Below are 83,881 nucleotides of genomic sequence, written 5' to 3'. Positions count from 1 at the left end.
CATTAGCAGCTTCGCTGCTACCCGCTTTCACCCACGGGCTTACGCCCGTGGTCCTCAGCGGGGTTCTGATAGCCATATTATCGAAATAGAAAATGCGTCAACGATCATTCAAAACAATAACATAACTTACCGCGCAAATGATGATGCCGCCCCTCAACCACAAAGTACAGTGGCCATTGCATTCACCTACAATACCAACATTGAACATTTCATCACGATCAAGGACAACCGCCTGTCATTTATAGCATCCTTAATTCTTCAAGAGCAGGGACAACCCGACCGGCAACCTCTGCCACTTCCCGAAAACATAGAGGGCATTGCGGGGCAGATCAATTCCAAACAGATCAACATAGATATTATTCAAAACTCTTTTACTTCACTTCCCGTTCAAGGGAAAACGACCGGTATAGACATCTTCAACCAGTCGGAAACCATTCCCGCACCCAAGATTTTGTCCAACGAACTCTTTATCATGCAAGCCCAAACAGTCGTTGGCATCCAGATAAAAAAGGCCAATCCCATTATTGATTCAAATGCGATTGGCATAGGAAGTTCCAACAGAAACATTCCAAACATGGCAGGTATCTTCATTGACAAGAGTACGGATACCGTCATCCAAAACAATTTGGTCTACATTTTATCCACCATGGGGAATAGCGTTTTTGCATCCCCCCTGGCTCTTACAGACACAGCCAAAGCCAAAATTTATTCCAACACCCTTTCCGTTGGAATTAACATGGGATTGCCTGTGGGCCTGACATTAAAAAATTCAAACAATCTGGACCTTAAAAGCAATATTTTTCATTCATCTTACAGGAATATGTTTGGATTCCCCTTTAGACGTTATGCCATTTTAACGCATGAGGATAATTTCCCCATCAAGTACCTTCACAATAATCTTTTTGATGGGCGGCTTAATATTCTGTATGCCAAACAAGGTGATCCTGCTTCAGAAGTTTACGAGCTTGAGGACCTTGAAAATTTGTTCCCACAACAGGCTCTTGATCCTGCCCACCCTGTTTTGCCTTTTGGAGAAAACATCAGGGATCTTCCCGCCCTGACCATAAAAAACTATCTTCCCGATAGAAACAGTCCGGCCATTGATCATGGCTATGATTTCTCCCAAAACCTCGTACCAGGGGGACCCACGGTGGATATTAAGGGAAATAAACGTGGACACCATCCCGATATTGGATGTTGGGAAAGAATTGAAAGAGTCCAAGTAGATCTCCCACAATAAATTCAAAAAATAAAATTATGAATGGATGGTCCCGCTTCCAAGCCCAAGTGCCCCTTCTTTAAGAGCCTCAGAAAGTGTGGGATGGGCATGGATGGTACGAGCTACATCTTCAGTGGAGGCCGAATATTCAAGAGCTAAAACCATCTCAGCAATAAGATCGGAAGCATGGGGGGCCAAAATATGCACGCCCAATAGTCGATCGGTTTTTACATCAGCAAGCATTTTCACAAAACCTTCTTTAAATCCCATGCTCAAGGCACGCCCATTGGCTGCAAAAGGAAATTTCGATTTTTTATATTGCACACCCTTGGCTTTGAGTTCCTCTTCATCAAAACCAACGCTTGCCACCTCGGGGTTGGTATATACCACACTGGGGATGGCAAAATAATTCACATGGCCAGCATGCCCGGAAAGAGTCTCAACAAGGGCCACCCCTTCTTCAGAGGCCTTGTGGGCAAGCATGGCCCCGCCAATCACATCGCCAATGGCATAGATATTGGGAAGACTGGTTTGATAATGGTCATCCACGACAATAAATCCCTTGGCATCTTTTTGGATGCCAGCTTCTTCACAGCCCAATCCTTCGGTATTTGGTTTGCGACCAATTGAAATAAGAACAGCTTCTGCTTCCATTTTTTCCTCTTTACCGGCTGTTTCATAAATTACTTCAACCCTTCGACTCCGCTCAGGGTCCCCGAGCAGAGTGGTTCCCGAGCGAAGTCGAGGGATCGAGGGGACAAGAGTAAGTTCTTTAATTTTTGTGTCGAGTTTAAACTTCATCCCCTGCTTTTGCAAAGCACTCATCAATCCACGGCTTAAGTCGGCATCCATCGTAGGAATGATGCGATCTGTGGCTTCAATCACCGTCACCTGGCTTCCCAGGCGGGCATACACAGAACCCATTTCCAAACCAATGGCACCCCCGCCCACAACCACAAATTTTTCCGGAATGCTTTGAAGGGCCAAAGCCCCGGTCGAATCCAGAATTGTTTTTTGGTCGATGGGTAAATGAGGAAGACTTGTCGGAACACTTCCCGTGGCAATGATGATATTTTTGGCCTGAACAGTTTCTTTGGAATTTCCTGAAGTGATGGTCACCGACTTGTCTTTATTGATGCACGCTGTCCCTGTTTTTGATTCAACCTTATTTTTTTTGAGTAACATGCGAATGCCACCTGTAAGCTGGGTGACAATTTTATTTTTTCGGGCCTGCATGACATCAAAACCAAGTGTTACTTCTGAAGCATTAATCCCATGCTCCTTCCATTCATTTTTTATTTTAAAAAAATGGTCGCTTGATTCAAGAAGCGCCTTACTGGGAATGCACCCCACATTCAAACAAGTACCTCCAAAACTCGCCTCTTTTTCAACACACAAAACCTTCATTCCCAATTGGGCCGCACGAATACTGGCCACATATCCCCCAGGGCCTGAACCAATGACAACTAGATCGTAACTCACAAAATCTCCTTCCATGAAACAAGGGTTTCCACATTTTCAATGGCTTCTTTAACGGCCACTAAAAACAAAACGGCATCGCGCCCGTCAATAATGCGGTGGTCATAGGAAAGGGCGACATACATCATGTCCCGAATCACAATCTGATCGTCTTTGACCACTGGACGTTTTTCGGTTTTGTGTAATCCCAAAATACCTGACTGAGGCATGTTTAAAATGGGAGTTGAAACTAGTGAGCCAAAAACTCCCCCGTTGGTAATGGTGAATGTGCCTCCCGTCATTTCTGGAATGGAAAGTTTGCCGTCCTTGGCTTTTTGGGAAAGTTCGGCAAGCTTTAACTCAAATTGAGCCAGATTCATTTTGTCAACATCACGCATCACGGGCACAACCAAACCACGTTCGGTGCTTACGGCAATGGACAAATCAAAATAGGGCCTTGTGATAATAGAGTCACCCGTGAACATGGCATTGACCAATGGATATTTTTTGAGCGCTTGGGCACAGGCCATGGCAAAAAAACCAACCATTCCCAAGCCCGTGCCATACTTCTTTTTGAAATCCTCCTTGTATTTATGACGAAGGGATAACAAGGAAGTCATGTCTATTTCGTTAAAGGTGGTAAGAATGGCGGCCGTATGCTGGGCTCGCACCAGGTTTTCGGCAATTTGCAAACGGATGCGCGTGGCTTTTTCTACCTTATCCCCTCGTACGGTGTCAGGGCGATAAGCATAGGCTATGGGTTTGGCTTGGGGCACCGCGGATGTAGTGACAATCCTAGGATTGTCACTACCTGTTGAAACCAGAGATTTTACAGGGGCCGCCAAAGAGTTTAAAACATCACTTTTAAGTAATCTCCCTCCCTTGCCAGTCCCCTGTATGCCGGAAGAATCAATTCCTTTCTCAGCAACCATTTTTCTTACAGCGGGACTTAAAGCTGTGTCGTTTTGCGCAGGGGCCGATGATTTTGAAGAAGAAGGGACCGCACTTTCAACTTTGGCATCTTTTACTGAAACCGAATCATCGATATAAGCAATGGTTTCCCCCACCGGCACTTTTTTACCGGCCTCGGCATGGATGATTTCCAAACGTCCGGAAGCATCAGCTTCGAGCTCAAAATTGGATTTCTGAGTTTCAATTTCTAAGAGGACGTCTCCTTTTGATACCATGTCACCAGATTTCTTTTTCCAGGTTCCCAAAAAAACTTCGGTAATGGATTCTCCAACAGTGGGTATTTGGACTGAATGTTTCATAAAAAATTTCCCTCATGTAGTAGTGACAATCCTAGGATTGTCACTACATTCCCAACGCTTCCCTCACAATCCGAAGCTGTTCTTTTTGGTGTAAATGGACATGTCCATCTGCTGGCGATGCCCTCTCTGAACGCCCGACATATTTTAGTTCGGAAGATCCAAGCAGAGGTTCCAAAACATTCTTCATGAAATAAAATCCCCCCATGTTTTTGGGTTCTTCCTGGCACCAAATAATTTTTTTTGTTTTTTTGTACCGTTTTAAAATGCCTTTCATTTTTAATTCATGAAAGGGATAAAACTGTTCCACCCGGATGATCGCGGTCTTGTTCTTTGGATGATTTTTTCTTTCTGCCATCAACTCATAATAAATTTTTCCACTGCACAAGATGACTCTTTGGGCTTTAAGTTCATTATCAGCCTCGTCAATAATCTCCTCAAAACTTCCCTTTTCCAAATCAGAAAGCGGTGAGGAAGCCTGGGAATGTCTTAACAAACTTTTGGGAGTCATGATGATCAGGGGCAGTCTGAATTTACGCTTTATCTGAAGCCTGAGCACATGAAAATACTGGGCCGGGGTTGTCAGATTGCACACTTGAATATTATTCTGGGCACAGGCCTGTAAAAATCTTTCCAGGCGCCCTGAGGAATGTTCGGACCCCTGCCCTTCATAACCATGGGGAAGGAGCATGACCAGCCCACTATAACGTTGCCACTTGATGGCCGAACTGGTCACAAACTGGTCAATAATGATTTGCGCCCCATTGGCAAAATCGCCAAATTGGGCTTCCCATAGGGTGAGCTTGTTCGGGTTGGCCAGGCTTTGTCCAAATTCAAAACCCAACGCAGCATATTCTGACAAAAGGCTATTGATGATTTCAACGTCAGCCCTTCGAGCTTTCAAATGATTCAATGGAGTATATTCATGCCCGTCGTTGATATCATGAAAAACGGCATGACGATGTGAAAAGGTGCCTCGCTGGGTATCCTGCCCCACCAAACGGACAGGAATTCCTTCGGTTAACAAAGTAGCAAAAGCAAGGCTTTCGGCAAAACCAAAATCCAGGCCTTTCTTGGCCTCCAACATCTCACGGCGGCCCTGATTAAAGCGCTCAAATTTTTTGTGAAGATGAAAACGGGCCGGAATTTGAATCAACTGCCCTCCCAATTGAATCAAGTTTTCTATGGGAAGTCCTGTTTTTAAAGGCTTGAAAAATTTTTCTCCCAAGGGGGGTGAATTTAAATGCGTCCATCGTTTGCCAAAAGCCTGCTTGGGTGGGGGAACCTTGGCTTTTTTGGAAGCAAGGTGCGCTTCTTCACAAGCCTTCCAGGAAGTTTGAAATAGAGCGTCAACCTCTTCCTGACTTACCACTTTTTCCCGAATCAATTTTTCAGCATAAATTTGTCGAACACGTGGATGCTGGTTAATGGCCTTGTATACAACGGGCTGGGTAAACTCGGGTTCATCCGATTCGTTATGTCCGTAACGACGATACCCCAACAGATCAATGACAACATCGCGTTTAAACGTGTAACGGTAATCAAGCGCCAGGGAAATGCATTTCAAGGCTAGCTCGGGTTCGTCCGCATTAACCCTGAAAATAGGGATTTCAAGCATCTTGGCTACATCGGTTGCCTGGGGTTGCGAACGATATTCAGCAGGTGTTGTCGTAAAACCAATCTGGTTATTGACAATAATATGAACCGCTCCACCAATGGTGTAACCGGGCAGCTCCGACATGGTCAACAGTTCATAAACACTTCCCTGCCCCGAAAAAGCTGCATCACCGTGGATCATCACCGCAATTGTCCTTGTTTTGTTGATATCGTTTTTCAATTTCTGTTTGGAACGGGTGGCCCCCATGGCCACTGCATTAACGGCCTCCAAATGGCTTGGATTATGGGAAAGGGACAAATGAACCTTACGCCCCCTTGAGGTGGCCACCTCAGAGGAATAACCCATGTGGTATTTCACATCCCCATCACCGGAAATAATGTTTGTTTGCAAAAGCTGGCCGGCAAATTCGGCAAACATCACTTTTAAGTCTTTTAAAAAAATATTCGCCAAGACATTCAGACGCCCTCGATGGCTCATGCACAAAATAATTTCATCCGCCCCCCGGTTGGCCGCATACTCAATCAAATAGTCAAGCATGGGAATGAGGGCATCGGTTCCCTCAATGGAAAATCTTTTTTGACCAATGAAGTTTTTGTGAATAAAATTTTCAAAGACCTCGGCTTCCGTTAGCTTTTTCAACACCTTCTTCTGCAAATCGGGAAGGATGGGTTGAAGCAGGATTTTTGATTCAACCTTTTTTTGGATCCACTCACGGCAATAAGGATCATCGATATGACTTAATTCTACGGTAACCGGAGAACAATAGGCCTGTTTAAGTAGGTATAAAATTTCATCCAAACGACGAACGCCAAGCCCAAAATAAGCCCCCACCCGGCATTCACGATCAAAATCAGATTCATTTAACCCGAATGCACCCAAATGGAGCAGCGGATGGGTCCGCGGATTACGTTCAAGCGGGTTGATATCGGCAATGACATAACCAAAATCGCGATAGGCCTGGATGAGTTTGAGAACCTTCACTTCAAATTCAAGGCGGTCATGAAGTTCACCTTCGGTATGAATAACCTCGGGCTTGTCTTCGCAAAAGGAAAGCCCGTCAAAAAATGATTTCCAGGTGGGATCGAGTTGTTCGGGATTATTTTGATATTCATCAAAGAGAGTGTCGATATAAGCGGCATTGGCTGAATTTAAATAATCTTGCATAGGAAGTTTGGATTATTACCTTAGATGAATTCCGGTGACAATAAGGATTAACCAATAATTTCTTGTAGGGACAATCCTAGGATTGTCCCTACAGCCATACCATATTTTAATACCATCATATAATACCATTGACTTATGGCATTAAGTCATTTAAACTTTTTCCCATGAATACTGCCACTCTAAAAATTCCCATGGATTCCGCAGGGAGGGTTGTTATTCCGCAAGAGATCCGTAAGCATTTTGGACTTCGGGGAGGGGCTCAGTTTAAAATTGTGGAAACAAAAAACACCATTGTCCTGGAACCTCTCGATGAAAACCCCAAAATAAAAAATAAGAAGGGCTTTTTGGTTGTTTGCCCTGAGGGGAACCAAGCACCGTCTGATGAAACCGAAATCATCAACAAAATAAGGGAAGAAAGGATCTATAAACTTGTCCATCCTTCTTGACACTTCCGTCCTGGTAGCCAGCTTCATCGAGAATCATGTTCATCATGGGCCCTCCCTTAAATTTCTCGAAAGAATGCGCGATAAAAAAGAAGAAGGGTATGTGTCATGCCATGGCTTGGCCGAATGCTATGCCGCCCTCACCGCTTACCCCATCAAACCTTCCATCTCTCCAGCGCTGGCTGTCGATTTGATCCAAAAAAATATCAAAGCCCATTTCAAAACAGTGGCTTTATCCTCGACAGACTACTTAAAGGCAATTTGGAAAGTAAAAAGACTTAATTTAAGAAGTGGCGCCATTTACGATGCGCTCATCTTTCAAGCCGGGCTTAAAAAGAAAGTCCAAAAATTGGCGACCTGGAATTTTGAACATTTTAAAAGATTAATAGAAAACGAGAAAATGGAAATTGTAAGGCCTGCTTAAAAAAAAGATCCACAAAAAGAATGAAAAACTCGGGGGCAAGCCCCCGAGTTTTGATCTATTTTTTGTTTCGGCCCCAAGGGGCCGAGTTTGAGTCGAAGGATCAATTCTTCCTCATCAAGACATAATCAGCCAATGCGCAAAGACTGTCTTTCTCTAAGGAAGGGCGGAAAGGATCGAGACTTTTCTTGGCTCGTTCCACATAATTTTGGGCCAGGCTCAGAGTGTCACGCACCCCTTCATATTTGTGGATAATGCCAAAAATGGTTTTGAAAACGTCGGCATTGATTGATTCGGCCACCAGGGCATTTTTAACCAAAATGGTTTCTTCTTCATTGCAGCGTTTCAAAGCCAATAATAAGGGAAGCGTTAGTTTCCCCTCTTTTAAATCGGTGCCGTTTATCTTTCCGAATTCTTCTTCCTGCGCTGTATAGTCCAAAACATCATCGACGAGTTGGAAGGCAATCCCCAAACAAAGCCCATACTGGCGCAGGGCTTGCTCAAATTCTCCGGAAAGTTTCCCCATAATAGCCCCGGCTTGACAGGCAGCTGCGATAAGTTCAGCTGTTTTCCCTGTGATAATTTTTAAATATTCTTCTTCTTTAAGGGTGGGGTCATTGGTTTTGATAATTTCTAAAATTTCGCCTTCAGTCAAACTGGTCACCGCATCGGTCACCACACGTAAAATGCGCAAATCGCCATGTTTCACCAAAATATCCATGGCGCGACAATAAAAAAAATCGCCCACCAAAACACTTACATGATTTCCCCATTTCTTATTGATGGTGGCCCGGCCCCGGCGAAGAGTGGCATTGTCCAATACATCATCGTGCAACAAAGAAGCCGTGTGCATAAATTCAATGGCCGCTCCAATCGATAAGGATTCACTCCCTTGATAACTTGAAAGTCGTGCCGAAATAAGGGTAAGCACCGGACGCAAACGTTTCCCCCCATTTTGAATAACGTATTCCACCACACTTCCGACAAAGGGGACGTTTGAATTCAAATGGCTGCGAATCACCTTTTCAAGGCGTTCAATTTCGTGCCCAAAAGGAAGAACGATTTCTCTTAAGTCCATAAGACTGCCCTCCTATCACCCCTGACCCATGATCTGTCAAAGGAAATTATCCTTGTCGAGTCAATCCAAAATTTGATAACCATCCCCCCACATGTCGCAGAATCCACAAATTGACCCCATCTTTAAAAAAGGAACCAACAAAGCCGCCGTCCTCCTCTTGCATGGTTTTACAGGGACTCCGGACAGCATACGTCCCCTGGCCAACACTTTACACAGCCATGGTTTTACCGTGATGGCCCCTCTTTTGGCCGGGCATGGAACAACCCCGGAACAATTGGCACAAACAGATTGGAAACACTGGTACACATCCGCTCAAGCGGCGCTTAAAACTTTAAACAAAAATCATGAAAAAATATTTGTGGCCGGTCTTTCCATGGGAGGGCTTTTAAGTCTGAAGCTGGCCATCGATTACCCAAAAATAATTTCCGCCATCAGCTGTCTGGCAACCCCGCTCTATTTGCAATTATGGATCAGGCTTGCCCTGCCCCTTGTCCGGCTTTCTCCTGCCCGTATTTTTTGGAAATATCAAAAAAAATACACCATTGATGTCAAAGACGAGGAAGCCAAATCCAATTTTTGGTCCTATCACCTCATGCCCCTTTCTTGCGTTTCAAGCTTGATGGATCTGCAGGACAAACTACGTTCCGAACTTTCAAGATTAAAACACCCTCTTTTGCTGATGCATTCACGACACGATCATACAGCCCCTTATGGATCGATGGGGCTTATGGCATCCCTTGTTTCTTCACCGATATGTGAAATGGTCACGCTGGAAAATTCGTATCACATTATCACCATTGACACTGAAAGAGAGCTGGTGGCAAAAAAAGTTGCCGATTTTTTTGGAAGATTTGTTTGAAATAGAAGATGAGTTATGAGTTAGGAGTTATGAGAAAAACGGGGAATGTTGTCTCCTAACTCATAACTCATAACCCATAACTCATAACTAACCATGAACGACCTCATCCTATCCATCGACCAAGGCACCACAGGAACCACTGTCTTGATTTTGGACAAGCATCTTAACTTGCTGGCCAAAAAGAATAATGAGTTTACCCAACACTATCCACAACCGGGTTGGGTGGAACACGATGCCGAAGAAATATGGGCCTCAACCACCAAAACGATCGGGGAAGCCCTGCAATTGGCCAGCATTGACGGAAACCGCATCGCCTGCATCGGCATTACCAACCAACGAGAAACCACCACCATTTGGAACAGGCATACACACACCCCCATCCATCGCTCCATTGTATGGCAGGACCGGCGTACAGCCCCGTTTTGCGAAAAACTTAAAAAACAGGGCAAGGCCCCCAAAGTGCGTTCCAAAACAGGTTTGGTGCTTGATCCTTATTTTTCAGGCACAAAAATCCGGTGGCTTTTAGATAATGTCCCCGGCGCCAAAAAAGAAGCTCTTGAGGGCCATCTTGCCTTTGGCACCATTGACACCTGGCTTTTATGGAAACTAACCAACGGGGCTTCCCATGCCACCGATCCATCCAATGCCTGTCGTACTCTTTTATTAAATTTAAAAACTCTCAAATGGGATGAAGAATTGTTAAAACTCTTTGGGATTCCTTCCTCCCTTCTTCCTGAAATAAAACCCAATGCCTCCCCTTTTGGAGTTACCAAAAATGTTCCCGGGCTTCCGGATGGCATCCCCATTTCAGGCATGGCCGGCGATCAACAATCAGCCCTTTTTGGCCAGGCCTGTTTTGATGTGGGCGAAGCCAAATGCACCTATGGCACCGGCTCCTTTTTATTAATGAATGTGGGGACCAAACCCGTTTATTCAAAAAAAGGTTTATTGACCAGTGTGGCCTGGCAACTGGGGAACAAAATTACCTATGCCTTGGAAGGCTCTTCATTTATTGCCGGAGCCGCTGTTCAATGGCTGCGTGACGGGCTTAAGATCATTAATAGTTCTTCCGAAATTGAAAACCTGGCCGCCTCCGTCCCTGATAATGGCGGCGTCTATTTTGTCCCCGCCCTGGCAGGTTTGGGAGCGCCTTACTGGAACCCCCATGCACGAGGGATGATTTGCGGGCTTACCCGGGGGGCCACCAAGGCCCATTTGGCCAGAGCCACATTGGAAGGCATTGCCTTTCAGCAACTCGATATTCTGGAGATTATGCAAAAAGATTCCGGCAAAAAATGCAAAGCCCTCAAAGTAGACGGGGGAGCCTGTGCAAACAACTTGATGATGCAGTTTCAGGCTGATATCTTGGGCACCAAAATTGTCCGCCCGCAAACCATTGAAACAACAGCATTGGGTGCCGCCTTTCTCGCCGGCTTGGGCGTTGGCCTATGGAAATCACAGGAAGAAATCAGACAATCATGGAAACAGGACCATATTTTTGAACCACAAATCCCCAAAGCCAAACGAGAAAGTTTAAAGAAGAAATGGCAGGAAGTGGTGAAGAAAGCGTAAATAGGGTAAGGGCGATTCATGAATCGCCCCTACACAATCTTATGAACCAAGACCGTCTCGTTATTAATACAAATATCTCCGGATTTGAGCCCATCCCTACGCCGGCTGAAGTCAAAAAACTCCTCCCTGCCACAAAGAAGGTGCTCGACCATGTTTTAAAAAGCCGCACGGCCATTCAGGACATTCTGGATGGAAAAGACAAACGCCATTTCATTGTGGTGGGCCCCTGCTCCATTCACGACACAAAGGCCGCCATTGAATATGCCGAAAAATTAAAAGAGCTCGCAAAAAAAGTGGAAAACACCTTTTTGTTGGCCATGCGTGTTTACTTTGAAAAACCGCGCACCACTGTGGGCTGGAAAGGCCTTATTAATGACCCTTATCTGGATGATTCCTTTCATCTTGAAAAAGGGATCAAAATTGCCCGCAAACTTTTACTAAAACTAAACAGCATGGGGCTGGCCACCGCCACCGAAGCCCTCGACCCCATCACACCTCAGTATTTGGCCGAGCTTATCAGCTGGTCGGCCATTGGGGCCCGCACGACAGAATCCCAAACCCATCGCGAAATGGCCAGCGGGCTCTCCATGCCCGTGGGCATTAAAAACGGAACGGATGGCAGCATTAAAATTGCCATCAATGCCTTAAAATCGGTACGCATGCCCCATCATTTTTTGGGAATTAACCAGGCCGGGAAAATTTCCAAATTCTCAACCAAGGGGAATAAGTATGCCCACATTGTTTTGCGCGGCGGAAACGGCAAGCCCAATTATGATGCGGCCAGCATTGCCGCTTGCGAAAAGGAGTTGGAAGCCAACGGCCTGCGTAAAAACATAGTGGTTGATTGCTCCCACGACAATTCAAACAAGGACCACACTTTGCAACCCAGGGTTTTGGAGGACTGTATCGCCCAAATCAAGAACGGCAACCAGTCCATTGTGGGTTTTATGATGGAAAGCTTTCTTTTTGAAGGAACCCAGAACATTCCGGAAGACTTATCCCAGCTTAAATATGGTGTTTCAGTCACCGACAAATGCATGGGTTGGGAAAGCACAGAAAAATGCCTACTGGAAGCGGCTCAAAAGTTAAAAAGATAAGACAGATAAAGTAATAGTGTTCCTATTTGACAAAACAGGAACCTCAGGATAGGAAGCCAAGTTCCTAAAACCTCTATTTTCTATTAACTCATGCCATTTTCTAATTTTTGCGCACTGGAAAATAGCATGGAAAAATAGAGGGAAATTTTCGCTGCGCAAAAATTTCGGGGACGTAGCTCAGCGACCGAGGAGCATGGCGTAAGCGGCGCACGAGGAAGTGGTTGGCGCGTCAAGCGACAACCATTTGGGGGTACAAATTGTTTTTTTTATCGGGGACGTAGCTCAGTTTGGGAGAGCGCTTGAATGGCATTCAAGAGGTCGGCGGTTCGATCCCGCTCGTCTCCACCAGCCTTCGCCCGTTGGGCTATGGCTCGGCGGGCCAATCCAGATTGAAGGCAACCGTATCTATTTTCTAACGCTCTGCATCATTCTAGAACCTTGCAAAAAGGTTTTTCTTATGTCATCTCCCCTCTATGAGAACAAAAAAAGAAATTCTCATCGTCGATGACGATCCGGCGCTTCAAAGCATGCTCACCAAGCGACTTCACGCCAATGGATATTCTTGTCGTCTGGCTTCTTCTGTAGAAGAAGCTTTGGAAACGTTCAAAAAAAATCGACCGGATCTTGTCATTTTAGACCTGGCCTTTCAAAAAACAGACGGAACGGCATTTTTAAAATATGCCAGAGATTTAGATACAGAACCCAACACGCCCCCGGTCATTGTCTTAAGTGGAGTGAGTAACAGGGAAGTTGTCGATTATGTGAAATATCTTGGAGCCAAGGAATTCATGACAAAACCCTACGAATCATCCGAACTTCTCTCCCTTGTCGAATCACACATCTGAACCTTTCTCAACAGCCTGAAAAATATTTAACTGTTTGGAATGATGGGCAAACGAACAGTAAATTCGCTGCCCTGATCAGAGATACTTTCAACTTCAATAAATCCCTTGTGCTTTAAAAGAATTTGTCGGCAAAGGGCCAAGCCCAAACCGGACCCTCCTGTTTTCCAAAGTCCTTCATGATGCACCTGCTCATACATTTCAAAAATACGATCTTGATGCTCCAAGGGAATCCCAACGCCATCATCTTTTACACGAACAAGAACCCAGTCCGGATCCTCTTCAAGTTTGATAATGATGGAACCTTTTTCAAAGCTAAACCGAATGGCATTATCAATAAGATTAACGATAACCTGTTTTATCTTATCTTCATCGCAACTAAGCTTTACCACATTTTGGGGAATTTCAAGTTTCATGCTGATATTTTTCTTTTTTGCCGCAGGTAACATCGATTTATAAACCGAAGTGACAAGATCATTCATGACAAGTTCTTTGAAAAACAACTCCATTTTTCCCGCTTCGAACTTTGAATAATCCAGCACATGGTTAATAAGCCGGGTCAGCCTTTCCACACTTTCCTTGGTAATGGTGAGTGTTTCCCGTTGCAGGGTGTTGATGGGGCCGTCAATTTCATCAAGGACAATATTAATGCCCTCTTTAATGGCGCTGAGTGGCGTCCGCAGCTCATGGGAGACCATCGATGTGAACTCTGTTTTCACTTTTGAAAGACGTTCCAGGTTTTGATTGTCTTCTTTAAGCCGTTTTTCACCGCGATTTTTATAAAGGGCAATTTCAATGGTGGCAAAGAGTTCCCTTTGATCATAGGGCTTTAAAATATAACCGAAGGGTTCGGTTTCTTTAGCCCGATCCATCGTGGTTTGGTCGGAATAAGAGGTAAGAAACACAACGGGGATGTTAAATTCGGCACGGATAATCCTTGCGGCATTAATTCCGTCCATCACCCCTTTAAGCTTGATATCGAGTAAAACAAGGTCGGGTTTAAGCTCGGCGACTTTACTTAGGGCATCTTCTGCTGTGGAGCAAACACCCACGACATTATAGGCCAGCTTGACAAGATTTTGGGACAAGTCCATGGCCACAATACCCTCATCTTCCACAACCAATATCTTGGGCTTTTCCTGAAGGGCCATAGAACCAAAGAGTTAGGCCTAAAGAAAATGAATGTCAAGAATGGCCTGTTTAAGGCTTTGCAAAAAGCCGGGGCATAGCACGCCATGTATGGGGAGTAAAATGAGGGGCCCGAAGAGAATACCCTCTCATGGAACGAGCCCCAAGAACAGGGCGAGCACTTCTTACGGCATATTTCGAAAGAGCATGAGGTTTTTTTGGCGTTTCTGCAACTGTGTTTTCTGCCAGGGCTTGCGCTCCAAGGGAAAGAGGTTCTAATAAAGGCAAAGAAGCTAAGAAAGCCATAGAAGATGTCTTTCCTCCGGAACCCACCAAAGGCGCCCCCGCTTCAGGAGCTGCAACTTGAGTGGCTCGAACAGGCTCGGGGGGCTCCAAACCCGAAGGCCCTTCATTGGGTGGGATAAGTTCAATCACTTGCGATAAAAGGTCACTCAAATATGTTTCAACGGGAGTCAGTCTTTGGGCCATATTTATTTTTTTAATTTCTGACAGGTATCTCCTTATGAAGGATGCGTAAGCTTTCAGTTGTTCTGGCGTTGCCTGTGCCAAACCCATGCCCGCGGTATTTAAATTTGTTTCCAATTCATCCCATTTTCTGGAAATGAAAAGATCACGCCTTTGATCCATGGCCCATTTTATGGCAAGCCCGTCCTGCACCTCACGAGTCTGGCCTTCAAGGGAAGATGCCATCACAGGATCAGTGTTTGCTAATTCAAATAAGCGATCAACCCCAACAATATATTCCAAATGCAAGGGAACCCAACTGCGTCTGAACACATCCAGAACTTCATGGTCTTGAATTTCTTGTAAATCAAACAGGATTTCCCGTGCCGCTAAAACACCGGGGGTAAAATCACCATTGGCAAAGAGACGATCCCAGGCATGGTCCAAATCATAAGCTTCTTCATGGAGGGATGTTGCAACCAAAACATGTTTGGAAGCCTCATACAAATGATGCCAGGCAAAGAGAATGGGAGGAATTTCTCCGTCATAAGGGGCATTCCCCAAAAATTTATCCTTGCAAGGAAGCCCCACGGGATGGGCACGAGTTAAGCGCAGCAATTGGGCAAGCTCACGACCAACTGCATTACAGCCATAAACAAAGAAATCTGAATGCTTCTCATTGAGAACCTTCCATGCTGCATTGACAAAACTTAAAGAAATAAATCGGAAAATTGTTTTCGATCCCGCTTCCTGAACAAGTTGCACGCGAGTCCCTAAACTTTTTTCGATTTGAGCAAATAAACTTTTAAGCAAATCAAACTTCTGTTGGCCTTCAACAGAAAGGTGGGATGTGTCTACTTCAAACTCATAAACCTGCAGTCCCAAATCACCTTGCTGACGTTGCTGCATTTGTGGGACTACTTGGTCATAAAGGTCAGAAATCATCTCTCTTCTGTCTGAAAGTAAGGAAGCCACCACAAATTTGGCTTCCGGCATCCAACGAGAAAGACCCATCACCATCTGCTGCATCCACATATCGGCCAGCACATTCAATGGCAACTCACCCGATTCAACTCTAGAAACAATATCCAAGAATTGGGTTTGTTCACTCCCATGAAGAGACTCCTCAGCAAAAGTAGCCGCTTCAAACGCAAAACCACCTTGTCTAAACTGCTTGGCTACAGGAAGAATACTCACCAGAATCTGGTCCAAATTTCGTGGCTTCAGAGTGGCCAGTCTTAACGCGTTCAAAGTACAATGTAGAGCGTCTTCGGCTTCATCTACAAATCCCAAATGAAAATATATTTCAGTCAATTTTGAAAACTCTTCAACCTCTCTATTGGGAGATAGATTACTAAGACTTTCCTTATGGGCATCCAAAAGCGGTTTCAAACTTTCTTTAACGCTCTCCTTACGATCCGCTTTGTTGCTTTCATTAAAAAGCTGCCAAGCCTGCCACAAACATTCCATTTGCAAATCTTCCCTTTCTGCACGTTCAAAGCATTTGGCCGCACGCACATACTCTTCGGCGGCATAAACAGGGCTTTCTTCCCGTTTAAAATCAGCAAGTTTTCTACGTGAAATGGCTTCTCCTTCAGGAAGGCCCAATCTTTGTTCGATTCTAAGGGCCTCTCCAATCAATTTAGCAGCGTCGCGCTTTGTTCCTTCCAGCTCTGCGGCCAGGGCGGCGTCTTTATAGGTTCTGGCGGCCAATTGACTTTGCTTGCCCGCCACATAATATTCTGCCAATTGTTTATAAACCATTATCATCTCATCAAACTTTGCCGCTTCCTCCAGGGCTTTAATCTGCCTTTTCATGGCCCGTATTTTTTTCGGGTTATCTTTTAAAGTATCCGCCAATTGGGCCGCTTGTGCATAGACGGTGGAAGCTTTCCAAAAATAAAAGAGTCCGTCATCCTGAAGAGCTTGCCCCATACGTTTAAAATTACTTTGCATCTGGAAATAAATATCTCCTATCGCCAGCAAATCATCATAGGATTGGGGGGCTGTTTCTGAACGGTCCGCAGCAAGGCTTGCTAGGGTATCATCAAGGATGGAGACAAGTTCATGGGATCGTGCTTCCTGACCGTCGCGGCTTAAAACCTCTTGCTGAAAAATTGAGGCACGTACCATCTCAAGCACAGCCCTGTTTTTTTGAGCCAACTGATAGGCCATGGCCAGCCATTGGAAAGCTTCTTTCCAATTCCCGTTTTTCATGGAATCAAGGGCCGCATTTTCATAAATGCGTCTTTGCTCCTGCCAGGGAATGTTTTGTATCCATGGTTCTCCATGCGCCACCATCAGCGTTGCTTGTTGTTGAATGCGTCTTAATCGGCCCAGTTTTTCAAATAACGAGAAATATAGACCCCCCTTAGCTTCCTGCTTGTTCGCTTTAAATTGATCAATATAAAGACGAGTCAGATTTTCCCGTTCGGGAATGGGAGGAGGAGTTTTATCAGCAACCAAGTGCGGTAATTCCAAATCTTCTAAGCTACCCAAATCAACCACTTCAACTTCTTCTCCGTCTTCCCCAACAGTTTGCTCTTCATCAGTCCATCTGGAAACTTCACCACCATCAATAATTTCTATCGCTTCATCCTCTTCAGGAAAATCCGCAGCTTCGGATACTCCATCAAAATCACTTTCAGGCCATAAAGGGCTAGACATTCGAAAAAGAGGGAGGTTGGGTTCCACTTCCAAACCATGACTGGCCAATTCCCTTTCAACTGCCAGAGGCAAATCGGATTGAAAATGATTCTGGAAAAAATTCCAGAATCCACAAGCACGCACATCACTTTCTAGTTCTTCCGGGTGACTTAGCAAATGACGGATTTGTTCATCTGATTTTGTTTTAATAAGATGCCCTGCCACGTATCCAGCCACCATGGCCATGTTAAAACTGAGCACTGTCGAGCTCTGCCGACGATCAAATGCCACATCAACACCATGTTCCCTAAAACTGGCAAATAACCCCCGCGTACCAATCATGGTGCCAAGGGCATGAACAAGAACCGATTTCGGATTAACTTCCTGAGTGGAATTGGGCGTGCCGGCAGGTCTGGGCGAAACGATGGACCGCCTAAACTCAGCTAAAATCGCTGCGCGATCCGGGAAATTAGTGGGAATGTATTTATTCAACACTTCCTCGGGCCAACGCCTGCCAACTTCGCGAATATTTGCTAATTCCGCCAGGCAAGCTTTGAATTCAGTAGGAGTATCGGTTTTGTGTTTATCAACAAATATCTGGATTAAATTTTCCCTATCGGCCCTTACAGAGGTCACATTTCCTGAAAATAGGCCACAGTTAATCATGGCCTGGATGAAATAAGGATCATCCATTAAAAAACCGCTGGCGTGCCTCATCAGGAATTCATTGCTTTCCTGATCTCTTTGCTCTGGAGAAACAAGCTCCCGCACCATTAAATCGACTAATTCCTGTCGTTTGAAAAAATCGTCCGGAACATGGTCCGCTATAAAAGAGTTTACAGTTATTTGTGTGCTTTGGGTTAAGGCGTCAATGTGCTTTACTAAATGGGCTATGGTGGAAGGAGCCATCACTTTAAGCCGGGTCACCCTGGCTTCAATCCATGCAGATCGCTTTTGTTCATCCAATAAATCGGCCACGGTGGAAGGGCTTAAGTCCAAGTCTTGCAAAACATCCGCGCGCTTCATGGCAGCGGCCTTTACGGCTGCAGCAGAATAAGGTGTCGCAAATAAAACATCCAAAACAGTATAGAGCCGGGCTTCCCTTTTATCTTCTTCTGTCACAACCACCTCCGGCGGAGGGACCGCAAAAGCCAGAAAGTTTTCCGCCGCCGCTCTGGGTCGCCACGAAACTTCATCAGGAATATATTCCCTCATCGCCTCACCTTCTGCGTCCCAATCCGCCTGCAAATAGTGCATGGGATCATCCATGGCACGCTTGAAATTTTCAGGGATAACCACTTCTCCCATGCGATATAATAAACGATGGGTTAACGAGCTTTTTCTGAAACGCCCTGTGTGTTCATCCGGGAAATGGGTGAGTGATTCTCCCAAAGGCTCGGGCAATTTGGCCAAGAAATCGGGTGTGCCTGCAAGATGCAAAAGAATAAGCCCCAAGGTCAGCATGGGAATATCGAGATCTTGACAATGGGCTTCTAGAAAAGTTTCCCGAATCAAATTGTCAGCAATGGTTACAGCACGGTACTTTAAATGGGGAGCGAACTGATCAAAAACCTGACCTACAATGCCTTCGACATGCCTACGATGAACATGTTTAACATAATAGTTCCCGTTCTCTTCCCATGGCTTCACATCCAATCCAGTTTGCTGACAAGAGGAAGACACCATGCTTTCAAACTCCCTCCATTTTGCTTCATTGGGTCGGGGATAAAAAACAACAACGTGCCCATAGGAAAGAAATTTGATTTCAGCACGCAATGTTCTGCCCGACTTTCCTTCTTCATAAACTTTAAACGCACGGGTTGGAGTTTTTTGAAGTAGGGTGGAAACAAGAAATTCACGGGGAATGGCTCGCATAGATCCAACAAGAGTCATGGAAACAGCGTCTGAATCAACCACACGGCTGTAAGCCTCAAAAAATACTTTTTCTTCTGGTTTTATTTTAAGTTTCGGGCCTTGCGCCGGTTGAACACCACCAACTTCCGCTCCTAAACGAGCCGCTAAGGCTCGATCTAAAATAGGCGATGTTAGAGGTAATCCTGGAAGTGCCCCTATAAAAAGATCCTGAGGATCCGAAGCAACTGGCCCTGATAATGCCTCAGCCACAGGGCCTATAGGAAGGGCCTTTCCCCCACCTGCTGGAGGGGAGCCTTTACCACCTTTGATCTTTTTAACCATGCCCCTTTTTCGCAAAAATTTCCCAAAAGTTGCCTGAAAACTTCAAAAAAAACATTTGCTAAATCCCCGGAATCCCATTAATTGAAGGCCCTCTATGCTATTTCAAATTCTCAAATCAAAAATCCACCGGGCCTTGGTGACTGACGCCAATGTCGACTATGAAGGGTCTGTCACCCTCGATCTAGACCTTATGGAAGCCGCCGGCCTCATGACCCACGAAATGGTCCATATTTGGGATGTCACGACAGGCGACAGGCTTTATACCTATGTCATGCTCCCCGCCCCAAGGGGTTCAGGCACGGTATGCATTAATGGCTCTGCCGCCCATCGCATCAAAAAAGGGCACATCGTTATTTTAACCAGCTTTGTCAACCTCACCCTGGAAGAATACAAAACACACAAGGCCAAAAAAGTGCTCGTCGATAAAAACAATAAAATTGTTAAAGTGAAGGAAGAATAAGCCTTCAGGAGGGCGGTAATAAACTTTCGATCTTCTTAAGGAAGTCAGGGTTCATCCAGTTTTGGGGGCCCACAAGTTTTTTAACGATTTTTCCGGAAGGATCAATTAAGTAGGACTCAGGCAAACCAAAAGTGCCATAAGTGTCTGTGAGATTTTCGCTGGGGTCAAAATAAATCGGGAAATCCAGTTTCATTTTTCCTTTAAAAGCATCGACATCCTTCTTGTTCTCATCAACGGATACGGCCACCAGTTCAAAAGGACGGTCTTTCATGGCGTTATAAAGGGCGTTTACTTTTGGCATTTCTTGCGTACAAGGGGGGCACCACGTGGCCCAAAAATGAAGGAGCACGACTTTGCCTTGAGCCGCAGCCAGTTTGAACTTTTCCCCATTATCCGTACTTACTGTAAAGTCTGGGGCGGCCTTCCCTTCAAGGGGATCATGCCGATGCCATTCTTTTTGCATGTAGGCCCAGTACAAAAAGGAACCTACGACCAAAACAACAAGAAGAAGTCTCTTATTCATGCCACCTTTCTTTCAACAATTTTGGGGCGAGAGTCAACTTTAAATTATCCCCCTTTAAAAAAGGGGGACCAAGGGGGATTTGGGCCCGATTTTATCCCCGTTTCCGTATTTTTTTCTCAGTAAATTCTTTCCCAACGCATAAGAGATATTTGAATCGGGTACGGGAGCTGGAACGGGCTCAAATCCCCCTACCCCCCTTTTTTAAAGGGGGATGAGCTAATCGGAAAAAGAAATGGAGTGAAGATGATCGGCCAAACGAGTGGCAAAACTCATAATGGTAATCTGGGGATTCACACCCAACGAAGTGGGAAAAACAGAACCATCGGCAATATAGGCATTATCCAAATCATGAATCTTTAAATTTTCATCCACGACAGAATTACGTGCATCCTGTCCCATGCGACAAGTGCCCAGGGGATGAAAGGCCGCCGACTCAAAATCACTGGCTTTCCATTTTCGTTTGGAAAAAACATCCAGTTGTTTGGGGCTGGTAAGTTCATGCACACATCTGGTCGCACAATAAATCTTTTTGGCCCCGGCCTTAAAAAAGATTGCCCCCAAAATGGCCAACCCCTTTTGAAAAAGTGCCACCTCTTTTTTGGACAAGGAATAAAAAACAAGGGGATTGCCGTCCCATCCTTTGACAACACGTCCGTGCCCTTGGTCATGAACCAAAAAACCAAAAATGGCACAATGCCTGTAGGAAAAAAGAATCTCCCTTAAAACTTCGGGGGGCTGATACAAACTGGCCGCCAACAGCCACGGTGGAAAAAAAACGCTTTCAAACATCACCCCTTCTTTTTCCAGGGCCGTAATGGCTGAACCTTGGGGCACCCCTCTGAAACCATCGACCACTTCATCAAACATTCCCACCATTTTGCACGTGGGATGAATGGTTAAATTTCGACCTAAAGCTTTTGAAAAACGAGCCATACGACTTTTTTTAAGAAGAAGGGGTGTGTTTAAAGTGCCACAGGAGACAATCACGTTTTTGGGATAAATGATGACAGAGGATTCTTTCTTTCGTGTTGCAGGATTTAGCCAATGGGCCTCAATGCGAATAACGCGGCTGCCTTCAACAACCAAACGATTGACCTTACACAAGGAGTAGATCTTGGCGCCGTTGCTTAAAGCGCTGGGCAGATAACTGCGTTCCATGCTGAGCTTGGCGCCTGTGGGGCATCCAAAAATACAGACCCCCTTCCCTTCACAAGCCCCCACATTTCTCTGCAAAGGAAAACCCTCATAGCCAAGCCGGGCAGCTCCCTTTTGCAAAATCTTGTCGTTTTCAGAAAAAACTTCAGGGGCCACCGGTTTTACCTGCAACATGGCTTCAACACGTTCAAAATAGGGATTTAATTTTTCCTGGGTCAGATTTTTCAAACCATAATCATCTTGCCATTGGCTCAAGACATCAGCCGGAGTACGAAAACATGTCCCGGAATTAATCACCGTGGTGCCTCCCACACATCTTCCTGTAGGAAGTAAAATGGGTGGCAGCCCCATCGTCGAAAACATTCCGCCGTCCCTATAAAGAAGCCGATTGCGTTCAATGGTTGGCAAGTTTTGAAACTGTTCTATGGAAACAAAAGGCCCTTCTTCCAAAATAACCACCTGATGCCCCAAAAGCGCCAACTCACGAGCCACCACGGCCCCCCCGGCCCCCGATCCAAGCACACAAAAGTCAGCATGGATTTCGGAGGGCTGTTCGTTGTTTCGTGGAGGCTGATTATTTGTGAAAAAATCGGGGTTCTTGTTCTGGTCTTCTTCAAACCCCAATTCTTTGGCCAATTTTGGATGGGAATAAAACGAGGTATAAACAAGAACCATCAAAGGACGCAAAAGCGCATACAACAAAAAAGTGGGTTGATAAAACCACCATTGATAAACCCGTTTCTTTTCTTCAAAAGAAGATTTTTTCAAACATTTAAAATAACGGATTAACAAAAAAAGATTAAACCCTAGCAAACCAAAAAGAACACCCACACGTAATTGAAGGGAAAGGGCTGAATACGAATTCTGGATTCTTTTGCGAAAACCAATTTCTTCCAATGAAAATTTTCCAAGCGCTTGGGGGGTTAATAGAACAGGGGCCGCCAATTCTAGATGATCGGCCGCCCATCGGGGTAAAACCCTAAAAAAATCCATGGCAGAAGTGTAGATATTCTGAACTCTGGGGTCAATCCAATTTCAGGCAAGGCCTTACTTTCCTCTTTTCTAAAAAAACATCGCCATGGCCTGGTTGGAAAAAATAAGGCCTTCGCTGGTAAGGCGATAACCGTCTTTTTCCATCCATTGTTTTTCTCTTAAGCGAGAAAGAATCTGTGGATATTGTTCGGACAATGATTTTCCAAAAAACTTTTCAAAATTTTCGGCATTCACCCCGTTAGAAAGCCTTAAAGCCATCATCATGAATTCGGCCATGGCCGTTTTTTGGGAAATAAATTCCGTATCAAAACAAATATCCCCGCTTGCCAGGGCTTTCAAATAAACTTGGGGGCTTTTGAAATTGGTCGTTCGATAACCAAAATTTGCCCCCCGTAATTGGTGAAAAAAGCCGCACGCCCCTGCTCCCAAAGCCAGATAAGGCTCGTAGTTCCAGTAAGCAAGATTATGCCGGCATTCAAAGCCGGGATGGGCAAAATTGGAAATTTCGTATTTGGCAAGGTTCGTTTTCAAAATTCTTAGCTGGGTGGTTTTAAACATGCGGGCCTGATCCTCTTCATGGGGCATGGCCGCCTTTTTTTCATGAACCAACTTGGCATAGGGCGCCCCTTCTTCCACCGTGAACGAATAACAAGAAAGATGGGGCGATTGATAATCGAGCAACTCATTTAAATCGGCCTTCCATTCCTCCATGCTCTGCCCCGGAAACCCGAACATGAGATCGGCATTCCAGTTCGAAAACGTTTCTGCGGCCCACCCCAAAGCCTGCCGGGCCTCCTCAGCTGTGTGAATGCGACCAAAAGCCCCCAAATATTTGTCATGCAAACTTTGGATGCCCAACGACAAGCGATTAATACCGGCCATTTTGAATTCGTTCAGATTTTTTTTGTCTATTGTTTTAGGGTTGGCTTCCAAACTTATTTCCGTCTGGAAAGACATTTCAAAATAGCCGGACAACGCATTTAAAATGCGTTCTACTTGGGCCGCCCCCATTAAAGAAGGAGTGCCTCCCCCAAAGAAAATAGTTTTTAACTTTGTTTTTTTGGGAAAGAAAAACTGCCCCGTTTGATCAAACAAAGAACACCTAAAAGACAATTCTTTGATAAGGCCGTCAACATATTCTGAATAAAGAGTGGGATCATTTTTTACGGCATAGGAATTAAAATCACAGTACTGACATTTATAGAGGCAATAAGGAAAATGGATGTAAAGCGATAGGGGCTGGAGATGCATAACCTGCATTCATCCCCCTTAAAAAAAGGGGGACTAAGGGGGATTTTATCCGTATACTATTTTTTCTTTTTCTTCTTGGCAGCTTTTTTGAGAGATTTATGGGCTTTTGCTTTTTTGACCGTTTTTTTCGGGCGTTTCTTGACGGCCTTCTTTTTTGCCTTGGCAGGCTTGGTCCTCTTGGTGGATTTTTTGGCCGATTTCTTGGATACCAGTTTTTTCTTGGCTGGTTTTTCCGTAAGAATGGCCGGGGCCTTATCCGCAATGGGATATTTGTTCCTGCCTAAAACAAGGTAATATTTGGAACCTATTTGCTGCAAATCTTTGGCAATTTCATAATAAGAGGCTCTTGAAAACTTGGCTCCAAATTGTCCCCCTTTCACCAAACAATAAAGGGCATCTTGTTTTCCCCTCCATAAAAAATCACCGTTTAAGAGTTCGATACTTCCATCCGTTAAAGTAAGTAAATACCCCACGATGGTTCGTTCAATCTTAACAATCCAATAAGGGATATCTTCCACATCAAAATAAATGGGCTTATCTTCACCGGTGAGAAAATAATTTCCTTCTTCATTACGGGCAATGTTTTTGTAAAGAAATTGAACGGTACGTTCATGCAAGATGGGATATTCCCCCTGAAACCAGTTTCCTTCTCCATCCAACCGAATTTTTTCTTGAGCTTGTCGCTTCACTCGTTGATCCATCATCTTTTCGATTATAATGAGCTCCAAAGAAAAGACAAGAAAAGTCTTATAGTTACCCTATTGACCTCAAACGTTTTTCTAAGCCTTGTGGGACTTTCTTCTCAAAATAAATATAAATAAATAGATTATATATTAATATTTAAATTACTAATAATTAACAATATTTTATACTTTCAAACCATTCGATAGCGTCTTTGATTGCGGGGTCTAAAGGAGAAATGGAATACCCAAGCGTATGGATGGCTTTCTGGCTATTTAAGTGTTGGCCATATTGGATGAAACGAATTCCCAATAGGGACATGGGAGAAGGTTTTTGGAATCCATAATAGCTTATCGCTTCCACTATTTTGGCCAATTGGGCAGCTAAAGGAGTGGGTATCTTAAATTTGGGGGGAGCCACCTTCCCTATTTTACATATCAAGCGAATCAAATCTCCTCCTGTAATGTTATGCCCTCCCAGAATATAGCGCTCTCCACTCCTTCCCTTTTGGGAAGCCAACCAATGCCCCCTGGCCACATCATAAATACTCACCGCATTGATTTTACCTTCAATAGAAGCCGGCAATTTTTTATTCATAAGCTGGGGGATCAAACATAATTGGGGTGGTTTTAATTCGAAAGGCCCAAAACAGCCGGTGGGATTTACAATAACGATGGGAAATCCCTTTCCAGCCTCGGATCTGACTTCTTCTTCCATCAGATGCTTCACCCAAAAATAAGGATGGGGAATTTCTTTTAAATGATAGGAACAAGTTTCATCGGCCATTTCCCCTTCTTTTGCAGGTCTGCCAATGGTTGTAAGGGTGCTGGTATAAACCAATTTATTGATGGAACTCCCTTTAAGAACTTCAAGCACCGTTCTTAAACCAGAAAGGGCCTTTTCTTCGTGCTGTTTTAAATGGAAAGGATGGAGCGGATAATAAGGCGCCGTATGAAAAACAAGGGAGCAATCGCGTACCGCCTTTTTCAAAAAAGAGGCCTCATGAATATCCCCCTGACTATATTCAATATCCAAACCCTTTAAATTGAGTGAGGGGGTAACCCCACGCGAGACGGCCCGAACCTCCACCCCTTCCTTCAACAAATATCGAATGAGGTTATTTCCAATAATTCCTGTGGCTCCCAAAACGAGGGCTTTCATGGTTAAACATTTAACTAAAATCTTGCGCTCTCACAAGGGCTCATGTTAGCAAGTTTTCTCATGACCCCCAAGACCCTCTTTCAAAAAGTATGGGACAACCATGCGGTATGCGACCTTCCCGATGGCAGCACCCTTTTGTACATCGACCGTCATCTTGTGCACGAAGTGACCTCTCCCCAGGCTTTTGATGGTTTGCGTTTAAACAAGCGCAAACTTCGCCATCCGGAACTGACTTTTGCCACCATGGACCACAATGTCCCCACCGAAAATAAAAAAGACATTCGCGACCTGATTGCCAAAACGCAAATTGAAACCCTTCAAAAAAATTGTAACGAGTTTGGCATCACCCTCTATGACCTCGATTCTGACAAACAGGGCATTGTCCATGTCATTGGGCCCGAATTAGGGCTGACCCTTCCGGGAACAACCATTGTATGCGGGGACAGCCACACTTCAACCCATGGGGCTTTTGGAGCGCTGGCTTTTGGCATTGGCACTTCTGAAGTGGAACACGTCCTTGCCACCCAGTGCCTGGTTCAACAAAAAGCAAAATCCTTCAAGGCCAATTTCGTCGGCAAACCCCACGCCCATGTCACGGCAAAGGATTTCATCCTTAAACTGATTGGTTCCATTGGAACCGCGGGCGGTACGGGTTATGTTCTGGAATACACGGGCGAAGCCATTAAAGCCCTTTCTATGGAAGCGCGCATGACCATTTGCAACATGAGCATTGAGGCCGGTGCCAAGGCGGGGATGATTGCACCCGATGACATCACCTTTCAATACATAGCATCCGGTAAAAGACCCTTTGCCCCCAAAGGCAAAGCCTTGGAAGCAGCCATCGTCAACTGGAAGAAATTGGTCACCGACACCCAGGCCCCCTATGACCGCGAAATCACCATTGACGTAAGCCAAATGGCGCCCCAGGTGACCTGGGGAACAAACCCCGGCATGGTGGTCGATGTTTCAGGAGTGGTCCCCAAACCCAGCGAAGTCAAAAACTGTGCTCCGGCGGATGTTGAAAAAGCCCTGGAGTATATGGGTTTGAAACCGGGAACCAAAATAACCGACATCCCCATTAATGTCGTTTTCATCGGAAGCTGCACTAATTCGCGCATTGAAGACTTGCGGGCGGCTGCCAAAATTTTCAAAGGGAAAAAAGTATCAAAGAAAGTGAAAACTCTCATTGTTCCAGGAAGCGAGCAGGTACGTCTTCAGGCTGAACGCGAAGGGTTACACAAAATATTTATTGAAGCAGGAGCCCAGTGGCGCAATGCCGGCTGCAGCATGTGCCTGGCCATGAACCCTGACAAACTGGAGGCTGGCGAGCGTTGTGCCTCCACATCCAACCGCAATTTTGAAGGCCGCCAAGGCAAGGGCGGACGTACCCACTTGGTAAGCCCCGAAATGGCTGCAGCTGCCGCCATTGCCGGACATTTTGTGGATATTAGGGCGTGGGAAATGTAGGGGGAAAATACACCATTATGGAACCATTTACCATTCATACAGGAAACATGGCCCTTCTTGACCGGGGCAATGTCGATACGGACCAGATTATTTCAAAAGAGTTTTTGAAATCGATTAGCCGCACGGGTTTTGGTCCCCATTTATTTCATGACTGGCGCTATTTGCCCGACGGCAAGCCCAATCCCCACTTTGAATTAAACAACCCTGTCTATGAGGGAGCCACCATCTTGGTCGCGGGGAATAATTTTGGTTGTGGGTCTTCACGCGAACATGCTGTGTGGGCTATTAGCCAGTATGGCTTCAAGGTTGTCATGGCCCCCATTTATGAACGCCATGGGGAAATCATTCCGGCCTTTGCCGATATTTTCAGGAACAACAGTTCAAAAAATGGTTTATTGCTTATTGAGCTGCCTGAAAAAACGGTGAATGAAATAAAAAAATTCGTTTCGGAAAATGCCCCCCTTCAGGCCACCATTGATCTGCCCAGCCAGAGCATCACACTCCACCTTTCTCCAGAAAAAAAGGTTTATCATTTTCTCATGGATGCCGGCCTGAAACAAAAATTTCTGGAAGGTTTGGATGAAATTGGCATGACGGAAAGATATATTCCTCAAATTGAAGCTTTTGAGGCGAAGCATTCAACACAGATGGTTTGAATCATCGGTTTTTTCCCGTATCATCCCCCTTTATCACCGCGTAGCGGGATCCCGTATGCGGGAAAAAAGGGGGGCAGGGGGATTTGTTCCCGTTCCAGCTCCCGTACCCGATTCAAATATCTCTTATGCAAAAAGAGGTTGGGAAAGAATTTACTGAGAAAGGAATACAGAAACGGGGATAAAAGCGGGCCCAAATCCCCCTTTATCCCCCTTTTTTAAAGGGGGATATCATCGGGAAAACACAAAGACCCTCTATATTAAGCTTGGCTCGATCTTCGCCAAGCTCAAGGCACAGGCTTAGCTCACCATTTCCGGGTAAGGGTAATTCATGAATTACCCTTACAAAAAAAAACGTGAAAACCATCCTCAAAAAAGTATCGCGCAGTTTTTATTTGTCGCTTCGCATCCTGCCTAAAAAAACACGCACTCCCTTGGCACTGGCCTATTTACTGGCTAGAAGTGCCGACACCATCACCGACACACCGGTTCTTCCGGTTCAAGAAAAAGAAAGATTTTTAAGTCTCTTAAAAAACGAGATCAACGGTGCTTGGCATGAGCAAAAAGATTGGGATCATTTTTTTGCCCAAATAATTTCCCATCAAAATTTCACGGATGAACAAAAACTACTTCAAGAACTGCCAAACATTTTAAAACTTTTTTCTGAAACGGATGAAAAAGAAAAAAAACTGATTCGCGATGTCGTGCTTCATCTTATAGGGGGGATGGAAAAAGATCTAATACGTTTTGCCCATGCCACCAAACAAAACCCTGTCGCCTTGGAAACAGAAGCTGACTTGGAAACCTACTGCTTTGATGCCGCAGGCATTGTGGGGCCTTTTTGGACACAAATGCTAAAGCTGACTTTCCCTCTTAAAATAATTTCTGAAAATGAAGTAGACCAGTGGGCCATTGCCTATGGAAAAGGCCTTCAGATGACCAATGTGATCAAGGACCTTGCTTGCGACCTAAACATGGGGCGATGCTATATCCCGCTTGAAATTCTGAAACAATTCAACCTGACTCCCACAAATTTAAAGGATCCCCAAAACAAACCCGCTCTTGACCGCCTGATAGAAAACCTGATCCAACGGGCCTTGGGCCATTTAAAATATGCTGCAAAATACATGGAAATAATCCCACGCAAACACGCCACCACCCGCCTAGCCACACTTCTCCCCTGCATGATCGGCTTGGAAACCCTTCGTTTCCTAAAAGAAGACCCAAACTTATTAGACCCCACCCTCCCTCATAAAATCTCCCGGAAAACCTTAAAAAGGGTAGTAATCACCTCCTGTTTCCTGACTTTTTCTCATAAACTCATCCAAAATTCTCTAAAATGAAGCAACCCTTCCTTTCTTTTGCCGAAGATCAACTATCATTTATTTATGAGTCCGCCATCCTTCTATAGACCCCTTCGATCTTTTTCTGGTGCACGTATTGTACCCGGAAGCCTTGTATTAAGGCCAACACCACATCCCGTTATTCCACCTCCTTCTCGTTCAAAAAGTGTTGCAAAGGTAAGCTTAAAACCAGGTGATTTGCTTCATACAAATAGCTCACTAGCGCCAGACATCGGGAAAGATCGATATTGGAATAGAACCACTCCCTTTCCAGACATAAGCTTACACACTCCTTCCCTTCGTGCTCCCTTGTGGGTTCCCCAATACGATGGGCATGGGAATTTAGTGGGGCATCATCATGAGGGATGGAAAGCCGCCAGCAGTGATCGGCCTGCAGATTCATCAATAAGTCCTGATCAAGGTATTGCTATAAAGAGTAAAGAAGTTGTGACTCGCATCCTTTCAAACCCTGATTTTATGGCTCGCATGAGTAGCATAAGCGAACGTGCCTCACTGGCTTTGGCCCTGGACCGGGACCCCACGATAGTAGCTGCTAATCGTGCCCTCGTTATCGAACGAGTTTTAGAATTTGTAAAAAAATTGGGTGCTGGTGCAGAAAATTTTTTAGCAGACCCGGCCCATGTAGAAGGGTTGATTTTAGCCCATATCCCATCCCTTGCCGATGAAATGGAAGTGGGCGCAGTGACTCCTGTCGAACCTCTACCAGATTCCGTCCGAGCTGAAATGGAACGGGTTTCTCGAATTGTTACAGCTGATAATGTATATCGAGCGACGCAAGCACGCTTGGCTATGGGACCAGAGGGCGTCGTCCATGCGACTCCTTCTTTAAGGGAAGCCAGAGAGAACCGCGGTCGCACCAGGGATGACATCAGAATCATACGCAACTTCACCACGTTTGCGCGACGAGCTGCCGAATGGATTTATTTAAGGGAAAACATCATTCCTCGTTTAAGGGAACGCTATCAGGAAATCGTTTTTGGTAATTTTGGCCCTGGATATTTAAAATTTGATCATCCTAATGGACGTACCCTCTATGCTACTTATGAGCCCTTTCTTTTAGCGAGTCTGGATCCAAAAATGCGCGTCCTTGTTTATAATGATGAACCAGAACCACTTAAGCTCATTGATGAGTTTGATGGTACCCTTACCGTTTTTTTAAGTTGGGTCCCCTATGAACTCTATCCTGATGATCCCGAAATCGCTCAGATGTTTTGGCAAGCCTATGGGGCACGGTGGCGGGAGGAAGTGAGGGCCGAAAGAAAAGCCTATGAGGCGTTCATTTCGAGTACCTCAGCCACTCCTGTTAGAGGGGTCACTTGGATGAGGGGGCATGGAAAAAAAGCCGCTGCGGTCGCTACACTAAGGATTCCCGGTGATTCTCTTAAAAAAAGGATAACACTCCAACCCAGGGGAGATTATGTGGTGACCCCTGTTGAATTTCCTCCCATGCATGGGGCTTACTTCCATCCTGTTCAGGATTATCTCGATGGCGATCGGAGGGACAGGATTTTTAGCCTGCTCACCCTTATTCGAATTGTTGATGCTCTTGTGCCAGAGGGTTATTTATTTACGGATCCACGAAATGGGCCCACCATTGTTCCGAACATGTTAGGAAGTCTTCTTCCCTATAGCCCGGATGCAAACTTAATGCAGACACTGGGTTTGGAAATAGATAACGACCTGAATGCTTCTCCACAAGGGGCTTCAGCTATTGTGTTCAGAAAAAAAGGCTCTTCTAATGACTTTGTTAAAAGCATGATGGCTCAGGGAATAGAAGGTCTGCAAAGAGCCCTCCAAGAAAGACCTTCCTAAAGCTTTGACACCACGCGTAAAATGAAGTTCTACCCCAAACAACTTATTTTGAAAAAAGCCGAAGCTAGGAGGGCATGGCCATCTTTCGTACCAATAATGTGCTGCCTTTTCGCCCCAGTGTTCGTCCCGTAGGATGGGGCCCCTTCCCTCGCGTTAGGGGAACTAAACCGGGCGCATCTTTGCGACCTCATTTGTCTCCATCTTCATCTCCAGCTGATCTTCAACCTCCTCAACCTGTCTCACGTTCTCGAGAAAATCGTCGACTGGCTGTGGGGGCCCCTTCTGATGGAAGGGATGAATTTGTTTTGAAAGGGCAACAACTTCCAAGTTTAAGAGAAGATGGGGTCAGAGCTCTGTTTCCCGAAATGGCTTCCAACGATGGATCGGGTCGAAGAACTACAAATCCGGGTTATCGACTGCAAACTCCTTTTCGCCATCATGTGGCTCAAGATTCGGGTGGATCTGCTCGTGCCGTTCCTCCGCCTCCAGCTCCTGAACCGCCTCCAGCTATTGTTCCCGCTGCGGTACCACCCAGCGAGGAAATGCCAGCAATCTTTGAAGCGGGAGTTTTCCGGACTTTTATGAATGAGGGATTTTCTGTCGAAGTGAATCATGGACAGGAGGGGCAATACCGTCTCCACAACCAATATAAACTCCAAGGATCTGTTTATTTTGATGAAGTAACAATCACCTATCATGTATGGGGACTGCCCATTGAAGTTAAGAGAGGAGATACCTAAATCCGGCGTGAAAACACCATTTTTCAGACCAGCGAGTCCATCGTTTTAATTTTCTTCAGAGCAAATTCAAAGACATCCTTGTTGGGACTGTTTCTCGGAAATTTGAGTGTGTGAATATTTCCGGTATGCACCAACTCTCCCGGCATCAGCAATAATTTGTGCCGAAGTGATTCCAACGTGAAGGATTGCCAATCACCCGGCAGACAAAGTCGCTTGAACCACATGACGAGATTGTACGCCAAAAGAGAAAGTTCCGCGTAGAGAGCATTCGCACAAAAATGATTGGTCGGCGCTCCGGCAAAAGGAAAGTCGTTTTTCAAAATCCGGATAATCCTTTCCAACCCGGCTCGAGCTTTATAAAAATCGAAGACTCCGTAGGGTGTGATATCGAGATTGGTGACGATCATCGAGTAGGCATATCGGTCCAAGGTAAAAAGAGTGAGTCCGTCGTCTTCCGGATCAACGATCCTTCTCAAGACGACATAGCGATAAGGTTTTTTCCATTTGCCGGGTTGATACAAAAGCTCGGAGGTTGAGAATCGGTCGTTGATTCTTTGATAGCGGGCCGAAAGAAAAAGTTTCTTCAGAGGAGAAGATGTCTTGGCAACAATGGCAAACTTCACGTGATTTTCGTCCAGCGTCCGGACAAAAGAACCATCATAAAACCCTGAATCGGCACGGGTGCGCAAGCGGATGGAAGTTGGCAGAATAGAACGGGCTTGTTGAAAAAGATCAACCACACCATCTGAGGTGTAAGCGTTCCCCGGCCTTAAAAATCCACCCAGACAATCCTTGAGAGAACTTTCTGAGACGACCAGCGGGTGATAGGATTTTCTTCCTGGATGTCCGGGGTTGTAACCTTTGACCACGCCTTCCTGTTTTCCGTAGAGAGTCTTCGCGGTGGAATCAAAATCAAAACAGAAACTTGAGAGGGTAGAAGATTGAAGGATGAAATATTTTTTGAGATCATTGTGGACTTTCCAAAGTGACGGCAGCAGTTCCGTCGATGACCTCACCAAAAATCGGCGCAATGTTTGAGGATCGGGAAAGGTTGGGAGCCCAGTCAGAAAATGAAAGACGCCATTTGTTTTCAGAAGAGAAGACACTTCGATTTTTTCCAAACCAAGAATCATTGGATAAATCAAAGCCAAAATCATTTCGCTCAAAGAATACTGATTGTTTCTCTGAGAATAAGACAGGTGTCGGAAGAAGCAGGATCGTATTTTTAGTTGCTGGAGAAATTTATGAAAGAGATAAATTCCACCGAAATGAGTGAGGCCAGACGCGGTGAATTTTGTACGGATTTTTCGAGCCCCAGAACGCATGTATTGAAGCTAACTAAAAGTTAGGTTCAATACTAGCCACAAAAAACTCTATAATGCCTGTCAGTGTTGAGCAAAGGAGGCATTCCCTACACCATTCACGCCGGATTTAAGGAGATACTATAACTCGTTTGGACTCTAGAGATCAGAAGCTTGTACTTAAAGATGGGGATATCATCACCCTTGGCCATGAACCTCCCTTTGTGTTTCGTAGCCCCTTTGAAAAAATGAACCAGTCCGAAGAAATTGCTTTGGCCACCACTCTTTTAAAACCTGAAGGAACCACCATTAACATAGGTCATGCTCAGGCAAAGGTAACCCAAGAAGACCCTTGGGCGCTCACTCTTGAATGGACCGGAGGAGAGGCCATCGTCATTGTCAAAAAGGAGAATAAAACAAAAATCGTTCTGAATTCCTCTGGTAAAAAAGAGGTCCTCCAAGAAGGAGATTCGGTCAAAATGGGGAATAGAAAATTTTTCCTCTATAAGAGATTAATCCAACCCATGCCGAGTTATTTCATTGAAAGCTGTGTAAAAGCTGTGAGCAATCCGGGTCAAAGGGTAGGAGGATTTAACGAAAAACCCTATTATGGAATTCGGTATCAAGCAGGAAGGGGCTATAGCCTGATCAATGGGCAACCTACAGGAAATACCCTCACGGTGGATTATTATGACATGGTCATTTTACGTGATGGGGAAGAACCTGTTTTACTAAAACCCGGAAAAGAAGAATGCATTCCTTTTGATGCGGTCATTAAGATAGGCAAACAATATTTCAAATTCACCAAACCCTTTGATGAAATGCCTGAAGCGATGGGGGCAGCTCTTATTGGAGCCGCCGTTGACAACAAAGCATCTGTAGCTATTGATGCTGGCCCCTCACAAGGAAGCATCTCCTACGATGCTGAAAGCAACCCTGTGTTGACATGGAAAAATGGTGAACCACTCCATGTTATTAACAACCGTGACCGTCGCGCATTAAATGCAGAAAAGCCCACACATATTCTTGTGGATGGGGACCTCATCCAATATGGCCCCGGCCAATACTATCGTTTCATCAACCCCATATCCCTCATGCCACTTTGGATGACGGGATGGCTCATTTACGCCTATGATCAACCCCATACACCTTTCAAAAAAAGCATCGGAGGATCGACTTATGAATTCTTCTACAGTCCAGAAAATGGCAAAGGCCTCGGGATTCGTCTGGAAAAGGGTGAATTAGAAGTTTTTGATAGTGGAAGTAAACGACAAGTACCAGCAGGAGAAACCGTTTTCTTGCGATTGGGGCGGATTTATAAAATAGGGGGGCAACTCATACAATTTGGATTCCCCATTCGAAACATGCCTGCTTGGTTAAGATCGCTCAGTGATTTTGATCGATACATCTACCCTCATTCCCACGGATTACATTATGATGGCGGAGTTCATTTTCAAGTGAAACGAGAAAAAGAAGGTTTTAACCTTAGAATCAGTAGTGAAACCCATGATGGGAGTGGGAAGGTTATTTATATTTTTCATCCTGGAGGCCGGATCGAGGTTTTAAAAAGCTCTGATCGTCAGGTGTATGTCGGACCGGGAACATGGGTTAAATTTGGAAAAGCGAAAGCTTTTAAAATTCCCACGCCACAGACAACAGGACAGCAAGAGGCAAGAGGGCCGAACCAGCAAGGGAAAAAGACCCATCAAAGGCCTACAAGGAAAGACCTAGATCCCTATTATTACGTTTTGGGTATTGCCAGGGACGCGTCCCAAGCAGACATTAAAAAAACCTTTCTACGATTGATGCAAGAAAACCATCCCGATCGATTTGCACACCAAGGAAAAGAAGCTGAACGGGCGGCTAAGGAGCGCACTCAATGCATTGCCGAAGCATATGTTGAAATATGCGAAGCCAATGGATGGTCGGTAAAATAAACCTATAGCCCCCACCTCAAAACTTCCCACCAACATTCGTCTCTACCCCATAAACCACTCCATAAAACTCCACAACTTTTCTTAAAAATGACCGAAATAACCCATAGATGAGCAAGCTTCTCTCTTTTACTCCCAGAACAATACCCCTCCGCCCCATGCCGGGCGGCCCTTTCAGGCTTGGGGTAAGCGGGGCACCACGGGTACATCCCAAAAATGCCCCCTCATCAACCCCAAAATCACATACAAAAGACGGGTACGATGATGGCTCTTTGGCCCCCGTTCCTTTAGCCCTCAGGCTTACTCCCCCCACACGTTTTAAAACGCTCGCAGAAGCCGCATCGGCCATGGCCCTGCCCTTAAGCTTAGAACTAACGGGCCTAGAACAAAAAGTACCAACTCGAGCTATAGAAGAATTAGGCACGCTGCCCTTAAGAAGACCGCAGATGATGGGTGCTTCCGATCCACCGGGCGATCATCGAGCTCAAGTGGGAAGCCTAACTGTTTCAGAAGGTGGTTCCGGAAGTGCTGTAATAGTCGATGAAGATCTAACCAGGGATTTACCACCCATTAGTCTAGGAACAACGATCACCATAGGCAGGGTTACCTATGTCGTTACGAGCCGCATTGAAAGTGACCCCACCTCGGATGTTTATTCCCTGTTAGCAACAAATGCTATTAAAGGTCCTATCATTGAAGGAGATTTTCTTTATTTAAGAATATTAAAACAGGGCCAAATACTTACACCAAGTGAGGTGCCCCATAAACCCATAGCAAGAAATGCTTACATCGTTTCCAAACTGACCGTACAAATAGGAAGGTCCTGTTTATTGAATGAAACAATCTATACTGTGGAAAAAATTTTGGGAGATGGGGCATCGGCAAATGTTTATTTATTGCGCGACGAACAAGGCAAGCCCATCTGCTTGAAGCTGTTTAAAGCCGGTTGGGAGCACGTCTTTCGGGAAAGCTTGCCTCTTCTTGAAGGCGTAACAGGAGTTGTGAAAAGGCAATTTGTGGCCCACAACGCCTATTTGATGGAATACGTGACTGGGTGGTATTTTGGGGATCATTATCGTTATGATTCCATGAAACCATTAGGCAATCCCCAAGGACTCAGGCCTTTATTTCAACATCCATCAAAACGAATCGGATACGCACGCACGGCCATGCGCATGTACGAAGAATTGGCCGAAAAAGGCTACCGCATGGAGGACATGAAATACAATACGTATCTCATCACTGATGATGGTCGTTTTGTAAATTTGGATGTCGATGGCACCAAAAAAATCGAAGGGCATGAAGATGAATTTTATAAGACGGTACGTGCAAGAATTTTTCATTCCCTTTGTCTTATCTGGGGAACAGAAAGTGGGGTTTGGAGAAATGGTCCAACCTTACGAGCGCCGCGTAAATGGGACTCAGTTGAGATTCGTTTTGTTAGAAATGCAGAATCAATAGCACGAGACCCAGACCCCATCCTGGAAATAACCCCCGAATACAGGGAGTTTTCCCAAAGAGCCCTCGCCCTCTTCAGAAAAAAATATGCTTTTTTAATTCCCAACGAGGACAAGGCAAAACCAACCCCAACAGTTCAAGAAACATTGGCACTCATCGAGGCTTATAAACGCTATCTTACCGAACTTGAAGAAATGGCGACAAGAAGGCTCGATAGAACTTCGGCGATTGCCGAAGTCTTAGAAGCCAATGAAAGAGCCCACGCTTTCTACCAAGGGCGTAAGAGCATACATGATGCTAAGGGTCTTAACATAGCGCGAGTCGTCTTTGAAGATTTTGGTGATTTAAAATTAGTTGATGCCGTTGAAAACTTACTTTTCGAGGGCCGAGCCAAGGCAGTGTTGAAAGATACGCAATGGAGCAACGATCAAAAGCTTGAAGTATTGCACGAATTCATGGGTCTTTTGGGATTAATGGCAAAGCTATTGAACATTAAACCCCTTGATGCGATGCCGCCACGGTTGGGAGCCACGCTGCTATGGCTACACACTCGGGGAAGTGATGATAAGGTTGAATTGTCTTTGGATCTAGCAAGAAAAGTACTCGATGGTTATGCGTGGTCGGATGAAAGCAAATTCTTTTTGTTTTACTACCTCACCCGAAAAGACGAGTTTCTTGAAAAATACATCCCCGAAGAAGGCAGGAACATTGCCTATCCGTGGCATTTTACCCCCCTGGGGCCGGAAGGTTTGGAACACATTCCACCTGAACAATCTGAATATTATTCCCTTTTGAACGAAAAAACCGAAGCGGCCTTGTTTAAATTCTTTAACGGTGATCGTTATGAAAAGGTACACGATGTCAAAGAAGGAAAATTTATTTATCCCCGAGAAGATAGTTTTTGGTTGGAAATGATTCTTGTGGCCTATGTTTACTATGGTGAGGTTCCTGATTACACTCCTGACATACTGAGTTCAATTTTTATACCCATGCTTGATATAGATATAGAATCAAGGCTGGAACGAGTAAGACGATTCCTTTATGACTATTTAATCATCCGCGCCGAAATCATGCGTAGGGATGGATATGAAGTTTAATTCGTCTTTTTTCTCTGGTTCAAATACAACAATCCCAAAAACAGGACCGCGGCCAGATTGACGCCCAGACCAATCCCCATGCCCCTTCCCGGGAAAAGGAATTGCGCCCATAAGCCAAATAGGGCCCCGAGATGCATTTTGGACTGGACATTGACGATAGGGTTTTGGGACGTTTCAAAGAAGAAGTAAACAGGCAGGCCCCAAAACAAGGAAAGACTATATTTCACCACCACCCAATGAAGGTTTAGGTAAATCCAGGGGGCTTGGAGGCCTCCCCAAATAAAACTAAGTTTGCTCCCCTTGTTCAATAAGAGATTTCCACCGGCGATAATGCCAAGCAGACCAACGCCTCCAAGCATCACCAAAAGCACGATCTGCCAGGCAAGCGAAGGCTGCTTGGTGGCTAGCCAAATAGCCGTGCCCATGCCGATAATGCTGGCAAAGATCTCATACCACCCTAAAATTTTTGAGAACAAATCCACGGCGACCTTTTTGCGTACCACAAAGAAAAATACATACAGGCCAGCAAACAGCGCAAAGGCCAAGGCAACCAATCCCAGCCACAGAGTAAATTTTTGAGGGGATGGCACTATATCCAAAACCACCTCTTCCATTTCATCCACTTCTTCCACCGATGATTTTTGAGGAGGCGTTTTTTCGACGGCTTTTGCGATCAACTCCACCGGTGCAGGGCTTACCGACACACCCATTGAATAATTGACCGTATCCGAATCCACAATGACGGAATCGATTTTGACCCGCAGATAGATAGCGCCCGATAACGGACTTTGAGGCTGGAATGAATAGGAATTGCCTTCGCTAAGGTCCTGGCTACCAAGAACGGCCCCTAATTCATCCAAAATCTCAAAATCAATATCCGCATAATCCGATTTTTTCACATGGGTACCGACAAGTTTTACCAAAGAAGGTTCCTTCAAAACCACCTTAAAGACGTCCACTTGATCCATTTTGGAAACACTGTTGTTTTCATAAATGCCTGGAGACAGAACAATGGCGGTAGAAAAATTATCCCCTGCATCATTATTCGTATTGGCGTCCCCCAATGACCCCGTCACTGTATAAGTACCCTGCTTGGTCGTCAGGATGAATTCATGATCTTTATGCATTTCATCATAGGGGCTACCAATGATGAGATAGTAGAGGGTCTCTCCTGGTGCTGAAGAAGTATAGAAATCGGTTTCATGCTGCTTGTTGACGAGGAAAAATGACAACCTCTCCAATTCTTTTTGCTGCCCATCCATCAACACATACCGCAGCCCATCGTAGTCGCACGAACTGCTGGCGCGCTCTGTCGCCTGATCCCCGACGACATCCAGGCATTTTTCAACCGGGAAAACTCGGAGAGAGACGGCCTCACCTTGCTTTAGTTTAAACGAAAAATAATCGTATTGATCCTTCCTTTGATGATGGTCCAGGCTGTATCTCTTGTTGGTTTCAATGGGGACGGCATCATTAAAACTGTCTCCACCGCGTATTTGATTTTTTGGGTTCACCTTCTTTTCAATGAGAAAACTTTGCTGTGTCAGCTTGGCCAATTCCTGCTCCAACGACATACCGCTACGAACATCGGTGTAAGTGCAGCCAAATTCGCTGGCTAAGGCCATGAGTTGTTGTTTGGCCACATCCTCCACATTAAACCCTACCGTGCAGAGCTTGAATTTATACCCTTTGGCCACCAAAGCGCGCATGACCGCAGCCGGATCGCCGCCGCAGGTTTCCTCCCCATCACTGACCAGGATAATGGTATGAAGTTTTTCGACATTCTGGTTAAAGTCGGCTTCCACCTGCGAAAGAGTATAGGCAATAGGTGTCCATCCGCGGGGCTCAAGCTTGTCGGCAGAGGCCGCAATCAGCGAACCTGTTCCTGAAGAAATGGGAACAACTAATTCCGTATCCTTGCAACTAGCTTCCTTGTTACTTTTATCGATACGGTGGGAATAAACACGAAGTCCTGCGTAAGCCTCGGGCGGCAGTTGGGCTGCGGCACTTTTCACAGCCTTTTTGGCCCAGTCAATCATGCGCTGCCCTTCAAGAAGGGAGGCCATGCTTCCGGAGGAATCAATAATGAAAAGAAGATCTGTTTTTGGCTGACCCTGTTCCTGGGCGTATGATGGATTAAAAAAGAGGGTGAGAAAGAAAAAGGAAATGATTAAAAAATGGATTTTTTTTGTCATAGCCCGAAAAGATAAAGCAAGAATCACTATTTGTCTAATTTTTTATGGGCCTTTTTCAAGAAAAGTGATTACCTAAGTAAGCATCCGAATTTCCGATAGTTCCCGAAACTGGCCATTTTCATCCATGCCATAACCCACCACATAAACATCCGGAATTTCAAAACCGATGTAGTCACACTCTTTTTTCAGCCCCTTCTTTTTTTCTTTGTATAAAAGAGTGCAGATTTTAAGACTGCTTGGATTTTGGGCCATGAGATGTTTCTTGATGGCTGCAAGTGTAAGCCCTGTATCGACAATATCTTCTACCAGCAAAACATCCCTCCCTTGAATGGGTTGGGTTGTGTCCAGCTCCAATCGCACCGCCCCGGAAGATTTTTGACCTTGATAAGAAGCCACACGTAAAAAATCAACGGTAAGTGGAACCGTCAAATGACGCACCAGATCCGCCATGAAAATAAAGGCCCCCTTAAGCACGCCCACAACGACCAAATTTTTATCTTTGTAATCGTGATTGACTTGCTTGGCCATGAGGGCCACACGATCTGAAATTGTTTTCGAATCAAAAAGTATTTTCATGATAAAAAAATTGTCAGCATTTTATAATGATGGTATCAAAATCGTAAGGGCAGTTCATGAACTGCCCCTACGCTTTTATGAGCATCATGCACCTAAAATATCTTGGCGACCTTCAAGTAGAAGCCATTCACGAGCTTTCAAAGGTTAAAATCACAACGGATGCCCCGCCGGACAATCAAGGCAAGGGACGATCGTTTTCTCCCACCGACCTGGCAGCCACTTCTTTAGGGGCCTGCATGGCCACCATCATGGGGATTGTGGCCAAGCGCGATAATATTCCGCTTGAAGGAATGACGCTTCAGGTTGAAAAAAAGATGACTCAAAAACTGCCGCGCCGCATTGATGAGCTGAATGTGGCGTTCACAATTCCCCATCTTATCCCTGAAAAAGAACAGCAAAAACTCATCGCAGCCGCCAAAACCTGCCCGGTGCATCACTCACTGCATCCGGATATTAAGATAAATTTGACCTTTCATTGGAAACCGTAAGGGCAATTCATGAATTGCCCTTACACAAGCCGCCCTTACGGGAATTGCCCCTACAAGAATGGCCTCTTACAGGCAAAGCTCCACAACCATCCCCCTCTTTAACTTCCATTTCTTGGCAAGACTCCCCTGATTGGTTGCCAGTTCCAGATACCCCAAACTCCCAAAAAGTAAAATGGGGTCCCCTTTTTTGACCTGCCAATAAGCATCGTTTAATTTCTTGATTTGATGGGAGCCCACCTTTAAGACAAAAGAATTCTTCCGCATCTTTTCTTTAAAATCATCTTCATGAAAATAGAGAACGGCATTTCCGAATTTATCAATGGCCATGATGCGGGCGCGGATTTTTTTTGATTGAACCTGGTGAGCATACAAATCAAGTCGTGTAACGCATGTAAGCTCGGGCCCAAAAACGTCGGGGCTTACCCCCTTGGATAAATGAGCGGCCACAGGGGAAAAAATATCCCTTCCATGAAAAGTGTGGCTCAATTTTGACCTGAAGTAATCGCTATTGGTTAAATGAATGATACGGACAATTTTTTCACGAGCCAGGGCCAGGCTTAAAACACCGTTATCGGGGGCAATAAAAAAATAATTTTCTGTCTGCACAAGGATGGGCTTGCGCGCGCTTCCCACACCGGGGTCCACCACAACAACATGGATGCTCCCCTTGGGAAACAAAAAATAACTTCCGCCCAAAACATAGGAAGCCTGGGCAATGTCATAGGAAGGAATGAGGTGGGAGATGTCGGAAATGCGGGCCTGGGGATTAAGGCTGACAATAACCCCATGAAGCGAACCCACATACTGGTCTTCCAAACCAAAATCCGTGGTCAGCGTGATGACACTCATGGGCAGCCCTCTTTATTTATTCTTCCCACGCTTATTTAAGGGAACATATTTTCTGAGACCAGACCCCGTATAAATCTGCCGTGGGCGGGCGATCTTTTGTTCTTTATCAACAATAAGCTCACGCCACTGGGCCACCCAGCCTGCCGTGCGGCCAATGGTAAACAGAACAGGAAACATGGAGATGGGAAAACCCATCGACTGATAAATAAGCCCCGAATAGAAATCGACATTGGGATAGAGTTTGCGTTCTATAAAATAATCGTCTTCAAGGGCAATGCGCTCCAACTCAAGGGCAATGTCCAGGAGGGGATTTTTTCCCGTTTCTGCAAACACCTTGTTTGCCATTTTTTTGATGATCTTGGCCCGTGGATCGTAGTTTTTGTAAACACGGTGGCCAAACCCCATGAGCTTGCCTTCCCCCTTCTTCACTTTTTTGATGAATGGGGGAACATTGGCAATCGACCCGATTTCCTTAAGCATGCGTACAACGGCCTCGTTGGCCCCGCCATGAAGGGGCCCGTAAAGGGCACAGGTGGCCGCTGATAACGCCGAAAAAGGATCGGCATGGGACGAACCCACAATACGCATGGCGGAAGTGGAACAATTTTGTTCGTGGTCGGCATGAAGGATGAAAAGAAGATCAAGGGCTTTTTCAAAAACGGGATTGGGTTTGAACTTGGGCTCGGTCATTTTAAAAAGCATGTTCAAAAAATTACCCGTATAACTAAGCTCGTTGTCGGGATAAACAAAGGGGAGCCCCAAACTGTGACGGTAGGTATAAGCGGCCACCGTCGTCACCTTACCCAACATACGATAGCTCTGAAGATTGCGGCAGGTTTCATCCGCAATATTTTTGGCATCGGGATAGAACGTGGACAAAGCCGCCAACGAACCCACCATAATCCCCATGGGATGGGCATCGTATAAAAATCCCCAGTCCATGAACTTGCGGATTTTTTCATGGATCATGGTGTGATAGATGATATTCCGGTTCCATTCCTTAAGCTGGGCTGCATTGGGAAGCTCGCCGTAAATAAGAAGATAGGCCACTTCCAGGTAAGTGCTTTTTTCGGCAAGCTCTTCGATGGGGTACCCACGATAACGTAAAATGCCCTTATCGCCATCAATGTAAGTAATGCTACTGCGACATGCGGCGGTATTTTGAAAAGCGGGATCATAGCTCATCAGGCCAAAATCATTTTTGTCAACCTTGATCTGCCTTAAATCTGTGGCATGAATGGTGCCATCCACAATGGGAAGTTCGTATTCTTTTCCTGTGCGTTTATCAACGACACTTAAAACATCTTTTTTAGCCATGATCTGCCTCCTGAAAAATGAAAACAGAAACTATTACAGCCCCGTTATTTTCTCAATGATTTTTGTCAGGTAAAAATAAATCGGCGATAACTGATATTAAGCAACAAGCCAATGCCAATCCAGTTTGTAATCACCGAGGACCCTCCATAACTAAAGAAAGTAAGGGGCACCCCGGTAAGAGGCATCAACCCCAAAATCCCCCAAAGGTTGACAATGATATGCCAGAAAAAGAGGGACAAAATACCCACGGACATGAAAAAGGAATATCGGTCATTGGCATGGGCGGCAATGTCCATCCCCAGATAAAAAAACAAAAAGAACAGGCTTAAAACGAGAAAACATCCGACAAAGCCCCACTCCTCAGCCAGCACACTAAAAATAAAATCCGTATGCCTTTCGGGAATGAATTTAAGCTTGTGGGCCTGGCCCTTAAGATAGCCCTTTCCCAACCATTGGCCGGAGCCGACGGCAATTTTTGACTGAACCAAATGGTACCCGGACCCCTTACGGTCAAGCTCGGGGTTCAAAAAATTCCGCACACGGTCTTTTTGATAAGGAGAAAGTACAAAGAGGTAGGCAATAACCACAATCCCCATCAAAACACCCGAAGCCAGTGCCAAAAGACGGATCCTGATGCCATGAATGAGCACCATGGTTCCATAAATAAAAATATAAAAAAGACTCGAGCCCAAATCTCCCTGCAGCGAAACAAGAATAAAAGGAACCATCAAATACATAAGCGATGGCAAAAGAGTCTTGAAAGAAAAAGAATCTGTGTCTTTGATATCGGCAAGATATTTGGACAATCCAAAAATAAGGCCGATCTTTGCCAGTTCAGTCGGCTGAAGGCTCACGGGCCCAAGTACAATCCAGCTTTGGTTCCCATGCACTTTTTTCCCGATAATCAGCACAAGAACCAAGAACACACATCCCCCCACGTAAATAAGAAAACTGAGCGACTTCAGATGCTTGTAATGAATGGGAACAATAAAAAACAAAAGAAAAATTCCGATCCCGTTCCATAGGGCTTGAGCCTTAAAATAATTGGTTGAAACCTGACCTTCAAAACTTGAAGTGGCACTATACAAATTGATCAAGCCAAAAACATTCAGCAAAATCACCACAAAGAAAAAAAACCAGTTAAATCGCGTCAAGGGTCGTTCAAGCATCATATTATTCTTCCGTAGGGGCAGGGTTGCCCTGCCCTATTATAGGGGCTCGCGTCGCCCCCTCCATCGGCAAAGCCGCTGGAGCCTCCCCCTCAACGCGCCTGTGGCGCTGGGTAGATTCTCACGGGCGAGAATCTACTGCAACACGCGGTTCCAAGTAAGCATCAATGATGGCCATGGCCACCGGCCCTGCTTCACTGCCCCCATGCCCCCCGTTTTCAACCACAACAGAAACGGCAATCTGGGGATTATCATACGGAGCATACCCCACAAACAAGGCATGGTCCTTGGTGCGCTCGGAATGAGCCGCTTTGGATTCATAGCCTAAAACCTGCGCTGTTCCTGTTTTGCCGGCAATCTTGAATTTACTGGCCCGAAGGCGTCCGGCCGTTCCCTGCCCGTGAACCACCTGGATTAAACCTTCATGAATCCATTTCAAATATTCAGGATTTAAAGGTTCCGGATCTATTTTGTCATTTATTTCCAGAATAGCCTTTCCTTCGGAGTCAACAAGTCTATTGACAACATGGGGAACAAACTTATGCCCCCCATTGGCAATAATTCCCACCATGAGGGCATTTTGCAGGGGAGTCACCAGGTCATATCCTTGACCAATGGAAATGGAAAGCGTTTCACTTTCAATCCATGGCCGCTTGAATCTTTTTTGTTTCCAATCGGTGGTGGGAATAAGCCCGGCTTTTTCATAAGGAAGATCAATGCCCGTTTTTTCACCAAGCCCCAAACGATGGGCGTATTGATTTAATGTATCCACCCCTGCCCTCAGTCCGGTTTGATAATAAAAAATATCGCAGGACTGGGTGAGGGCACGTACAAGGGAAACGGCCCCATGTCCATGTTTGTTCCAGCAATGAAAAACACGGTTTCCAAATTGGAGCCCTCCACTGCAATGAAAAACCGTTTCCGGATTTATTTTTTGGGAAGATAAACCAGACAAACTTGTCACCATCTTATAGGTAGACCCCGGAGGATAAGTGGCTTGTATGGCCCGATTATAAAGATATTTGTCGGGATCCAAATTGATTTTTTGCCAGTAAGGTTTGTCAATATTTTTGATAATGCGGTTGCCGTCAAAATTGGGGGCACTGTAGAGAACGATCACCTCCCCTGTATTGGGGTCAAGGGCAACAGCCGCCCCTCTTCTTCCTTTAAAAGAAAGGCTCGCTGCTTCCTGCGCCTTAAAATCAAGGCCGGTCTGCAAATCATAACCCGAAACCGGAGTCAGATTGGCCCTTTCCCCAATGAGTGTGACATCCGGATTATTGCGTATTTCCTTGCCACGAGCATCAACCACACGGGCCAAAACCCCGTCGGTGCCCTTAAGATATTCATCGTAGGTCGTCTCAAGCCCACTGGTTCCCACCAGATCGCCCATGCTGTAATGATCCCCATGGGATTTTTTCAATTTCTCCAAATTTTCCCTGTCAACCTCTTTTAAATAACCAATCACATGTGAAAACAAATCAGGATATAAATAACGTCGGATACGGGCCCTGCGGACTTCAATCCCAGGCAAGGTCGAAGGCCCCATTTCGTCATCGGTAGGCTTGTTGTATTCACTGATTTTGGCCACCCAGTCATAGGGAACATCACTGGCCAATACAACGGGGAAAAAGGGAAGCTGGCCCCGGGCCATTTTCAGCTTCTCGTTAATTTCTTCAGTGGTCAAAGGAACAAGCTCTGTCAGTTTTTTTATTGTTTCCTCTTTGTCTTTTAAATCTTGGGGAATGGCGACAATCTCAAAGATGGAACGATTATCAGCAAGTACTTTCCCGTTACGGTCAAGCACAAGCCCCCTTTTGGCTCTTATTTCCTCTTCACGAACAGAGATTTGATCAGAAAGAATACGATAGTTGGGCCCCTTGATCACCTGCAGATAAAGAAGCCTGGCAACAACAATGAACAGGAATAAAAAAATAAAAATCAGCAAGAGCCCCACTTTTTTCTGGAGATAACCAACATCTTCATCTGAGGTGTAAAGGGGCATAATATATATCCCCTCCCCCTTGAGGGGGGAGGGTGAGGGAGAGGGTGAAAATTACAAATACCGTCTCTGCTTGCTCTTCGAAACAAAATAGTCGGCTCCCGTGATTTGGGCTTTTTTTCTGGATGTTTTCGTCAGCCAGAACGATAAGCTCCTATCCAAAAACAAGAGACTCGGGATGGCAATAAGGGCATTTATGACAGATTGAACAAATAATTGTTCCCAAAACCAGACTTTGTCCAAATGGGCCACTTCGCGGTACAGGACAAAGCCATACAAAAATTTGATAAACAAGGTGAGAAACCCGACCCATAGGGCTTTGGTGACATAGGCCTCGGTATAAAACTGATCCATAAGAAGATAAATGGTCACAAAAACAAAACATCCCACAAAAAGTGTGGAAAAAGGAGTGATGGCACTGGAAGCTTCCAACATCAGTGAAAGAACAGCCACTGAAACCAACCCTTCAAAAAGTCCAAATTCAAAACCGATGAAAATAATCAGGATGATTGAAAATTCAAGATTCAGGGAAATGTTCCCCAAAGAAAATCGAAACAACATCTGCAAGGGCAGCAAAAAAAGGACCACCAAAATGACAAAGATTATTTTCATTGCAAGATCACCACTTCTTCAAGTGTTGAAAAATCGACTTCCGGGATGACGGTTGACCGATCGACTGATGAATCTTCGGCCCTCCGAATATCGGCCACCGTTCCCACAGGAATACCGCCAGGATAAATACCGCCGAGCCCGGAGGTCACCAAAAGATCTCCGCGTTTAAAGGGCTGGCCCAAATCAAAATATTCAATGTGTGAAATAAGGGGATAGCGTTTGAGACGGATGGCATCCACCCCGGAACCCACCACCAAGGCCCTCACCCTGCTTTCGGTATTAATGACATCCACCGAAAAGTGGGAATCAACCATCAAAAGAACCAGGGAACTATCTTCTAAAACTCGAATCACACGCCCTACCAAACCACGTTCATTAATAACCGGCGAATTCAACACCACCCCATTTTCAGATCCTTTGGAAACCCACACGGACTGAATCTGGGCAAAAGGATCATAGGCCAAAATATGAGCCGGCACTCCGTCCAATTTTAAATCTTCGGCATAGCTTTGAGCTTTGGACACTTTAAGGATGCTCTTAATGCGTTCTTCCAAAGCCACCACCAGCAATTGTTTTTGATGAATCTGTTTCTTTAAAGCTTCATTTTCTTTTTGGGCATCGACCAGGGCTATATAGTGTTTCCAGGTATTTTTGACGAACCTACTTGTCACATAAGCAAGATTTTGAAAGGGACGATAAACAAAATTGACTGTCTTGGCAGGATAAAAACCGGATGAACCCGATTCTTGATAATGTTGATGAAGAATGACCAAAAGAGTCAGAAGTAAAGCGACCGACAGGAGAATTCTTTTTCTCATGAATTTTTAAGGCAAAAATGGGAATGTAAAAACTGCCTTATTGCAAGGCAATTTCTCTTAACACACTGAGCTCATCCAAGGCCTTGCCAGCACCCAAAACAACGCACGAAAGCGGGTCTTCGGCAATCGTCACAGGCAGCCCTGTTTCTTCGCGAACCAGTTTATCCAAACCCTTAAGAAGCGCACCCCCTCCGGCAAGCACAATCCCTTTGTCAACAATATCCCCCGCCAGTTCAGGAGGTGTTCTTTCAAGTGTAATTTTGATGGCCTCAATAATGGCATGCACCGGTTCGAGCAGCGCTTCACGAACTTCATCGGAATTGATCTGCAAAACGCGTGGGATTCCTGTCACCAAGTCGCGGCCCTTCACTTCAAGGGTTTGTAACTCGGTATCAGGAAACGCATTTCCGATATTGATCTTGATCCACTCGGCTGTTCGTTCTCCGATGAGCACGTTGTAGTTTCTTTTGACGTGACTGACGATGGCTTCATCCATTTTATCACCAGCCACGCGAACCGATTTGCTAAACACAATGCCAGCTAAGGAAATAACAGCCACTTCTGTTGTGCCACCCCCAATGTCAACGATCATGTTCCCTGAAGGCTCGGTAATGGGAAGGCCTGCTCCAATAGCCGCTGCCATGGGTTCTTCAATAAGGTAAACTTCGCGGGCTCCCGCTGATTCAGCCGATTCACGTACAGCCCGTTTTTCAACTTCGGTAACGCCAAAAGGAACACAAATAATGATACGGGGACGCACCAATGTTTTACGATTGTGAGCCTTGCGGATAAAATAACGAAGCATAGCTTCGGTTATTTCAAAGTCGGCAATCACGCCATCTTTGATGGGCCGGATAGCTTCAATATTGCTTGGGGTTCGACCCAGCATTTCCTTGGCTTCCTTGCCGACGGCCAGGATTCGTTTATTGGTTCGTGATTCACGCCGGATGGCAACAACAGAAGGTTCGGAGCACACGATTCCTTTTCCTTTGACATAAACAAGGGTATTTGCCGTGCCTAAATCAATGCCAAGATCATTTGAAAACATGCCAAGAATAAAGTCAAAAATCATAGATATTCCTTAAGGTTAATATATTTTTTCAAAGTATCAGAAGCAAAGCCATCAAAGCAAGAAATTTGTTGCAATGCCAAGGCCTTTGAGTTTACTTTGGAGAAATTATGTTAACCATTCTTCGAAAACATGCTTCCACATGGATCACCAAAGCCATCCTGGGCCTTATCGCCGTTGTCTTCATTTTCTTTTTTGGTTCGGGCACCCTTAGAAAGAGCCAGAACCACCCTTCGGCTGTTGTCGCCAAAGTCAACGGGGAACCCATTACGGTGGCCTATTTGCAGGGACAAATCCTTGAAAAACAGGAATCAAACGAAATGTATAAAAACCTTCCCGAAAGTTTTGAACAAAAATTCCGGAGCATGGTTTTAAATGGCATTATCAATGAAAAAATCCTGGTCACTGAAGCCGAAAAAATAGGACTTGCTGTTTCCAATGCCGAACTAGCCGATGCCATCCAAAAAACACCCCAGGCCCAAAAAGATGGAAAATTTGATTCTGTTTTTTATCAAAGCCGCTTTCGTCCCTGGTTTGCCAATCGGTATGCCATTGATTACGAAGAATGGCTTAAAAATGCCCTCACCAAAGCCAAACTGTTCCAATATTTCTCAAACATGGTTGTTGTTTCCGACAACGAAGTCAAAAGCCATTTTGCCAGTGAAAATACGCGTTTCAAATTCAAAAAGGTAAGTCTTCAATTCATGCCTTTGGCCGAAAAAAACATTCCGGATGAAAAAGAAATTCAGGCCTGGATTGACCAGAAAAAATCATCCACAAAAGAAACCCTTCCCCCTGATGATATTTTAAAACAGGAAGCCGTTCAGGAATTAAACAAAAAAACGGGGCATGCCAAAGCTGACTCGCTTGCCCAGGAAATGCTTCCTTTATGGAAAGGGAGCGGCAATGTTGCATCCTTTGTTAAAAAAAATGAACTTCTGGAAGATGAAACCGACAGTGTGAATTTAAATGAGATGCAAATAGCCTTCCCCGGCATTCGTCCTGACGACATCCAAAAACTGGCCGGCCTGTCCCCTGAAAAACCCATTCTCGATTCCATTATTGACACAGGGGATGCGATCTATCTGGTAAAGCTTGTTGAAAAAAAACAAGCGGACTGGACCGAGTTTGAAACCAAAAAACAGGAAGAAATCCAAAAATTAAAAGAAGAACGTGTTGCATCAATTTTTGATCAATGGTTTGAAGAAAAAAAGAAATCAGCCAAAATCAAGATTGTTGAATCCACTTAATTACCCTTTTCGACTAGCTTCCCCCATCTTGTAAGGGCAATTCATGAATTGCCCCTACCCAGGCATGGCGGACTTAGTCGAACCATGCTTCTGATGTCTTCTCTCTGCAATCAATTCCCATTCGTCGATTCCATTTTTAAAACCGGTGGTGAAGTTTATCTTGTGGGCGGCAATGTGCGCGATGAACTCTTGGGCATCCCCCATAAAGACAACGATCTTCTCATCACTGGCCTACCCATGGAGTCGCTCATGAGCCTTCTTAAAAAGGAAGGATGGGTCAATACGGTGGGAAAATCGTTTGGCATCATCAAGTTTCGTCCCCGACAAAAAAACGATATCGAATTTGATTTAAGCCTGCCGCGCGTTGAAAAATCTGTCGGACCCGGACATCGTGACTTCGAGGTTGATTTTGATCCCCATATCCCTGTTGAAAAAGATTTGGGGCGTCGTGATTTTACCATCAACGCCATCGCGAAAAATTTGAAAACACAGGAGTATCTTGATCCCTACAACGGGCGGGAAGATTTAAGGAAAAAAATCCTCCGCCAGGTTTTTGAAAACACTTTTGTTGAAGACCCCCTTCGCCTTCTTCGGGCCGTTCAATTTAGCGCACGATTTCATTTGACCATTGAACCGGAAACAATCGCCGGCATGAAAAAAAATGCCGCCCTTATTCGCGAAATTTCAAAAGAACGCATCATCGGGGAGATCAAAAAATTGTTCATGGCCGAAAAACCCTCCCATGGGTTTGACCTTATGCGCGAGGTGGGGTTGCTTGAATTTGTTTTCCCTTTCATCCCTCCCATGATTGGTGTCATGCAACCCATGAAAAAAAATGAGGACGTCTATCAGCACACCATGAAGGTATTAGATGCCGCTCGTAGTGCCGCAGAATTGGACAAACCGGGGGATATTGACCTTATGTTTGCCGCCCTTTTACATGATGCCGGCAAACCCGCCACAGTGAACTATGACAAAGACAAGGACAAAACCACTTTTTACAATCACCAGATCGTTTCCAAGCGCATCGCGAAGCAATGGCTTAATGAATATAAAGCCACCTGCATTGGAGTCAACATCGGCAAGGTGTTAAACATGACCTTTAACCACATGTTTGAAACCAAGGCTTTTTATTCCGAACGAGCCATCAGGCGCTTTGTCAATAAAATCGGAAAGGATCATATTTTTGATTTGATCGACCTGCGCATTGCCGATAAAAAAGGAGGGCGCTACCCCGACAGCATGAAGGGTATTTTAAATTTGCGCCAAAGAATCCAGGATGAATTGGACAAAAAACCCCCGTTCGGCCCCAAAGACCTGGCCTTAAACGGCCACGACATCATGGCCCTGGGCTACAAACCCGGCCCCATCATTGGTGAAATCCAAAAATTTCTATTGGAAAAAGTACTGGATGAACCAGAGCTGAATACGAAGGAAATCTTGGAGAAATTGGTGAAAGAGAAATTCACCGTGTAGGGACCCCGCATTACGGGGTCCCTACGTCAATACCTAAAATGTCGCATGCCGTGATGGCTATTTTAACCTATAAGTTAAAATAGCCTTGACCCTATTAACCTGTGGGTTAATATAGCCATATGCGTTATTTGACCCCTTTTATCGTCAAGGATCTGCAAAAAAAGATGGTTTTTCTAAGTGGGCCCAGACAGGTTGGAAAAACCTACTTGGCCAACACCATTCTTCATGAACAAGCCCACGATCACGGAGTTTATTTCAATTGGGACTTCGATAAAGATAAGAGCAATATTTTGTCCCTTAAATGGTTGGAACAGGAAAAGCTCATCATTCTGGATGAAATTCACAAATACAAACGATGGAAAAACTGGCTCAAAGGAATTTTCGACAAGTACCGTGACAAACACCAGTTTTTGATCACGGGGAGTGCCCGTTTGGACACTTATCGGCGCGGGGGCGATTCACTCATGGGGCGGTATCATTCTTGGCGACTCCATCCATTTTCTTTGGAAGAACATCCAGCCAAGTTAAATAAAAAAGAAGTGTTTGGAAGACTCATGACTGTGGGTGGATTCCCCGAACCTTTTCTGGATGGAAATGAAATTGAAGCCAGACGATGGAGAAAAGAACGCTATGAAAAAATTCTGCGCAATGACGTCCGTGATCTGGAACCCATCAAAGACATACAATACCTTGCCCTGCTTCTTGATTTGCTCAGAAAAAGGGTCGGATCTGCTGTGGTCATTGCCAATATAGCCGAAAACTTGCATGTATCTTTCAATGCTGTCAAAAATTGGGTCGATATTTTGGAACGAATGTATGTTGTTTTTAAAGTCAAACCCTATACAAACAATTTGGCACGGGCCATTCTTAAGCCCCCCAAAATTTACTTTTTCGATAATGCCGACATTATGGGCGATGAAGGAGCTCGTTTTGAAAATCTGGTCGCCACCCACTTGCTTAAAAAACTTAATTATATTGAGGACAGGTTCGGTTACAAAATGGAATTGAATTACATTCGTGACAAGGAAGGCCGTGAAGTTGATTTTGTCGTTCTTAAAGATGGCAATGTGGAAGATTTAATTGAAGTAAAATGGGGCGATGATGAAGTTTCAAAATCACTTCAATATTATGCTGAAAAACTAAATCCCAAAAATGCAGTACAAATTGTAGGACAACTCAAAAAATCATACTCAAAAAACAAACTCCACGTCATAAGCCCTTTTGAATACTTTAAAGAATTCCCGATCAATGCCTAAAATGCCGCATGCCAGTGAAGATCATCGCCAGGCCATGTTCATTGGCGGCTTGGATGACTTCTTCATCTTTGACAGAACCACCAGGCTGAATAACCGCCGTAATGCCCTGCTTGGCAGCGGCATCCAAACCATCACGAAAAGGGAAAAAGGCATCGGAAGCCAGAACAGAACCCTTAAGTGATTTTTTAGCCTTCATCACCGCAAGATTGACAGAATCGACCCGACTCATTTGGCCAGCCCCCACTCCCAAAGTTTGACCGTCTTTGGTAAAAACGATGGCGTTTGATTTGACGTGTTTGGCCACCTTCCAGGCAAAATCAAGTTCGTTATATTCTTGTTCTGTGGGTTTTCTTTGGGAAACAACCTTGACGGTGCGAATATCGACACTCCCCAAATCTTTGTCCTGCAGCAAGAGTCCCCCACCGACACGTTTGATGTCGAGAACGGGCGCAATAAATTGCGCCCCTACGGGGGCCAAAACCATTAAACGGATATTCTTTTTTGCTTCGAGGATTTTTAAGGCAGCAGGTTCAAACCCCGGCGCAATAATGCATTCGTAAAAAGTTTCTGAAATAGCCTGGGCACAAGCCGGGTCGACAACACGGTTTAACCCGATGATCCCGCCAAAGCACGAAACAGGATCGGCTTCTTTGGCGCGCACATAGCTTTCAGCCAAATCCTTACCCACAGCCACCCCGCAAGGGTTCGTGTGTTTAACGATAACGCACGCGGGAAGAGAAAATTCGCGCACACAATTGAGGGCCGCTTCCAAATCCAAAAGATTGTTGAACGAAAGTTCCTTGCCGTGAATTTGTTTGGCTTCCACCAGACTTCCCGTCGGCGCTTGTACATCTTTATAAAAAGCCGCCTTCTGATGAGGGTTTTCTCCATAACGAAGGTCCTGCACTTTTGCGAGGCTGATCTGGTAAATATCCGGGAAACCTTCCGTGGTGATTTTGGGAGTCAAATAATTGGAAATGGCTGAATCATACTGCGCGGTTTTTTGAAAAACTTTCACCGCTAATTTAAAATTGGTTTCAGAAGAAATGCTTCCAGATGATTTTTTCATCTCTTCTATAAGACAAGGGTAATCGTTGAAATCAGCAACCACGGTCACATCGGGATGGTTTTTGGCCGCAGCCCTCAGCATGGTGGGGCCTCCGATATCGATGTTTTCTATAGCCTCTTCTAAATGCACGCCTGGTTTGGCCACTGTTTTTTCAAATTCATAAAGATTCACAATGACCATATCAATGGGATGGATATCATTAGCCTTCATTTCCTGAAGATGTTTTGGATTGGAACGAATCCCCAACAAGCCACCTTCAATTTTGGGATGGATTGTTTTTAAACGCCCATCTAAAATTTCCGGCGAGCCCGTATATTCGGACACATCCACAACCTTCACTCCCGCTTCGCGAAGCACCTTGGCCGTGCCGCCGGTGGATAAAATTTCAACATTCATGCTTTGCAAAAATTTTCCGAATTCAACAATCCCGGTTTTGTCTGTAACACTGATAATGGCGCGTTTTATTTGAGGCATGTTAATTTCCTTTGGTAGTGACAGGTCGCAACCTGTCACTACCCTGAACGGGCGATCACGAGGATCGCCCCTACATATTTACGGTTTCAATCGTGACATTCCCAAGACCGACTTAAGATCATCATCGGTCACCGAAATACCGGCCCCCATGATCCAATCGGTATCCTGTTCGGGATTGATAAAATCATCGGCCCCCCCCATGATATAAAAACTTTTGGTGATATTGTAGGTGCTCGTGGCTTTAAGATGGGGTTTTTCTCCGTGCTTGGTTTCAAAATCAAAGGCGGAAAACTGCGCTCCAAAAGGGCCTTTTTTATAATCCATCCCTGCCCCACCACTGGATTCAATAAGCCCTCCACGCAGAGTGAAATCATAAAACTGTTTGGCAAACTGAGCTGAAAAAATAAATCGATCCGTATCATCCGTTTCAATTTCTTCGCGCACGGTTGTCGTCACCCCGTTGGTGGTGATTTGACTCGTTTTTGTCTTATGCTTGGTGTCGGGGGCCGGGTCATCCACCAATTCAAAAAGAAAATATTTATCGGGCTTTGGCTTTACGGCCAACGACACATAATGCTTAAACTGCTCCGTGGAGGATAAATATTCGGTATGGTAGCCCATGTCGAGCTGAAGCTTGTTTGAACTTCCCAAGAGATCATTTAAATTGTCAATGGACTCATTTAATTTTTCAACGGTGGCATCATCGTTAACCAGTTTTCCCAAAGTGCCTTCCCCTCTTCTTATTTTGTCGGTAATTTCTTCCATGTTGCCGGCCGTGTTATCAATTCTTGAAAAATTGCGGGCAATCAAAAGATTCAGGTTTTCTGAAACAGATTTGAAATTACCGATGATCGCATTCAGGTTCTGTTCATTTTGAACAGAGACACGGCCAAGGGCTTCGGTTAACCGTTCAATATTGTTTAAGGTATGCGCAAAACTTGAATCGTCCCCTGCCATGTATTTTCGAAGAGTGCTTGTAATGGCCTTGACATCCCCTGTCACATCAGAAAGCTCCCCTCCCAGCGACCCAAAATCACCCCCCGTGCTTTGGGCCGGAATAGTACTTTCTGCCTCTAGCCACGATGTCACTTCAACGGGTTGAATGAGATCAATATAGGTATCTCCCAAAAAACCCATTGAGCGGACACGGGCCACTATTCCATCGGCCAATTTGACTTTTTTACTTAATTTTAAAGTGAGTTTGGCTTTCGAATGATCGAGCAATTCAATTTCAGAAACATAACCGACTTGCACGCCGGCAATTTGAACGGGGGTTTTTTGGCTCATCCCCACAGCCGACCCAATCACCATGAAATATTTTTGGCTTCCACCCGGAAGAAACGATTGCTTACTTACTTTAAGGGTGGCGTAGGTAAGGATGAAAAGAATGGCAACAATAAAGGCCCCAACACGAACACGTGGATCTTTAAAAAACATCCGTGCTTTTTAGCTGAAGAAAGCAAGAGAATGCAATGAATTTTAGTTGTTTGATCGACTATAGTAATCCTTCGATCACCGCCTTTTGTAAGGGCAATTCATGAATTGCCCTACCCGGACATGGTGAGCGCCGTCGAACCATGACTCGGTATTTATGAGACTTATTTTCAAAATATTTATGAATATTTTTGGAAAAGAAGAATTTAAGAGAAGAAACGAAGTGGCAAAAGGAGGTCCAGTTATGGACAATCCGTAACCGAACCTCCTTTACCGTTGGGGTGGAAAAACTAAAAATTTTGGAGTGAATCTAAAAAGTCCATCCCCCCCTCTGACTTTTTAATAGAGCAAACCCCATGCCACCTGCCAAAAAAGAAAATAAAATCAAACTATTACGTAAATAACTAATTTTTATGGATTTTTAGAAAAGAGATTCGAGATGCTTGTTTTAGAAAAGCTCTTAAGTGTCAAGAAACGCACTTTGCGCTGGGTAAATTTGTACTACCTTTTATCAAAAGGATTTCTCAAAAAGATTATTACAGAAGATTTCCGTCCTTATAAGGAGATTGTAAATCTGTGGCCTGAAACAAATTTCGGATAAGTTCTTGGGAAGAATCCACTCCAATTTCTCCATCCGGGTAAACATTAATTTTAAGGTAATAGATCCGTTGGGGATTTTTGATAGGGGTGGGAGAAAAAATGGGATTACAAATGCCTCCCTTTTTTCGCGCTGACAGGGTACGTAAAACTTCTATTTTACTTTCAACAATCTTTTTTCCTAACGCTTGGCAAAATTTGTAATCAGAAGGATGAACAAGCTGATTAAAGAGTGTTTTTTCTTTGGTAAGGTCAAGGGACGCCTTTGAGTCAACATCAGCAAGATACATGGCACGCTCACTGTGGTAAACCTCGCCCTTGGGAAGCACATTGTCTTTGGCTAATTGGTAAGCCACCCAACAGGCCTCTGTGACACTGGTGATTTCATCTTCAGCCGCATACCAGACACCATAGGATTTTCCATCTCCAAAGCGGCCATAATTCCAATGTTCCCTTTCGAATACCTGAAGGATTTGATCGTCCTCGATAACCGCATATTGAAACGGGCGGTGAAACTGCGGCTGATTGTGGTCGATTCCTGAGGTGAGCGCAATGAGCGTTTCGACCAAAGAATAATCCTCCGGATCGCAAACATCGGCGTGAATATGCTGCCCCGTGGCATTGGTGAAAATGTTACGGAAGACTTTTTTTTTGTAAGGAACGGAATGAAATACAGGAAAAGGAAACATATTGATTAACTCCCCCCAACCCCCTCTTAAATTAAGAGGGGGCGAGGGGGAGTTATGGCCCGGCCTAAGTTCTCGCCTGATCCAGGCGCCTGCGAATAGCGGCAATGGTGGTAAACGAATTGATCTCTCCCCCCTCTTCAATAATTTGCATGGGGCTTTTGCCGTTAAAAAGAAAATCTTGCGGTGTTTTCATAAAATCATAAGCCGCACGCAGATTGTACGGAAAAAGAATTTTCAGATTTTTGTGAATGGCTGCCAGATGCCCCACACGTTGGAATTTGTCGGGATCTTCGGGAATAATTTGTTTGGTCTTCCAATCTTTTAGCTTGGTCACGTGATATTTTACTCCCAATAACAAAGCCTGTTCCTTGGGATCGGTTTGCCAATGATCCATCAAATTCCAAAACACTTTTCCCAAAGCGTGAGAACTTGCAGCACTTATTTTTAAAGCATTTTGATGAAGGGCTAAAGACATGAAAGAACTATGAGACATTTTTAGCATATTTGCAATATCTATTATAGTAAATTATAAATATATGAATTTATTATATTTATATATGAGCAATATTGCTAAAATTATTAATTTAACTTTTGATTGGGGGCTTGGCACTTTCCCCCTTTAAAAAAGGGGGAAGTAAGACGGGTTAACTTTTTTTGGAAAGAGAAATCCCCAACTCAAGCAACTGTTTCGGGTTCACTGTAGATGGCGCCTGGGTCATGGGATCGGTGGCTTTTTGGGTTTTGGGGAAAGCGATCACATCCCGAATACTTGGGGAATTGGTCAGAAGCATCATGAGACGGTCAAGACCAAAGGCAATGCCGCCATGAGGAGGGGCGCCGAATTGAAGCGCTTCAAGGAGGAAGCCAAATTTTTCTTTGGCTTCTTCCTTGCTCATCTTAAGAAGATCAAAAACTTTTTGCTGCACTTCCATGTTATGAATACGAATCGACCCGCCGCCGATTTCATTGCCATTTAAAACAAGATCATAGGCCTGTGCCTGGCACTTAAGCGGGTCTTTTTCCAAAAGATCGAGCTGGTCGTAGCGAGGGGATGTAAAGGGATGATGCACCGCCACGGGGCGTTTTTCTTCGGCATCCCAATCAAAAAGCGGGAAATCCACAATCCATACGAATTTGTAGTCGTCAGCCTTAGCCAATCCTAATTTCTCACCGATTTTTTCGCGCAGATTGCCCAGCGAATCACGAACCACTTTTGTAGCCCCCGCACCGAAGAAAACAATGTCCCCCGGTTTAAATCCCAGGGCGGCTTGCAGCGCTTTCTTTTCTTCATCAGAGAAGAATTTGGTGATGGGTGACTGCCATTCGTTTTCTAAAATTTTGAGATAGGCCAAACCTTTGGCCCCGTAAATTCCCACAAACTTGGTGAATTCATCAATTTCGCTGCGTGTGAAATCACTTTTTCCCGGAACCACCATGGCGGAGATAAGCCCCCCACTTTTGGCGACATCGCCAAAAACCTTAAATTGGGAATTCGCAAAAATAGGCGTCACTGTTTTGAGTTCCAACCCAAAACGCATATCCGGCGCATCCAACCCAAACCGCTCCATGCATTCGTCGTAGGAAAGTCGGGAAATGGGCATGGAAATATCAACACCCAAAACTTCCTTCCACACCTTGGCAACCAAACCTTCCATGATATTCAAAATGGAATCACGATCCAAAAACGAGGTTTCGATATCAATTTGGGTAAACTCGGGCTGGCGATCGGCACGAAGATCTTCATCACGAAAGCAGCGGACGATTTGGTAGTAACGTTCAAAACCGGAAACCATGAGCAATTGTTTAAAAAGCTGGGGGGACTGGGGAAGCGCATAGAACTGTCCTGGGTGAACTCGCGAAGGGACCAGATAATCACGCGCCCCTTCAGGGGTTGACTTGGTCAGGAAAGGCGTTTCAATTTCCAAAAAACCATTGTCACACAAATAATTCCGGACAATTTGGGAAACCCTGGATCGAAGTACCAGATTGTTCTTTAAAGGAGTACGCCGCAAATCAAGGTAGCGATATTCCAAACGGATGTCTTCGTTTGTATCAATAACGTCTTCAATGGGGAATGGGGGCGTTTTGGAACGGTTTAAAATTTCAAAGTCGGCGACAACAATTTCTATTCCTCCGGTATGTAATTTTGGATTGGTCATCCCTTCGGGCCGCGCACGCACCTGGCCGGCAATAGCCATGCAGAATTCGGTGCGAAGGATAGAGGCAAGCTCATGTGTTTTTTTGTCAACTTCGGGGTTGAAAACGATTTGGGTAATCCCCTCGCGATCACGCAAATCAACAAAGATAAGCCCCCCGTGATCACGCCGCGTATTCACCCACCCCATCAACACCACATTTTTACCAACATCGGCCTTGGTCAATGCATTACAATGATGAGTTCTTTTTAGTTCTGAAATAAATTTTGACATAGGTTTTCTTATAAAAGAAAGAACGCGAGACTCCAAGTCAAAAAACGCGACAGAAGGAATCTCAGAAGGTCACAAACAACCTGTTTAATATTTCTCGTGTAATATTTCTCGTTGACAACACCCTCTTAACCCAAATAGGGAAAGGCATGACTTGGTACTCCTTTGTTCCTGATTTTATCCTTAAACAGTGGGATAAATGGTTTCAAAAAGCGGAAGGAAGCCTTATTTACTTTTCCCCCAGTTACATTTCAAAAAAGAACAATCTCTTCTCACCCCTTATTGCAATTATTGCCATTATTTCGTCCATTGTTTTGATCGGCGTGGCTATTGGTTCATGTTTTACCCTGTTGGCCAGTTTGCTTGTTCTCTATTTTATTCTGACTAAAATTTTTGGAATACGGCTTGATATGGGAGACACCTTTGTTGTTTAGTTAAAATTTTACTTTAATAAACTTTGTTTTTACTGTTAAAATAAAACAATCTTTTAAATAAAGGCTTGTAACGTATGGGTATATGTATCGTTGAAAAAAATACTTCTCTTGAGAAAATTCCTAACCCCAAGCTGGCTCTTGTCTTGGCAGGGGGGGCTATTTCAGGGGGAGCTTTTAAGGTGGGGGGGCTTAAAGCCCTCAATGATTTTTTAGTCAATCGAAAAGTCACCAATTTTGATATTTATGTGGGTTTATCTGCGGGGGCTTTTTTGGCAGCCCCTTTGGCCGGGGGCATTCCTCCGGAAGAAATGCTGGCCAGTCTGGATGGTAAATCAAGGCTTTTTTCCCAACTTTCTCTTTTTAATTTGTACAAGCCCAATTTTGAAGAAATCATCACGCGACCTCTTAAATATGTGTACGGGCATTTCACCTTTGTGCCCGGCATTATTTACGATTTATGTCGTTCCGCCCCCCAACTAAAACGCAATTTTTGGAATAATCTTAAAAGACTTGTCCTCCATCCCAGTTATTCCAACTACGAAGAATTAATGGCCCCCATTTTGCGTGTGATGTACGCCACCCGCTCCATTCCACAACTGGAAGAACTTTTACCCTCGGGCATTTTTGATAATGCCCCCATTGAAAAATTTGTCCGTCAAAACATGCGTCGCAACCGCATGACCAACCATTTTAAGGTTCTTAAAAAAATGTCCGGCAAATCGCTCTATATCACGGCCATGAATGTCGACACGGCCGAGAGGGTCATCTTTGGTCCGGATGAAAAAAGTGACATCACTATTTCACAGGCCATTCAGGCTTCTTCAGCCATCCCCGGATTCTACAAGCCGGTTCGCCTTAAAGGGATTGATTATACCGATGGGGGTGTTGACAGCACAGCCAATATAGATATCGCCTTTGCCAAAGGGGCCGATGTCGTCATTTGTTACAATCCTTTCAGGCCTTTTAGCAATGAAGTGGTGGTTGAATATTTGAGGGAAGAAAACAGATATATCACCAAAAACAAACAACTTGCAGATTGGGGTTTAAGCATGGTCTTAAACCAGATTTTCAGAAGCTTACTGCACGCCCGTTTGATGCAATCGATTGAAACTTACAAAAACGACGCCACGTTTAAAAAAGACATTATCATCATCCAACCCAAACAGGATGATAATGAATTTTTTGAACTAAACCCCATCTTCTTCTGGAACAGGGCCAAAGCGGCTTTGCGCGGCTTCCATTCTGTTTCGCAATCAATCGAGCAAGATTTTGACCGTATTTCATCCATTATGTCCAAATACGGCGTCACCATGACCAGGGACATTATCAACCTGGATGAAAAACGTATGGAAAAAACCAAAAATGACACCCAGAAGATCATGGACATTCTGGAACAAACTCACACCAAAAACCGCCTTAAGATTGTTCAGAGCAATACTTCTAAGAAATAAATTTGGCCTTCTCTTTATTTTATTCTATTCCCCGTACCCATCCCCCTTTAAAAAAGGGGGATCAAGGGGGATTTGTTTCCGCTTCCGTTCTATTTCCTTCTCGACAGCCTCTTTTCCACCTCTTCCCAAATAACTTCTAGAACCGTCTCAATCTCATTTAAAACTTGCCCATTGTGAAACCGTAAAACCTTTATTCCCTCCTTTTCCAACATCGTATCCCGTTGACGATCTTGATGGGAGTGGTTGGCCTCAAAATGATGTGAGCCATCAATTTCAATGGCCAAGGAAACAACCGGAGCAAAAAAATCGACAATGAAGTTTGATATGGGTTTTTGGCGATAAAAACTCACACCCAGTATTTGCTTACGCCTCAAATGAGACCAAAGAAAAATCTCAGTATCAGTCATTTTCATACGTAATTTTCGAGAGAAAATCTTGAGAATAGGTTTATAAGAACGCATGTAAAAGAGAGTGAAGTAAATAATCAATGGTATGCACCCCAGGGCAAGCCCTGGACCCAAGATTCCGTGGCAAGCCACGGGGTTTTAACCATTTCGGCTCGTCCGCCGAAGTCCCCGCCAACGAGCGGGGACGTAGGTGGATAAAAATAGTTTGAATCGGATACGGAGTCCAAATCCCCCTCAGTCCCCCTTTTTTAAAGGGGGATGATACTGGGAATCCAAATGTAAGAAGTGGGGGCAATTCATCCCATGCCTACTAAAAGACAAATCGCCCCTACCCCTCTTTTTTTATCGCACCGTTTGTTGTGCGGGCTGACTGGCAGTGACCACTTTTTCCTTTAAACTGGTTGTCCCTTCAAAACTCAAATAGGGCTTCCAGTCTTCGATCATTTTTTCTCCAATTCCTTTGACCAACAAAAGATCCTGTTTATTGGCAAAAGGTTTTTGGGCACGGGTTTGGATGATCAAGGCCGCCTTCTTTTCACCAATGCCTGGCAGTAACATTAACTGCTCGGCATTGGCTGTATTCACATTGATCAGGCCTTCCAACACCTTGCCTTCCGAGGCAAAGCTGTTGCGAATGGCAAAACCCATGACCAAAACAAATAAAAACAAAACGATTTTTTTCATGACCTGTCTCCTTTTTTATAGGGCGACTCATTTTTTGAGCGCCTGTCCCTGATGTGCAGACGCCCTGTCAAGGGCACGGCATCCAGCACAACGTTGAGGGAATCATCTTTATTGACAAAAGCCACACCAATGCGGCTCCATGATTTGTTTTTGTCGTCCTTGTCAGGAAGAACAAAAACCTCTTTGAGTATGGTTTCCATGAGAAACCTCCTTTTCAAGAGGCAAACCATTGCAATCCAAATGCCAAAAACAAATCTGCACTTAACTCCATGTTTTTTGGGGAATTGGAAAAAAGAAAAAGAAAAATAGGGATGTCATTTCAAAAAACATCGTCCATTTTTCGGACGGTACCGTCCGAAAAATCAATGCTTTAAAAAAGATCATTTTTAGACCAACCTCGGGACCTTTTTTGCATCGTTAATTAGGATGAATGTCAAAATGAGCTTAGAAAAAGAATCAATCTTCTTCGGAAGAAAGAATTTGCTGTGCTTCGGAAGCATAGGGCTCAAAACCTGATGAGTCCAAAATTTCCAGAATAAAATTATCCCGTTCGCTTTGATTATCACTTACGCCATCAAAGACACGATCCAACCCTTGGCGGGCGGAGTCCCATCCTTGTTTGGCCAAATCGATCAAACCTTGTAAATCTTGACTCACAGATTCTTCATCCTGATTGGGATCCAAAATTGAATCCACAAAGGCCAAGCTTATTTCCGGCATGGGAATAAAAAAGGTCGTTAACCCGCTTGAAGCTGATACTTCAGGAGCGTCGTCATTTTGAGGGGACGCAGGAACATTCCCGGGAGAAGAAGAAGCGCCCACTGCACCTGCTCTGGAATTACGACCCACAGGAGTTGCTTCTGCACCTGAAGTTTCTCCTTCTCCACCCACAGGTTCACGGGCAGAAGCTGGAGTAGAAGATTCTTCATCTTCGGATACAGTCTCTGGCGAAAGCGGTTTGGTCCTATTCTCTCTATATTTCTCAAGGGCCGCTTCCAACTCCATTAATTGAGAGGAATGGGGATAAGTCAGAAAATCGTCGAGAAGAGGATCATATTCACCCGTCGCCATTTCCGAAGACCCTACAAGAGAAGCGAGATAAATATCCAATTCGCGAAGCGCATCGACTTGCTCGGGGTCTGTGCCACTTCCCATGCTAAGCAAAGCCATAGCGGCCTCCTTGGCCAATCCTTCCCAAGAAACGCTCAGCTCAAAATGTTCCGTTGCCGATAGAAACAAGGCTTCCCAGCAACCGGGTCTTTCTTTTTCGGCGGCCACAATTAAGAGATCAAAGGATGCTCTCTTAGAAGCAGGGTCCGTAAATTGAAGACAAGTCTCCCTCGCCGTATCGATTATTTTGGAATGAAATTCTGAAGCATCATCATCATTTAAAATATTTTTTAAGGGTTTCACCATGGAAATATCGCCTTTTTGAAAACGCCCAAGGATGAATTCAAAGGCCGAAACATTCCCAAGCTTGGCCAGATCCGAGAGAGCTTGAAGAGGATCTGATACTTTTTCATCTCCCTTATTTTCATCGATTTCAGCATCCGAAGTATCTTCAGAAGCTTCAACAATCGAAGGAATTTCTACCTGATTAAGCCCAGTACGCTGTTGAGTTCTTCTTCTTTCACCGTCAGAAAAATTTTGAGTCAGTTCATTAATCATCCCAAGATTTTGCGTATTAGCCTGCCCTATGATTGCGGCAAAGTTAATAGAAGAAGTTTTTCCATCAGATACCGAATCGTCTGTAATCATAAAATGCTTGGGTGGATTCGTCTTCCATCGCTCCATGAGCTGATGGAATATCTTCATAGTATCCTCCTGAGAAGGTGCATAATCCCCCACCAAACTCTCCAACGCCCCCGTATCCAAGCTTACCAAAGTTTGATGAATGAATTCATCGTGGGTTTTCTTTTCTAAATCCAAAAGAACCTGAGCAGCATCCAGCACATGACCATTATCCCAATATTGCTCTTCGGGCCCGGCAATGGCAGCGATATTCCCTATATATTTTTTCTTCTTCTCATCCTCTAAAACCACGGGCTTTTTATCCTTAAGAACAAGGCCGGCCAAAGCATCCCACGCTTCTTGATGAGCTGCCTTTTTGTCCAAAACAATTTGTTTTAATACTTGGATCGGGGAATTTTCGTTCTGTTGATAAAGAGAATGATTCTCTAATTTAACCAAGAGAGGAATGGCTTTTTCAGCCAGGGTCATAGTTTGTGATCCGGCAAAAAGACACAAAAGATCGTAGGTTTTTTGAAGCTCCGGCGGCGAGATTGGGGATGCATTGTTTTCAGGGAGAAGAAGATTCCCCATTAATTTATCGAGTTCTTCATCCTTGCCTTGATTATTAAAATCTTGGAGATAAGTTTCAAAAAAAGAAGCTAGTTTTTGAGCCTCCATCCCTTTATCAAAAAATTTAAAGGCAAAATCCCTTCTCTGCTGAACTTGAGCTTCCACCTCTTCGTCTTCTTCTTTCCTAACGATCAGTACATTGTAGAGGGCCTGCATTGCTTCCAATGTGACATTTCCCCTCTTGTTAATGATTTCCTGAAGACGCATCAGAGGAGCCTCATAAGGCCAGGGATTTTCTTTTTCTTCGCGGTTCCACAATTTGGCAGCAACCACGAGCGCCTTCACAGCGGCCTTCTTATCAAGGGCATCATCCTCGGGAAACATAATGGCAGTCACGATACTTTGAAAACTAAGGGGTACAAATTCTTTTTTGGCCTTCTCAAAATCGCCCTTTCTCTTGGTCTCCATGGAAACGAGATGTTCCCAGCAATCCCCGTGAAAAACATCTTCATCCCCGAATCCCAACAAAAAGAGGATTAAAAGCTCGGCGGCGTGATTATTGTCTTGCCTATAAACATCGGGCAAGGCTTTTTGAACTTCCGCTTGAATCTGTTCTAAGTCCTCGGCAAAGAATTGAGGGACTTGAGCTGGCCTTGCCTGGGGCGGTATAAGAAGGATTCTCAGGGCTATTTTTGCATCCGAACTCAAATGCACAAAAATATGATGGAAATCAAAAAGGATGATTTCTTTGGCTTCCCTCAAAGCCTCCGGATGCGCATGGTTGAGGCCGTAAGTTAAAATGGCACTGTAACTCATGAAGCCTTCATCATCCCGCGCCTTTTCAAGAAGATCTTTGTAAATTTCAGGAGGATGACCACCGTTTCCAAGGATATATTCATTCACCGAAGCAAGATTCAAAGGAAGGATGGAAGCAAAATCCATGGGGTCCATCCGCTCTGGTTTTTCCTTCATTAATTTGACCAGTGCTTTGTCAACGGGATACTCTGCCTTTGCCGCGTGAAAGAGAAGATTGATGAAAGTATTATCCTGATAAGTATTCACCCAATGTTTAAAAACGGATTCCTCAGCCAATACACCCCATGGAAGATTGTCGAGTTCATGAAGTAATTTAGCTCCTTCTTTATTCGCCACTTTCCTATAAAGGTCACTGTCCATGAGGGCACTTTTAAGAGCTATTCCTTCTTGAACCGAACAGGTCGCCCAATTGTTCCTATCGCGAAAAACTGTTTCTAAGGTATGACGGTAGGCAAGAAGGTTTAGATTGGAGATCGCACTATATTCTTCGAGAGTATCAACTTGGGTGTCTTTAAGATTTTCTCGAAAATAGGCTTTCAGCCTGTTTTTAAAAGCCATACCTTGATCAGGGCTAATCAAACCACTCTTCATCGCTTTCTGGCTCACCGTTTCAGCAGAAAAAGAACTAACCGTACAAGGAGATTGATTAAACACATCAGAGCCAGGAGGAGGAGCGCATAGAAGATCGCTCGAGCCGAGCTGTTGAGGATTTTTTATCGTGTAAAGAATATCTTTAAGGGGAGCCATAGTCATCCCATCACTTCCACCCAAAACCTTACCAACAAGATCGTAGGGTTAAGTTAAGAGCAAGTCTCATGCCAATCACAATAGGCACTAACCCATTGGAATCACATGCTTTCTAATGCTTGAGAGAGGTTTTGAAACCCCATTCTGGGGCTTTTCCCACTACAAAACCGCCAAAAACTTATGCATTTGCGGAAGAAGCCTGGCCTGCTTGGGAAACCGATTGGAGAAAAAGCTAAAAATATCGAGGCAAGATTTCATATCTCTTTTTTGAAGCGGCGAAACGGGCTGAAAAATCATGATGAGACCAGGATTTTTCTGAAGGATTTTTATTAAATTTTGTTTTTCTTCCTCCGTCATTTTCTCATCAAAGACCACCTTGGCATAATGAGGACGTTCTTTTGCCACTGCCAAAAATTTTTCGTGAGTTTCCCATAAGGGTCTTTCTCCACTAGAGGAAGGAAGTTTAATATCCAGACTCACCATATCTATTTTTGAAATAACCTTTTTTAGGGCTTCCACTTCCACCCCACTTGTTTCAAGAAGGATTTCATATTTTCCGTTCAATTGATTCAACCACGGCTCGATAAAATCGATTTGCTCCAGCGGTTCTCCCCCGGTTAAGGCAAGGGAGGGAATTTCAAAACGGGCGATTTGTGTGCTCAGCTCTTCGGCTCCCCATTCCAACGGATGCTTTTCAAAATTTTTGCTGTATGGCGGGAATTCAATGCGGGACTCTTTGATTTTATGGTGCGTAAGTGGAGTGTCGCAATAAGTGCAATGAAGTTTACAACCGTGGAAACGCACAAACACCTGCGGCTTACCTACCCAAAGGCCTTCGCCTTGGATGGAAGAAAAAATTTCGATGATTCGGGCATTGGACATTTGAAAACAATCCTCCCTCCCTTGAGGGGAGGGAGTTAGAGGGAGGGTGCACACGGGATCACCCTCTCCCTAACCCTCTCCCCTCCAGGGAGAGGGAATTAAAACACACCTTTTACCTTGGCTCTGGCTCTTGCCACTCCCTCCAACTCCTCCACATACCGATTCATCACCGAACGAGCCATTGCTTGGGCATTCAATTTGAAATCATCCAAACCCTTGGTTGGTACAGGGGTATCGTGGCTATCAATATTAATGGCTGTGTGCATCAGAGTAGATACGGAAGATTTTGTTGCAATGGAAACAGTAAGCTTGAAGTATTCTGAAAAAAGGTCATCCCCACGGCGAATAATTTTTTCTTCCGGTAAACATTCCAAAAGATCGGTTTGAAGACACGAGATAAAAAGACGCTGACGTAAAATCATTTTTTCAAGATCATCGTCGAAATGCTCGGCGATAAAGTGGAGCATTTTGTGTGAAAAAATTGGCTTTTTGGCAAGAACATCTTCCAAATCGACCATATGCTCCAAATCCACGCGCGCTGGGCCAATGAAGGCGGCAATAACATCCCCATAAATCCCGGTTTGGTTCAAAACCCAGTGGGAGTGTAACTGCGTACCATCATAAGCCGTTTCTTTTTCTATAAAAAAAGTTTTCAAAAAAGTTTCTCCGTTAATTCCAAAGCCTTGTTTGCCTGCAACGCCCGCTTAAGCCTCAGGCACGATTCACATTCCCCGCACATTTTGTCCCCCCCGCGATAGCAGCTCCACAACAAATTTAAGGGAACTTTTTGCTTTAAACACCACTTCACGATTTCTTTTTTTGTTTTCAAACCCATGGGGGAAACGACTTTCACCTTGGTTAATGTGGAATATTTAAAAAATTCATTGGCCTTGGAAACAAACTCTTCTGAATTATCCGGAAAACTTTGGGCTTCTTCCTTGTTAAAACCAACAACCACCCAACTGGCCCCCTTGTTCTCGGCAAAACTGGCTGCCATGTTTAAAAATACGCCGTTTCTGTTGGGAACCCACACCGCCTTGGCTGAATGAGCGGTAATATCTGCATCATCTAATTCACTCATCGAAAGGGAGGGAAAAGAGCTTTTTCCTTCAGTGAGAGCCACAGATTCCATTTCAGAAAAAAAAGGAACTTCAACCACCTTATGCAAAACATCATAATGCGCACAAAGAGCCGACGAAGACCTTATCTCTTGTTGGGCCGACCGCTGACCATAGTGAAGGGTTAACCCCATAATAACGTCCGAATTTGTCTTGGCCCATGCAAGAGCGGCGGTGGAGTCAAGCCCGCCAGACAGAAGAATAATGGAAGAATCACGCATTCTTTATAGTTAAAAAGGGACGGGCCTCTTGTCAAAGGAAAAAGCCGAAAATTTGGGAAAGGGATGAATCAACCCCTCCTTGATAATCAAGGGTATCAACCCCAGGGCAAGCCCTGGAAGATTCTCCGCCTAAGGCAGAGGGTTTTAACCCGGCAAGGCGCGTCCCCGAAGCCAACGAGCGTAGGGGATAAGAGAGGGGTTTTTGAAAACATTTCTTCCACTTCCTTAAATATCAAGGGCTGTGGGGGCTGTTGGATCGGTAAAATCCATTTCAGCGATGTCTAACAGATCATTGGTGGTCACGCAAGCCACTCCATCACATAACAGAGAGCCGTCTGAATTACAGTTATTGGTCGGAGCATAGTCAATATTCAAAGTGGCAGCCACCGATGCAAAATCGTCTGTAACACTGGCCCGTGAAACACATTGACGTTGAACCAAATCCTGGACCGTATGACTTCCAAAACCACCACTGCCCGGCCCCGTCCAGTTACAAATCATCCCATCGATATCGGGAGTTGCTTGCGAAATATCCGCACCAAAACCGAAATAGCCGCAGCCTCCTTCATTGCTATCTGTACCGCCATCGGCACTGATGGAAGCCTTGAAGACGCGTGTATTTTGATCGCAGCGTCCTGCCTGCCAACCATAAACAAGGTTCCCATATCCTGTCGTGGGATCCGTATTAATGAGGAGATAATTATAATCATCGCCCCAACCCGTGGCACTGTAGGTAACCCCTGTTTCACCGGAACATTCCCCACTCTTTTTATGAGTGGCATCCGCCTCCCCTTCATCATCAAAAATATCCTCATCGGTCGCCCCTGTGGTGCAAAAAACAGCCTGTTTGTATTGCACTCTTAAATCAGTACTGGCTGCCAATTCATAAAGAGCCGACATCCCCACGGTATGAGTTCCTGCACCACAATTGGAGGTGGGAATATCACTGGTTTCAATGGTGGCTTGCATGAGCCCCTGATAGGTCGAATTGGTGGCATCCAAAGGAACATGGGTCATTTCCAAGGCAAAGGGCATGGTTGTTTCATCCTCATTGACAATTTCACCGGTGATGTTGAGCGTGTAAACGGCATTCCCATCATCGGTATCAGTCCCGCGGGTCAAGACAACCGTTGTGGGATCAAAACCTGTAAAATCGGCAGCCTCGGCAGCATCAGTAAAGGCTGTTGAAAGATCAAGAGTCCCCCCCACGGCAGGCAAGGTATCCCCGTTATTATTGGCCACACAAAAAGCAGAGGCCATGGCAAACATCGAAAAATCCATGCGTCCTTCAACACTCGTCATTTCAGAATTCACCTTGGAAGCAATGCAAGCCTCCCCACCATCTTCACTGGCTTCCCAAAGCCCAAGATCCCCCGAGGGAAGACCCTGACTTCCACCGCCAGAAAATCCCCCATTAGGATGGGTTCCGCTTAATGTCAGATCTGGTCCATAACATGAAACCGTGGGCTCATCCGGGAACAAATCTGCATCATAATTAAAACAATCACTCATACTTGTTCCATTAACAACCGCATCCAAGGCGGCCAATTTCTCTTCATAGGGAAGGCCTGTCACGTTCCCCTCATCACCAACAGCAGCCATAACCAATGCCGAAATATTGGTTTCTGTATCAGAGCTTGAGTAAGGAGAAGATACGGCCAGACCACTGGGATAAGCTGATTCAGCCAGATCGTTATCATCACTGCTTGATGAGTCGCTGCTACTGTCTGAGCCAGAACCGCAAGCCATCAACACAAAGACAAATATAAAAGATAAAAAGTATCCAATAAATTTCATAGTTCCCCCTTTTTTGAAATTTGCACCAAAACAAAGTGCAAATCACATACCAATATGATTTTTAAAAATTACCCATTTAATTTTAAATACTTAGGGAATATTTTCGGAGAAAATCATGAAGAAAATGTCAAATGTATTTTGACAGAGGGGAAAAATTTTCCCACAGGAAATAAAGCCCCGTGTAACCCTTCGACAGGGCTCAGGGTGTCCGCTATGTAAGGGCAATTCATGAATTGCCCTTACATGGTTACTAAATGATTTTTTTACCAAAGCGTTTGAAACGAACTCCCCCCAAATCAGAATCCAGGGAAAGCCAAATGAAAATCGCCCGGCCCTTCAAGTTTTTGCGTGGTACAAAACCCCAAACCCGGCTATCCGCACTCTGGTCCCGGTTATCCCCCATCACAAAATAGGTGTCAGCGGGTACAGTAAGGTCAAAAGAATCATTATTGGGTAAAAGCTTGCTTCGCTGCATCAGGTGTTTTGATCCAATCATGTCTTCAAGCTTGATTTGATAATTTGAATATCCCCTGAAAAATGGAATGCCTTTTATGTCCTTGGGAAGTTCTGAAGCTTTTGCCTCTGGCAAAAGAAGATTCCGTTTGTCCTGTGGATTGATACCCACCACCTCGATATCCTGGTTGGTGATTTCAACATCATTTATATAAAGCTTATTGTCCGTCATGCGAATATGATCACCAGGAAGCCCCACCACCCTTTTGATAAAATCGAGTTTTTCATCCTCGGGGTAAATAAAAACCATCACCTCCCCGCGCGTGGGCTCTCCAAAATAGGTGAGCCATTTTTTGGTGCCGGGAATTCTCCACCCATAGGCCAATTTGTTCACAAAGATATGGTCCCCGACCAAGAGTGTGGGAACCATCGACTTGGAAGGGATCTTGTAAGGTTCAATAAGAAAAGAACGAATCACAAAGGCCAGCAAAACAGCAACAAGAAGGGCTTCAACATATTCGCGAACAACGCCTTTTTTCTTGGCCGAGGAATTCAAGTCACGGGTAAGTTTATGGAGACCGTCTTTGTTTAAGGGATCGGGCATATTTTTTTATTGTGCGGATGTTCGGATGTTAAAAATCTTAATTTTATAGTTTTAACATCAGCACCTCTGCACCTCCGCACAACATGCATCTAATCAATTTTCAACACAGCTAAAAACGCTTCCTGGGGAATTTCCACATACCCCACTTGTTTCATGCGTTTTTTACCTTCTTTTTGTTTTTCTAGCAACTTTCTCTTTCGCGTAATATCACCACCGTAGCATTTTGCGATCACATCCTTGCGAAGAGCCTTCACCGTTTCGCGAGCGACAATCTTGGCCCCAATGGCCGCCTGGATGGCCACTTCATATTGTTGCCGCGGAATAATTTCCCTGAGCTTGGAAACCAATTCGCGCCCGCGATAATAGGATTTTTCGCGATGAACAATGATCGAAAGGGCATCCACCGGATCTCCATTGATAAGCACATTGAGCTTGATAAGATCGGAAGTCTGAAAATCCTTGAATTCGTAATCGATGGAACCATAACCCTTGGTGATCGATTTAAGCTTGTCATAAAAATCAAACATCATCTCAGGAAAAGGCAAATCATAATGGACCATGACGCGCTCAGGGGTAATGTAATCGATGTTTTTTTGGATTCCCCTTTTTTCTTCGCACAACTGGATAATGCTTCCCACATATTCGCTGGGGACATGAATGGTCACCGAAATAAAAGGCTCTTCAATATGGTCAATCACCGAAGCATCCGGCATTTTTGTGGGATTGTCGATGGCCAGCATTTCCCCCTTGGTCGTATAGATACGGTAAGCCACCGTGGGAGATGTTGAAATGAGATTAAGCCCGTATTCACGTTCCAGTCTTTCCTGGACAATTTCCATGTGCAACAAACCCAAAAAACCGCAACGGAAACCAAAACCAAGGGCCCCGGAAGTTTCGGGTTCATAACTAAAGGCACTGTCATTTAATCGAAGTTTTTCGAGTGAATCTTTTAAAAGTTCATACTGATTCGGCTCAATCGGATAGATACCGCAAAAGACCATGGGCTTGACTTCTTTAAACCCGGGAAGTGGCTCCAGGCTTGGGTTGTCTTGTGAGGTGATCGTATCCCCTATTTTGGCTTCCTTGACTTCCTTAATACCTGCCACCACAAAACCCACCTGCCCTGTTTGAAGCGATTTTGTCAGAATCGGTTTGGGAGTAAAAAAACCGGCCTGCAACACTTCATAATTTTTACCGGTGTACATGAATTTGATTTTTTCACCGACTGAAATGGAACCCTGCATCACCCGAACAAGCACGACCGCCCCTTGATAGGTATTAAACCAACTATCAAAGACCAACGCCTTAAGCGGAGCTTTTTGGTCTCCTTTGGGAGGTGGAAAATACTTGATGATCGCTTCCAGGATTTCTTCAATGCCCTGGCCTGTTTTGGCACTGGCATGAATCGCATTATCGGTAGGCAACCCGATAATATCTTCAATCTGTTTTTTGATACGTTCAGGGTCGGCATTGGGGAGATCAATCTTGTTTAAGACAGGCAGAATTTCAAGTTGGCTATCCAGGGCTAAATAAACATTGGCCAATGTCTGGGCCTGCACCCCTTGAGCCGCATCCACTATAAGAAGGGCTCCTTCGCAAGCAGACAGGCTTCGTGAAACTTCATAATTAAAATCAACATGCCCCGGGGTATCAATAATGTTCAGTTCGTAGTCTTCTCCGCTTTTGGCACGATAAACCAAACGGACACTATGAGCCTTGATGGTAATCCCCCGCTCGCGCTCCAGATCCATGGCATCCAAAATTTGCTCGCGCATTTCACGTAATTCCAGCCCCCCCGTTGATTCGATAAGCCGATCGGCAAGGGTCGACTTGCCATGGTCGATATGGGCAATGATGCAAAAATTACGTCGATGGGATTGGGGAATTTCAGGCATTATGAAGATTCTTCTTCTTGGTCTATAAGAAACATTTGTCCAGGAAGATTGTGCTTGTATTTGTTCAAAACCAAATCTATTCCTTGCCGAATATATTCGGCAATGGGCACCCTGGTTTTTTCATGCAACTGTTTTAACAGTTCATCCTGTTCGGGTGTGATGTAAACAGTGGTGGAAATTTTCTTCCGTGCCATGGGGTGGTGACCCTATATGACCCTATATATAGCGTCAAGAATGATTTGGCCCCTGTTATCTTGTCCCATTACTTTGAAAAATAGGGAGTCCTGTTTGTTGGATGAGGGAGCAGAAATTTTATGTCAACTTTTTCTTCACAAGACCTTCTGACTCAAATGAAGTGGCGTTATGCCGTTAAAAAATTTGAGGAGCAGAAAAAAATTCCTCCCCCTCTATGGAATGCCCTTGAAGAATGCCTGGTGCTTACCCCTTCTTCCTATGGTCTTCAGCCATGGAAATTTTTGGTGATCACCGAACCAACCCTTAAAGAAAAACTTCTTCCGCTTTCCTGGAACCAAAAACAGGTTGTTGATTGTTCCCACTATGTGGTGTTTTTGGCCAAAACCGATATCACCGAAACCGACATCGACCGTTTCATCGCTCGCACTTGCGAAGTAAGACACACAGCTGTTGAGTCACTGGCCGGTTATAAAAAAATGATGATGACCGATCTTGTCAGCGGTCCCCGCCATGCCACCATCACCCATTGGGCCACCAACCAGATTTATCTGGCCCTTGGGAATTTACTCACCTCAGCCGCCGTCCTGGGTGTGGATGCCTGCCCCATGGAGGGCCTTGAACCGGAAAAATATGATAAGGTTTTAAACGTCCAAGATTCGGGCTATGCCACACGGGTGGCTTGTGCCCTTGGTTACAGGGCAGAAAATGACAAGCATGCCCGATCGGCCAAAGTGCGTTTCAAAAAAGAAGATGTCCTGGTTTTACTCAAATAGTTTGTCAATAACCCTATAATCAGTGTAAAAAAAGGCATGGAATTTCCCCGTTCATCCAACGACATCCTTTCTTTAGAAGAGCTTGAAGATGTCTGGCCCATTCTTCAGGGGGAAGAACGCCTGGAAGCCCTTTACGCTCCATCGCGCCCCGTGGCCGAAAATTTTTTCCTGCAATTATCTTCTGAGGATCAGGCCGACATTCTCACCAATCTGCCCGAGGGTGAAAAACGTTCATGGATACGGCTTTTACCCCCCGATGATGCCGCCGATGTCCTGCAAATTGTCAACAAAGAGCAGCATCCTTCCCTCCTTCAATATTTAGACGAGCCCACGCGTAAAGAAGTAACCGCCCTTTTGGCCTATGCCGAGGACGATGCCGGTGGCTTGATGAATCCGCGTTATGCACGGCTACGTCCCGACATGCCCTTAGATGAGGCCATTAGTTATCTTAAAAGACAAACGCGGGCCCAAATTGAAAACATTTATTACATTTATGTTTTAGACGAAGGTCAGCATCTGTTGGGGGTTGTATCCTACCGCGATCTTTTTTCCGCCGACCCTCAAAAGAAAATCAGGGACATCATGCGAACCCACATCGTCAAAGCCGATGAAGCCATGGATCAGGAAGCTTTGGGGCAACTTTTCAAACGCTACAAATTTCTGGCCGTTCCGGTTGTCGATTCGGAAAACCGGCTTAAGGGTGTTGTTACCGTGGATGATATTGTCGATGTCATGACTGAGGAAGCCACTGAAGACATCCAGAAATTGGGTGCTGTATCCCCCCTGGAAATGCCCTACATGAAAACCAGCATTTTCGACCTGGTTAAAAAAAGGGCTGGCTGGCTGTCAGTCTTATTTCTAGGAGAAATGCTCACAGCCTCTGCCATGAGTCGTTACGCCCTTGAAATTGAAAAAGCGGTCGTATTGGCCCTGTTTCTTCCCCTCATCATCTCCAGTGGGGGTAATTCCGGATCACAGGCTTCCACTCTGGTCATTCGGGCGATGGCTGTGGGAGAAATAACCCTTCGGGATTGGTGGCGTGTCGCAAAACGTGAAATTTTTTCAGGGTTGGCGCTGGGAGGGGTTTTGGGAGTCATCGGCTTTATCCGTATTTTTGTGTGGCAATATTTTTTTGAAAGCTATGGTGAACACTACACACTCATTGCCATCACGCTTTTTGCCAGCCTGATTGGCGTGGTTCTTATAGGAACCATCGCCGGCTCGATGCTTCCCTTCATTTTAAGCAGACTCAAGCTGGACCCCGCAAGCGCCTCGGCCCCTTTTGTCGCCACATTGGTCGACGTGGGAGGGCTTATCATTTATTTTTCCATTGCGGCCCTGCTTCTTCAAGGTTCTTTGCTTTAATTATTCGACCAAGAGAGGAAAAACACCGGCATATTGTCGAATTCTGGATTGAATCTGGCGGGCCTCATCAGCAGAACCAAACGGTCCCATGCTTAAAAGGTATTTATTTCCGTTAGAACCCGTCAATGTTTTCATCTGAACACCAATCCCCAGTTTCTTGATTCGTTTTTGAACATCACTGGCTTCTTCAAAGCTGGAATACCCACCTAGCTGCAACATGGATGGTGCAGAAGAAATCGCCACAGAAGGTGCAGACAAGTGATCAATCACCTTGGCCAAAGGATCTTCTTTTTTAGGAACGGGTGTTTCTTGGACTTGGGGCTTGGTGGGCACACCTTGCGATGCCGGTTTTGGATCTGGCTTCACCGCAGCAACCTGTTTTGGCTTCTGTTCTATTTTTGGTTTTTGTTCGATGGGCTGAGTCTTCACTTCATCTTCAATTTCCAAAAAAGAAGGATCTTTTTGTGCGGAAAGATTTTTACTGACTACTTCTCCCCCCCTTTTTTCCAAATGATCATACCAATTCACAAACGGTTTTTTGGTTTCTTTAAGAAGAGCTTCCAACTCGGCCTCATTGACTTCGGGAGGTAAAATGGAAGAAGAATGAAGAGCTACCAGGTCAATATTCCAGAAAAATTGGGGGCCGAAGCGCGCCCCCAAATAAAAAAGTGAAAATCCAATAACAAAAACAGAAACACTGATGAAAATAACTTGGCCCAGAGTTAGTTGGATGGTACGTTCGGTAGACATACATTATCCCAATGCATGGTTCGACGAAGCTCACCATGTCCTATAATTTGATAAATAATGGACACCCTGAGCCTAGTCGAAGGGTAGTATCTGTACAGGGCCGGTCGCACTTACATTTTCTCCGGGGCTTCAATACCCAAAACATGCATGGCATTCTGAAGCACTTGCCGGACACAACTTAAGAAAAACAATTTGGCTTGTGTGGTTTTTTTGTCATGCCCCACCACACGATAACGATCATCACTGCGTGCCTTGTCATAATATGACTGAAAGGCCCTGGCCAATTCAAGGGCATAGTGAGCCACACGATGGGGGGTAATTTCGGAAGCGGCCTTTAAAATAGATTCCGGATATTCCAAAAGAAGCTGCGCCATTTCGGTTTCTTCAGGCAACCCAAGCAAAGCACTCCATTCATCTTTATAAGCAGGAACCGCAATTTTTTGCTCTTCAAGGGCTTTTTCAAAAATACTGCATATGCGCGCATGGGCATACTGAATATAATAAACAGGGTTTTCGGAAGTTTCCTTTTTGGCCAGCTCCATATCAAATTCAAGTTGGGCCTGATAGGATCGCATCATGAAAAAATAACGGGCCACATCCTTTCCAACGGCTTTGACAACATCTTCAAGGGTTTCATAAGTGGCCCGTCGGGTGGACATGGAAACAGTTTCGCCTTCCCTGATCAAACTGACCATTTGAATAAAAACGAGATGTAAATGATCGGCCGGATAACCCAAACCCAAAAGGGCCGCTTTAAGCCTTGGGCCGTACCCGGCATGGTCAGCGCCCCAAACATTCACCAAAAGATCAAACCCCCGTTTGAATTTGTCACGATGGTAGGCGATATCCGGCGAAAGATAGGTATAAGAACCATCGCTCTTGATAAGAACGCGATCTTTGTCATCACCAAAGGAAGTTGACCGAAGCCAAAGAGCCCCTTCCTGTTCATACACCAGATTTTTTGCCTTGAGTTCATCTATGGTTTGACGAACTTTATCCTGCTTGTACAAGGAAGATTCCTGAAAAATGGAATCAAACTGCACTCCCACACGACGCAAATCTTCCAAAATTTCACCAAGGATTTTATCCCCCGCATAACGTCCAAAGGTTTCAATAATCTGATCCCTGGGCATCCTTTCAAATTCAGCACTTCGGGGCAAAAGTTCAGCGGCGATATCGGCAATGTAATCCCCCTGATAGCCATCTTCGGGAAAGGGAACCTCGACCCCTTGTTTTTGAAGATAACGGGCATAGACCGAGCGCCCGAGGGTTGAAATTTGAATTCCCCCATCGTTGACATAATATTCACGCGTCACTTCATACCCAACCGCTGAAAGCAGGCGCGCAATGGTATCTCCCACAACGGCATTACGGCCATGTCCGATATGCAGGGGACCGGTGGGATTGGCACTGACAAACTCCACCATGGCTTTTTTTCCTTTATAGGCCTGGCACACACCAAACATTTTTTTTTGTTCATCAATGATTTTGAGGGCACGAATCCAAAAACCCTGGGTTAACTTAAAATTTAAAAAACCAGGGCCTTCAATAACAACGGACCCGATCATTCCATCGGACAAATCAATATTGTCCTTGATGGTCTGGGCAATTTCTCGCGGATTTTTTTTAAGGGCCTTGGTCAGCACCATGGCCACATTGCTGGCAAAGTCCCCGTGTTTGGAATCGGCGGGCACTTCCACCTGCAAGGAGCTTATGGAATTGGGATAGGCTTTCAGGACAGCCTGTAACAAAAGGATTTCAAGTTTTTCTTTCATATCATTGATTATCTAAGGGGCGATCCACAACAGGACCAAACTCTGACAGATTTCCAACCGCTTTTTTATCCCCCACAACAAGAATTTTGAGCTTGTCAGGATAAAAATATTTCTTGAGAACAGCATTCACCTCATCAACCGTCACCCGGGCGATTTCCCTCTGAAAAACCTCAAAATAGTCGGGTGGATACCCGTAATAATCATAATGCATGCGGGCCATAACAATTTCAAAGGGGTCTGAATACTGGAAAATGAGATTATTTAAGATCGCTTTTTTGGCTTCATCAAGCTCGGCTTGAGTGACGGGGTAATCCAGGATCATCTCCCCCAAAATATGCTTCATTTCACCGATGACCGTGGCTGTTGAAGCCGACTTGGTTTGGGCTTTCATTTTAAAAAGACCATAATCCGTTTCAAAACCAAAATTGGAATTAATGGCATAAGCCAATCCCAGCTTGGTCCGGATGGTATCTCCCAAACGTGATCCAAAGGTGGTTCCCCCCAAAACATAATTGGCCAACATCAGGGCATATTTGTCAGGGTTAAATCTTTTTTCCCCAAAATGCCCCACAATAATGGAAGCCTGATTTGTCTCCTTGGAAACAAATTCAACCCCGGGTTTCCATTCCTTTAAAACAGGATCACGGGATGGACGCGAAATTTTCCTTGAAACGAAATTTTCATTGAGTTTTTCAACAAGGGCCACCAGCTTCTCCCAACTCACATCCCCTGAAACGGCAATCCAGACACGGGCCGGGTCGAGATTAGCATCCAGGAATGAAAACAGGTTCTCCCGTGACAGGTTTTTTACCGTCTCTTGGTTAAAGAGACGGGCCAAGGGGCTAGACTCCCCATACATGCTTTGGGCAAACTCACGATCGGCAATATTTCCCGGGTCTTCATTGCGTCTTGTAATGCTATCCAACATGCGTTTACGGACAAGTTCGACCTTATTTTCTTCAAAAGCAGGTTGGGTCATCATGTCAAAAAGAAGCTGTAAAATAAGCGGATGGTCTTTTGAAAGGGATTTGGCCGAAAGACTGCACCATTCATGAGAGTGCTGGGCATCAATGGAAGCCGCGCGATACTCAAGAATTTTATCAATTTCATCCCCCGACTGTTTTTTTGTCCCTCCCGTTTCCATGGCACTCATCAACATTTGAACCAACCCCCTTTTTTCCCGGGATTCGTCCAGAGAAGAAAATTGAATCATGGCATTGGCCTGAAACAGGGGCAGATCATCGTTGGGAAGGAAATAAAGCCTGAGACCATTGGAAAAAACATGGGTCTTTATCTCGGGCGTTTTAAATTGGGGCAGGGGTTTTGCCTCTAAGGGGGGGACGGCGGAATCAAAAGAAAAAATACTCCCTGGATTCAAGCAAAAAAACAAAAAAAGAATTCCCAAATATAATCGCCTGATAGGCACGTATTATCCTTTCATGATTTGACCTATCGTGTTGTCAAACACGACGGGGCTTACCATGTACTTTGTAAGGGCAATTCATGAATTGCCCTTACGCAATCATTTCTTTTCCATGAAGACACTGGCCCTTCGGTTGGGCACAAAATAGGTTTTAGCCACCCTCTGCACATCTTCGGGCGTCATGCGACGGACCCTTTCTCTTAAACGGTAAACATAGTGCCAGTCTCCGGCCAAACTCTCAAAAAAGGTAAGCATGCTGGCCAACCCTATATTTTCGTTAAGCGCCCATAATAAACCCGCGTCGATCTGGTTGATCACTTTCCCCAGATCTTCTTTGGTGACCAACTCCGTCTTCATCAACTCAAGTTGATCAAGAATTTCCTGCCACACCTGCCTGTTGCTCACATTGGGAAATGGAAGCGCATAGAAAGTAAAAACACCATCCAACCTTGAACCGGGTAACGAGGCATAGCAACCCACTTGGGAAGCCAGTTTTTTCTCGGTCACCAAAACACGATAGAGTCGCGAAGTCCGGCCATCACACAACAAGTTTTCAAGCACATCAAAAACCTCGTCATCAGGATGCGGGTTGGCCGGTCGATGAAACACCATGTAAAAACGTGGTTCATCAGGACTTTCCAGAACTTTTTCCCTGGGAAAATTTTTTGAAAAATCCTCCTTTTCAAAAACCTGATCCGGTGATTTCTTGTCGGACAATTTCCCAAAATACTGACGTATCCATTTTTCGGCTTCTTTCAAGTCATAACTGCCCACAATACTTAACACCATGCGGGAAGGGACATAATAGGTTTCCCTGAATTTTCTGGCAGCATCGACCGTGTAGCCATGGATTTCATTGGCAAAGCCGATAACGGGAACGCGATAAGGGCTCTTGTCAAAGGCAAAAAGCATGAGTTCCTCATACAAGTGGCCATCGGGATCATTGTCATAACGCATGCGCCGCTCTTCAGCCACCACATCGCGCTCTTTATAAAATTCACGAAAAACGGAATGCAGCAAACGCTCACTTTCAAGATAGGCCCACAATTCAAGTTTGTTGGAAGGTAGTGAAACAAAATAGCTGGTGTAATCGTTGGTGGTCGTGGCATTCATGTCCGCCCCGCCATTACGTTGATAAATGCGGGCAAATTCATTGGACTCCAAAAGAGTTTGCTGCTCCTTCTGCAATCTGTTCAGTTCTTGGATAAGGGGTTTTAACTCTTGCTCTGGCTTTCCTTCTTGCCGCGCCTTTGTAAGCCTGGTTCCTACGTCATGAATCCGGTCTAGAATAATCTCTTCTTGTTTATAATCTTTGGTGCCAATTTTATCGGTCCCTTTAAAAGCCATGTGTTCAAAAAAATGGGCCAGGCCGGAATATCCCGGTGATTCTTCAACATTTCCGACTTTAATACGGAGATAGGCCGAAAAAACAGGAGCCCCCGGTCGCGAAACCAAAAGAGCCGTGAATCCGTTTTCAAGGACAATTTTTTTGACAGGGATTTTATGGCCCGATGAAAAAAAACGGCATGCTCCCGATAAAACACCTAAAAAAATAAGAAAAATGACAATCAATGGTATGAACCCCAGGGCAAGCCCTGGACCCAAGATTCCGTGGCAAGCCACGGGGTTTTGACCCAGCAAGGCGCGTCCCCGAAGCCAACGAGCGTAGGGGATAAAACTATTTTGCTTCCAATTCATAAATGAAGAAATTTAATTTATAGGATTCCCTTGAAAATGAAAAGCGAAAGCTTCAAAAAGCCTCAGGTTTTTTGTCATCGCCATCAAAATTCTTTCATGCTAAAAAACCCCATGACTTTTTTTAATGAAACCTGGCTCAACCAAACACCTCTCTTTAAATTTCTGGAACCCAACGAGGCCAAAGAGCTTTTAAAAAATTTTGAAAACATGTCCTTTGCCGAAGGGGAAACCATTTTTGATTTTGGAGATAGCGGCAACTGCCTTTATCTTGTGGTCAGTGGCCATGTAGAGCTTTCGATACGCGACCACACGGGGCAAAAAATCATTTTGAAGGTGGCCGAACCCGGAGAAATTTTCGGGGAACTTTCTCTTCTGGATCATGGTCCACGTACAGCCACGGCCATCGCCCTGGAAACTTCCCAGCTTGCTTGTTTGGGCCGGGAGGATTTGATCCATTTTTTAAAACAAAAACCCGAAGCCTCCATCCATTTATTAAGTGCCCTGGGTAACCAGATCAGGCAAACCAATAATCTGGTCCGGGCGCGGGTGGCTAAAAATGCCAATGAAGAAATTGCTGGTGAGTTGGGTTGGACCCAAAAAATGGCCGATCGCATTACCGAACTTGCCGGAAGCATGTCCTTCTTGCTCGCAAACCTGATTATTTTTCTTGTGTGGATTGTTGTGAATTTAGGCCTGATCCCAAAATTAATCCCCTTTGACCCCTACCCCTTTGGCCTTTTAACCACGGGAGTTTCCCTTGAAGCCATTTTTTTAAGCATTGTTGTCTTATTGTCCCAAAACCTGCAGGCAACCAAAGACAGGGTGCGTGCCGACATTGAATACGAAGTCAACCTGAAAGCGGAAATGGAAATAGGTTATTTGCACGAAAAGGTGGATCAGATGAACGCCGTCCTTTTGAAAAAATTGGACCAGATAGAAAAAAACCGTAAGGGCAATTCATGAATTGCCCTTACTTACACACCAAACTCTGCTTTTCACCAAACACGGCCTGGCACTTTACCGTTGCATGGGCGGCAACACGGATTGTTGTCGAAACAGTTTTGTTTAAAGGCGGAAAAACAACTTTAAGGGGGTATTCTCCTGCAGGGACTTGTCTAAAAGACCAGGGAGCTTCAAACCCTTTACTATCTTCAAGATAAACCAAACCCCATGGACGAGCCGAAACCATCACCCCGCCAAAACCGGATGGTGGCCCCTTTTTTTCATCAGGCAAAGGTGTTTCTTTCTTTGCTTCAACGGGCACGGTTTCAACAGGCCCTTTTTCATCTACCTTCGGAATCGTCACCACCAAAGTGGGAGATGGTTTATCTGATTTCACCAAAGACAAGCCTGGAGCAGAAATAATTTTCTGCAAGGGAGGATTTTCACTTTCAGAAACAACTGATTTCTGCGAAGCCATTCCCACAGCCAACAACATGGAAATCAGAACAAAAAAAGAATAAGAGATTGGAATTAATTGCGTCTTTAATTTTCCATACAAAGAAGGTGCCTGAAAAACTTGAAAAGACTTATCCCTGGAACTGTCAGGCACATCCAAAACTGTTTTCGGAAGAAGTACCGTTTTAAACTCATCCCCTTGTGAGATCAGCGGCAGGGTTGTTTCAAATAAAGGTCTTCCCACAAGGATTTTTGTCTTTTTATGGCTGTCGGTATATGTCACTTGAGCCATCTGTGTAGAAATTGTTTTGTGGGAACCTTCAATAGAAGTATCTTTCTCCTCAAAACACAGGCGAATCAGATTTTTAAGTTCACTAGCGGCATCCTTGCGGTTTAGTTCAAAGTCAAGGGCCATGATATCCGATTTCATGGCCGCGATATGGGAATAGCGATCTTCTTTTTTCTTTTTTGTGGCCAGCATCACAATTTCTTTGAATTTTTGGGGAATAGGCTGATGCCTGACCAAATCAAAAGAAAGAGTCGTATTTTTTACAGCTTCAAGAGTCTCAAGGTCGTTTTCCCCCTTGAAAGCACGCTCCCCGGTGGCCAATTCGAAAAGAATCACGCCCAAGGCAAAAATATCAGTCCGCGCATCCACCTTTTGACCCAAAGCCTGTTCGGGAGACATATAGGCAAACTTGCCTTTTAAAGTGCCCGTGATGGTCTCCGTTGTTTTTCCCACCACCCGGGCAATGCCAAAATCAGTGATTTTAACTTCTCCTTCATGACTTAATAAAATGTTTTGCGGAGAAATATCCCGATGCACAATGCCGAGATGTTTTTTGGATTCATCTGTTTTTTCATGCGCGTATTGAAGCCCCTGGCATATTTTTTTGGCCATATGCACCACCAATGAAATGGGAAAAATTATTTTTTTCCTGGCAAGGGCCCTGGCAAAAGTACGCACATCCACCCCATCCACATATTCCATGACAATAAAATAGGTGTCTTCCTGTTTGTTCAACTCAAAAACCTGGACAATGTTTGTGTGATTTAAATGAAGAAGAACCTTGGCTTCATCCACCAGCATGTTGATAAAATCGCGATTGGCCGCCCAATGGGGAAGAATTTTTTTGATGGCCACTATTTTTTCAAACCCTTCCACCCCCAAAAGCTTGGCTCGATAAACATCCGCCATGCCTCCGCTGGCTATTTTTTGAACCAAAACATAACGGCCAAGTTGAATAAAGGGCTGCAACATTTTTTATGCTTTAAACACCAAATACTTGTGGGGTCAACTTTTCTCTACCCCTTGGGTCAATCCCATTCTTAGTTGAAATTGTTTGATAACCATCACGCTGCTATTTTTTGTTGTTTAATAAAAACCGTTTTCATCTGCTCCCG

At 44.8% G+C, this 83,881-nt stretch carries 68 protein-coding genes, 1 tRNA gene and 1 pseudogene; 26 read left to right on the top strand and 44 right to left on the bottom strand.

From position 1 onward, the window contains the following. Positions 1 to 1,240 (top strand): annotated as a pseudogene (locus A2048_10275) (hypothetical protein). 15 nt (positions 1,241 to 1,255) lie between these two features. On the opposite strand, the gene A2048_10270 reads toward A2048_10275, so the two are convergent. The 3 genes from A2048_10270 to A2048_10260 are packed head-to-tail and all read right to left on the bottom strand — an operon-like array spanning position 1,256 to position 6,727. Continuing rightward, a complete protein-coding gene (locus A2048_10270) occupies positions 1,256 to 2,716 on the bottom strand; it encodes a dihydrolipoyl dehydrogenase (protein OGP09292.1) in 1,461 nt (486 codons plus the stop codon). Further along, entirely contained in the window at positions 2,698 to 3,948 is a 1,251-nt protein-coding gene (locus A2048_10265) for a hypothetical protein (protein OGP09291.1), read from the bottom strand. The genes A2048_10270 and A2048_10265 overlap by 19 nt, the downstream gene beginning before the upstream one ends. A 43-nt stretch (positions 3,949 to 3,991) precedes the next feature. Continuing rightward, a complete protein-coding gene (locus A2048_10260; GenBank protein OGP09290.1) occupies positions 3,992 to 6,727 on the bottom strand; it encodes a 2-oxoglutarate dehydrogenase E1 component in 2,736 nt (911 codons plus the stop codon). A 164-nt stretch (positions 6,728 to 6,891) separates the two neighbouring features. Between A2048_10260 and A2048_10255 the strand changes: the two genes are divergently transcribed. Then, complete coding sequence (locus A2048_10255) at positions 6,892 to 7,173, top strand: hypothetical protein (protein ID OGP09289.1); 282 nt, start codon at positions 6,892 to 6,894, stop codon at positions 7,171 to 7,173. Further along, positions 7,157 to 7,594, top strand: a complete 438-nt coding sequence (locus tag A2048_10250; GenBank protein OGP09288.1) for a hypothetical protein — start codon at positions 7,157 to 7,159, stop codon at positions 7,592 to 7,594. Before A2048_10255 ends, A2048_10250 begins: the two co-directional genes overlap by 17 nt. 100 nt (positions 7,595 to 7,694) lie before the next feature. Here A2048_10250 and A2048_10245 read toward each other — a convergent pair whose 3' ends face one another. Then, the gene (locus A2048_10245; GenBank protein ID OGP09287.1) at positions 7,695 to 8,669 is read right to left on the bottom strand and encodes a hypothetical protein; all 975 of its coding nucleotides are present in this window, start codon (positions 8,667 to 8,669) and stop codon (positions 7,695 to 7,697) included. Positions 8,670 to 8,760: 91 nt separating this feature from the next. Here A2048_10245 and A2048_10240 point away from each other — a divergent pair, with 91 nt between their 5' ends. The 5 genes from A2048_10240 to A2048_10220 all read left to right on the top strand — a co-directional run bounded on the left by A2048_10240 (position 8,761) and on the right by A2048_10220 (position 13,042). Then, positions 8,761 to 9,528, top strand: a complete 768-nt coding sequence (locus A2048_10240) for a hypothetical protein (protein OGP09286.1) — start codon at positions 8,761 to 8,763, stop codon at positions 9,526 to 9,528. Between the two features lie 93 nt (positions 9,529 to 9,621). Then, the gene (locus A2048_10235) at positions 9,622 to 11,100 is read left to right on the top strand and encodes a glycerol kinase (protein OGP09285.1); all 1,479 of its coding nucleotides are present in this window, start codon (positions 9,622 to 9,624) and stop codon (positions 11,098 to 11,100) included. Positions 11,101 to 11,141: 41 nt separating this feature from the next. Then, positions 11,142 to 12,197, top strand: a complete 1,056-nt coding sequence (locus A2048_10230) for a 3-deoxy-7-phosphoheptulonate synthase (protein ID OGP09284.1) — start codon at positions 11,142 to 11,144, stop codon at positions 12,195 to 12,197. A gap of 271 nt (positions 12,198 to 12,468) precedes the next feature. After that, positions 12,469 to 12,545, top strand: a tRNA-Ala gene (locus tag A2048_10225). A gap of 125 nt (positions 12,546 to 12,670) precedes the next feature. After that, positions 12,671 to 13,042: a hypothetical protein gene (locus tag A2048_10220; GenBank protein ID OGP09283.1), complete on the top strand. Its 372-nt coding sequence runs from the start codon at positions 12,671 to 12,673 to the stop codon at positions 13,040 to 13,042. A 26-nt stretch (positions 13,043 to 13,068) separates the two neighbouring features. Here the strand turns inward: A2048_10220 and A2048_10215 are convergent, their stop codons facing one another. Continuing rightward, a complete protein-coding gene (locus A2048_10215; GenBank protein ID OGP09282.1) occupies positions 13,069 to 14,190 on the bottom strand; it encodes a hypothetical protein in 1,122 nt (373 codons plus the stop codon). A gap of 49 nt (positions 14,191 to 14,239) precedes the next feature. Next, complete coding sequence (locus A2048_10210) at positions 14,240 to 19,474, bottom strand: hypothetical protein (GenBank protein OGP09281.1); 5,235 nt, start codon at positions 19,472 to 19,474, stop codon at positions 14,240 to 14,242. A 94-nt stretch (positions 19,475 to 19,568) separates the two neighbouring features. Between A2048_10210 and A2048_10205 the strand changes: the two genes are divergently transcribed. Beyond that, positions 19,569 to 19,934 (top strand): aspartate 1-decarboxylase, encoded by a 366-nt coding sequence (locus tag A2048_10205; GenBank protein OGP09280.1) that lies wholly within the window; start codon positions 19,569 to 19,571, stop codon positions 19,932 to 19,934. A gap of 4 nt (positions 19,935 to 19,938) precedes the next feature. Here A2048_10205 and A2048_10200 read toward each other — a convergent pair whose 3' ends face one another. Beyond that, on the bottom strand, positions 19,939 to 20,397 hold the full coding sequence (locus A2048_10200; protein ID OGP09279.1) for a hypothetical protein: 459 nt from the start codon (positions 20,395 to 20,397) through the stop codon (positions 19,939 to 19,941). Between A2048_10200 and A2048_10195 the strand changes: the two genes are divergently transcribed. Then, positions 20,380 to 20,580, top strand: a complete 201-nt coding sequence (locus A2048_10195) for a hypothetical protein (protein ID OGP09278.1) — start codon at positions 20,380 to 20,382, stop codon at positions 20,578 to 20,580. The genes A2048_10200 and A2048_10195 overlap by 18 nt on opposite strands. A 93-nt stretch (positions 20,581 to 20,673) precedes the next feature. On the opposite strand, the gene A2048_10190 is transcribed toward A2048_10195, so the two are convergent. The 4 genes from A2048_10190 to A2048_10175 all read right to left on the bottom strand — a co-directional run bounded on the left by A2048_10190 (position 20,674) and on the right by A2048_10175 (position 25,698). Then, positions 20,674 to 22,605 (bottom strand): hypothetical protein, encoded by a 1,932-nt coding sequence (locus tag A2048_10190; GenBank protein OGP09277.1) that lies wholly within the window; start codon positions 22,603 to 22,605, stop codon positions 20,674 to 20,676. A 69-nt stretch (positions 22,606 to 22,674) separates the two neighbouring features. After that, positions 22,675 to 23,865 (bottom strand): hypothetical protein, encoded by a 1,191-nt coding sequence (locus A2048_10185; GenBank protein ID OGP09276.1) that lies wholly within the window; start codon positions 23,863 to 23,865, stop codon positions 22,675 to 22,677. A gap of 47 nt (positions 23,866 to 23,912) precedes the next feature. Further along, positions 23,913 to 24,560, bottom strand: coding sequence for a hypothetical protein (locus A2048_10180; protein OGP09275.1), 648 nt, complete (start codon positions 24,558 to 24,560; stop codon positions 23,913 to 23,915). 151 nt (positions 24,561 to 24,711) lie between these two features. Then, complete coding sequence (locus A2048_10175; protein ID OGP09274.1) at positions 24,712 to 25,698, bottom strand: hypothetical protein; 987 nt, start codon at positions 25,696 to 25,698, stop codon at positions 24,712 to 24,714. Positions 25,699 to 25,758: 60 nt separating this feature from the next. Here A2048_10175 and A2048_10170 point away from each other — a divergent pair, with 60 nt between their 5' ends. The 3 genes from A2048_10170 to A2048_10160 all read left to right on the top strand — a co-directional run bounded on the left by A2048_10170 (position 25,759) and on the right by A2048_10160 (position 29,161). Beyond that, the gene (locus tag A2048_10170) at positions 25,759 to 27,165 is read left to right on the top strand and encodes a 3-isopropylmalate dehydratase large subunit (protein ID OGP09299.1); all 1,407 of its coding nucleotides are present in this window, start codon (positions 25,759 to 25,761) and stop codon (positions 27,163 to 27,165) included. 17 nt (positions 27,166 to 27,182) lie between these two features. Further along, positions 27,183 to 27,821: a 3-isopropylmalate dehydratase small subunit gene (locus A2048_10165; protein ID OGP09273.1), complete on the top strand. Its 639-nt coding sequence runs from the start codon at positions 27,183 to 27,185 to the stop codon at positions 27,819 to 27,821. Between the two features lie 353 nt (positions 27,822 to 28,174). Then, entirely contained in the window at positions 28,175 to 29,161 is a 987-nt protein-coding gene (locus tag A2048_10160; GenBank protein ID OGP09272.1) for a hypothetical protein, read from the top strand. Positions 29,162 to 29,300: 139 nt separating this feature from the next. Here the strand turns inward: A2048_10160 and A2048_10155 are convergent, their stop codons facing one another. Beyond that, on the bottom strand, positions 29,301 to 29,564 hold the full coding sequence (locus tag A2048_10155; GenBank protein OGP09271.1) for a hypothetical protein: 264 nt from the start codon (positions 29,562 to 29,564) through the stop codon (positions 29,301 to 29,303). Between the two features lie 44 nt (positions 29,565 to 29,608). Between A2048_10155 and A2048_10150 the strand changes: the two genes are divergently transcribed. After that, a complete protein-coding gene (locus A2048_10150; GenBank protein OGP09270.1) occupies positions 29,609 to 30,994 on the top strand; it encodes a hypothetical protein in 1,386 nt (461 codons plus the stop codon). A gap of 74 nt (positions 30,995 to 31,068) precedes the next feature. Beyond that, on the top strand, positions 31,069 to 31,734 hold the full coding sequence (locus A2048_10145; protein ID OGP09269.1) for a hypothetical protein: 666 nt from the start codon (positions 31,069 to 31,071) through the stop codon (positions 31,732 to 31,734). Between the two features lie 23 nt (positions 31,735 to 31,757). Here the strand turns inward: A2048_10145 and A2048_10140 are convergent, their stop codons facing one another. Next, positions 31,758 to 32,891 carry a hypothetical protein gene (locus A2048_10140; GenBank protein ID OGP09268.1) on the bottom strand — a complete coding sequence of 378 codons (1,134 nt, stop codon included), beginning with the start codon at positions 32,889 to 32,891 and terminating at the stop codon, positions 31,758 to 31,760. Between the two features lie 296 nt (positions 32,892 to 33,187). On the opposite strand from A2048_10140, the gene A2048_10135 reads away from it, so the two are divergent. Then, a complete protein-coding gene (locus A2048_10135) occupies positions 33,188 to 34,972 on the top strand; it encodes a hypothetical protein (GenBank protein ID OGP09267.1) in 1,785 nt (594 codons plus the stop codon). A gap of 16 nt (positions 34,973 to 34,988) precedes the next feature. Here the strand turns inward: A2048_10135 and A2048_10130 are convergent, their stop codons facing one another. Then, positions 34,989 to 35,318, bottom strand: a complete 330-nt coding sequence (locus A2048_10130) for a hypothetical protein (GenBank protein ID OGP09266.1) — start codon at positions 35,316 to 35,318, stop codon at positions 34,989 to 34,991. Positions 35,319 to 35,415: 97 nt separating this feature from the next. Here A2048_10130 and A2048_10125 point away from each other — a divergent pair, with 97 nt between their 5' ends. Continuing rightward, a complete protein-coding gene (locus A2048_10125; protein OGP09265.1) occupies positions 35,416 to 37,524 on the top strand; it encodes a hypothetical protein in 2,109 nt (702 codons plus the stop codon). On the opposite strand, the gene A2048_10120 is transcribed toward A2048_10125, so the two are convergent. Further along, entirely contained in the window at positions 37,521 to 39,719 is a 2,199-nt protein-coding gene (locus A2048_10120) for a hypothetical protein (GenBank protein OGP09264.1), read from the bottom strand. The genes A2048_10125 and A2048_10120 overlap by 4 nt on opposite strands. Before the next feature lie 72 nt (positions 39,720 to 39,791). Next, positions 39,792 to 40,295: a hypoxanthine phosphoribosyltransferase gene (locus A2048_10115; protein ID OGP09263.1), complete on the bottom strand. Its 504-nt coding sequence runs from the start codon at positions 40,293 to 40,295 to the stop codon at positions 39,792 to 39,794. 77 nt (positions 40,296 to 40,372) lie between these two features. Here A2048_10115 and A2048_10110 point away from each other — a divergent pair, with 77 nt between their 5' ends. Continuing rightward, positions 40,373 to 40,783 (top strand): hypothetical protein, encoded by a 411-nt coding sequence (locus A2048_10110; GenBank protein ID OGP09298.1) that lies wholly within the window; start codon positions 40,373 to 40,375, stop codon positions 40,781 to 40,783. Between the two features lie 66 nt (positions 40,784 to 40,849). On the opposite strand, the gene A2048_10105 is transcribed toward A2048_10110, so the two are convergent. The 7 genes from A2048_10105 to A2048_10075 all read right to left on the bottom strand — a co-directional run bounded on the left by A2048_10105 (position 40,850) and on the right by A2048_10075 (position 48,622). Next, on the bottom strand, positions 40,850 to 41,632 hold the full coding sequence (locus A2048_10105; GenBank protein ID OGP09262.1) for a hypothetical protein: 783 nt from the start codon (positions 41,630 to 41,632) through the stop codon (positions 40,850 to 40,852). 12 nt (positions 41,633 to 41,644) lie between these two features. After that, entirely contained in the window at positions 41,645 to 42,949 is a 1,305-nt protein-coding gene (locus A2048_10100; protein OGP09261.1) for a citrate (Si)-synthase, read from the bottom strand. A gap of 65 nt (positions 42,950 to 43,014) precedes the next feature. Continuing rightward, complete coding sequence (locus A2048_10095; protein OGP09260.1) at positions 43,015 to 44,121, bottom strand: rod shape-determining protein RodA; 1,107 nt, start codon at positions 44,119 to 44,121, stop codon at positions 43,015 to 43,017. Positions 44,122 to 44,239: 118 nt separating this feature from the next. Further along, on the bottom strand, positions 44,240 to 46,123 hold the full coding sequence (locus A2048_10090; protein OGP09259.1) for a penicillin-binding protein 2: 1,884 nt from the start codon (positions 46,121 to 46,123) through the stop codon (positions 44,240 to 44,242). Positions 46,124 to 46,174: 51 nt separating this feature from the next. After that, positions 46,175 to 46,732 (bottom strand): hypothetical protein, encoded by a 558-nt coding sequence (locus A2048_10085; protein ID OGP09258.1) that lies wholly within the window; start codon positions 46,730 to 46,732, stop codon positions 46,175 to 46,177. Beyond that, on the bottom strand, positions 46,729 to 47,550 hold the full coding sequence (locus A2048_10080; GenBank protein ID OGP09257.1) for a rod shape-determining protein MreC: 822 nt from the start codon (positions 47,548 to 47,550) through the stop codon (positions 46,729 to 46,731). The genes A2048_10085 and A2048_10080 overlap by 4 nt, the downstream gene beginning before the upstream one ends. Before the next feature lie 37 nt (positions 47,551 to 47,587). Continuing rightward, positions 47,588 to 48,622 carry a rod shape-determining protein gene (locus A2048_10075; protein OGP09256.1) on the bottom strand — a complete coding sequence of 345 codons (1,035 nt, stop codon included), beginning with the start codon at positions 48,620 to 48,622 and terminating at the stop codon, positions 47,588 to 47,590. Positions 48,623 to 48,729: 107 nt separating this feature from the next. Here A2048_10075 and A2048_10070 point away from each other — a divergent pair, with 107 nt between their 5' ends. The 3 genes from A2048_10070 to A2048_10060 all read left to right on the top strand — a co-directional run bounded on the left by A2048_10070 (position 48,730) and on the right by A2048_10060 (position 52,601). Continuing rightward, complete coding sequence (locus A2048_10070; GenBank protein OGP09255.1) at positions 48,730 to 49,869, top strand: hypothetical protein; 1,140 nt, start codon at positions 48,730 to 48,732, stop codon at positions 49,867 to 49,869. A gap of 93 nt (positions 49,870 to 49,962) precedes the next feature. After that, positions 49,963 to 51,345, top strand: coding sequence for a hypothetical protein (locus A2048_10065; protein OGP09254.1), 1,383 nt, complete (start codon positions 49,963 to 49,965; stop codon positions 51,343 to 51,345). A 140-nt stretch (positions 51,346 to 51,485) separates the two neighbouring features. Beyond that, on the top strand, positions 51,486 to 52,601 hold the full coding sequence (locus A2048_10060) for a hypothetical protein (GenBank protein ID OGP09297.1): 1,116 nt from the start codon (positions 51,486 to 51,488) through the stop codon (positions 52,599 to 52,601). Here A2048_10060 and A2048_10055 read toward each other — a convergent pair. The 5 genes from A2048_10055 to A2048_10035 all read right to left on the bottom strand — a co-directional run bounded on the left by A2048_10055 (position 52,591) and on the right by A2048_10035 (position 59,293). Beyond that, positions 52,591 to 54,144: a bifunctional phosphoribosylaminoimidazolecarboxamide formyltransferase/IMP cyclohydrolase gene (locus tag A2048_10055; GenBank protein OGP09253.1), complete on the bottom strand. Its 1,554-nt coding sequence runs from the start codon at positions 54,142 to 54,144 to the stop codon at positions 52,591 to 52,593. The two genes, A2048_10060 and A2048_10055, sit on opposite strands and share 11 nt — an antisense overlap. Before the next feature lie 78 nt (positions 54,145 to 54,222). Then, complete coding sequence (locus A2048_10050; protein OGP09252.1) at positions 54,223 to 55,581, bottom strand: hypothetical protein; 1,359 nt, start codon at positions 55,579 to 55,581, stop codon at positions 54,223 to 54,225. Positions 55,582 to 56,114: 533 nt separating this feature from the next. Then, complete coding sequence (locus A2048_10045; protein OGP09251.1) at positions 56,115 to 56,864, bottom strand: hypothetical protein; 750 nt, start codon at positions 56,862 to 56,864, stop codon at positions 56,115 to 56,117. Positions 56,865 to 56,928: 64 nt separating this feature from the next. Continuing rightward, entirely contained in the window at positions 56,929 to 57,339 is a 411-nt protein-coding gene (locus tag A2048_10040) for a hypothetical protein (GenBank protein ID OGP09250.1), read from the bottom strand. A 169-nt stretch (positions 57,340 to 57,508) separates the two neighbouring features. Continuing rightward, the gene (locus A2048_10035) at positions 57,509 to 59,293 is read right to left on the bottom strand and encodes an aspartate--tRNA ligase (GenBank protein ID OGP09249.1); all 1,785 of its coding nucleotides are present in this window, start codon (positions 59,291 to 59,293) and stop codon (positions 57,509 to 57,511) included. Positions 59,294 to 59,439: 146 nt separating this feature from the next. Here A2048_10035 and A2048_10030 point away from each other — a divergent pair, with 146 nt between their 5' ends. Then, a complete protein-coding gene (locus A2048_10030) occupies positions 59,440 to 59,724 on the top strand; it encodes a hypothetical protein (protein ID OGP09248.1) in 285 nt (94 codons plus the stop codon). Positions 59,725 to 59,798: 74 nt separating this feature from the next. Next, positions 59,799 to 61,175: a hypothetical protein gene (locus A2048_10025; GenBank protein ID OGP09247.1), complete on the top strand. Its 1,377-nt coding sequence runs from the start codon at positions 59,799 to 59,801 to the stop codon at positions 61,173 to 61,175. Positions 61,176 to 61,264: 89 nt separating this feature from the next. On the opposite strand, the gene A2048_10020 is transcribed toward A2048_10025, so the two are convergent. From A2048_10020 to A2048_09970, 11 genes are all read right to left on the bottom strand, one after another. Next, complete coding sequence (locus A2048_10020) at positions 61,265 to 61,636, bottom strand: hypothetical protein (protein OGP09296.1); 372 nt, start codon at positions 61,634 to 61,636, stop codon at positions 61,265 to 61,267. Between the two features lie 288 nt (positions 61,637 to 61,924). After that, positions 61,925 to 62,266 (bottom strand): hypothetical protein, encoded by a 342-nt coding sequence (locus A2048_10015; protein ID OGP09246.1) that lies wholly within the window; start codon positions 62,264 to 62,266, stop codon positions 61,925 to 61,927. After that, positions 62,263 to 62,466 (bottom strand): hypothetical protein, encoded by a 204-nt coding sequence (locus A2048_10010; GenBank protein OGP09245.1) that lies wholly within the window; start codon positions 62,464 to 62,466, stop codon positions 62,263 to 62,265. Before A2048_10010 ends, A2048_10015 begins: the two co-directional genes overlap by 4 nt. Before the next feature lie 256 nt (positions 62,467 to 62,722). Further along, positions 62,723 to 66,130 carry a hypothetical protein gene (locus A2048_10005; protein OGP09244.1) on the bottom strand — a complete coding sequence of 1,136 codons (3,408 nt, stop codon included), beginning with the start codon at positions 66,128 to 66,130 and terminating at the stop codon, positions 62,723 to 62,725. 159 nt (positions 66,131 to 66,289) lie between these two features. After that, complete coding sequence (locus A2048_10000) at positions 66,290 to 67,012, bottom strand: hypothetical protein (GenBank protein ID OGP09243.1); 723 nt, start codon at positions 67,010 to 67,012, stop codon at positions 66,290 to 66,292. A 98-nt stretch (positions 67,013 to 67,110) separates the two neighbouring features. Continuing rightward, entirely contained in the window at positions 67,111 to 67,668 is a 558-nt protein-coding gene (locus tag A2048_09995) for a hypothetical protein (protein ID OGP09242.1), read from the bottom strand. Continuing rightward, a complete protein-coding gene (locus A2048_09990) occupies positions 67,665 to 68,351 on the bottom strand; it encodes a 7-cyano-7-deazaguanine synthase QueC (protein OGP09241.1) in 687 nt (228 codons plus the stop codon). The genes A2048_09995 and A2048_09990 overlap by 4 nt, the downstream gene beginning before the upstream one ends. A 225-nt stretch (positions 68,352 to 68,576) precedes the next feature. Further along, positions 68,577 to 70,148, bottom strand: coding sequence for a hypothetical protein (locus tag A2048_09985; protein ID OGP09240.1), 1,572 nt, complete (start codon positions 70,146 to 70,148; stop codon positions 68,577 to 68,579). Between the two features lie 250 nt (positions 70,149 to 70,398). After that, positions 70,399 to 71,157, bottom strand: coding sequence for a signal peptidase I (locus A2048_09980; GenBank protein OGP09295.1), 759 nt, complete (start codon positions 71,155 to 71,157; stop codon positions 70,399 to 70,401). 137 nt (positions 71,158 to 71,294) lie between these two features. Further along, positions 71,295 to 73,100 (bottom strand): elongation factor 4, encoded by a 1,806-nt coding sequence (locus A2048_09975; protein OGP09239.1) that lies wholly within the window; start codon positions 73,098 to 73,100, stop codon positions 71,295 to 71,297. Continuing rightward, entirely contained in the window at positions 73,100 to 73,294 is a 195-nt protein-coding gene (locus tag A2048_09970) for a transcriptional regulator (GenBank protein ID OGP09238.1), read from the bottom strand. The genes A2048_09975 and A2048_09970 overlap by 1 nt, the downstream gene beginning before the upstream one ends. A 120-nt stretch (positions 73,295 to 73,414) precedes the next feature. Here A2048_09970 and A2048_09965 point away from each other — a divergent pair, with 120 nt between their 5' ends. Both A2048_09965 and A2048_09960 read left to right on the top strand, forming a co-directional pair. Further along, complete coding sequence (locus A2048_09965) at positions 73,415 to 74,068, top strand: NAD(P)H-dependent oxidoreductase (protein ID OGP09237.1); 654 nt, start codon at positions 73,415 to 73,417, stop codon at positions 74,066 to 74,068. Positions 74,069 to 74,104: 36 nt separating this feature from the next. Then, positions 74,105 to 75,433: a magnesium transporter gene (locus A2048_09960; GenBank protein OGP09236.1), complete on the top strand. Its 1,329-nt coding sequence runs from the start codon at positions 74,105 to 74,107 to the stop codon at positions 75,431 to 75,433. Here A2048_09960 and A2048_09955 read toward each other — a convergent pair whose 3' ends face one another. The 4 genes from A2048_09955 to A2048_09940 all read right to left on the bottom strand — a co-directional run bounded on the left by A2048_09955 (position 75,434) and on the right by A2048_09940 (position 80,959). Continuing rightward, positions 75,434 to 76,183 carry a hypothetical protein gene (locus A2048_09955; protein ID OGP09235.1) on the bottom strand — a complete coding sequence of 250 codons (750 nt, stop codon included), beginning with the start codon at positions 76,181 to 76,183 and terminating at the stop codon, positions 75,434 to 75,436. It lies immediately after the preceding gene. Positions 76,184 to 76,293: 110 nt separating this feature from the next. Next, positions 76,294 to 77,958 (bottom strand): arginine--tRNA ligase, encoded by a 1,665-nt coding sequence (locus tag A2048_09950; GenBank protein ID OGP09234.1) that lies wholly within the window; start codon positions 77,956 to 77,958, stop codon positions 76,294 to 76,296. A gap of 1 nt (position 77,959) precedes the next feature. Continuing rightward, positions 77,960 to 79,363, bottom strand: a complete 1,404-nt coding sequence (locus A2048_09945; GenBank protein ID OGP09233.1) for a hypothetical protein — start codon at positions 79,361 to 79,363, stop codon at positions 77,960 to 77,962. Positions 79,364 to 79,480: 117 nt separating this feature from the next. After that, positions 79,481 to 80,959, bottom strand: a complete 1,479-nt coding sequence (locus A2048_09940) for a hypothetical protein (GenBank protein OGP09294.1) — start codon at positions 80,957 to 80,959, stop codon at positions 79,481 to 79,483. A 231-nt stretch (positions 80,960 to 81,190) separates the two neighbouring features. Between A2048_09940 and A2048_09935 the strand changes: the two genes are divergently transcribed. Beyond that, entirely contained in the window at positions 81,191 to 82,042 is an 852-nt protein-coding gene (locus A2048_09935; protein ID OGP09293.1) for a hypothetical protein, read from the top strand. A 7-nt stretch (positions 82,043 to 82,049) separates the two neighbouring features. Here A2048_09935 and A2048_09930 read toward each other — a convergent pair whose 3' ends face one another. After that, complete coding sequence (locus A2048_09930) at positions 82,050 to 83,738, bottom strand: hypothetical protein (protein OGP09232.1); 1,689 nt, start codon at positions 83,736 to 83,738, stop codon at positions 82,050 to 82,052. Positions 83,739 to 83,881: the final 143 nt, after the last annotated feature.

Source organism: Deltaproteobacteria bacterium GWA2_45_12 (genome assembly GCA_001797365.1).
GTDB lineage: Bacteria > UBA10199 > UBA10199 > UBA10199 > UBA10199 > UBA10199.
Note: the sequence above shows the minus strand (reverse complement) of the source record. Positions and strands in the feature narration are given on the sequence as shown.

Excerpts from the sequence above, each read along its gene's own strand:
- A2048_10200 (OGP09279.1), bottom strand. The coding sequence starts at position 20,397 with ATGCAAAAAGAATGGCATCGGCATGATCCCCTTGAAGGGAAGGCCGCC.
- A2048_10030 (OGP09248.1), top strand. The coding sequence starts at position 59,440 with ATGACTTGGTACTCCTTTGTTCCTGATTTTATCCTTAAACAGTGGGAT.
- A2048_10195 (OGP09278.1), top strand. The coding sequence starts at position 20,380 with ATGCCATTCTTTTTGCATGTAGGCCCAGTACAAAAAGGAACCTACGAC.
- A2048_10235 (OGP09285.1), top strand. The coding sequence starts at position 9,622 with ATGAACGACCTCATCCTATCCATCGACCAAGGCACCACAGGAACCACT.
- A2048_10100 (OGP09261.1), bottom strand. The coding sequence starts at position 42,949 with ATGGCTAAAAAAGATGTTTTAAGTGTCGTTGATAAACGCACAGGAAAA.
- A2048_10110 (OGP09298.1), top strand. The coding sequence starts at position 40,373 with ATGAGCATCATGCACCTAAAATATCTTGGCGACCTTCAAGTAGAAGCC.
- A2048_10015 (OGP09246.1), bottom strand. The coding sequence starts at position 62,266 with ATGAAAAAAATCGTTTTGTTTTTATTTGTTTTGGTCATGGGTTTTGCC.
- A2048_10045 (OGP09251.1), bottom strand. The coding sequence starts at position 56,864 with ATGTTTCCTTTTCCTGTATTTCATTCCGTTCCTTACAAAAAAAAAGTC.
- A2048_10210 (OGP09281.1), bottom strand. The coding sequence starts at position 19,474 with ATGGTTAAAAAGATCAAAGGTGGTAAAGGCTCCCCTCCAGCAGGTGGG.
- A2048_09955 (OGP09235.1), bottom strand. The coding sequence starts at position 76,183 with ATGTCTACCGAACGTACCATCCAACTAACTCTGGGCCAAGTTATTTTC.
- A2048_10230 (OGP09284.1), top strand. The coding sequence starts at position 11,142 with ATGAACCAAGACCGTCTCGTTATTAATACAAATATCTCCGGATTTGAG.
- A2048_10065 (OGP09254.1), top strand. The coding sequence starts at position 49,963 with ATGTCTTCTCTCTGCAATCAATTCCCATTCGTCGATTCCATTTTTAAA.
- A2048_10125 (OGP09265.1), top strand. The coding sequence starts at position 35,416 with ATGATGGGTGCTTCCGATCCACCGGGCGATCATCGAGCTCAAGTGGGA.
- A2048_10095 (OGP09260.1), bottom strand. The coding sequence starts at position 44,121 with ATGATGCTTGAACGACCCTTGACGCGATTTAACTGGTTTTTTTTCTTT.
- A2048_10055 (OGP09253.1), bottom strand. The coding sequence starts at position 54,144 with ATGCCTCAAATAAAACGCGCCATTATCAGTGTTACAGACAAAACCGGG.
- A2048_10245 (OGP09287.1), bottom strand. The coding sequence starts at position 8,669 with ATGGACTTAAGAGAAATCGTTCTTCCTTTTGGGCACGAAATTGAACGC.
- A2048_10155 (OGP09271.1), bottom strand. The coding sequence starts at position 29,564 with ATGAATCTGCAGGCCGATCACTGCTGGCGGCTTTCCATCCCTCATGAT.
- A2048_10040 (OGP09250.1), bottom strand. The coding sequence starts at position 57,339 with ATGTCTTTAGCCCTTCATCAAAATGCTTTAAAAATAAGTGCTGCAAGT.
- A2048_10255 (OGP09289.1), top strand. The coding sequence starts at position 6,892 with ATGAATACTGCCACTCTAAAAATTCCCATGGATTCCGCAGGGAGGGTT.
- A2048_10170 (OGP09299.1), top strand. The coding sequence starts at position 25,759 with ATGACCCCCAAGACCCTCTTTCAAAAAGTATGGGACAACCATGCGGTA.
- A2048_10240 (OGP09286.1), top strand. The coding sequence starts at position 8,761 with ATGTCGCAGAATCCACAAATTGACCCCATCTTTAAAAAAGGAACCAAC.
- A2048_09975 (OGP09239.1), bottom strand. The coding sequence starts at position 73,100 with ATGCCTGAAATTCCCCAATCCCATCGACGTAATTTTTGCATCATTGCC.
- A2048_10080 (OGP09257.1), bottom strand. The coding sequence starts at position 47,550 with ATGAGAAAAAGAATTCTCCTGTCGGTCGCTTTACTTCTGACTCTTTTG.
- A2048_09935 (OGP09293.1), top strand. The coding sequence starts at position 81,191 with ATGACTTTTTTTAATGAAACCTGGCTCAACCAAACACCTCTCTTTAAA.
- A2048_10085 (OGP09258.1), bottom strand. The coding sequence starts at position 46,732 with ATGAAAATAATCTTTGTCATTTTGGTGGTCCTTTTTTTGCTGCCCTTG.
- A2048_09930 (OGP09232.1), bottom strand. The coding sequence starts at position 83,738 with ATGTTGCAGCCCTTTATTCAACTTGGCCGTTATGTTTTGGTTCAAAAA.
- A2048_10075 (OGP09256.1), bottom strand. The coding sequence starts at position 48,622 with ATGATTTTTGACTTTATTCTTGGCATGTTTTCAAATGATCTTGGCATT.
- A2048_10090 (OGP09259.1), bottom strand. The coding sequence starts at position 46,123 with ATGCCCCTTTACACCTCAGATGAAGATGTTGGTTATCTCCAGAAAAAA.
- A2048_10185 (OGP09276.1), bottom strand. The coding sequence starts at position 23,865 with ATGCAGGTTATGCATCTCCAGCCCCTATCGCTTTACATCCATTTTCCT.
- A2048_10215 (OGP09282.1), bottom strand. The coding sequence starts at position 14,190 with ATGGCCCTTCAGGAAAAGCCCAAGATATTGGTTGTGGAAGATGAGGGT.
- A2048_10145 (OGP09269.1), top strand. The coding sequence starts at position 31,069 with ATGGCCATCTTTCGTACCAATAATGTGCTGCCTTTTCGCCCCAGTGTT.
- A2048_10270 (OGP09292.1), bottom strand. The coding sequence starts at position 2,716 with ATGGAAGGAGATTTTGTGAGTTACGATCTAGTTGTCATTGGTTCAGGC.
- A2048_10105 (OGP09262.1), bottom strand. The coding sequence starts at position 41,632 with ATGAGTGTCATCACGCTGACCACGGATTTTGGTTTGGAAGACCAGTAT.
- A2048_10120 (OGP09264.1), bottom strand. The coding sequence starts at position 39,719 with ATGACAAAAAAAATCCATTTTTTAATCATTTCCTTTTTCTTTCTCACC.
- A2048_10140 (OGP09268.1), bottom strand. The coding sequence starts at position 32,891 with ATGATTTTGGCTTTGATTTATCCAATGATTCTTGGTTTGGAAAAAATC.
- A2048_10180 (OGP09275.1), bottom strand. The coding sequence starts at position 24,560 with ATGATGGATCAACGAGTGAAGCGACAAGCTCAAGAAAAAATTCGGTTG.
- A2048_09960 (OGP09236.1), top strand. The coding sequence starts at position 74,105 with ATGGAATTTCCCCGTTCATCCAACGACATCCTTTCTTTAGAAGAGCTT.
- A2048_10220 (OGP09283.1), top strand. The coding sequence starts at position 12,671 with ATGAGAACAAAAAAAGAAATTCTCATCGTCGATGACGATCCGGCGCTT.
- A2048_10175 (OGP09274.1), bottom strand. The coding sequence starts at position 25,698 with ATGAAAGCCCTCGTTTTGGGAGCCACAGGAATTATTGGAAATAACCTC.
- A2048_10050 (OGP09252.1), bottom strand. The coding sequence starts at position 55,581 with ATGTTTTTTAAAGATCCACGTGTTCGTGTTGGGGCCTTTATTGTTGCC.
- A2048_09950 (OGP09234.1), bottom strand. The coding sequence starts at position 77,958 with ATGAAAGAAAAACTTGAAATCCTTTTGTTACAGGCTGTCCTGAAAGCC.
- A2048_10025 (OGP09247.1), top strand. The coding sequence starts at position 59,799 with ATGGGTATATGTATCGTTGAAAAAAATACTTCTCTTGAGAAAATTCCT.
- A2048_10260 (OGP09290.1), bottom strand. The coding sequence starts at position 6,727 with ATGCAAGATTATTTAAATTCAGCCAATGCCGCTTATATCGACACTCTC.
- A2048_10070 (OGP09255.1), top strand. The coding sequence starts at position 48,730 with ATGTTAACCATTCTTCGAAAACATGCTTCCACATGGATCACCAAAGCC.
- A2048_09985 (OGP09240.1), bottom strand. The coding sequence starts at position 70,148 with ATGAAATTTATTGGATACTTTTTATCTTTTATATTTGTCTTTGTGTTG.
- A2048_10020 (OGP09296.1), bottom strand. The coding sequence starts at position 61,636 with ATGCGTTCTTATAAACCTATTCTCAAGATTTTCTCTCGAAAATTACGT.
- A2048_10010 (OGP09245.1), bottom strand. The coding sequence starts at position 62,466 with ATGGAAACCATACTCAAAGAGGTTTTTGTTCTTCCTGACAAGGACGAC.
- A2048_10205 (OGP09280.1), top strand. The coding sequence starts at position 19,569 with ATGCTATTTCAAATTCTCAAATCAAAAATCCACCGGGCCTTGGTGACT.
- A2048_09965 (OGP09237.1), top strand. The coding sequence starts at position 73,415 with ATGTCAACTTTTTCTTCACAAGACCTTCTGACTCAAATGAAGTGGCGT.
- A2048_10115 (OGP09263.1), bottom strand. The coding sequence starts at position 40,295 with ATGAAAATACTTTTTGATTCGAAAACAATTTCAGATCGTGTGGCCCTC.
- A2048_10000 (OGP09243.1), bottom strand. The coding sequence starts at position 67,012 with ATGTCCAATGCCCGAATCATCGAAATTTTTTCTTCCATCCAAGGCGAA.
- A2048_10265 (OGP09291.1), bottom strand. The coding sequence starts at position 3,948 with ATGAAACATTCAGTCCAAATACCCACTGTTGGAGAATCCATTACCGAA.
- A2048_09990 (OGP09241.1), bottom strand. The coding sequence starts at position 68,351 with ATGCGTGATTCTTCCATTATTCTTCTGTCTGGCGGGCTTGACTCCACC.
- A2048_10130 (OGP09266.1), bottom strand. The coding sequence starts at position 35,318 with ATGGCCGATGCGGCTTCTGCGAGCGTTTTAAAACGTGTGGGGGGAGTA.
- A2048_10035 (OGP09249.1), bottom strand. The coding sequence starts at position 59,293 with ATGTCAAAATTTATTTCAGAACTAAAAAGAACTCATCATTGTAATGCA.
- A2048_10005 (OGP09244.1), bottom strand. The coding sequence starts at position 66,130 with ATGGCTCCCCTTAAAGATATTCTTTACACGATAAAAAATCCTCAACAG.
- A2048_09970 (OGP09238.1), bottom strand. The coding sequence starts at position 73,294 with ATGGCACGGAAGAAAATTTCCACCACTGTTTACATCACACCCGAACAG.
- A2048_10165 (OGP09273.1), top strand. The coding sequence starts at position 27,183 with ATGGAACCATTTACCATTCATACAGGAAACATGGCCCTTCTTGACCGG.
- A2048_10190 (OGP09277.1), bottom strand. The coding sequence starts at position 22,605 with ATGGATTTTTTTAGGGTTTTACCCCGATGGGCGGCCGATCATCTAGAA.